The organism is Streptomyces arenae (genome assembly GCF_022343545.1).
In the GTDB taxonomy this organism is placed as follows: Bacteria; Actinomycetota; Actinomycetes; order Streptomycetales; family Streptomycetaceae; genus Streptomyces; species Streptomyces humi.
Genome location: NZ_JAKQYH010000025.1, coordinates 1 through 105,492, shown reverse-complemented (window position 1 = coordinate 105,492; position 105,492 = coordinate 1). Strand labels below are relative to the sequence as shown.

The 105,492-nt window shown below is 71.1% G+C and carries 92 protein-coding genes, 5 pseudogenes and 1 CRISPR repeat array; of the genes and pseudogenes, 62 read left to right on the top strand and 35 right to left on the bottom strand.

From position 1 onward, the window contains the following. Window positions 1-889, bottom strand: an 889-nt coding sequence (locus MB828_RS13465) for a CaiB/BaiF CoA transferase family protein (RefSeq protein ID WP_301648345.1), incomplete at its 3' end; no start/stop codon positions are given. A 179-nt stretch (window positions 890-1,068) separates the two neighbouring features. On the opposite strand from MB828_RS13465, the gene MB828_RS13460 reads away from it, so the two are divergent. Then, window positions 1,069-2,247, top strand: a complete 1,179-nt coding sequence (locus MB828_RS13460) for a saccharopine dehydrogenase family protein (RefSeq protein WP_301648344.1) — start codon at window positions 1,069-1,071, stop codon at window positions 2,245-2,247. A 19-nt stretch (window positions 2,248-2,266) separates the two neighbouring features. On the opposite strand, the gene mmpA is transcribed toward MB828_RS13460, so the two are convergent. The 4 genes from mmpA to MB828_RS13440 all read right to left on the bottom strand — a co-directional run bounded on the left by mmpA (window position 2,267) and on the right by MB828_RS13440 (window position 4,700). Continuing rightward, window positions 2,267-2,407: a morphogenic membrane protein MmpA gene (gene mmpA, locus MB828_RS13455; RefSeq protein ID WP_165941711.1), complete on the bottom strand. Its 141-nt coding sequence runs from the start codon at window positions 2,405-2,407 to the stop codon at window positions 2,267-2,269. 56 nt (window positions 2,408-2,463) lie between these two features. After that, window positions 2,464-3,156 carry an endonuclease V gene (locus MB828_RS13450; RefSeq protein ID WP_301648343.1) on the bottom strand — a complete coding sequence of 231 codons (693 nt, stop codon included), beginning with the start codon at window positions 3,154-3,156 and terminating at the stop codon, window positions 2,464-2,466. Between the two features lie 70 nt (window positions 3,157-3,226). Next, window positions 3,227-3,559 carry a plasmid stabilization protein gene (locus tag MB828_RS13445; RefSeq protein WP_133028553.1) on the bottom strand — a complete coding sequence of 111 codons (333 nt, stop codon included), beginning with the start codon at window positions 3,557-3,559 and terminating at the stop codon, window positions 3,227-3,229. A 46-nt stretch (window positions 3,560-3,605) separates the two neighbouring features. Further along, on the bottom strand, window positions 3,606-4,700 hold the full coding sequence (locus MB828_RS13440; RefSeq protein WP_301648342.1) for a WD40/YVTN/BNR-like repeat-containing protein: 1,095 nt from the start codon (window positions 4,698-4,700) through the stop codon (window positions 3,606-3,608). 210 nt (window positions 4,701-4,910) lie between these two features. On the opposite strand from MB828_RS13440, the gene MB828_RS13435 reads away from it, so the two are divergent. The 4 genes from MB828_RS13435 (at window position 4,911) to MB828_RS13420 (ending at window position 9,317) form a co-directional block, all read left to right on the top strand. Next, window positions 4,911-5,324: an SsgA family sporulation/cell division regulator gene (locus MB828_RS13435; protein WP_301648341.1), complete on the top strand. Its 414-nt coding sequence runs from the start codon at window positions 4,911-4,913 to the stop codon at window positions 5,322-5,324. Between the two features lie 278 nt (window positions 5,325-5,602). Beyond that, window positions 5,603-7,240, top strand: a complete 1,638-nt coding sequence (locus MB828_RS13430; RefSeq protein WP_301648340.1) for an ABC-F family ATP-binding cassette domain-containing protein — start codon at window positions 5,603-5,605, stop codon at window positions 7,238-7,240. A 98-nt stretch (window positions 7,241-7,338) separates the two neighbouring features. Continuing rightward, a complete protein-coding gene (ddaH, locus tag MB828_RS13425; RefSeq protein WP_301648339.1) occupies window positions 7,339-8,115 on the top strand; it encodes a dimethylargininase in 777 nt (258 codons plus the stop codon). A 227-nt stretch (window positions 8,116-8,342) separates the two neighbouring features. Then, complete coding sequence (locus tag MB828_RS13420; RefSeq protein WP_301648338.1) at window positions 8,343-9,317, top strand: acyl-ACP desaturase; 975 nt, start codon at window positions 8,343-8,345, stop codon at window positions 9,315-9,317. 303 nt (window positions 9,318-9,620) lie between these two features. Here the strand turns inward: MB828_RS13420 and MB828_RS13415 are convergent, their stop codons facing one another. Then, entirely contained in the window at window positions 9,621-9,875 is a 255-nt protein-coding gene (locus MB828_RS13415) for a WhiB family transcriptional regulator (RefSeq protein ID WP_133028594.1), read from the bottom strand. Between the two features lie 258 nt (window positions 9,876-10,133). Between MB828_RS13415 and MB828_RS13410 the strand changes: the two genes are divergently transcribed. Next, complete coding sequence (locus MB828_RS13410; protein ID WP_301648347.1) at window positions 10,134-10,925, top strand: VOC family protein; 792 nt, start codon at window positions 10,134-10,136, stop codon at window positions 10,923-10,925. Between the two features lie 28 nt (window positions 10,926-10,953). Here MB828_RS13410 and MB828_RS13405 read toward each other — a convergent pair whose 3' ends face one another. Both MB828_RS13405 and ligD read right to left on the bottom strand, forming a co-directional pair. Then, on the bottom strand, window positions 10,954-11,979 hold the full coding sequence (locus MB828_RS13405) for a LacI family DNA-binding transcriptional regulator (protein WP_301648337.1): 1,026 nt from the start codon (window positions 11,977-11,979) through the stop codon (window positions 10,954-10,956). A gap of 157 nt (window positions 11,980-12,136) precedes the next feature. Then, on the bottom strand, window positions 12,137-13,156 hold the full coding sequence (gene ligD, locus MB828_RS13400) for a non-homologous end-joining DNA ligase (protein WP_301648336.1): 1,020 nt from the start codon (window positions 13,154-13,156) through the stop codon (window positions 12,137-12,139). 91 nt (window positions 13,157-13,247) lie between these two features. Between ligD and MB828_RS13395 the strand changes: the two genes are divergently transcribed. Next, complete coding sequence (locus MB828_RS13395; RefSeq protein WP_301648335.1) at window positions 13,248-14,312, top strand: ATP-dependent DNA ligase; 1,065 nt, start codon at window positions 13,248-13,250, stop codon at window positions 14,310-14,312. An 84-nt stretch (window positions 14,313-14,396) separates the two neighbouring features. Further along, window positions 14,397-14,663, top strand: coding sequence for a hypothetical protein (locus MB828_RS13390; RefSeq protein ID WP_301648334.1), 267 nt, complete (start codon window positions 14,397-14,399; stop codon window positions 14,661-14,663). Window positions 14,664-14,668: 5 nt separating this feature from the next. Here MB828_RS13390 and MB828_RS13385 read toward each other — a convergent pair whose 3' ends face one another. Continuing rightward, window positions 14,669-15,286, bottom strand: coding sequence for a TetR/AcrR family transcriptional regulator (locus MB828_RS13385; protein WP_301648333.1), 618 nt, complete (start codon window positions 15,284-15,286; stop codon window positions 14,669-14,671). Window positions 15,287-15,355: 69 nt separating this feature from the next. On the opposite strand from MB828_RS13385, the gene MB828_RS13380 reads away from it, so the two are divergent. Then, window positions 15,356-16,690, top strand: coding sequence for an alpha/beta fold hydrolase (locus tag MB828_RS13380; RefSeq protein ID WP_301648332.1), 1,335 nt, complete (start codon window positions 15,356-15,358; stop codon window positions 16,688-16,690). Between the two features lie 102 nt (window positions 16,691-16,792). On the opposite strand, the gene MB828_RS13375 is transcribed toward MB828_RS13380, so the two are convergent. Continuing rightward, entirely contained in the window at window positions 16,793-17,257 is a 465-nt protein-coding gene (locus MB828_RS13375) for a MarR family winged helix-turn-helix transcriptional regulator (protein WP_133028544.1), read from the bottom strand. Window positions 17,258-17,438: 181 nt separating this feature from the next. Here MB828_RS13375 and MB828_RS13370 point away from each other — a divergent pair, with 181 nt between their 5' ends. The 7 genes from MB828_RS13370 to pcaD all read left to right on the top strand — a co-directional run bounded on the left by MB828_RS13370 (window position 17,439) and on the right by pcaD (window position 23,955). Then, the gene (locus MB828_RS13370) at window positions 17,439-18,194 is read left to right on the top strand and encodes a CoA transferase subunit A (protein WP_046728496.1); all 756 of its coding nucleotides are present in this window, start codon (window positions 17,439-17,441) and stop codon (window positions 18,192-18,194) included. After that, window positions 18,194-18,838 (top strand): CoA transferase subunit B, encoded by a 645-nt coding sequence (locus tag MB828_RS13365; protein WP_301648331.1) that lies wholly within the window; start codon window positions 18,194-18,196, stop codon window positions 18,836-18,838. Before MB828_RS13370 ends, MB828_RS13365 begins: the two co-directional genes overlap by 1 nt. After that, on the top strand, window positions 18,835-20,037 hold the full coding sequence (locus tag MB828_RS13360; RefSeq protein ID WP_301648330.1) for a thiolase family protein: 1,203 nt from the start codon (window positions 18,835-18,837) through the stop codon (window positions 20,035-20,037). The genes MB828_RS13365 and MB828_RS13360 overlap by 4 nt, the downstream gene beginning before the upstream one ends. Window positions 20,038-20,120: 83 nt before the next feature. Beyond that, window positions 20,121-20,894, top strand: a complete 774-nt coding sequence (gene pcaH / locus MB828_RS13355; protein WP_133028540.1) for a protocatechuate 3,4-dioxygenase subunit beta — start codon at window positions 20,121-20,123, stop codon at window positions 20,892-20,894. Between the two features lie 6 nt (window positions 20,895-20,900). Continuing rightward, a complete protein-coding gene (gene pcaG / locus MB828_RS13350; protein WP_301648329.1) occupies window positions 20,901-21,503 on the top strand; it encodes a protocatechuate 3,4-dioxygenase subunit alpha in 603 nt (200 codons plus the stop codon). Next, a complete protein-coding gene (pcaB, locus tag MB828_RS13345; protein WP_301648328.1) occupies window positions 21,500-22,831 on the top strand; it encodes a 3-carboxy-cis,cis-muconate cycloisomerase in 1,332 nt (443 codons plus the stop codon). The genes pcaG and pcaB overlap by 4 nt, the downstream gene beginning before the upstream one ends. Then, entirely contained in the window at window positions 22,828-23,955 is a 1,128-nt protein-coding gene (gene pcaD / locus MB828_RS13340) for a 3-oxoadipate enol-lactonase (RefSeq protein WP_301648327.1), read from the top strand. The genes pcaB and pcaD overlap by 4 nt, the downstream gene beginning before the upstream one ends. A 272-nt stretch (window positions 23,956-24,227) precedes the next feature. On the opposite strand, the gene MB828_RS13335 is transcribed toward pcaD, so the two are convergent. Continuing rightward, on the bottom strand, window positions 24,228-26,909 hold the full coding sequence (locus MB828_RS13335; RefSeq protein ID WP_301648326.1) for an ATP-binding protein: 2,682 nt from the start codon (window positions 26,907-26,909) through the stop codon (window positions 24,228-24,230). 180 nt (window positions 26,910-27,089) lie between these two features. On the opposite strand from MB828_RS13335, the gene MB828_RS13330 reads away from it, so the two are divergent. The 3 genes from MB828_RS13330 to MB828_RS13320 all read left to right on the top strand — a co-directional run bounded on the left by MB828_RS13330 (window position 27,090) and on the right by MB828_RS13320 (window position 30,716). Next, the gene (locus tag MB828_RS13330) at window positions 27,090-28,361 is read left to right on the top strand and encodes an MFS transporter (RefSeq protein WP_301648325.1); all 1,272 of its coding nucleotides are present in this window, start codon (window positions 27,090-27,092) and stop codon (window positions 28,359-28,361) included. A gap of 4 nt (window positions 28,362-28,365) precedes the next feature. After that, window positions 28,366-29,508, top strand: a complete 1,143-nt coding sequence (locus MB828_RS13325) for an anhydro-N-acetylmuramic acid kinase (RefSeq protein WP_301648324.1) — start codon at window positions 28,366-28,368, stop codon at window positions 29,506-29,508. Between the two features lie 95 nt (window positions 29,509-29,603). Then, window positions 29,604-30,716, top strand: a complete 1,113-nt coding sequence (locus MB828_RS13320; RefSeq protein WP_301648323.1) for a DUF2510 domain-containing protein — start codon at window positions 29,604-29,606, stop codon at window positions 30,714-30,716. A 146-nt stretch (window positions 30,717-30,862) separates the two neighbouring features. On the opposite strand, the gene MB828_RS13315 is transcribed toward MB828_RS13320, so the two are convergent. After that, the gene (locus MB828_RS13315) at window positions 30,863-31,477 is read right to left on the bottom strand and encodes a TetR/AcrR family transcriptional regulator (RefSeq protein WP_046728485.1); all 615 of its coding nucleotides are present in this window, start codon (window positions 31,475-31,477) and stop codon (window positions 30,863-30,865) included. A gap of 250 nt (window positions 31,478-31,727) precedes the next feature. On the opposite strand from MB828_RS13315, the gene MB828_RS13310 reads away from it, so the two are divergent. Both MB828_RS13310 and MB828_RS13305 read left to right on the top strand, forming a co-directional pair. Continuing rightward, entirely contained in the window at window positions 31,728-32,522 is a 795-nt protein-coding gene (locus tag MB828_RS13310; RefSeq protein ID WP_301648322.1) for a phosphatase PAP2 family protein, read from the top strand. Beyond that, window positions 32,519-33,472 (top strand): hypothetical protein, encoded by a 954-nt coding sequence (locus tag MB828_RS13305; protein ID WP_133028531.1) that lies wholly within the window; start codon window positions 32,519-32,521, stop codon window positions 33,470-33,472. Before MB828_RS13310 ends, MB828_RS13305 begins: the two co-directional genes overlap by 4 nt. A gap of 338 nt (window positions 33,473-33,810) precedes the next feature. Here the strand turns inward: MB828_RS13305 and MB828_RS13300 are convergent, their stop codons facing one another. From MB828_RS13300 to MB828_RS13290, 3 genes are all read right to left on the bottom strand, one after another. Further along, window positions 33,811-35,859 carry a phosphocholine-specific phospholipase C gene (locus tag MB828_RS13300; RefSeq protein ID WP_301648321.1) on the bottom strand — a complete coding sequence of 683 codons (2,049 nt, stop codon included), beginning with the start codon at window positions 35,857-35,859 and terminating at the stop codon, window positions 33,811-33,813. Between the two features lie 201 nt (window positions 35,860-36,060). Further along, on the bottom strand, window positions 36,061-36,507 hold the full coding sequence (locus MB828_RS13295; protein ID WP_301648320.1) for a hypothetical protein: 447 nt from the start codon (window positions 36,505-36,507) through the stop codon (window positions 36,061-36,063). A gap of 96 nt (window positions 36,508-36,603) precedes the next feature. Then, a complete protein-coding gene (locus MB828_RS13290) occupies window positions 36,604-37,539 on the bottom strand; it encodes a hypothetical protein (protein WP_301648319.1) in 936 nt (311 codons plus the stop codon). A 398-nt stretch (window positions 37,540-37,937) separates the two neighbouring features. Here MB828_RS13290 and MB828_RS13285 point away from each other — a divergent pair, with 398 nt between their 5' ends. From MB828_RS13285 to MB828_RS13270, 4 genes are all read left to right on the top strand, one after another. Then, complete coding sequence (locus MB828_RS13285; protein ID WP_301648318.1) at window positions 37,938-41,018, top strand: AfsR/SARP family transcriptional regulator; 3,081 nt, start codon at window positions 37,938-37,940, stop codon at window positions 41,016-41,018. 85 nt (window positions 41,019-41,103) lie between these two features. Then, the gene (locus MB828_RS13280; protein ID WP_301648317.1) at window positions 41,104-41,769 is read left to right on the top strand and encodes a M15 family metallopeptidase; all 666 of its coding nucleotides are present in this window, start codon (window positions 41,104-41,106) and stop codon (window positions 41,767-41,769) included. A gap of 137 nt (window positions 41,770-41,906) precedes the next feature. Further along, window positions 41,907-42,449, top strand: a complete 543-nt coding sequence (locus MB828_RS13275) for an RNA polymerase sigma factor (protein WP_301648316.1) — start codon at window positions 41,907-41,909, stop codon at window positions 42,447-42,449. A 95-nt stretch (window positions 42,450-42,544) separates the two neighbouring features. After that, entirely contained in the window at window positions 42,545-43,708 is a 1,164-nt protein-coding gene (locus MB828_RS13270) for a C40 family peptidase (protein WP_430381372.1), read from the top strand. Window positions 43,709-43,744: 36 nt separating this feature from the next. On the opposite strand, the gene MB828_RS13265 is transcribed toward MB828_RS13270, so the two are convergent. Continuing rightward, complete coding sequence (locus MB828_RS13265; protein WP_133028524.1) at window positions 43,745-44,323, bottom strand: PadR family transcriptional regulator; 579 nt, start codon at window positions 44,321-44,323, stop codon at window positions 43,745-43,747. Between the two features lie 56 nt (window positions 44,324-44,379). Here MB828_RS13265 and MB828_RS13260 point away from each other — a divergent pair. After that, window positions 44,380-44,776: pseudogene (locus MB828_RS13260) on the top strand (nuclear transport factor 2 family protein). Window positions 44,777-44,954: 178 nt separating this feature from the next. Here MB828_RS13260 and MB828_RS13255 read toward each other — a convergent pair. Continuing rightward, on the bottom strand, window positions 44,955-46,295 hold the full coding sequence (locus tag MB828_RS13255; RefSeq protein WP_301648315.1) for an MFS transporter: 1,341 nt from the start codon (window positions 46,293-46,295) through the stop codon (window positions 44,955-44,957). 373 nt (window positions 46,296-46,668) lie between these two features. After that, a pseudogene (locus MB828_RS13250) lies at window positions 46,669-47,365 on the bottom strand (amidohydrolase family protein); the annotation flags it as partial. On the opposite strand from MB828_RS13250, the pseudogene MB828_RS46865 reads away from it, so the two are divergent. The 5 genes and pseudogenes from MB828_RS46865 to dmpG form a co-directional block, all read left to right on the top strand. Further along, window positions 47,366-48,094, top strand: a pseudogene (locus tag MB828_RS46865) (LysR family transcriptional regulator); the annotation flags it as partial. A gap of 97 nt (window positions 48,095-48,191) precedes the next feature. Beyond that, window positions 48,192-48,956, top strand: coding sequence for an IclR family transcriptional regulator (locus tag MB828_RS13245; RefSeq protein ID WP_301648314.1), 765 nt, complete (start codon window positions 48,192-48,194; stop codon window positions 48,954-48,956). Between the two features lie 93 nt (window positions 48,957-49,049). Then, complete coding sequence (locus tag MB828_RS13240; protein WP_301648313.1) at window positions 49,050-49,877, top strand: 2-keto-4-pentenoate hydratase; 828 nt, start codon at window positions 49,050-49,052, stop codon at window positions 49,875-49,877. Further along, a complete protein-coding gene (locus tag MB828_RS13235) occupies window positions 49,874-50,821 on the top strand; it encodes an acetaldehyde dehydrogenase (acetylating) (RefSeq protein WP_301648312.1) in 948 nt (315 codons plus the stop codon). Before MB828_RS13240 ends, MB828_RS13235 begins: the two co-directional genes overlap by 4 nt. After that, complete coding sequence (gene dmpG / locus MB828_RS13230; protein WP_301648311.1) at window positions 50,818-51,831, top strand: 4-hydroxy-2-oxovalerate aldolase; 1,014 nt, start codon at window positions 50,818-50,820, stop codon at window positions 51,829-51,831. The genes MB828_RS13235 and dmpG overlap by 4 nt, the downstream gene beginning before the upstream one ends. Window positions 51,832-51,959: 128 nt before the next feature. Here dmpG and MB828_RS13225 read toward each other — a convergent pair whose 3' ends face one another. The 5 genes from MB828_RS13225 to MB828_RS13205 all read right to left on the bottom strand — a co-directional run bounded on the left by MB828_RS13225 (window position 51,960) and on the right by MB828_RS13205 (window position 55,518). Then, window positions 51,960-52,112, bottom strand: a complete 153-nt coding sequence (locus MB828_RS13225) for a hypothetical protein (RefSeq protein WP_301648310.1) — start codon at window positions 52,110-52,112, stop codon at window positions 51,960-51,962. Beyond that, window positions 52,073-52,600, bottom strand: coding sequence for a zinc-binding dehydrogenase (locus MB828_RS13220; RefSeq protein WP_301648309.1), 528 nt, complete (start codon window positions 52,598-52,600; stop codon window positions 52,073-52,075). The genes MB828_RS13225 and MB828_RS13220 overlap by 40 nt, the downstream gene beginning before the upstream one ends. A 61-nt stretch (window positions 52,601-52,661) precedes the next feature. Next, window positions 52,662-53,492 (bottom strand): alpha/beta fold hydrolase, encoded by an 831-nt coding sequence (locus tag MB828_RS13215; protein WP_301648308.1) that lies wholly within the window; start codon window positions 53,490-53,492, stop codon window positions 52,662-52,664. A gap of 610 nt (window positions 53,493-54,102) precedes the next feature. Beyond that, on the bottom strand, window positions 54,103-54,513 hold the full coding sequence (locus MB828_RS46860; protein ID WP_430381371.1) for a hypothetical protein: 411 nt from the start codon (window positions 54,511-54,513) through the stop codon (window positions 54,103-54,105). 351 nt (window positions 54,514-54,864) lie between these two features. Then, window positions 54,865-55,518 (bottom strand): TetR/AcrR family transcriptional regulator, encoded by a 654-nt coding sequence (locus MB828_RS13205; RefSeq protein ID WP_301648307.1) that lies wholly within the window; start codon window positions 55,516-55,518, stop codon window positions 54,865-54,867. Between the two features lie 146 nt (window positions 55,519-55,664). On the opposite strand from MB828_RS13205, the gene MB828_RS13200 reads away from it, so the two are divergent. Continuing rightward, window positions 55,665-56,945: an NADH:flavin oxidoreductase gene (locus MB828_RS13200; protein ID WP_301648306.1), complete on the top strand. Its 1,281-nt coding sequence runs from the start codon at window positions 55,665-55,667 to the stop codon at window positions 56,943-56,945. Between the two features lie 2 nt (window positions 56,946-56,947). After that, a complete protein-coding gene (locus tag MB828_RS13195) occupies window positions 56,948-57,811 on the top strand; it encodes an SDR family NAD(P)-dependent oxidoreductase (protein WP_301648305.1) in 864 nt (287 codons plus the stop codon). Here MB828_RS13195 and MB828_RS13190 read toward each other — a convergent pair. Then, complete coding sequence (locus MB828_RS13190; RefSeq protein WP_301648304.1) at window positions 57,804-58,457, bottom strand: TetR/AcrR family transcriptional regulator; 654 nt, start codon at window positions 58,455-58,457, stop codon at window positions 57,804-57,806. The genes MB828_RS13195 and MB828_RS13190 overlap by 8 nt on opposite strands. A 163-nt stretch (window positions 58,458-58,620) precedes the next feature. On the opposite strand from MB828_RS13190, the gene MB828_RS13185 reads away from it, so the two are divergent. The 6 genes from MB828_RS13185 to MB828_RS13160 all read left to right on the top strand — a co-directional run bounded on the left by MB828_RS13185 (window position 58,621) and on the right by MB828_RS13160 (window position 65,544). Next, window positions 58,621-59,757, top strand: coding sequence for a VOC family protein (locus MB828_RS13185; RefSeq protein ID WP_301648303.1), 1,137 nt, complete (start codon window positions 58,621-58,623; stop codon window positions 59,755-59,757). Next, window positions 59,754-60,701 (top strand): fumarylacetoacetate hydrolase family protein, encoded by a 948-nt coding sequence (locus MB828_RS13180; protein ID WP_301648302.1) that lies wholly within the window; start codon window positions 59,754-59,756, stop codon window positions 60,699-60,701. Before MB828_RS13185 ends, MB828_RS13180 begins: the two co-directional genes overlap by 4 nt. After that, window positions 60,698-62,596 (top strand): acyl-CoA synthetase, encoded by a 1,899-nt coding sequence (locus tag MB828_RS13175; RefSeq protein ID WP_301648301.1) that lies wholly within the window; start codon window positions 60,698-60,700, stop codon window positions 62,594-62,596. Before MB828_RS13180 ends, MB828_RS13175 begins: the two co-directional genes overlap by 4 nt. 1 nt (window position 62,597) lies before the next feature. Next, a complete protein-coding gene (locus MB828_RS13170; RefSeq protein ID WP_301648300.1) occupies window positions 62,598-62,948 on the top strand; it encodes a DoxX family protein in 351 nt (116 codons plus the stop codon). Window positions 62,949-62,956: 8 nt separating this feature from the next. Next, complete coding sequence (locus MB828_RS13165; RefSeq protein WP_301648299.1) at window positions 62,957-64,699, top strand: FAD-dependent monooxygenase; 1,743 nt, start codon at window positions 62,957-62,959, stop codon at window positions 64,697-64,699. Between the two features lie 74 nt (window positions 64,700-64,773). After that, window positions 64,774-65,544: a hypothetical protein gene (locus tag MB828_RS13160; RefSeq protein WP_301648298.1), complete on the top strand. Its 771-nt coding sequence runs from the start codon at window positions 64,774-64,776 to the stop codon at window positions 65,542-65,544. 451 nt (window positions 65,545-65,995) lie between these two features. Here the strand turns inward: MB828_RS13160 and MB828_RS13155 are convergent, their stop codons facing one another. Continuing rightward, a complete protein-coding gene (locus MB828_RS13155; RefSeq protein ID WP_301648297.1) occupies window positions 65,996-66,634 on the bottom strand; it encodes a TetR/AcrR family transcriptional regulator in 639 nt (212 codons plus the stop codon). Between the two features lie 126 nt (window positions 66,635-66,760). On the opposite strand from MB828_RS13155, the gene MB828_RS13150 reads away from it, so the two are divergent. The 3 genes from MB828_RS13150 to MB828_RS13140 are packed head-to-tail and all read left to right on the top strand — an operon-like array spanning window position 66,761 to window position 70,244. After that, window positions 66,761-68,368 carry a bifunctional 3-(3-hydroxy-phenyl)propionate/3-hydroxycinnamic acid hydroxylase gene (locus tag MB828_RS13150; protein ID WP_301648296.1) on the top strand — a complete coding sequence of 536 codons (1,608 nt, stop codon included), beginning with the start codon at window positions 66,761-66,763 and terminating at the stop codon, window positions 68,366-68,368. A gap of 8 nt (window positions 68,369-68,376) precedes the next feature. Then, on the top strand, window positions 68,377-69,240 hold the full coding sequence (locus MB828_RS13145) for an alpha/beta fold hydrolase (RefSeq protein ID WP_301648295.1): 864 nt from the start codon (window positions 68,377-68,379) through the stop codon (window positions 69,238-69,240). After that, window positions 69,237-70,244, top strand: a complete 1,008-nt coding sequence (locus tag MB828_RS13140; RefSeq protein ID WP_301648294.1) for a VOC family protein — start codon at window positions 69,237-69,239, stop codon at window positions 70,242-70,244. Before MB828_RS13145 ends, MB828_RS13140 begins: the two co-directional genes overlap by 4 nt. On the opposite strand, the pseudogene MB828_RS13135 reads toward MB828_RS13140, so the two are convergent. From MB828_RS13135 to MB828_RS13120, 4 genes and pseudogenes are all read right to left on the bottom strand, one after another. After that, window positions 70,212-70,868 (bottom strand): annotated as a pseudogene (locus MB828_RS13135) (hypothetical protein); the annotation flags it as partial. The gene MB828_RS13140 and the pseudogene MB828_RS13135 overlap by 33 nt on opposite strands. A gap of 40 nt (window positions 70,869-70,908) precedes the next feature. Next, entirely contained in the window at window positions 70,909-71,067 is a 159-nt protein-coding gene (locus MB828_RS13130) for a hypothetical protein (protein WP_301648293.1), read from the bottom strand. A gap of 199 nt (window positions 71,068-71,266) precedes the next feature. Further along, window positions 71,267-72,073 (bottom strand): SDR family NAD(P)-dependent oxidoreductase, encoded by an 807-nt coding sequence (locus MB828_RS13125; RefSeq protein WP_301648292.1) that lies wholly within the window; start codon window positions 72,071-72,073, stop codon window positions 71,267-71,269. Between the two features lie 48 nt (window positions 72,074-72,121). Further along, window positions 72,122-72,691: a TetR/AcrR family transcriptional regulator gene (locus MB828_RS13120; protein WP_301648291.1), complete on the bottom strand. Its 570-nt coding sequence runs from the start codon at window positions 72,689-72,691 to the stop codon at window positions 72,122-72,124. Window positions 72,692-72,795: 104 nt separating this feature from the next. Here MB828_RS13120 and MB828_RS13115 point away from each other — a divergent pair, with 104 nt between their 5' ends. Next, window positions 72,796-75,009 (top strand): MMPL family transporter, encoded by a 2,214-nt coding sequence (locus tag MB828_RS13115; RefSeq protein ID WP_301648290.1) that lies wholly within the window; start codon window positions 72,796-72,798, stop codon window positions 75,007-75,009. 116 nt (window positions 75,010-75,125) lie between these two features. Here the strand turns inward: MB828_RS13115 and MB828_RS13110 are convergent, their stop codons facing one another. From MB828_RS13110 to MB828_RS13095, 4 genes are all read right to left on the bottom strand, one after another. Continuing rightward, on the bottom strand, window positions 75,126-76,349 hold the full coding sequence (locus MB828_RS13110) for an MFS transporter (RefSeq protein ID WP_301648289.1): 1,224 nt from the start codon (window positions 76,347-76,349) through the stop codon (window positions 75,126-75,128). 175 nt (window positions 76,350-76,524) lie between these two features. After that, window positions 76,525-77,118, bottom strand: coding sequence for a TetR/AcrR family transcriptional regulator (locus MB828_RS13105; protein WP_301648288.1), 594 nt, complete (start codon window positions 77,116-77,118; stop codon window positions 76,525-76,527). Window positions 77,119-77,154: 36 nt separating this feature from the next. Further along, window positions 77,155-78,252, bottom strand: a complete 1,098-nt coding sequence (locus MB828_RS13100; RefSeq protein ID WP_301648287.1) for a tetratricopeptide repeat protein — start codon at window positions 78,250-78,252, stop codon at window positions 77,155-77,157. Beyond that, the gene (locus MB828_RS13095) at window positions 78,249-79,424 is read right to left on the bottom strand and encodes a DUF4331 family protein (RefSeq protein WP_301648286.1); all 1,176 of its coding nucleotides are present in this window, start codon (window positions 79,422-79,424) and stop codon (window positions 78,249-78,251) included. Before MB828_RS13095 ends, MB828_RS13100 begins: the two co-directional genes overlap by 4 nt. Before the next feature lie 271 nt (window positions 79,425-79,695). On the opposite strand from MB828_RS13095, the gene MB828_RS13090 reads away from it, so the two are divergent. From MB828_RS13090 to MB828_RS46855, 5 genes are all read left to right on the top strand, one after another. Further along, complete coding sequence (locus MB828_RS13090; protein WP_301648285.1) at window positions 79,696-80,304, top strand: hypothetical protein; 609 nt, start codon at window positions 79,696-79,698, stop codon at window positions 80,302-80,304. Window positions 80,305-80,317: 13 nt separating this feature from the next. After that, on the top strand, window positions 80,318-81,658 hold the full coding sequence (locus tag MB828_RS13085; protein ID WP_301648284.1) for a Dyp-type peroxidase: 1,341 nt from the start codon (window positions 80,318-80,320) through the stop codon (window positions 81,656-81,658). A gap of 25 nt (window positions 81,659-81,683) precedes the next feature. After that, window positions 81,684-82,772 carry a catalase family protein gene (locus tag MB828_RS13080; protein WP_301648283.1) on the top strand — a complete coding sequence of 363 codons (1,089 nt, stop codon included), beginning with the start codon at window positions 81,684-81,686 and terminating at the stop codon, window positions 82,770-82,772. Window positions 82,773-82,834: 62 nt separating this feature from the next. Next, on the top strand, window positions 82,835-83,506 hold the full coding sequence (locus tag MB828_RS13075; RefSeq protein WP_430381370.1) for a TetR family transcriptional regulator: 672 nt from the start codon (window positions 82,835-82,837) through the stop codon (window positions 83,504-83,506). A gap of 269 nt (window positions 83,507-83,775) precedes the next feature. After that, complete coding sequence (locus MB828_RS46855) at window positions 83,776-83,931, top strand: hypothetical protein (RefSeq protein ID WP_430381369.1); 156 nt, start codon at window positions 83,776-83,778, stop codon at window positions 83,929-83,931. Window positions 83,932-84,348: 417 nt separating this feature from the next. Here MB828_RS46855 and MB828_RS13065 read toward each other — a convergent pair whose 3' ends face one another. Then, on the bottom strand, window positions 84,349-85,962 hold the full coding sequence (locus tag MB828_RS13065; RefSeq protein WP_301648281.1) for an MFS transporter: 1,614 nt from the start codon (window positions 85,960-85,962) through the stop codon (window positions 84,349-84,351). Window positions 85,963-86,148: 186 nt separating this feature from the next. Between MB828_RS13065 and MB828_RS13060 the strand changes: the two genes are divergently transcribed. Further along, entirely contained in the window at window positions 86,149-86,787 is a 639-nt protein-coding gene (locus MB828_RS13060) for a TetR/AcrR family transcriptional regulator (protein ID WP_301648280.1), read from the top strand. Window positions 86,788-86,823: 36 nt separating this feature from the next. After that, a complete protein-coding gene (locus MB828_RS13055) occupies window positions 86,824-87,606 on the top strand; it encodes an LmeA family phospholipid-binding protein (protein ID WP_301648279.1) in 783 nt (260 codons plus the stop codon). Window positions 87,607-87,617: 11 nt separating this feature from the next. Here MB828_RS13055 and MB828_RS13050 read toward each other — a convergent pair whose 3' ends face one another. Beyond that, a complete protein-coding gene (locus tag MB828_RS13050) occupies window positions 87,618-88,253 on the bottom strand; it encodes a TetR/AcrR family transcriptional regulator (protein WP_301648278.1) in 636 nt (211 codons plus the stop codon). Between the two features lie 135 nt (window positions 88,254-88,388). Between MB828_RS13050 and MB828_RS13045 the strand changes: the two genes are divergently transcribed. From MB828_RS13045 to MB828_RS12990, 12 genes and pseudogenes are all read left to right on the top strand, one after another. Continuing rightward, the gene (locus MB828_RS13045; protein WP_301648277.1) at window positions 88,389-89,534 is read left to right on the top strand and encodes a VOC family protein; all 1,146 of its coding nucleotides are present in this window, start codon (window positions 88,389-88,391) and stop codon (window positions 89,532-89,534) included. A gap of 38 nt (window positions 89,535-89,572) precedes the next feature. After that, window positions 89,573-90,511 carry a fumarylacetoacetate hydrolase family protein gene (locus tag MB828_RS13040; protein ID WP_301648276.1) on the top strand — a complete coding sequence of 313 codons (939 nt, stop codon included), beginning with the start codon at window positions 89,573-89,575 and terminating at the stop codon, window positions 90,509-90,511. Between the two features lie 19 nt (window positions 90,512-90,530). Further along, a complete protein-coding gene (locus MB828_RS13035; RefSeq protein WP_301648275.1) occupies window positions 90,531-92,114 on the top strand; it encodes a bifunctional 3-(3-hydroxy-phenyl)propionate/3-hydroxycinnamic acid hydroxylase in 1,584 nt (527 codons plus the stop codon). Continuing rightward, window positions 92,111-94,072 (top strand): acetoacetate--CoA ligase, encoded by a 1,962-nt coding sequence (locus MB828_RS13030; protein ID WP_301648274.1) that lies wholly within the window; start codon window positions 92,111-92,113, stop codon window positions 94,070-94,072. The genes MB828_RS13035 and MB828_RS13030 overlap by 4 nt, the downstream gene beginning before the upstream one ends. Next, a complete protein-coding gene (locus tag MB828_RS13025) occupies window positions 94,069-94,518 on the top strand; it encodes a DoxX family protein (protein WP_301648273.1) in 450 nt (149 codons plus the stop codon). Before MB828_RS13030 ends, MB828_RS13025 begins: the two co-directional genes overlap by 4 nt. Further along, window positions 94,499-96,635, top strand: a pseudogene (locus MB828_RS13020) (ATP-binding SpoIIE family protein phosphatase). Before MB828_RS13025 ends, MB828_RS13020 begins: the two are co-directional and overlap by 20 nt. Before the next feature lie 2,102 nt (window positions 96,636-98,737). After that, on the top strand, window positions 98,738-100,279 hold the full coding sequence (locus tag MB828_RS13015) for a MarR family winged helix-turn-helix transcriptional regulator (RefSeq protein WP_301648272.1): 1,542 nt from the start codon (window positions 98,738-98,740) through the stop codon (window positions 100,277-100,279). Beyond that, window positions 100,276-100,854, top strand: coding sequence for a helix-turn-helix domain containing protein (locus tag MB828_RS13010; protein WP_301648271.1), 579 nt, complete (start codon window positions 100,276-100,278; stop codon window positions 100,852-100,854). Before MB828_RS13015 ends, MB828_RS13010 begins: the two co-directional genes overlap by 4 nt. Before the next feature lie 196 nt (window positions 100,855-101,050). After that, entirely contained in the window at window positions 101,051-101,767 is a 717-nt protein-coding gene (locus MB828_RS13005; RefSeq protein ID WP_301648270.1) for a ParA family protein, read from the top strand. Beyond that, window positions 101,764-102,582: a hypothetical protein gene (locus MB828_RS13000; RefSeq protein WP_301648269.1), complete on the top strand. Its 819-nt coding sequence runs from the start codon at window positions 101,764-101,766 to the stop codon at window positions 102,580-102,582. Before MB828_RS13005 ends, MB828_RS13000 begins: the two co-directional genes overlap by 4 nt. Before the next feature lie 129 nt (window positions 102,583-102,711). Then, complete coding sequence (locus tag MB828_RS12995) at window positions 102,712-103,026, top strand: hypothetical protein (RefSeq protein ID WP_301648268.1); 315 nt, start codon at window positions 102,712-102,714, stop codon at window positions 103,024-103,026. Between the two features lie 166 nt (window positions 103,027-103,192). Beyond that, complete coding sequence (locus MB828_RS12990) at window positions 103,193-104,197, top strand: restriction endonuclease (RefSeq protein ID WP_301648267.1); 1,005 nt, start codon at window positions 103,193-103,195, stop codon at window positions 104,195-104,197. Window positions 104,198-104,522: 325 nt separating this feature from the next. Next, window positions 104,523-105,223: direct repeats of the CRISPR family, unit length 29 nt; unit sequence GGGACCATCCCCGCGTGCGCGGGGAGCAG. Window positions 105,224-105,492: the final 269 nt, after the last annotated feature.

Here is a 105,492-nt window from a genome sequence, read left to right as displayed (position 1 = left end):
ACTCGGCCCGCGAGCGCTCCTTGAAGCGGGCGGCGACCCGCTCGCGCAGTTCACCCCAGCGGGTCCAGTCCTTGCGGGCGTCGGCCAGGTCGGCGACGCCCCCGAGCCGGTCGAGGAACTCCGCGTAGAACTGCGGCTCCAGGGCGCCGACCGCCATGTGGCCGCCGTCGGCGGTCTCGTAGGTGCCGTAGTACGGGCAGCCGCCGTCCAGCAGGTTGGCGCCGCGCCGGTCCTGCCAGCGGCCCGCGGCCACCATGCCGTGGATCATCGACGCGAGGTGTGCGGTGCCGTCCACGATGGCGGCGTCCACCACCTGGCCGGTACCGGTCGCGCGCGCGTGGTGCAGTGCGGCCAGGACGCCGACCACCAGGTAGAGGGAGCCGCCCGCGTAGTCGCCGAGGAGGTTGGCGGGGACGGCCGGCGGTTCGTCGGGGCGGCCGATCATGCCGAGGGTGCCGGTGAGGGCGATGTAGGCGATGTCGTGGCCGGCGCGGTGGGCCAGCGGCCCCTCCTGGCCCCAGCCGGTCATCCGGCCGTAGACCAGACGGGGGTTGCGCGCGTGGCAGTCCGCGGGGCCGACACCGAGGCGCTCGGCGACGCCGGGGCGGTAGCCCTCGATCAGGATGTCGGCCCGGGCGGCCAGGTCGAGGACGCGGGCGGGGCCGTCCGTGGACTTCAGGTCGACGAGTACCGAGCGCTTGTTGCGGTTGGTGACGTCGTGGGCGGGGTCGATCGCGAGGCCCTGGCCGCCCGGCCGGTCGACGCGGACCACGTCGGCGCCCAGGTCGGCGAGGAGCATGGCGGCGAACGGACCCGGTCCGATGCCGGCCAGCTCGACCACGCGCACGCCGGAGAGCGGGCCGTGTCCTGGCGTCCCTGCCGTGGTCATGCCGCCCCCAGTCATGTGACACAACTGATGTAACACCGACGATGCTAAGAACCGGTTCCACTGGGCACAAGAGTGGACGAGCAAGCGCTTAGTCAAGATACCCGGTGGGGGTGCGTCCGCACCCCTCACGCTAGCCTCAGCCACCGACAACGGCGCGGGTTGCAGGACCGAGGGGTGTCATGAGCAGGCTGAAAACGACGGACCGTCCGTACGACATCGTGCTGTTCGGAGCCACCGGCTTCGTCGGCGGGCTCACCGCCGAGTACCTGGCCGCGCACGCCCCCGCGGGCCTGCGCTGGGCGCTCGCGGCCCGTGACGAACGCAAGCTGGAGGCGCTGCGCGAACGGCTGCCGGGCGGTACGGAGGTCGGGCTGCTGCGCGCCGATGTCGGGGACCCGGCCTCGGTCCGCGCCCTCGCCGATCACGCGCGCGTGGTGGCCTCGACGGTCGGCCCGTACGGCCGGTACGGCGAGGACCTGGTCGCGGCCTGCGCGGACACCGGGGCCGACTACCTCGACCTGTGCGGCGAGCCCGAGTTCGTGGACCTGATGTACGTCCGGCACGACGCACGCGCGCGGGAGACCGGCGCCCGTCTGGTGCACGCGTGCGGCTTCGACTCGGTCCCGCACGACCTGGGCGCGTACTTCACCGTCCGCCGGCTGCCGGAGGGCGTGCCCCTGACGGTGGACGGTTTCGTGACCGCCGACGCGGCCTTCTCCGGGGGCACCTTCGCCTCCGCGCTGGACCAGTTCGCGCGTCCCCGGCAGATGGCCGCCGCCGCGCGGGACCGGGCCCGGCACGAGCCCCGGCTGCTGGACAGGCGGGCGACCGCGCCGGCCGGGGCGCCCCGGTTCGCCGCGGAGATCGGGGCCTGGGCGCTGCCGCTGCCCACCATCGACGCCCAGATCGTGCGCCGTTCGGCGAGGGCCCTGGAGCGTTACGGGCCCGACTTCCGCTACCGGCACTACGCGGCCGTCCGGCATCTGCCGGTGGCGCTCGGCGGGGTCGCGGCCGTGGGCGCGGTCGTCGCGGCCGCCCAGGTGCCGTCCGCCCGGCGCTGGCTCTCGGACCGGCTCAGGCCCGGCGAGGGGCCGAGCGCCGAGAAGCGGGCGCGCAGCTGGTTCACGGTGCGGTTCGTCGGCGAGGGCGGCGGCCGGCGCGTCTTCACGGAGGTCTCGGGCGGCGATCCCGGTTACGGCGAGACGGCGAAGATGTTCGCCGAAGGGGCGCTGTCCCTCGCCCTCGACGCCCTGCCCCCGACCGCCGGCCAGGTCACCACCGCGCAGGCGATGGGTGACGCGCTCATCGAACGGCTGCGGGCGGCCGGGATCGGGTTCCGGGTGGCGGCGACCCGGTGAACCCCTGGGGTCGCGGCCTCTAGGCCTGCCACTGGAGCACGGTGTAGAGCATCCCGACCGTCCATGCGAGCCCCGCCACCACGGCGAGGACCAGCACGGCCGTCATGGGGCCCTCGACGGGCCGGGCGGGGTTGGCCAGGGACTTACGTTGTGTCGTCATGCGGTCAGCCTGCCGCCGGACTGTAACAGCGGCATCCGTACTCGTACTCAGAATCGCTACTCGGTCCGGGCCTCCCGCAGCGCTCTGCGGCACAGCGCGTCCGCGCGGCGGGTGGTCTCCGGCAGGCGGTACTCCGGGGTGAGCGCGAGCGTGTGGGCGCAGGCCTCGTCCAGGCCCACCCGGTGGCCGACGGAGACGAACACCGGTTTGACGGCGTCCCGGGTGCGCAGGGCGCGGCCGACCTCCTCGGTGCCGGCGAGCAACGGCGCGTGGCTGCCGCGCGGGACGCCCGGGTCGTCGTACGCGAAGGTGAAGGGGTTCTTGGCGACGCCGATGGTGGGCAGGCCGGTGAGGACGCCGAGGTGGCTCGCTAGGCCGAAGCGGCGCGGGTGGGCCAGACCGTAGCCGTCGCAGACCACCAGTCCGGGCGGGCAGGGCAGGGCGTCGAGGGCGGCCCGCACGGTGGGGATCTCGCGGAAGGCGAGCAGGCCGGGCACGTACGGGAAGGAGACCCGGCCGACGGCCGTCGCCTCGGCGACGGTCTCCAAGGTGGCCGCGTCCAGCACGACGGCCGCCGCGGCGACCAGGTCGCGTTCGTCGTCGTAGGCGACGTCGACGCCCGTGACGTGCCCGGTGCCGGGCGCCGGGCCCGGCTCGTCGAGGACCACCCGCCCCCGCAGTTCGTCCTGTACGGCCAGGGCGGCTTCCTCGGTCGCGGGCCAGCCCGCGGGCATGCGTACGGTCGTCATGGTGGCCATGAGCGTACGTGGCGGCACGCGCGCGTGCCGCCACGGGAGTGCGGAGGGTTCGTACGGCGGGTCAGCTCTTCTTGGCGTTCACCGCGCGTTGCAGCTGGGCCTTGTTCATGCTGGACCGGCCCTCGATGCCGCGCTGCTTGGCCTCGTTGTAGAGCTGGTCCCGGGTCGGGCCCTCGGAGCCGCTGTGCGATCGCTTGCCGCCGCGACTGCCGGACGACATGTCCTGGGTGGACGTACGGCTCGCGGTCTTCGACTCGCCGGACCGGGCGCGTTCCTTGTTGACGGTCCGGGCGGCGATCTCCTCGGCACGGCTCTCGCTCTCGCCCCGGTCGCGCGCACTCTCCTTGATGTGCTCGTACTGGCGTTCCCGCTTGGGACTGGATCCGCGTGGCATGACGAACGCTCCCTTCGTGACTGTGCCGCCACCGGGTACCCGCGGTTCAGCCCTCCAGACGCGCCGCCCGCCCCTGCTCGCCGGCGGCCCAGCAGCTCAGGTCCGGGGTGCAGGACACGGTGTCGTAGGAACCGGTGTCGACCGTGCGCCAGGTACGGCCGCCGTCGGTGGTGAGGTCGGTGCCGGTGGGGCCGACGGCGAGGGCCGCGGTGCGGCTGTGCGGGAGCCAGGCGACGCCGGAGCGGTAGCCGGGCGGCGGGGTGGATGCCTGCCGCCAGGTGCGACCGCCGTCCGGGGTGGCCGCGGCCGCCTGCGGGGAGGGCTGGCCGGCCCGGTAGTCGCCGCCGACGGCGAGGCCGTGGGCGCGGTCGCGGAAGGCGAGGGCGAAGACGCCCCTGGCGGGGTCGCCCGCCGGGATCGGCGTGTCGGCGGCGGTCCAGGTAAGTCCGCGGTCGGCGGAGTGCAGCACGCGCGCGTGCGCGCCGCCGCCGGTGGCCAGCCAGGCGTCCTTCGGTCCGGAGGTCACCAGGCACTGGCCGCTCGCCGCGAAGCCCGCCTCGCCGTCCAGGGCGGCCGGCATCCCGGAGTCCGGCAGCACCCGCCAGGAGCGGCCGCCGTCGCTCGTGGACAGGATGCGGAACCTGCCGTCGACGGGGTCGCTCATGGCGAGGCCGTGGCGGCGGTCGAAGAAGGCCAGGCAGTCGTAGAAGGCGGCCGGGTCGGTGTTGCGGAACGACTCGGTCCAGGTCGCTCCGCCGTCCTCGGTGCGGTAGACGCGGGACGCCTCGCCCTCGCCGATGGCCAGGACCACCGCGTGGCGGGCGTCGAACGCCTCCACGTCCCGGAACTGGAGGTCGCCCGCGCCCGGCGGGGAGACGTTCCGCCAGTCGGACCCGCCGTCCGTGGTGCGCAGCACGGTGCCGCCGGTCCCCGCCAGCCAGGCGGTGTGCCGGTCGACGGCGGCCAGGCCGCGGAAGCGCACGCCGGGCGTGCCGGTGTCCTTGAGCGCCCAGTGGGGCGCCGGTGCCGCGGCGTGCGCGGAGCCCGCGGTCAGCGCGGCCAGGATCGCCGTGCACGCCACCCCCACGGCCGCCACCCGCCTCGTCCGTCGTGCCCGTCCGGTCCGTCGCGTGCTCCCCATACGCCTCATGGCGCGCGAAGCTAGCCCACTGTCCCGGTGACGTCCAGAGGGCCCCCTGACCCCGCCAGAGGTAAGCCGACGGTGTGAATAACCCCGGTGACAGAGGTCACTCGCCCTTCGTGTGCACGGATCTGCCGCTTCCGTCGTCTCTTCCAGTGCCAGGCCCCACCCGCCCGGATATTCGTTCAGTCGTCACGAGGGAGCAAGGCGTTGTCCACCGTCATCGAGCAGCCCGTAGAGGCCCGCCTGGTCGCCGCGTCACCGCGCATGCCGAGCATTCCCGCCACCCTGCGCTACGACCGCGAGGACCCGTTCGCCGTCCGCATGACCTTCCCCGCGCCGGCCACCCTGGAGGGCGTCGACGTCTGCTGGACCTTCTCCCGTGAGCTGCTCGCGGCCGGACTGCACGCCCCGGAGGGCGACGGGGACGTGCGGGTGCGGCCGTACGGCTACGACCGGACGGTGCTGGAGTTCCACGCCCCCGAGGGCACCGCCGTCGTCCATGTGCGCACCGGCGAGATAACCCGCTTCCTGGAGGCCACCGGGGATCTGGTGCCGGCCGGACTCGAACACCTCCAGCTGGACCTGGACCACGACCTGGCCGAACTGATGCGGGACGCCTGAACCACGGCCCGTGCCCGTACGGGCTTAATTCCTTTGACACCCCTCCTGGCGCCTTCCTAGCCTGTACCACGTCCTGTTGCCGTCGATTGGAGAAGGACGTTGCTCGTCTGAGGTCCTGAGACACCGCGTCACACCCGTGAGGTGTGTCTGTGGCGTTCGACCTCGGCGTACGAGCCGTCCTCCGGCGCGGGACCCCTTCCCCGGCCCCTCGGCTGCTGCCCCGCGGTGTCTCGACACGCGTTTGCCCCCGACACCGCAAGCAACCGCGAGGCGCCCTTATGTCTGCTTCCGTCACCTGTACCGCCCTGTCCTTCTCCTGGCCCGACGGCTCCACCGTCTTCGAGGGCCTCGACGTCTCCTTCGGCCCCGGCCGCACCGGTCTGGTCGGCGTCAACGGATCAGGGAAATCGACCCTTCTCAAGCTCGTCGCCGGCGAACTCACCCCGTCGGACGGCACCGTGAAGGTGGCCGGCGAGGTCGGCTGCCTCCCGCAGAACGTCACGCTGGACACCGCGCTGCGTGTCGACGAGGTGCTCGGCATCGCCGCCCGGCGGGCCGCGCTGGGCGCCATCGAGGCGGGTGACGTGTCCGACGCGCACTTCGAGACCCTCGGCGACGACTGGGACGTGGAGGAGCGCGCCCTCGTCACCCTCGGCGAACTGGGACTCGGCCACATCGGCCTGGACCGGACCGTCGGCGAGGTCTCCGGCGGCGAGTCGGTGCTGCTGCGGCTGGCCGCGCTGCTCCTGCGCCGCCCGGACGTGCTGCTGCTGGACGAGCCCACCAACAACCTCGACCTGTACGCCCGCAAGCGCCTGTACGCGGCCGTCACCTCCTGGCCCGGCGTGCTGATCGTGGTCAGCCACGACCGCGAACTCCTCGACCTGGTCGACCAGATCGCCGATCTGCACAGCGGGGAGGTCACCTGGTACGGCGGCAACTTCTCGGCGTACGAGGAGGCCCTGGCCGTCGAACAGGAGGCGGCCGAGCGCATGGTGCGGGTCGCCGAGGCCGACGTCCGCAAGCAGCGGCGCGAACTGTCCGACGCCCAGGTGAAACTGGCCCGCCGCAAGCGCTACGGGCAGAAGATGTTCGAGCAGAAACGCGAACCGAAGATCGTCATGGGGGCGCGCAGACGGGCCGCGCAGGAGTCCGCGGGCAAGCACCGCATCATGCACGAGGAGCGGCTCGCAGAGGCGCGGGAACGGCTCGACGAGGCGGTGGAGGCGGTACGGGACGACGACGAGATCCGCGTCGAACTGCCGTACACGGCCGTGCCGCCGGGGCGCAACGTGCTGACCCTGGAGAACCTCGAACTGGCCCACGGCGCACGGGTCGAGGGAATCCTGGATCTGCGCGGCCCCGAGCGGATCGCGCTGATCGGGCGCAACGGCGCGGGCAAGACGACGCTGCTGCGGACGATCGCCGGGGAACTGGCACCGGTCGCGGGCGAGGCGCACACGCATGTGCCGCTGCGCTTCCTGCCGCAGCGCCTGGACGTCCTGGACGACGAGCTGAGCGTCGTGGCGAACGTGGCCCGGTTCGCGCCGGGCGCCACCAACAACCGGATCCGGGCGCGCCTGGCCCGCTTCCTGTTCCGGGGCGCCCGCGCCGACCAGAGGGCGGCCACGCTCTCCGGCGGCGAACGCTTCCGGGCGGCGCTGGCCGCGCTGCTGCTGGCCGAACCCGCCCCGCAGCTGCTGATGCTGGACGAGCCGACGAACAACCTCGACATGGCGAGCGTCCGGCAGCTGACCGCGGCCCTGGAGTCGTACCAGGGCGCCCTGATCGTGGCCAGTCACGACGTGCCGTTCCTGGAATCGGTCGGGATCACCCGCTGGCTGCTGATGGCGGACGGGGCGCTGACGGCCACCACGCCGGAGGAGGTGGCGCGTCTCGGCGAGGGCACGACCTGACAACAGGGGTTTTGTCGACACCGGCCCGCCCTGCATGATGGCGGTCCGGGGCCCCCACCACGGGCACCGGACCGCACCCCCGACCCCGGAGACCCGACGTGCCCAGCAAGAAGGCCCTCATCCGCCGCCCCAGCCCGCGCCTCGCCGAAGGACTGGTGACGCACATCGAGCGGGAGAAGGTCGACGTCGGACTCGCCCAGGAGCAGTGGGAGGCGTACGCGCAGGCGCTGAGCGCGCACGGCTGGGAGACCGTCGAGGTGGACCCGGAGGACGACTGCCCGGACTCGGTCTTCGTCGAGGACACGGTCGTCATGTTCCGGAACGTGGCGCTGATCACCCGGCCCGGCGCCGAGTCCCGGCGCGCGGAGACCGCGGGCGTCGAGGAGGCGGTGGCCCGCCTCGGCTGCTCCGTCAACTGGGTCTGGGAACCCGGCACGCTGGACGGCGGTGACGTCCTGAAGGTGGGCGACACGGTCTACGTCGGCCGCGGCGGGCGGACCAACGCGGCCGGGGTGCAGCAGCTGCGGGCCGTGTTCGAGCCGCTGGGGGCCCGCGTGGTGGCCGTACCGGTGAGCAAGGTGCTGCACCTGAAGTCGGCGGTGACCGCGCTGCCCGACGGAACGGTTCTGGGGCACATCCCGAACGTGGACCGCCCCTCGCTGTTCCCGGGCTTCCTCTCGGTGCCCGAGGAGGCGGGCGCGCACGTGGTGCTGCTCGGCGGCGGCAAGTTGCTGATGTCGGCGAGCGCGCCGAAGACCGCGGAACTGCTGACCGACCTCGGCCACGACGTCGTCACGGTGGACATCTCCGAGTTCGAGAAGCTGGAGGGATGTGTGACGTGCCTCTCGGTCCGGCTGCGGGAGCTGTACGGCTGACGGGGCGTCGATTCCCCTCCGCGGCCCCGGGACCTGCGGGTCCGGCGCCAGCTTGGCATGTCCCGATTCGCCTTGCGCACGGCGCCTGATCAGCGGTCTTTACAGCGCACTTAACCTACGGCTTCGTAACCTACGGATTCGTAGCCTACGATCTCGTAGGTTCCCGGCCCCGCTCGCCGGTTCTCTCGCGTTCCCTCCCCCTTGTTCGGCGTCCCCCTGGAGTTCTCGTGACGATCACTTCTCCCCACCTCGGCAGCACGTCCGCCTGGACCGACGCGCGGCTGCTGTACGCCCTGGAGGAAGTGGTCGAGAAGGAGCTGGACCGCCATCTGAAGGTCGCCAAGGACTGGATGCCGCACGAGTACGTGCCCTGGACCGACGCCCGCAACTTCCCCGGTTTCTTCGAGGACGGGCAGGCCTGGGAGAAGGAGCAGTCCAAGGTCACCGAGATCGGCCGGATCGCCCTGGTGGTGAACCTGCTCACCGAGGACAACCTGCCCAGCTACCACCACGAGATCGCCTCGCTGTTCGGCCGGGACGGCGCCTGGGGCACCTGGGTGCACCGCTGGACCGCCGAGGAGGGCCGGCACGGCATCGTGATGCGTGACTACCTGCTCGCCTCGCGCGCGGTCGACCCGGACAAGCTGGAAGCCTTCCGGATGTCGCACATGAGCGAGGGCTTCGAGTCGGACAACAGCCACTCGATGCTGCACTCGGTCGCCTACGTGGCCTTCCAGGAGCTCGCGACCCGCATCTCGCACCGCAACACCGGCCACCAGTCCGGTGACCCGGTCTGCGACCGCATGCTGGCCCGCATCGCGACCGACGAGAACCTGCACATGGTCTTCTACCGCAACCTCCTGAAGTCCGCGTTCGAGCTGGCCCCCGACCTGACCATGCAGGCGGTGCGGGACGTCGTGGTCAACTTCCGGATGCCCGGCCACGGCATTCCCGGCTTCGAGCGCGCCGCCGCCCAGATGGCGATCGGCGAGGTCTACAACCTGCGCATCCACCACGACGACGTGCTCCAGCCGGTGCTGCGCCACCTGAAGGTCCTGGAGATCGACGGTCTCGGCCCGGAGGGGCTGCGGGCTCAGGAGGAACTCGGCCTGTTCATGGGCGGCCTGAACGAGGAAGCCCTCAAGTTCGACGAGAAGCTGGCCGCGCGCAAGGCCCGGATGGCGGCCCGCGCCGGCGCCTGACGCCGTGGGAACGGCGGGCGGTGCGCCGACGCGCCATGCCGCCCGCCGCTGGTACCGCTCGGGGTGGCCCCGAGGACCGAGAGCACGGCGAAGAGCACGATGCCGGCCATGTCCAGGAGATGGAAACGGCCCTGGAGCATGTCCCTGCCGGACAGCACGACGGCGGCGGGGCGCTCGTCGCCGGCGCCCCCCTGCCGCGCGTGTCCCATGGAACCTCGCCCTCGCGCCCGGACCGCCGCCCTCCAGCGTGACCCGGACCGGCACGACGCGCACGCCGTGCTGTGCCGTGCCGTGCCGTGGGTGCTAGCGGGCGGCCCGGCGCAGTTCCAGGCGTTCCTTCTCGGACAGGCCGCCCCAGACTCCGAAGCGTTCGTCGTTGTCCAGCGCGTACTCCAGGCAGGCCGGACGCATCTCGCACATACCGCAGATGCGCTTCGCCTCGCGCACCGAGCTGCCGGGCTCAGGGAAGAAGAAGTCCGCCCCGGTCTGCGCGCACAGCGCCTGCGTATGCCAGTCCGGGACGGGCGTGCGGGGCATGGTGGTGGTCTCGAAGTGCATGGCCAGGATCGTGCCGTGGCCCGAAAAACGTTCGATCAACGCCCGCTCAACGCGTCGGCCGCACACCGCGCCAGCATCGATGATGCGCCCGACCGCCCCTCGGTTGCACGGCGGCACGCGGAACGGATCCACAACTCGGCGGGTGTGCCGGGTGACCGTGGGTAACCCTCATCGGTTGGCGTGGTCGGGCACTGAATGTCAGTGGGCGGTGGAAGACTCGGCAGAGCAGAGGACAGGACCCTTTCGAGGAGGGCGATGATGCTCACCACCCGTTTCGTCGACGGCGCTCCCAACTGGATCGACCTGGGCACACCCGAGATCGACGGCGCCGCCGCCTTCTACGGCGGCCTCTTCGGCTGGCGGTTCCAGTCGGCGGGGCCCGATGCCGGCGGATACGGCTTCTTCCAGCTGGACGGCCGGACCGTGGCCGGCGGGGTGGGGACCACTCCGGAACAGGGCCCGCCGGCCTGGACGGTGTACTTCCGCAGCGACGACGCGCAGGCCACCGCCAAGACCGCCGAACAGGCCCACGGCGGCGTCCTCGTCCAGCCGACGGACGTGATGGACAAGGGCCGGATGGCGCTCCTCTCCGACCAGGCGGGCGTGCCCTTCGGGATCTGGCAGCCCGCGCTGCGCAAGGGCGTGGACCTGGCGGGCGTACCGGGTTCGCTGTGCTGGGTCGAGCTGTACACCGCGGACATCGCGGCGGCCGCCGCCTTCTACTACAAGGTGCTGGGTCTGGAGACCTCCGGGCTGCCCTTCCCGGGTGGCACCTACACCTGCGTCAATCCGCCGCAGGGCGACGAGGAGTCGATGTTCGGCGGGATGGTCCCGCTGGCGGAGGACCCGGCGGAGGCCCAGGCGGGCGCGTACTGGCTGCCGTACTTCGAGGTCGAGGACCCGGACGCGGTGGTGGAGAAGGCCCAGCAGACGGGCGGCAGGGTGCGGATGCCGGCCACCACGCTGGAAGGGGTGGGCCGGATGGCCAAACTGGCGGACCCGTACGGCGCCCGGTTCGCGGTGATCAGGAGCGATCCACAGCAGTCCTGAACCGACCGCGACAGGACCTGGGCGAGACCTAGGCGGACGCGCGGCGGACCAGTGTCGTGGGCAGGACGACGCTGGACGGCGCGGGCGCCGACGCGCCTCCGGTCAGGGTGCGCAGCAGCAGCCGGGCCATCAGCCGGCCCATCTCCTCGATGTCCTGACGGACCGTCGTCAGCGACGGTCCGGTCTGCTCGGTGACGGGCAGCACGTCGTCGAAGCCGATCACCGCCACGTCCTCGGGCACCCGGCGGCCGCGTTCGCGCAGCACGCGCAGGGCACCGAGCGCGGTGAGGTCGTTGGCGGCGAACACGCCGTCCACGTCCGGGCAGCGGTCGAGGAGTTCGGCCATGGCGCGCTCCCCGCCGGCCGGCGTGAAGTCGCTCGCCACGATCAGGCGTGGATCGGGCTCCCCCATGACGTCCCGGTAGCCGTCGAGGCGGTCGGCCGCCGAGGTCTGGTCGAGGGGGCCGGTGATGTGCGCGATCCGGGTCCGGCCGAGGCCGGCGAGATGGCGTACCGCGTCCCGGGCGCCGCCCCGGTTGTCGCAGTCGACGTACACGGCGTCCTTCGAGCCGTCGCTCCAGCCGGGCCGCCCGCCGAACACGGTGGGGATCTTGGCGCCCTCGATGAGGCCGGGCAGCGGGTCGTCGAGGTGGAGCGAGAAGACGAGGGCGCCGTCGACATGACCGCCGGCGAGATAGCGGGCCACGCGCGCGTGGTCGTCGCGGCCTTCGGTGAGCAGCAGCACGAGCTGGTTGTCGTGGGCGGTCAGCTCCTTGCTGATGCCGCGCAACTGGAGGGCGAAGAAGGGGTCCGTGAAGATCCGGGTCTCGGGTTCGGCGATGACGACGGCGACGGCGTCGTGCCGTCTGGTCACCAGGGAACGGGCCGCCTGGTTGGGTACGTAGCCGAGTTCCGCGACCGCCTGCCGGACCCGGACGACGAGGGGTTCGCGCACCCCGTCGCCGCCGTTGACGACCCGTGACGCGGTGGCCCTGGACACCCCGGCCCGCGCGGCCACGGCCTCCAGCGTGGGGCGCGACACTGCCTCGGACACCTCGGCCCTCCTCGTCGGCGGCTGACGATCAGCATAGCCCCGGGCGAAAGGGACGGCGTGAGCGCTCCCGGAGCAACAGACCCGGGCCGACGGGAGGCCGGCGGTGCGGAGGGGGTGGTCGGCGGGGGGATCGGTGCGTCAGGAGGGGGGCCGTGGGTCAGGAGGCGGGGTCGGGGCGGGCTCGGCTCGGCTGGACGCGTTTCGGCTCGCCCGGCATCTTCGGGTACTCGGGCGGGTACGGCAGGTCGCCGAGGCCGTGTTCGTGTTCGTCGCGGCGGGCCAGTTCCAGGAGGGCGTCGAGGGAGAAGGCGTGGTCGTCCATGTCGGCGTGCACGTCGCCGACTTCCGCGAACCGGGCCGGCATGGTGACGAGGTCGAAGTCCTCCGGACGGACGTCGTCGACCTCGTCCCAGCGCAGCGGCGCGGAGACGGGGGCATTGGGGTGGGGCCGCAGGGAGTACGCGGAGGCGATGGTGCGGTCGCGGGCGGTCTGGTTGTAGTCGACGAAGATGCGCTCGCCGCGTTCCTCCTTCCACCACTTGATGGTGACCTGCTCCGGCATCCGGCGTTCCAGTTCGCGGCCCACGGCGATCGCGGCCCGCCGGACCTGGGTGAAGGTCCAGCGGGGTTCGATGGGCACGAAGACGTGCAGGCCACGGCCGCCGGAGGTCTTGGGCCAGCCGCGCAGCCCGCCGAACTCCGCCAGGACCGCCCGCAGTTCGTGGGCGGCTCGGACCGCGTCGGAGAAGCCGGTGCCGGGCTGCGGGTCGAGGTCGATGCGGAGTTCGTCGGGGCTGTCGACATCGCCGCGGCGGACCGGCCAGGGATGGAAGGTCAGGGTGCCGTACTGCGCCGCCCACACCACGGCGGCCTCCTCGGTGGGGCACATCTCGTCCGCGGTACGGCCGCTGGGGAAGGTGATGTGGGCGGTGGGGATCCAGTCGGGCATGCCCTTGGGCGCGCGTTTCTGGTAGAACCACTCCCCCTCCACGCCGTCCGGATAGCGCTGGAGGGTGGTGGGACGGTCGCGCAGGGCACGCAGGATGCCTGGGGCCACGGCCGCGTAGTAGCGGGCGACGTCCAGCTTGGTGAGACCACGTTCCGGGAAGAACACCTTGTCCGGGCTGGACAGCCGCACGGTCCGGCCGGCCACCTCCAGTTGCACCGCATCACCCATGCGGCCACGGTAGGCGTACCCTCCCCGCCCCGCACATCGGCCCGCGCCGCGCGACGAGCGGGCCCTGGGGAGCGCTCGTAGAGTCGGACCCATGGATCTGCCGGTGATGCCGCCCGTCAAGCCGATGCTCGCCAAACCGGTGGCGAGGATCCCGCCGGACATGCAGTACGAGGCGAAGTGGGACGGCTTCCGCGCGATCGTGTTCCGGGACGGCCCGGAGGTGGAGATCGGCAGCCGTACCGGGAAATCACTGACCAGGTACTTCCCGGAACTGGTGGCGGCGCTGCCGGAGCGGGTGCCCGAGCGGTGCGTGCTGGACGGGGAGATCGTGATCGCGCGGGAGGGCCGGCTGGACTTCGACGCGCTGTCCGAGCGGATCCATCCGGCCGACTCCCGGGTGCGCACGCTGGCGGAGCGGACGCCCGCCTCCTTCGTCGCCTTCGACCTGCTGGCGCTGGCCGACGAGTCCCTCCTGGACGTCCCGCTGACCGACCGGCGCGCCCTGCTCGACCGGGCCCTGGCCGGAGCGACTCCGCCCGTGCACCTCGCGCCCGCGACGACCGATGTCGAGGTGGCCCGACAGTGGTTCGAGCAGTACGAGGGGGCCGGTCTCGACGGGGTCGTCGCCAAGCCGCTGACGCTGCGGTACCGCCAGGACGAGCGGGCCATGTTCAAGGTCAAGCACGAGCGGACGGCCGACGTCGTGGTGGCGGGCTACCGCCTCCACAAGAGCGGCCCGGTGGTCGGCTCGCTGCTGCTCGGCCTGTACGACGACCGGGGCGCCCTCCAGCACGTGGGCGTGTCGGCCGCGTTCGCGATGAAGCGGCGGGCCGAGCTGATCGAGGAGCTGGCGCCGCTGCGCATGGACGACGTCGCCGGGCATCCGTGGGCCGCCTGGGCGGAGGAGGCCGCCCACGAGTCGGCCCGGCTGCCCGGCGCGCCGAGCCGCTGGTCCGGCAAGAAGGACCTGTCGTGGATCCCGCTGCGGCCGGAGCGGGTGGCGGAGGTGGCGTACGACCACATGGAGAACGGGGCCCGTTTCCGGCACACGGCCCGCTTCCGCCGCTGGCGCCAGGACCGCACCCCGGAGAGCTGCACGTACGCCCAGTTGGAGGAACCGGTGCGGTACGACCTCACGGAGATCCTGGGGTCGTAGCTTCTGGCACACGATCGGAATCGACCGGGTATGGCCACCGATGACCCGTCGAGCACACAACTCGCTCCGGATGGTGGATGTCCCGTGGGACCAGGCAACTCCTCCGAAGGGCGGGACTTGGCGTGGTGGCTGGGGGCGACGGTCACGGTGCCCAACACCGCGCGGACGGTGTCCAACGCGACGGCGGGCACCATCAACCCGGATACCAAGAAGCCCTACCTGGACGACCGCTACAAGCCCCGCACCATCCGGCAGAGCAACGCGGTGATCCGCAGCTTCCACATGCCGGTCCTCACCGGCCCCGCACCACTGCTTCAGCCAGGATCGGGAGAGCCCGGACACCGGCCCTGATCCTGTCACCGAGCGAGTTCGGCCTGGCGAAGACCGCGGAACACCTCCGGGGTCGTCCATCCACGCAGCGTGGCGTGAATCGACGAGCGGAACGCGGCCTCGGCTGCGGTGGCGTCCAGGGCCCCGGCCAGTTCGAGAGTCACCAGTCCGTGCAGGGTGGCCCAGACGGACAAGGCGATCGACGTTGCTTCGCCGACGAGGACGGACGCCGCCAACGCGCGATCGATCGCCGCGAGGAGCGGACGGATCGGGTCACTGGCACCGACCTGCCCCGACGGGTCGAAGGACTGCACACCACCGAACAGCACCGTGTACAGGTGGCTGTGTCCGCGCCCCCAGCGACGGTAGGCGACGGCCAGCGCGTAGAGGTCGGCTAGAGGGTCCGGGGAGATCGGCGCCGCCGACAGGTCCTGGAACAGGCCGGCGACGGCTCTGTCGCGCACCGCACCGATCAGCCCGTCCTTACCGCCGAACAGGGAGTACACCGCCGTCGTCGACGCCTCTGCCGCAGCGGCCACGGCGCGGACCGTGAGCGACTCCCGCGGACGGGTGGCGAGCATCTCGGTCGCGCACTCCACAAGCCGCTCTTTGACGGCCTCGTCGTTTGTTCTCGGCCTACCCACGGCCAGCAGCCTACCTCCGTTTGATAACGTCGTTTTGAAACGGCGTTCTGAAACTGTTGGAGGTCCGCTGTGCCTACGTCCGCCATACGTCTTGTCCGCTTCACCGGACGCTTACTGCTGGCCCTGGCCGCCGTCACGATGCTGGTCGTCGTCTTTCTCGCACTGATCGCGCTCACAGACGGGGCAGGCTCGGGGCTCGCCGCATGGTTGACGACTCTTGGAGTCGGAGCCGTCCTCGCGCTGTGGCGGGGCCGGCACCGCACCTGGCCGGCGCGGCTCGTGCCGTTCGTGCCGGTGGTCGTCGCGGCGGCGTTGACAGCGACGGTCTGCATCCCGACCGTGCCGACGGCCCGGCGGTACCCGCCCGCGCTACCCTTCGTGACCACGCGGCACTGGAGCCTGACCACGGGCAGCCGGGTCGCGGTGTACCACTACCCGCCCGCGGACCCCGTCACCCGGCACCCCACCCCGCTCGTGTACCTCAACGGCGGACCGGTCCGCGGCATCTCGGTGCTCGACCACCGGTTCCTGCAACTCCTGGCGCGTCAGGGCTACGACGTCTACGCCTACGAACAGGCCGGTGGCGGACGAAGCGACCTGCTCCCCATGGGCCAGTACACGATCTCCAGGTCGGTCCGCGACCTCGCCGCCTTCATCGACCGCCTGGACAAGGGCAAGGTCGACATCCTGGGATTCTCCTCAGGCGGGGCCGTGCTCACCCGAGCCCTGGCTGACCCGAGCGTCGCCGCACGCTTGCACCGGGCGATCATCGCCGAGCCCGGCCCCATGGACGGCCCTACCGCCCACATCGCCGGGCACAAGGGCCGAAAATCCGCGCGCGGCCTCGCGCCGGCTCTGACCGGGCCGCGATCGACGCACGTTCCCCGGTACGCCGTGGCCTTCGGCCTCATGCGGCTCGGACTCCTCAGCCCCGACACCGGACTGATCGGACAGGCCGAAGGCGTCAACGCCTTCACCGCCGCAGATCTCGGCAGCGACACCGCATCCGCATACTGCGCGCGCGACGCGCACCGCATCCCCGCCGAGGACACCGCACAGAACTTCTCCTTCAGCCCCGCCGCCAGCCTCCGCGTCCAGCAGACGGTCAAGGACTCACCCTCCGTCGCACCGCAGCTGAGGCGCTCCCGGACTCCCGCGATGCTGATGATCGCCGAGTGCTCCTCCCAGGTCCGCCAATGGGAGACCACCGTCCTTGCCGATGACCCCGCCATCCAGCGCACGCAGTACATGCCCGGAGTCGGACACCACATGTGGAACGGCCTCGACGCCAACAACGACCGGGCCGTCGCCGTCATCACCGCGTTCCTCCAGGGCAAGCGAGCACCCCTGCCGAACTACCCGACCCGCGACGAGATCCCTGCCTTCCTGCGCGACCACGAATGAAGACGGTTCAGCCGTAACCGGCAACGGCGGGCGTGCGGGTGACCACGTCGGCCGTCCCGTCGGCTTCGCCGAGGGGCAGGTGTGGGTGGTGTTCGCCGCGGCCTAGCCCTGCGGGACCAAGGGCTCCGCGGGGTTGCGCAGCCCCTCGGCCGCGTCCGAGACGCGGCGGATCAGGTCGAAGAACTGGGCCTGCTCCGCGGCCGAGAGCGGGGCCAGGAAGACCTGGTTCATGCGGGCGGTGCGCACGGCGAGCTTGCGGTGGGTGCGCAGCCCGTCGTCGGTGAGGCGCAGCAGGGAGCGGCGGCCGTCCTGCGGGTCGCGCACCTTGTCGAGGAGTCCGCGCCGGCCGAGCCGGCTGATGACCTCGGCGATGGTCGACCGGTCGAGGCCGACCCGCTCCCCCACCGTCCGCTGGTCCAGCCCCGGCTCGGCGACCAGCGCGTTCAGGACGGCGAACTGCGGCGAGGTGATCTCCTCCGAAACCATCGTGTTCCACAGCAGGTAGTGGGCCTGCTGGAGGCGCCGGGCCAGGTGCCCGGGGTGGGTGGTGAGATCCACCGCGGCCATATGCGCTCCCAGGGTCCGAATTCGTTGGTGCACTGAACAATACTCGTGGACCACCTCTCCTGTCTCTACGCTCGTCTGCCGTCGTCCGAGGTCTTGACGGGTGGCGAGAGCGATGGCAGCGTGAAGGACATCTCGCTGAAATACTCAGTGCCCTGATTAATTCAGAGATGGGGCTGCACGGATGGACAAGGTGGTCGCCACGGCCGAGGAGGCGGTGGCCGATGTTGTGGACGGCGCGTCCCTGGCGGTGGGTGGTTTCGGGCTGAGCGGTGTCCCGAACGTGCTGATCGGCGCGTTGTACGAGCGTGGTGTGACGGGCCTGAGCGTGGTCTCGAACAACTGCGGGGCGATGGAGACGGGTCTCGCGGTGCTGCTGGCCGCGGGCCGGATCGCCCGGGTGACGGGGTCGTACATCGGGGCGAACAAGGAGTTCGCTCGTCAGTATCTGGCGGGCGAGCTGGAGGTGGAGCTGATCCCGCAGGGGACGCTGGCGGAGCGGCTGCGGGCCGGAGGTGCGGGGATCCCGGCGTTCTACACCCCGGCGGGGGTGGGCACCCAGGTCGCCGAGGGCGGTCTGCCGTGGCGGTACGACGGCTCCGGCGGGGTGGCACTGGCCTCTCCGGTGAAGGAGGTACGGGAGTTCGACGGCACCGAGTACGTGCTGGAGCGGGGCATCCGCACGGACTTCGCGCTGGTGCGGGCGGCGAAGGGCGACCGGCACGGGAACCTGGTCTTCAACAAGTCCACCCGTAACTTCAACCCGCTGGCGGCGATGGCCGGGAAGGTCACGGTCGCGGAGGTGGAGGAGCTGGTGGAGCCGGGGGAGATCGACCCGGACGCGGTGCACCTGCCGGGGATCTTCGTGCAGCGGGTGGTCGCGCTGACGGCGGAGCAGGCGGCGGACAAGAAGATCGAGCAGCGGACGGTGAGCAGCTGATGGCCTGGACGCGCGAGGAGATGGCCGCGCGGGCGGCCCGCGAGCTGAGGGACGGCCAGTACGTCAACCTCGGCATCGGCCTGCCCACGCTGATCCCGAACTATCTCCCGGAGGGTGTGGAGGTGGTCCTGGAGTCGGAGAACGGCATCCTGGGCACCGGCCCGTACCCGACCGAGGACGCCGTGGACCCGGACCTGATCAACGCCGGGAAGGAGACCGTCACGGTGTTGCCGGGCGCGTCCTTCTTCGATTCGGCGCTGTCGTTCTCGATGATCCGGGGCGGGCACATCGACGTCGCCGTGCTGGGCGCGATGCAGGTCTCCGCGCAGGGGGACCTGGCGAACTGGGCCATCCCGGGGAAGCTGGTCACGGGCATCGGCGGGGCGATGGACCTGGTGCACGGCGCACGGACGGTGATCGTGGTGATGACGCACACCGCCAAGGACGGCTCGGCGAAGATCCTCACCGAGTGCGCGCTGCCGCTGACCGGCAAGGCGTGCGTGGACCGGATCATTACCGACCTCGGCGTGCTCGACGTGACCGACGACGGCCTGGTGCTGGTGGAGACCGCGCCCGGGGTCGGCGTCGAGGAGATCACCGCGAAGACCGACGCCAAACTGATCGTCCCGGAGGGCCTGCTGTGAACACGGTGTACATCGTCGACGCGATCCGCACGCCGATCGGCCGCTACAACGGCGGACTGGCGGGCGTGCGCCCGGACGACCTGGCCGCGCACGCGATCCGCGAACTCCTCGCCCGCACCCCGGACCTGGATCCGGCCCGGATCGAGGACGTCTACTTCGGCAACGCCAACGGCGCGGGTGAGGAGAACCGGAACGTGGGGCGGATGGCCGCGCTGCTGGCGGGCCTGCCGACGTCGGTCCCGGGCGTCACCGTCAACCGGCTGTGCGCGTCCGGTCTGGAGGCGGTCATCCAGGCGGCCCGCGCGATCGCGGCCGGCGACGCGTCGATCGCCGTGGCCGGTGGCGTCGAGTCGATGACCCGGGCGCCGTACGTGCTGCCCAAGAACGACCGGCCCTTCCCGGCCGGGCATGCCGAGCTGTACTCGACCACGTTGGGCTGGCGGATGGTCAACCCGAGGATGGACCCGCAGTGGACCATCCCGCTGGGCGAGTCGGCGGAGCGCATCGCCGACAAGCACAAGATCAGCCGCGAGCAGCAGGACGAGTTCGCCCTCGCCTCCCATCGCAAGGCCGCGGCCGCGCAGGAACAGGGGCTGTTCGACGCCGAGTTGGCGCCGGTGTCCATTCCGCAGCGCAAGGGCGACCCGGTGGTCTTCGGCGCGGACGAGTGCGTACGGGCGGACGCCTCCCTGGCCGCGATGGCCAAGCTCAAGCCGTCCTTCCGTACGGAGGGCGGGACGGTGACCGCGGGGAACGCGTCGCCGCTCAACGACGGTGCGGCGGCGTTGCTGCTGACCGACGAGGAGGGGCTGAGGGCGCTCGGGCGGGAGCCGCTGGCCCGGGTCTCCGCGACCGGCGTGCACGCGCTGGACCCCGACTACTTCGGGCTCGCGCCCGTGGAGGCCGTCAACCGCGCGCTGGCCAAGGCGGGCAAGAGGTTTGACGACCTGTCGGTTCTCGAGCTGAACGAGGCGTTCGCGGCGCAGGTGCTCGGATGCGTCGCCGAGTGGCCGGAGTTCGATCCGGCGATCCTCAATCCGCAGGGCGGGGCGATCGCGTTGGGGCATCCGCTGGGAGCCTCGGGGGCACGGCTGGCGGGGACGGTGGCGCATCAGCTGGCGCGGCGCGGGAGCGGTACCGGTGTGGCCACGCTCTGCATCGGCGTCGGGCAAGGGCTCGCGCTTGTTCTCGAACGATAGGTCGTATGCCGCCTGCGGGTTGCGTTGTGGCTTGTCGCGCAGTTCCCCACGCCCCTGACGGGCGCTCACAGCTAGGACTCTCAATGACACTCACCCAGGCCGACATCGACCTCGAAATCGCCGCCGAGCACGCCGCCTACGAAAAACGAGTCGGCGAAGGCGCCCCCGTCGAGCACCATCCGCGGCGGGACTACGCCCCCTACCGGTCCTCGCTGCTCCGGCATCCGAAGCAGCCCCTCGTCGCCATCGACACGAGCCAGGACCCGGAGCTGGTGGAGCTGCACTCCCCCGCGTTCGGGGAGCGGGACATCACCGGGATAGACAACGACCTGACCCGGCAGCACCAGGGCGAGCCGATCGGGGAGCGGATCACCGTCTCCGGGCGGCTGCTCGACCGGGACGGGCGGCCGGTCCGGGGGCAGCTGATCGAGATCTGGCAGGCCAACTCGGCCGGCCGGTACGCGCATCAGCGTGAGCAGCACGACGCCCCGCTGGACCCGAACTTCACGGGTGTCGGCCGTACGATCACCGACGCCGACGGCGGCTACCACTTCACCACCGTCCAGCCGGGCCCCTATCCGTGGCGCAACCACCTCAACGCCTGGCGTCCGGCGCACATCCACTTCTCGCTGTTCGGCTCGGCGTTCACGCAGCGGCTGGTGACGCAGATGTACTTCCCGAGCGACCCGCTGTTCCCGTACGACCCGATCATCCAGTCGGTGACGGACGACGCGGCCCGGCAGCGGCTGGTCGCGACATACGACCACAGCCTGTCCGTGCCCGAGTTCTCGATGGGCTATCACTGGGACATCGTGCTGGACGGCCCGAACGCCACCTGGATCGAAGAAGGACGCTGACCTGCCATGACGAAGACCGACACGAGCAGCCCGGAGACCGTGCTGCCCACCCCGTCGCACACGGTCGGCCCGTTCTACGGCTACGCGCTGCCCTTCCGCGGCGGCGAGGAGATCGCGCCCCTCGGCCACCCGGACACGGTCACCGTGCACGGGTACGTCCTGGACGGCGAGGGCAACCCGCTGCCGGACGCGTTCGTGGAGCTGTGGGGCGCCGACCCGGACGGGAACGTGTCCACCACGGACGGCTCGATCCGGCGTGACCCGGCCAGCGGTGCCTACCTCGGCCGCAACGGCGTGGAGTTCACCGGCTGGGGCCGGATCCAGACCGACGCCGACGGGCACTGGTACGCGCGGACGCTGCGGCCCGGCGCCCGTGGCGACAGCGCGCCCTACCTCAGTGCGTGCGTGTTCGCGCGCGGACTGCTGGTGCACCTGTTCACCCGGATCTACCTGCCGGGCGACGACGCGGCGCTCGCCGCCGATCCGCTGCTCACCCGGGTGGGCGAGCGGCGCGACACGCTGATCGCCGTCGAGGAGGGCAACCGGACCTACCGTTTCGACATCCGCCTCCAGGGCGAGGGCGAGACGGTCTTCCTGGAGTACCGGTGACGTACGCCGGAGCTGACACCGGGTTGCTCGGCCCCGGCTGGTCCGGTTCCGCCGCCGCGGCCGCGACCGGCGACACCGCGTACCTGCGGGCGCTCCTGGACGCGGAGGCGGCCCTCACCCGTGCCCAGGCCGCGCTCGGGCTGGCCCCGGCCGGGGCCGCGGCCGCGGTGACCGAGGCGGCCGATCCGGCCCGCTTCGACGTCGGCGGCCTCGCCGAGCGGGCCCGCGCGGGCGGCAACCCGGTCATCCCGTTGGTCGCCGACCTGACGAAGGCGGCCGGCGCGGAGCACGGGCCGTACGTCCACCGGGGCGCGACCAGCCAGGACATCATGGACACGGCGACGATGCTGGTCGCCGCCCGCACCCTGGACCTGGTGCTCGGCGACCTCGGACGCACCGAGGCGGCCCTGGCGCGGACGGCCGCCGAGCACCGGGACACCCCGATGCCCGGACGCACGCTCACCCAGCACGCGGTACCGACGACGTTCGGGCTGAAGGCGGCCGGCTGGCGTGCGCTGGTGCTCGACGCCCGCGACCGCACGGCTCGGGTACGCGCGTCGCTGCCCGTCCAACTCGGGGGCGCGGCAGGCACCCTGGCGGCTTTCGGAGCGTACGGCGCCGCCGACCCCGAGGCGCTGCCCGAGGCCTACGCCCGTGAACTCGCCCTCGCCGCCCCGCTGCTGCCCTGGCACACCCTGCGCACGCCCGTCGCCGATCTCGCCGGCTGCCTGGCCTTCACGGCCGGCGCCCTGGGCAAGATCGCCGCCGATGTGCTGACGCTGTCCCGGACCGAGATCGGTGAGGTCACCGAGGGCGGCGGAGGCGGTTCGTCGGCGATGCCGCACAAGGCGAACCCGGTCCGGTCCACGCTCATCGCGGCAGCCGCCCGGCGGGCCCCGCAGCTCGCGGCGGTCCTGTACGGCTCACTGGTCGCGGAGGACGAGCGGCCGGCCGGCGCCTGGCACGCCGAATGGGAGCCGTTGCGGGACCTGCTGCGGACGGTGGGCGGCGCGGCCCGGGACGCGGCGGAGCTGGCGGAGGGGCTGCGGGTGCACCCGGCGGTGATGCGCGAGCACCTGGGGCTCACCGACGGGCTGATCGTCTCGGAGCGGCTGTCCGCCGGGCTGGCCCCCGTGCTGGGCCGGGCCCGGGCGAAGGAACTGCTCACCGAAGTAGCCTCCCGTACCCGCACCGAGCACCGGACGCTGCGTGAACTCCTGGCGGAGGAACCTGAGTTGAAGGGTCTCGACCTCGACGACCTCACCGACCCCGCCCGCTACACCGGCGCCGCCGGTGCCCTCACCGACCGTGCTCTGGAGCGACGTTGACCGAGAACCTTCTCCACCACCGCGTCGAGGGCCCCGCTTCGGCGCCGCCGCTGCTGCTCGGCCCGTCCCTGGGGACCTCGTACGCCCTCTGGGACGCCGTGGCGCCCGAGCTGTCGATCGCTCACCGGGTGGTCCGCTGGGACCTGCCGGGCCACGGCGGTTCGGCGGCCGGTCTGATCAAGTCGGGCGCCACCGTGGGCGATCTGGCCGGCCTGGTGCTCGCGCTCGCCGACTCGCTGGGCATCGACCGGTTCGCGTACGCGGGCGTCTCGCTGGGCGGGGCCGTGGGACTGCACCTGGCCGTCCACCACCCGGACCGGCTGGAGAGTCTGGCCTCGATCTGCTCCTCGGCCCACTTCGGCGGGTCCGCGCCCTGGGAGGAGCGGGCCGGGCGGGTGCGCCGGGAGGGCGTGGAGTGGCTGGCGGAGAACGCCCCCGCCCGCTGGTTCACGTCCGGCTTCACCGTGCCGCGGCTGGTGGAGGACCAGCGGACGGCCGACCCGGAGGCGTACGCCGCCTGCTGCGACGCGCTGGCCGCCTTCGATCTGCGCGACCGGCTCGGTGGGATCGCCGTCCGCACCCTGCTGATCGCGGGCCGGCAGGACCCCGCGACCCCGCCGCCGCATCTGCGGGAGATCGCGGACGCGGTACCGGCGTCCACGCTGGTCGAGCTGCCCGGGGCCGCGCACCTGGCGCCCGCGGAGTGCCCGGAGGCGGTCCTCACCGCGCTCCGCGCCCATCTGGACGGAGGCGCGCGGCGGGGCATGGCGGTACGCCGGGAGGTGCTGGGCGACGGGCACGTGGACCGGGCGCAGGCCCGCCAGACGCCGTTCACGGCCCGCTTCCAGGACTTCATCTCGCGCTACGCCTGGGGCGAGATCTGGACCGACCCCACGCTCTCCCGCCGCGAGCGCAGCATGATCACCCTCACCGCGCTGGTCGCCCACGGGCACTACGAGGAGCTGGCGATGCATGTGCGGGCCGCCCGGCGCAACGGGCTCAGCCCGGAGGAGATCGGCGCGGTGCTCCTCCAGACGGCCGTCTACTGCGGTGTCCCGGCGGCGAACTCGGCGTTCGCGACGGCCCAGCGGGTGCTGGCGGAGGAAGCGGAAGAAGAGGGGTGACCCGGCCGCGTGCGTGCCGCCCGCCGACACGCACGCCGAGCGCCCGTCAGCGCGGCCCCCGGCCCCCGTCGACGCGGCTCCCCCCAGCGCATTCCACACCTCCGTCAGCGCACTCCCCGGCTTCCTCAGCGCACGCCCAGCGCCCGTCAGCGCACTCCCCGGCTTCCTTAGCGCACGTCCAGCGCCGGGCAGCACGGTCGCCAGGTTCCTCAGCGCACGCCCAGCGCCCCTCAGCGCACTCCCCGGCCTCCTCAGCGCACGCCGAGCGCCCGTCAGCGCAGGCCGCGGCCCGTTTCCAGGACCTCTCGTGCCTGGGCGACCAGGCCGTCCGCGCCGCACGACCGTGCCAGTGCCAGGCCGCGGTTCAGTTCGGCCACGGACCGGGCGGCGATCCCGTACTCCACCCGCGCCGCCGCGTGTTCGTACTGGCAGGGCGAGGCCTCCAGATAGGCCACGGCCTGCGACGCGAGCCGTACCTGCCGCTGCCCGGTCTCCAGCGCCGCGGCACACCGCAGGGCCTCGCCGATCGCCGTGTCGGTGCCGAACCGCTCCGCCTGCCGTCGTGCGTCGGCGGCCAGCCGGGCCGCCCGTACCGGATCCTCGCCGGCGAGCGCCCGGGCGAGGTCGAGCGCCCACGGCACCACCACGGGGTTGAAGTGACCGCGCGCGGCGGCCGCCTTCTCCGCCGCCTCCAGTTCGTTGACGGCCTCCTCCCTGCGGCCGACGGCGAGCAGCAGCCGGCCGCGTACCGACCTCGGGTCCGGCATCACGATGGTGGAGGGGTAGGGCGGGGCGAAGCCGTACTGCTCCGCGGTCGCCCAGGCCTGCTCGACATGGCCGCGGGCGAGCAGGGTGTCCACGAGGTTGCAGGTGGCGGTCCAGTACAGGGGCAGCCGGCGGCCGACCCGTTCGGCGATCCGCAGGGACTCCCGCAGGGAGGTCTCCGCGTCCCGCAGCCGCCCCCGCCTGCGGTGGCCGAGGCCGACGTACGCATGGGCGAGGGCGAGGTGGCCGCCGCTCCAGCCGGCCGACTCGTAGGCGCGCAGGGCCTCGTTGTACAGGGCCTCCGCGCGGTCGAGGCGGTCGGTGTACACGTAGGCGTTGGCGAGCATCAGGAGGAGTTCGATGCCCCACTCGGTGTCCGTCCAGCCGAGTCCGGGCGCGAGCCGGCCGTTGACCAGGGCACGGTCGCACAGTTCGACGACCTCCTCGGCGCTCTCGCCCTGGATGAGCAGGTCGAAGCCACGCAGCATGAGCAGGGCGCGCTCGGAGTTGTCGCGGCCGGTGCAGGTGTCCGCGAGAGCGGCGAGGCGTTCGGAGCGGTGCGGGGAGACGGCCTCGCCCGCGATGCCCTCCCACATGAACTGGACGGCCTGGAGCCGGAGTCGGGCGGGCCCTTCGTCATGGCGCGCGGCCTCCGCCTCGACCGTCCGGACGGCCTCCTCCAGCTGGTCGTTGTGGAGGAGGGCCTGGGAGAGGCGGAAGACGGCGTCGACGCGCTCCGCGCCGGCGAGGCCTGACATGCCGAGCGCGCTCCGCAGGTGCCCGATGGTGACGACGGGCTTGGTGAGCAGGGTGGCGCAGCCCAGTTCGTAGAGCACGCGCGCGTGGACCTCGGGCAGGGGCGGTTCGAGGAGCGCCCGTTCGAGGCAGCGGCGGGCCGCGTCCGGGGCTCCGACGGCGAGGTGTTCCTTGGCCGCGTCCCGCAGCTGTTCGACGAGTTCCTCGTCGTCGTCCGGATGCACCTTGAGCAGGTGCCGGGAGGCCTCGGCGATGCCCCGGCCGTCGTCGATGACGATCTGGGCGGCGATGCCGTGCATGGCGGTGCACATCGCGGGCGGGATGGAGTTGTAGACGGCGGTGGCGATCAGCGGGTGGACGAATTCCAGGTCACCGGCGTGGGACCGGGAGCCGGCCGGGTCGGGCGCGGTGAGGATGCGCGCGTTGCGCAGCAGTTCGGCGCAGCGCTCGGCGTCCTCGACGGTCATGCTGGCGAGCTGGGCGACGAGGTCGACGGAGATACCGGTACCGAGGATGGCGGCGGCCCAGGCGAACCGGGTGGCGTCGACACCGAGGCCTTCGAGCCGGGTGACCAGTCCGCCGCCGCGGGCGGAGCGGTTCAGGGCGCGCAGTTCACCGGCCCTGGCCTCGACGGGTTCGACCTCGCTGTCCTGCACCTTGGCGAGGAGTTCCACGGTCTCGTAGGGGTTGCCGCCGGTCACGGCCCAGACCTCGCGGCAGAACGGGGCGTCGGCGTGCGCGCCGAGGGTGGCGCGGGTGAGGCCGGCGGTGGCGTCCGGGGTGAGGGCGGTGAGGCCGCGCACGGTGTGGCCGGCCGCGGCGGCCACGGCGTCGAGGTAGCGGGCGCTGTCGCCGCTCACCTCGCCGGGCCTGCGGGCGACCAGGACCAGGACGGAGAGGTCGTCGAGGCGTTCGACGAAGGCGGCGAGCCAGGCCAGGGTCTCCTGGTCCGCCCAGTGCGCGTCGTCGATCAGCAGGACCAGCGGCCAGTCGCGTTTGGCGAGCCGGCGGACGGCGGCGACCAGGCCGTCGCAGACGCCCTGCGGGTCAGCCTGGCGGTCACCGGGGTCCGTGATGCCGAGGGCGGGTCCCGCGATGTCGTACCAGTCGCCGAGATACTCCCGGGCCTCCTCGGGCAGCAGGGAGACCAGGGCGGGCTGGAGCAGCTGCCGTACCACGTGGAAGGGCACGCTGCGCAGGGTCTCGACACCGCGGGTGGACCAGACGGTCCACCCGCGGCGCTCCGCCATCCGGCGGGTCTCGGTCAGCAGCGCGGTCTTACCGAGGCCGGCCTCGCCGCGCAGCACCAGCAGGTTCCCGGAGGTGGAGCTGTCGTCGCCCAGCGCGTCAAGTGCCTCGGTGATGGCGGCGAGTTCGGCTTCGCGCTCCCAGAGGGGTGCCGAGGCGTCCCCCGGGGGCTGTTCCTCCGTCATCCCGCTACCTCCCCAAGTCGCCCGAACGACGTACAGACCACGAGCGTAGCCGTCCGGTTGGCTGTCCGGAGGCGGGTCCGGGCAGCTGTTGCCGTGACGGGTGACAGCGGTGCGGCGCGGCGACGCGTGCCGGCTCCGACCTGCCGCTGTACAGCTGACGGACCGTCAATGGGCAGGAACATGAACCTGGTTTTCGAAGATCGCGCGGCCACCGGGCGGAACCGGCCGCTCCGGGCGCTGGCCGCGGGCTCGGTCGGCAACTTCATCGAGTGGTACGAGTTCGCCGTCTACGGCTTCGTCGCGACGGTCGTCGCCGAGCGGTTCTTCACGCCGGAGGGCGGGAGCGCGGCCGAGGGCCTGGTGCGCACCTACGCCTCGTTCGGGCTGGCGTTCTTCTTCCGTCCGCTGGGCGCGGCCCTGTTCGGCCGGCTGGCCGACCGACACGGGCGGCGGCCGGTGCTGATCCTCGTGGTGGCGCTGATGACGGGGGCCACGGCGCTGATCGGGCTGCTGCCGACGTATGCGCAGGTGGGTGCGGCGGCTCCCTGGCTGCTGACGTTCCTGAGGGTGCTTCAGGGACTGTCGGCGGGCGGTGAGTTCGGGGGCGCGGTGGCGGTGCTGACGGAGTACGCGCCGCCGGGGCGGCGGGGGCTGTACGGGGCGTGGCAGTCGTTCACCGTGGCGCTGGGGCTGCTCGGCGGGGTGGGTGTCGCGGTCGGGCTGTCCGTGTTGCTGACCGGCCATCAGTTCGTCGCCTGGGGCTGGCGGTTGCCGTTCCTGCTGGCGCTCCCCCTGGGTGCGCTGGCGCTGTGGCTGCGGGCGGGGCTGGACGAAACACCGGAGTTCCGGGGACCGGCGGTGACGGGCGCCCGGGTGTCGGCGGGGGCGATCGCGCTGGCCGCCGGACGGGTGACGGGCTGGTCGGCGGCCGGGTACACGTTCCTGGTCGTGCTGCCGTCGTACCTCCAGACCACCCTGCACACCGGTTTCCGGGCGGCGCTGCTGGCGACCGCGCTGGCGAACCTGGGGTTCGCGGCGGCGATCCTCCCGGCGGGGCTGCTCAGCGACCGGGTGGGGCGGCGGCCGGTGATGCTCGCGGGCGCCGGGCTCGTGGTGCTGCTGGCGCTGCCGCTGCTGAACCTGCTCCAGGACGCGGGGACTTCGGGGGCGGTGAAGGGTGCGGCCCTGTGCGGCGCGGGTGTGCTGGTGGGGCTGATGGCCGGGCCGGGGCCCGCGCTGCTGGCCGAGATGTTCCCGGCGCGGACCCGCTGCACGGGTCTGGGACTCGCCTACGCCCTGTCCAATGCCGTGTTCTCGGGCTGTGCGGGCCTCATCATCACGGAGGCGGTACGGCGCACCGGGAACCCGGACGTCCCCGGTTACTACGCGGCGGCGGCCTGCGCGGTCAGCGTCCTGGCGCTCCTCGCGGCGCCGCGGGTGAAGGCGGGTTGAGACAGTGCTGGTGATCGGTCTGATGTCCGGAACGTCGTACGACGCGGTGGACGCGGCGGCGGCCGAGCTGCGGCTGGTGGACGGCACGCTGCTGCTGAAGCCGCTGGGGATGGTGAGCACGCCGTACGACGACGAGCTGCGGGACGCCCTGGCCGCGGCGCTGCCCCCGGCCGCGGTGCCGCTGGCGCGGGTGTGCCTGCTGGACACCCGGATCGGGCAGGCGTTCGCGGCGGCGGCCGTCCGGGCCAACCGTGAGCTGTGCGGCGGGCGGGCCGAGTGGGTGGCCTCGCACGGGCAGACGGTCTTCCACTGGGCGGAGGGCGGCCGGGTGCACGGCACGCTGCAGCTCGGGCAGCCGGCCTGGATCGCGGAGGCGACGGGGCTGCCGGTGGTCGCCGACCTGAGGCCGCGGGACGTGGCGGCCGGGGGCCAGGGCGCCCCGCTGGTGAGCCTGGTGGACCTGCTGTGGCTGCGCGGCCGGCCGGGCAGGCCGGTGGCGCTGAACCTCGGCGGGATCGCCAACCTCACCGCCCCGGACGGTACGGCCTTCGACACCGGGCCGGGATGTGCCCTGCTGGACGCGGCCGCCCGGGAGTTCACGGCCGGGCGGCTGCCGTACGACGTGGACGGCGCCCTTGCGGCACGCGGCCGGCCGGACGCGGCGCTGCTCGCGGGGCTGCTGGCGGAGCCGTACTACGCGCTCCCCGCGCCGAAGACGACCGGCAAGGAGCTGTTCCACGCGGGGTACTGGCGGGCGCCCGAGGGGATGTCCGCGGCGGACGCGCTGGCGACGCTCACCGTGCTGACGGCCCGCACGGTGGCGGACGCGGTGCGGGCGGCGGGGGCGACGGAGGTGATCGCCTCGGGCGGCGGCACCCGGAACCCGGTGCTGCTCGAGGCGCTCCGCGGCCTGCTGCCCGGGACGCCGGTCCGTGTCTCCGACGAACTGGGGCTGCCCGCGGCGGCGAAGGAGGCGTACGCGTTCGCGGTCCTCGGCTTCCTCACGGCGCACGGTCTGCCGGGCACCGTCCCGTCGGCCACCGGCGCCCGGCACCCGAGTCTCCTGGGCTCGCTGACCCCGGGCCGGGAGGGGCTGCGGCTGCCGCCGCCGGCGCCGGGTCCGCCGGTGCGGCTGCGGATCGAGTGAGGCGGGCCGCGTCCGTGTGAAGCGCCTGAGGCGCTCATCCGAAAGTCGCCGGATCCTCTCATCCCACTTTCACCGACGCCTCATACGGTAGGAGCATGACGCAGGTGACTCCTCCCGGGTGGTACCCCGACCCGGGGCAGACAAGTGACGGTCCGGCCACCGAACGCTGGTGGGACGGCAAGGCGTGGACGGAACAGACCCGCCCCGCCGGATCGGGCGCCGAGTGGGGTCCCCCGCCGCAGCCGCCGGCCGCCGGCGCCCCGTCGGCAGCGGAGGGGACGTACCCGCAGGCCGACGGCGTTCATCCGGCGTACCCGACGGCCTATCCGGGGTATCCGGGGTACCCGGCGGCGCCGCCCGCGGGCAGACGCGGGCTGCGTACCGGCATAGCCGTCGGCATCGCCGCGGCGGTGCTCGCCGCCATCGGGGTGGGTGTGTACGCGCTGACCGCGGACGGCAGCGACAACGACAACCAGGCCTCGCAGCAGGGGACGGGCGGGCAGGGCGGTTTCGGCCAGGGCGGCACCGAGGGCCAGAACGGGCAGAACGGCGGACAGGGCTTCCCGTTCGGCGGCTCGGGCGGGTCGGGCAGCTCGGGCGGCTCCGGTGGTTCGGGCGGCTCCGGCGGCTCGGACGGCGGGGCGTCGCCTGCCCCGAACCAGTCCGAGGCACCGAAGATCAAGAGCGGTTCGGTGACGGACCCGGTGTCGGGCATCAGCCTCCCGATCCCCTCCGACTGGTACGGCCAGCAGACCCAGGCGGGCGCGTCGGTGACCTCCAACGACTCCTACAAGTGCCCGGGCGACACCTCCCAGCCCTGCACCGCCGGCGGCGCCTACTCGGCCCCCGCGGTCCTGCTGGGCACCTCGGGCAGCACGGCCGAGGCGGTCGCCAAGGCGGACATCTCGGCCGGCGCCAAGGAGTCGTACGGCGGCACGACCTACGGCTCGATCACCTCGCACCAGGTGCTGGCCTCCAAGGCGGTCACCGTGGCCGGGCAGAAGGGCTACCTGGTGCGCTGGAAGGTCGTCACCAGCAAGGGCGCCGACGGCTACGTCGAGTCGCTGGCCTTCCCGTCGCCGGCGAACTCCCAGCAGATCGTGGTGGTCCGGTTCGGCGTGGACGTCGGCCAGAAGGAGTCGGTGATCGACTCGATCACCGCGGGCATCAAGGTGTCCACGGGCGGCGGCAGCGGCCAGGACACCTGACCGCCCGGGAAAGTGTTCGGCCGGGTGGTGCGCCCCTCCGCTCAAAGGGGCGCCCCACCCGGCCGGGGGTGCGCGCCGCCCCCGTCCCCACGGTGCGGCGCGAACAGGTCACCGTCCAGTCATCCCGTGGACGGCGGCCTGGGTCATCAGGTCAGTCCGAGTGCGGGCAGCGCCACGGCCTCCACGAAGCGGACCAGGTAGTCGGCGTCGGCGTACTCGCCGGTGAGCACGGGCCGCACCCGCAGGACGCCGAACATCATGGCGGGGACGTAGTCCAGGGCGGGATGCCCCTCGGCCACCTCGCCCCGCTCGACACCGCGGCGCAGGATGTCCTGGAGCGCCGCGATCTCGGGCTCGACCAGGGCCTCGCGCAGCGCCTGCGCCAGCTCCGCGTCCGAGTGCACCGCGTGGCCCAGCGCCTGGAGCAGCTTGGTGTCCTTGCGTGACCAGTCGCCGGCGGCCCGCGCGACCTCCCGCAGGTCCTCGGCGAGGGAGCCGTTGTCGATGCCGACGAAGCGCACCCGGCGGTTGGCCCGCAGCGCCGCCGCGACGAACTGCGGCTTGGTCTTCCACTGCCGGTACAGCGTGGACTTGCTGCACCGGGTGCTGGCGGCGACGCCGTCCATGGTCACGGAGTCGTAACCGCACTCGCGGATCTGTTCGAGCACGGCGTCGAAGAACTCCCGCTCACGCTCCGGCGTGATCTTGGAGCGGCGCGAGGCGGCGACCATGTCCGGTCCGTCCGCGGCCTGCGACGTCATGTGCTCTTCTCCTCACTCGCGCATCACTTGCGGATCACTTCCGCACCGCCCGCCGTTCGGCCGGGGCGGAAACCTACAACCAGTGTGGCCCACGTCTATCGATACGCCACTGTACCGGTACTCGGCCGTATCGGTACAGTGGCGTATCGGTACCATGGCGTTTCGGTACGCTTCCGTATCGATGAGTATCGGCGAGTCCGGGCCACCGCCCGGACTCGACACAGCACCACCGTCAGTGAGGGGGCCTGGGATGAGATCCCAGTCCGAGCCGGCAGAACCGGAGCCGGGCGCGATAGCCCGGCCGCCGCTCGTCCGTGAGATCCTGCTCGTCGCGGGGCTCTTCCTCGTCTACAAGTTCGGCCGGCAACTGGCCATCGGCCACACCGCCGAGGCGGTGCACAACGCCCACCGGATCTGGGATCTGGAACGGACCCTGCGGCTGCCCTCGGAGGTCGACGTGCAGTCCGCACTGCTGCACGGCGACACCCTCGTCCACCTGGCCAACACCTACTACGCCACGGTTCATTTCCCGGCCACGGTGGCCTTCCTGGTCTGGCTCTACCTGCGGCGCCCCGCGCACTACGTCTGGGCCCGCCGGATCCTCGCCGCGGTCACCGCCGCCGCGCTGGTGCTGCCCTTCACGTTCCCGCTGGCGCCGCCCCGGATGCTGGCCGCGACCGGCCTCGTCGACACCGCGCGGGTCTACGGCCCCTCCGTCTACGGCCCGCCCGCCCGCGACCACCTCTCCAACCAGTTCGCGGCGATGCCCTCACTGCACTTCGGCTGGGCCCTGATGGTGGCGATCGGCCTGATCGTGGCGACCCGATCCCGCTGGCGCTGGCTGTGGCTGCTGCACCCGGCGGTCACCCTGCTGGTGATCGTGGGCACCGCGAACCACTACTGGCTGGACGCGATCGTCGCCACCGCGATGCTCGGCGTCGCCCTCGCCCTGATCAACCCGCCGCACCGCACGGCCACCACGGCCGGCCGCGGCACCCGCACCCTCGTACCGGAAGAGCCCGTGCTGGCGGGGGCGGGCCGATGAGCACCGCGGCCGTGGTCGCCGTCGCCCTGTCCCTGGTCTCGGCCGTCGCCTACGCGGCCGCCGCCGTCGCCCAGGAACGCCTCGCCTCGAAGACCCCCGGAACGGGCCTGGTACGACTGCTCGGCTCCGGAGCCTGGTGGGCCGCGGTCGGCCTGAACGCGGGCGCCGCCCTGCTGCACGTCGTCGCCCTCAAGTACGGCCCGCTCACGCTCGTCCAGCCGCTGGGCGCGCTCACCCTGGTCGCCGCCGTGCCGATGGGGGCGCGGGTGGCCGGCCGCCGGGTCACACCGACGGAGTGGCGGGGCACCGCCCTCACCCTGCTCGGCCTCGGCGCCCTGCTCGTCACGGCCTCGGGTCCCGCACCCCACCAGGTGCTGGGCCTGACCGAAGCCCTCGCGGTGGCCGGTACGACGGCCGTCCTGATCGGCGCCCTGTCCCGCCCCGGCACCCGCCCCGGCCTGCGCCACGCGACCGCGTCCGGTCTCGCCTCGGGCGTGGCCTCCGCGCTCACCCAGACGGTGACGGTGGCGGCGACGGACCCCTCGGGCCCGCTGCTGAGCGCCGAAGTGATCGTGGTGGCCGTGCTGGTGGCCGCGTTCGCGGTGGGCGGCCTGCTCCTCTCCCAGACGGCCTACCGAGGCGGCCTCGGCGCCCCGCTGGCGGTCGTCACCCTGTCCAACCCGGTGGCGGCGGCGGTGATCGGCCTGACCCTCCTGGGCCAGGGCCTCCAGGGCGGCGCCACGGGCATCCTGCTGGCCCTGGCGGGCGCGGCCCTGGCCTCCTGGGGCGTGGTCCTGCTCACCCGCGTGACCCCGCCGGCCCCGCTCACCACCCCGGACGAACAGCACCCGGTGGCCGCGGTACTGGCCCTGGAGGAGGCACGGAGAGCAGCGGAACAGGCCCTCCTCCCCCACCAGAACCCAGAGACAGAACACCTCACGCCCCTCTGAACCCCCCTGTAAGCCACCCCGCCTGAAGCGCCCCGTCAGGGGGTGCTTCAGCCGGGGCGCCGGCGCCCCGTCAGGGGCGCGGGGAACTGCGCGACCAGCCCCCACCCACCCGCGGCCGCACGAACACGGCACCCGCCCCCACGGAGGGCGAAACGCCCCCCTCAGGGGTGCTTCAGCCGGGGCGCCAGCGCCCCGTCAGGGGCGCGGGGAACTACGCGACCAGCCCCCACCCACCCGCGGCCGCACGAACACGGCACCCGCCCCCACGGAGGGCGAAACGCCACGGCCGACGCCCGCGGCTTTCCACGAACGTCGGCCGTATCGGGCTCGCCCCCCGGTCACTCCGTGATGATCGCCGGGTCGCTCACACCCGGCTCCCCGTTCTCCACGTGTCCGGCGAACCGCCGCAGGAACGTCCTGTCGGCGTCGGACGTGACCGTCACGTCGTACCAGCGGTGGCTGTGCCCGAGGTGGACGACGTGCCGCACGGTCGCCCCCGCACGCACGGTGAACGTGCGCGTCCGGCCGCCGTAGCCGTCGGCCAGCGTCAGCTTCACCGTGCCGGAGCCCCGGTTGGTGAGCGTCAGCTCGATGTCGTCGCCGTGCGGCCGGGCGGTGACCTCGGGGCCCGCCACCTTGCCGGGGCCCTGGAAGCTGCGCAGGAAGCCGTTGGGCCCGTGCACGGTCAGGTCGTACGCACCGCCCGAGTACGCCGAGTTCCAGGTGTCGGAGACGGACTTGCCGGCCTCGGTGGTGTAGCTCCAGGGGCCGTCGGCGCGGTTGTTGGAAGTGACCAGGAACACCGCGCCGGCTTGGGCGCCCGACGCGAAGGTCAGCGTGAACTTGCCGGCCGCCGCGTCCACCGCACCGTCCACCACCGGGGCGTACCTGAGCGGCCGGGTGGGCCGCGAGCCGCGCTCCTGCTTGGGCAGCGACGGGTTGGCGGGCGGCGTGGGCACGTAGTCGGGGTGCCGGTTCTTGTCCGGCGGTCGGTAGCCGTCGGTGCCGGGCAGCGCCACCGGCTTGGTGTCCTTGCGGGAGAAGTCGAACGCGGCGGTCAGGTCGCCGCTGACCGCGCGCCGCCAGGGCGAGATGTTCGGCTCGTGGACGCCGAAGCGGGCCTCCATGAACCGGATGATCGAGGTGTGGTCGAGCGTCTCGGAGCAGACGTAACCGCCCTTGCTCCACGGGGAGACGACGATCATCGGCACCCGCTGGCCGAGGCCGTAGGCGCCGGCGGCATGGCTCGCGTCGCCCTTGAAGAGGTCGAGGCTCGGGTCGACCGTGGACTTGCCCTGCGCGGCGGAGGCCGGCGGGAACGGCGGGATCAGGTGGTCGAAGAAGCCGTCGTTCTCGTCGTACGTGATGAACACGGCCGTCCTCGCCCACACCCCGGGGTCCGCGGTGAGCGCGTCGAGGACCTGGGAGATGTACCAGGCGCCGTAGTTGGCGGGCCAGTTGGGGTGCTCGGTGAACGCCTCCGGGGCGACGACCCAGGAGATCTGCGGCAGCTTGCCGGCCTTGACGTCGGCCTTCAACTGGTCGAAGAAGCCCTCGCCCTTGGTGGCGTCGGTGCCGGTGCGGGCCTTGTCGTACAGCGGGTCACCGGGCTTGGCGTTCTGGTACTGCTTGAAGTAGAGCAGCGAGTTGTCGCCGTAGTTGCCGCGGTAGGCGTCCTGGATCCAGCCCCAGCCGCCGGCCGCGTCCAGGCCGTCGCCGACGTCCTGGTAGATCTTCCAGGAGACGCCCGCCTTCTCCAGGCGCTCGGGGTAGGTCGTCCAGCTGTAGCCGGCCTCGTCGTTGCCGAGGACCGGGCCGCCGCCCTGGCCGTCGTTGCCCGTGTACCCCGTCCACATGTAGTAGCGGTTCGGGTCGGTGGAGCCCATGAACGAGCAGTGGTACGCGTCGCAGACGGTGAAGGCGTCGGCGAGCGCGTAGTGGAACGGTATGTCGTCCCGGTTCAGGTACGCCATCGTCGTGGAGCCCTTGGCCGGCACCCACTTGTCGTACTTGCCGTTGTCGACCGCGCTGTGGGTGTCGGCCCAGCCGTGCGGGAGGTCCTGGATGAAGGCGAGGCCCAGGTCGTCGGCGTCCGGGTGGAAGGGCAGGATGTCCTTCGTGCCGTTCGACTGGTGCCACACGGACTTGTCGTTCTGGGTGACCGAACGCGGGTCGCCGAAGCCGCGGACACCTCTGAGGGTGCCGAAGTAGTGGTCGAACGAACGGTTCTCCTGCATCAGGACGACGATGTGCTCGACGTCCTCGATCGACCCGGTGCGGTGGTTCGCGGGCAGCGCGGCGGCACGCTGGATGCTGCTGGACAACGCGGTGAACGCCGTTGTGGCGCCCGCGAGTTGAAGAAATCGGCGCCGGTTGACTTCGGTCATGAGTGGGCGACCTCTCATCCTGACGTACGGGATGGCCGGAACAGGGCGGATGTGTGCGGGTGCGAGTGTTCCAAGGGCATCGAACGTCAGGGAAGGGTCTGGTGGCGCGGATGTGAATCTCGGCGGTACGTGAGGTAGGGAACGGGTAAGACGACGGGACCGGTCACGGCCGGGGGACAGCCGTGACCGGTCGGCCTGGGGTCAGCTGATGAACGAGCCCGCGGCGCAGGCGCTCGCCGTCACCCACTGGTGGGACAGGATGTTGTCGTTCATGGAGTGACCGTCGGTGAAGTGGTCGCGGGTGAGGTCGTCCACGTACAGCTCGCCCGGCTTGAGACAGCCGTAGCCGCCCGAGTAGTTGGCGTAGTAGTAGAAGGCCACGACGTCCTTGCCGCCGACGTAGCCGCTGTTCATCACGGAGGAGGCGACGTTGCCGACGCCCTGGAAACCGCCGGCGCCGTCCGCCCAGTCGGCGTCGTTGCCGGCGGTGACGCCGAGCAGGCCGCCCGCGCAGTCCCAGTCCTTCCAGGCCCGCACGTTGCCGTCGCGGCCCGGCCACTGCGCGTTGCAGCCGGCGGAGGCCTGTGCGTTCACCGGGAGGGCGAAACCGACGGCGGCGAGGGCCAGGGTGGTGAGGGCGAGGGTCATTTTGCGCATGGTGAATCCCGTTCTGCCTCGTCGGAGGCGGTCGGTGTGGGAGAGGGCCGCGGCGGGCGCCGCGGAGTCTTGGGGGTGCGGTGGGTGTCAGGTACGGGCGGGCGCGATCCGCTCGGCGCGCTCCAGCGCCGTCAGCCGAACCTGCCGGTAGGCGTCCAGCCGGGCGCCGTACTCGCCGTCCAGCCGGGCCAGGTAGTGGGCCTCGCGGTCCTGGCCGACGGACCTGAGGGAGACCGCGCGGGCGCAGGTGGCGTCGGCGACCGCGATCCGGGTCTCGGCGGCGAAGCTCCTGGCCTCCTCGGCCCGGGTCCGGACCGCGGGGTGCTCCCGGGTTGCCTGCCGGGCCGCGTCGGGGTCCCGGTACGGGTGACCGGCCCGCTTCATGCAGGCCGACCACGCGTGCACGGCGGCGGTGAACCGCTGGTCGTGCAGGAGTTCGCCGACGTAGAGCGGGCGCAGGTTGCTCGCCGTGGTGTCGAGCCGGAACCAGGTCCGCGGGTCGCCGTACAGCGTCCGTTCCGCCGCCGCGTCGCAGCCGCCGGTCCGTTTGCTGACCCTGCCCCCGCCGGGGACCTCGGTACGCAGCAGCTCGGCCTGCCGGCCGCCGTCGAGCGCGTTGTCGTACGCTGCCTTCCGGGTGGCGCCGAGGCCTTCGCGGTAGGCGCTGTTGGGGTTGCGCAGCCGGGCGCGGTCCTCCTTCGCCGTGATCCGGCTGCCGTATCCGTAGGTACGGGCCCAGTCCACGTCGTCCTGCACGTAGCCGAGCGGCCTGCTCTCGGCCAGGGTCAGCGGGCGGTCCGTCCAGTAGCGGAAGCCGTGCCGGGCCATGCACCGGGCGACCAGACGCTGTTCGGCGTCCGAGATCCGCAGGTCCTCCGCGTAGGTGAGGTCGCGGACCCGGTGCCCGGCGGTGGGCGCCGAGCCGTCGCCGGACGTCCGGGAGCAGCCGGTGAGGGCGAGCGCGGCCACGGCGGCGACGGCACTCAGTCGCGCGGCCTTGCGGCGGAAGGCGGTGCGCTTCATCGGGCGACTCCCTGGGCGGACGGCGAACGGCTCGGTGCTCACAGGCCGTTGACGCCGCAGCGGGGGCGTTCGTATGACATCCGGTCGCGAGGAGTTTCCGGCGCGACCCATGCCGTGACGGATCCGGGTACCCGCTCATACGAGAGCGGGCGGCGGACCGTCTCCCGCACAGGGGCCGCTGTGACCACCCACAGAAACCGGCCAACTGCGCCAGAAGGGAGAACGGCTCCCACGGCACCGACGGGCCCCGGGCCCCTCGGCACACCGGGCATCGTGGCGGTCCGGGCCGTCCGGTCGGACGGACGGCTTCCGGACACGACGGCCCGGTTCTCGGCCTGCCCTGACGGTGGCCGCCGATATCGTTGTCGGCATCCGCTGGCAGCGGCGATCGGGGTTCGATGTTCGAAGTACGTCTGCTCGGGCCGGTGGAGGTCTGGGAGGGCGGCCGGCGGGTCCCGCTCGGCGGCTCCCGACCCCTCGCGGTCCTCGCCTCGCTCGTGGTGCACCTGGGCGAGGTCGTCTCCACCGAGCGCCTGGTGGACCTCGTGTGGGACGAGAAGGCCCCGGCCACCGCGGGCGCCCTGGTCGCCACCCATGTCTCCGCCGTACGCCGCGCCCTGGCCCGGGTGGACGCGGCCGAGGTGATCCGTACCCGGCCCCCCGGGTATCTCACCGCCCTCGCCCCCGCCCAGGTCGACGCCCGCCGTTTCGAGGAACTGCTCGCGGCGGGGCGGGCCGCGGGGCGTACGGAGGAGGCGGCCGGGCTGCTGGCAGAGGCGCTCGGGCTGTGGCGGGGCCGGGAGGCCCTGGAGGGGCTCGGCCAGTCCTTCGCCCGGATCGAGGCGGCCCGTCTCGCCGAGCTGCGGCTGGTCGCGGAGGAGGAGTCCTTCGGACTGGCCCTGGAACTGGACCGCGCGGACGCCGCGATCGCGCCGCTGCTCGCCCATGTGGCCGCGCATCCGCTGCGGGAGCGGCCGCGCGGCCAGCTGATGACCGCCCTGTTCCGCACCGGCCGGGTCTCCGACGCGCTGCGCGTCTTCCAGGAGGGCCGTGCGGTGCTCCGCGACGAGCTGGGCATCGACCCGGGGCCGGAGCTGCGGGCGGTGCACCAGGCCGTGCTCCGGCACGACACCGGTGTGCTGGGGACCGGCCGTGCGGCAGCGCTGCCGGTCCCGGCCCCCCGGAGCGGCCCGCCCCACCCCACGCCGCCCCACCCCGCGCCGTCCCACCCCGCGCCGTCCCATCTGCCGCCCGACATCGCCGACTTCGTGGGCCGGGCGGAGCAGGTCGGGTGGGCGACCGAGCTGCTGCGCGGGGTCGGCGACACCGGCCGGACCGCCCCGCCGATCGGGGTGATCTCCGGGCGTTCCGGTATGGGAAAGACGGCGCTCGCCGTGCACGTCGGCCACCGCACCGCCGAACTCTTCCCGGACGGACGGCTGTTCGTGGACCTCAGGGCCGCCGACGCCACCCCACTGGAGCCCGCCGACGCACTTGCCCGGCTGCTGCGCGCGATGGGCGTCGACCCGGACACGCTGCCCTCCGGCGTCGAGGAACTGACCGGCGTGTACCGCACCCACATCGGGCACCGGCGGGTACTGATCGTCCTGGACAACGCCGCGGGTGAGGCCCATGTCCGGCCGCTGCTGCCGCCCGGTCCGGGCTCGGCGGTGCTGGTCACCAGCCGCCGCAGGCTGGTGGCCCTGGAGGGGGCCGTCCATCTGGACCTGACGGTGCCGGACGAAGCCGAGGCCCTCGACCTGCTGCGCCGGGTGGCGGGCGAGCGGCGCACGGGCAGCGAACCGGAGCGGGCCGCCGAGATCGTCACCCTGTGCGGGCGGCTGCCGCTCGCGGTGCGCATCGCGGGCGCCCGGCTGGCCGCCCGCCCGCACTGGGCGCCGGGACGGCTCGCGGGACGGCTGCGTGACGAACGCCGCAGGCTCAACGAACTCAGCGCCGGCGATCTGGAGTTGCGCACCAGCCTGGAACTCGGCTACGCCGACCTGGATCAGCAGGAGCGGCGGGCGCTGCGCCGGCTGGCGCTGCTGGACCTGCCCGACTTCGCGGCGTGGATCGCCGCCCCGCTGCTCGGCATAGGGATCGAGGACGCCGAGGAGGCCGTCGAGCGGCTGGTTGACTGTCACTTCATCGACGTGATCGGCGTGGACGGCACCGGCCTGCCCCGCTACCGCATCCACGATCTCGCCCGCGAACACGCCCGCGAGCGCTGCCTGTCCGAGGAGAGCGCCGACGACCGCACGGCGGCGGTCCGGCGGCTGGCCGGCAGCTGGCTGGACCTGGCCCGCAAGGCCGCCGCCCGCGGGCCGGGCGGCGCGAGCCGGCACTTCCCCGAACCGGCCGCGGTCCGGCCGCTCGACCCGGAGACCGAGGCGGCGCTGCTCGCCCGGCCCGCGGCCTGGTTCGCCGCCGAGCAGGCCGGGCTGCTGGCCGCGCTCACGCACTGCGCCGACCACGGGATGGCGCGTACCGCCCGGGACCTCGCCGGGGCGCTGATCGCCAGTTCGGCCGCGCTGTACAACCAGTTCGACGCCTGGTCCAGGGCGCACACGGCGGCCATGGCGGCGGTACGGCGCAGCGGGGACGTCGAGGGCGAGGCCTGGCTGCTCGCCGGCCTGGGCCAGCTCCGTTACGAGCAGGACCGGTTCGAGGACTCGTACGCCTACTTCGCCGACGCGCTGCGGCTGTTCGAGAACCGGGCGCCGGACGGCTCCGCGGTGGCGCTGGCCGGTATGGGCACCGCCCGCCGCGAACAGGCCCGTTACCCGGAGGCGCTGGAGCTGCTGGAGGCCGCGCTGGAGCGGTACGGCGGCGCGGCGGACGCGGGGGTCCGGGCCCGGATGCTGTACGGCATCGGCTACGTGCACCGGGAGCAGGGGCGGGACGTGCCGGCGCGGGCGGCGCTGTCCGGGGCGCTCGATCTGTACCGGGCCGCCGCCGATCGGCACGGCGAGGGCCTCACACTGCGCTCGCTGGCCCTCTGCGACCGGGCCGAGGGGCGGTACCCGGAGGCCGAACGGCTGCTGCACGAGGCGCTGCGTCTCTTCACCGGTCTGCACGACACCCTGGGCGTGATGTACACCGAACAGTCGCTGGCCAAGGTGGAGTTGCGGACCGGCCGGACCGAGGAGGCGGGGCGGCGGCTCGCGCGCTGTCTGGCGGTGGCCCGGGAACGGCAGGACCGATTCGGCGAGGCGCTGGTGCTGCGCACGCTCGGGGAGCGGTCGCTGGCGGCCGGGGACACCGCCGGGGCCCGCGAGCCGCTGGAGCACGCGGCCGCGCTCTGGGCGGAGTTGGGGCTGCCGCTGTGGCGGGCGCGCACGGTGTGGGACCTGGCCCGGGTGCGGTCCGCGGAAGGTGACACGCGCGGTGCGCGGGCAGTCCGGGCGGAGGCGCTGGAGGTGTTCCGTTCGCTGGGCGCACGGGAGGCGTGGGAACGGCGGGAGGACGAGCCGTCGTAGCCGGGCCGGGGCTGCAGAAGTCCTGGTGGCGCGCTTGCAGGGAACCTGCAGAGCAATTGCAGGGGTGCCCGGCACGCTGTTTCTCGTGACGGACATCATCACGCTCTCCGACTCCCGGGTCGCCGAGGTCACCGAGCAGGAGTGCGGTGAACCGCTGGTGGACCTGCGTACGACACCCGGCCTGCGGATCGACCGCCGCCAGGCCGACGCCGACGGCTGTTACGCCCATCTGCGGCTCGGGGTGGCGCAGCGGCTGCTGCGGGCGCAGTCGCTGCTGCCCGCCGGGATCCGGTTCCTGGTGGTCGAGGGCTACCGGCCGCCCGGTCTGCAGCGCCGCTACTTCGAGGAGTACGCGGCGACCCTGCGGGCCGCCCATCCGGACGCCGGGCCGGCCCGGATCCGCGAGCTGGCCAGCGCCTACATCTCCCCTCCGGAGGTGGCCCCGCACGTCAGCGGCGGCGCCGTGGACCTCACCCTGTGCACCGCGGACGGCACCGAGCTGGCGCTGGGCACGGAGGTCAACGCGACGCCCGAGGAGAGTGCGGGTGCCTGTCGCACCGGGGCGGCGGACATCGGCGCGGAGGCGCGCGCCAACCGGGGGCTGATGGACCGGGCGCTGACCACGGCCGGCTTCGTCAACTACCCCACCGAGTGGTGGCACTGGTCCTACGGCGACCGGTACTGGGCCCTGCTCACCGGGGCGCCGGCCGCCCGGTACGGCCCCGCCGCCGCACCCGCGCGGTCCGCCTGACCAGCGGCCCGCGCACCCGACCACCACACGACCACACCGGCACGACCGGCCAACGGGGGACGACCATGGAAAACCACGGCGGCACGTGTACGCAGGACCCAGGCGCCGACAGACAGGAGCACACGGACGCCAAGCACATGGACGCCAGGCACACGGGCGCCAAGCACACGGGCGCGGGCCACACAGGCGAGGCGCACATGAGTCCGGGGGACTTCGATGCCTCCTTCACCGCCGACATGCCCAGGCTGCGCAGGCGCTTGATCGCCCTGACCGGGAATCCGCACGACGCCGACGACCTGCTGCAGGAGACGTATCTGCGGCTCTCCCGGCGAGCCCGGGACCGGAGCCTGACGGCGCAGCAGTACCCGTACGCCTACACCTGCACGGTCGCGCTGAACCTGCTGCGCGACTCCTGGCTGCACCCCTCCCGCCGTGAGCGGACCACCGACCGGCTGCCGGAGGCGGGCTGGGACGGCGGGCTCGGCACGTACGAGGCCTCGGCGACCGCCCTCGCGCTGCTGAGCGTGCTGTCGCCGAAGGAGGCCGCCGCGGTGATCCTCGTGGACCTGGAGGGCCTCACCCACGACACGGCCGGGGAACGGCTCGGCGCCCATCGCGGCACCGTCCAGCGCAACCGCATGCGGGCGCTGGCCAAGATGCGCGCGGCGCTGGCCGGCTGAGTTCCGGGTGCCGCGTCTCCACGGGGGTGGGACGCGGCACCCGGGCAGTTCGCGCGACCCCCGCCACCACTCCATGTCGACGAAGGACGTGCATCTTGAGGCTCACCACACCCGGCAGGGCGATCGTCGTCGCGGCGGCTCTCGCCACGGTCCCGCTGCTGTCCGCCACCGCCCATGCCGCCACCCTCCATGCCGCCACCGCCACCGCGCCGCGCGCCGCCCAGGACGCCACCTGCGGTGTGCTGGCCTCCGGTGCCTCCGCCACCGCCGAGGCCGCGGTCGCGGCGGCCTGCTCCCAGATCGGCGTCTGGTACAGCTGGGGCGGCGGCCACGGCGCCACGCCCGGTGCCACGTACGGCTACTACGACGGCTCCGACCCGGACAGCCTGCACGACAACGAGCGCAAGGGCTTCGACTGTTCGGGCCTGGTGCGGTACGCGTACTACCGGGCGACCGGCAGGGACCTGCTCAACGGCACGGCCGACGACCAGTACCACAGCCCGCAGGCCGTGGCGCGTTTCTCGGCAGCCCAGGGCACGGCTCCCCTGGTCCCCGGCGACCTGATGTTCTGGGGCAGCGGACACGTCCACCATGTCGCCATGTACCTGGGCGCGGGGCAGATGGTTGAGGCGTACGAGTCGGGCACCCACATCCGGGTGGCCCCGGTGCGCACCGGCGGCGACTACGCCGGCGCGATCCGTGTCAACCCGTCCGGTACTCCGGTGCCGCCGCCGGCCGACGGCGGTACGACCTTCGAGACGTGGGGCACCGGGGTGCGCACGCACACGACGCCGAGCGTGCGGTCCGCCGTCGTGGACACCTTCGCCGGGCCGACCCAGGTCTCCGTGCAGTGCCAGGAGCGCGCGGAGACGGTGACCGCCGAGGGGTACACCAACGACATCTGGTCCAGGCTGGCCGACGGTTCCTGGCTGACCAACATCTACATCAAGGGCCCGGCCGAACTGCCCGGCATCCCGGACTGCGGCGGTGACACCCCGCCGCCGCCGAGCGGGGGAAGCACCGCGTTCCAGACCTGGGGCACCGGCGTGCGCACGCACAGCGAGCCCAACGTGAACGCCGGTGTCGTCGACTACTTCCCGCAGCCGACGACGGTGAACGTGGTCTGCCAGACGCACGCCCAGACGGTCACGGCCGACGGCTACACCAACGACGCCTGGTCGAAGCTGACCAACGGCGCGTGGCTGACCAACATCTACATCAAGGGCCCGGCGTGGCTGCCGGGAGTGGCCACCTGCTGATCCGAGTCCGGCGGACGGAGCACTCCGTCCGCCGCACTACTCACTTTGTTGTCCATCAACGCCCGCCCGCTGCCCGAGCCGCCGCAGCACCAGGTCCCCCCACTGGAGGTTCTCCCGCTCGAAGGCCATCCCACGCAGCAGGGTGAGGTAGGGGCCGACGCGCTCCGCCTCGGCGAAGTAGGCCTCCTCCGAGCGCCCGGCGAGCAGGCGCTGCCGGATCCGTTCGTAGCGGGCCAGTTTGGCGGTGGCCCACTCCATGCGCTCGGCGACGGCGGCACGGACCGCCTCGAGGTCGCCTGCGTCCGCGCACTGCACCTTGACCAGCAGTTCGTCACGGACCACGGAGGGCCGCGACGGGGGCTCGGCCGTGTAGGCGCGGACGGCCTCGCGGCCGGCCGCCGTCAGCGCGAACAGCCTCTTGTTGGGCCGGCGTTCCTGCTCGACGACGCGCGCGGTGATCAGCCCCGCCTCCGCCATCCGCTCCAGTTCGCGGTAGAGCTGCTGGGGCGTCGCCGTCCAGAAGTTGGCGACCGTCGCGTCGAATCCCTTCGCGAGGTCGTATCCGGAGGCCTCGCCCTCCAGGAGGGCCGCCATCACCGCGTTCCGTAGCGCCATGGGGACACGCTAGCATGCACAGATAGTCAACTTTTTGAGTAGGCGAGGTGGACCCCATGCACCCCTTCCGCAAGGCCGTCGAGGACGGCGACATGGACGCGGTGGCCGCGCTGCTGGCCGACGACGTCGTCTTCACCAGCCCCGTCGCCTTCAAGCCGTACCCGGGCAAGGCGATGACCTCGGCCATCCTGCGCGCGGTTGTCGCGGGTCTTCGAGGACTTCAGGTACGTCCGGGAGATCGCGAACCCGGACGGCCGCGACCACGCCTTCGTGTTCACGGCGACCGTGGCCGGCAGGCAGCTCCAGGGCTGCGACTTCCTGCACTTCGACGAGGACGGCCGGATCGACGAGTTCACGGTGATGGTCCGCCCGCTCTCGGCCGCCCACGCGCTGGCTGAGGCGATGGGCGCCCAGTTCGAACGCATCACCCAGGAGGCCGCCACCACGGAGTGACGCACACCGGGCGTCGCCTTCCCGGCATCCCGCCTTCCCGGCATCCCGCCTTCCCGGCATCCCGGCATCCCGCCTTCCCGCTCACTCAGCCGCCCGGCCGCCCCCGGCCTTGCGCGGGACGGACTGCTCGTCGGCCGGCCGGGAGGTGGCCGACGAGCGCCGGGGCGTCCGGTGCGCGTCAGTCGTGGGTGTCGGCGTTCCGCAGCCGCGGGGCCGGCGTGGACGGGGCGTCGCGCTGCACCGTCTCGCGGGAGCAGTAGACGGCGGCGAGCGTGATACACCCGAGGACGACGAGGTACAGCGAGATGGGCCAGGATGGTCGGGTGGCGGCCAGCAGCGCGGTCGCGATGAGCGGTGAGAGACCGCCGGCGAACACCGAGGCGAGCTCGTGGCCCAGCGAGATCGCGCTGTAGCGCGAGGACTTGCCGAACAGTTCGGAGAAGAAGCTCGGCTGGGTTCCGATCATGGCGCCGTGGCCCACGCCGAGGGCGATGACGAAGGCGAGCCAGACCAGGGCAGGGGTGCCGGTGTCGACGAGCCAGAAGAAGGGGAACGCGACGACGACGAGGGTGGCGGCACCCGCCATGTAGACGGGGCGGCGGCCGATGCGGTCGGAGAGGGCGCCGAACCCCACCATGGAGGCGCCTTCCACGACGTTCGCGACGATGATCCCGGTCAGCAGGAGGCCGCTGTCGACCCCGATGTGCTTGCCGTAGGCGAGACTGAAGACGAGGAAGACGTAGGAGCCGCCGTTCTCCGCCATCCGGGCGCCCGCCGCGATCAGGATCGAGCGCGGGTGGGTGCGCAGGGCGTGCAGGATGGGCAGTCGCTGTTTGTCGCCGTCGTGCCGGACAGCCTGGAACTCCGGTGTCTCCTCGACCTTGAGGCGGATGACGAGCCCGACGAGTGCGGGGATGGCTCCCAGGAGGAAGGGAATGCGCCAGCCCCAGGCCAGGAACGCCTCGTCGGACATCGTCTGGACCGCAGCGAAGACTCCGGCGGACGTGATGAAGCCGAGGTTGATGCCGACCTGGCTCCACGCCGAGTAGAAGCCGCGCCGTCCCTCGGGGGCGCGCTCGGTGATCATGAGGACGCCTCCGCCCCACTCGACGCCGACCGCGATGCCCTGAAGCACGCGCAGCAGGACGAGGAGGACCGGCGCCCATACCCCGATCGCCGCATAGGTGGGCAGGGCTCCGATGAGGAAGGTGGCGACGCCCATGACCAGCAGGGTGATCACCAGCATCGGTTTGCGGCCGAGCCGGTCCCCGAAGTGACCGAAGACGATTCCGCCGAGGGGGCGGGCGGCGAAGCCGACGGCGAAGGTGCCGAACGAGGCCAGGGTGCCGGCGAGGGAGCTGGCCCCGGGGAAGAAGAGGGGGCCGAACACCAGGGCGGAGGCGGTGCCGTAGAGGAAGAAGTCGTACCACTCGAGTGCGGTGCCGGCCAGGCTGGCGATGGCGACCTTGCGGATCGACTGAGGTGGGGCTGCGAGTGTGTGCCGGGTGATGGAGCTCATCTCGTCACCTCTGGGTGAGGACGGCGGCCACCGGGACGCCGGGGAACGCTTGATGACGTCACGGTGGTCGCGGATGGGTGTGTGCCAGGGCGGGGGCCGCCCACGGGGGGGTTCGGAGAACGCCGTCGACGGCCAGGAGCTGTCCGGAGACGGCCGGTGCCGTTCCGGGGGCGGGTGAGACGACGGTGGCCGCGGTGTCGGCGGCGAAGCTCAACTGTCGTCCGGGGGGGGTGGCCCAGGCGATGGGGGTGGTCGCCGTCTCGGGCAGGGTGGCGGAGTTCGCCGAGGTGGGGCCTGGACTGATCAGGCTGACGTCGGCGCCGTGCGGGCTCGTCCCCCGGGCCGGAGGCGCGGCGTCACAGGCGCCCCCCTGTCATACCGGGGTGCCGGCCGCGACGGCGGCGGTGCCGAGGAAGCGTCGCGCGTTTCCGGACAGCACCAGCTCGCGCCGGCGGTCGTCGAGGAAGCCGGCCGTGCGGACGACGTTGCCCACCGGACGCTCGCCGAGCGGGTAGGGGTAGTCGCTCCCCACCATGACCCGTTCCGCGCCCATCGTGGACCAGGAGGCGCAGGGCCCGCTCGTCGAAGACGACCGAGTCCACCGAGAAGCGGTCCAGGTAGTGCGAGGGAGGTGCGGCGGAGGTGCCGATCACGTCGTGCCGCTGGTGCCAGGCGTTCTCCACGCGTCCCAGCCAGAACGCGAACGATCCGCCGCCGTGCGCGAAGCAGATCTTCAGTTCGTCCGAGACGCGGTCGAACGTGCCGCCGAGGATCATCGCGAGGATCGACAGGTGGGTCTCGGCGGGCATCCCGGCGAGCCACTGCGCCATCCACCGTTCCGAGCGGGCCGAGGAGGCCATGTCCCAGGGGTGGACGAAGACCGGCGCACCGAGGTCCGCGCAGTGCTGGAGGAACGTCACGATCCCGGCGTCGTCGAGATCGCGGTCGCCGACGTGGTTGCCGATCTCGACTCCCCGGTGGCCGGCGGCCATGCAGCGCTCGAGTTCGGCGCACGCGGCGTCGGTGTCCTGCAACGGCACCTGGCAGAAGGGGATCAGCCGCGACGGGGCATGAACGTGGATCACTTTCTGGACGGCCGGCTGAAACTGCGCCACCTCGTTCTCGTCACCGTCGTGGCCGATGAGGGCACCCTGGTCGGAGCCGCCAAGGCGATGCACGTCACTCAACCGGTCGTGACCCGGAGCCTCCAGGAGATCGAGACGATCATCGGGGTCGAACTCTTCGTCAGGGGACCGCGCGGCGTCCGCCCGACCCAGTACGGCGACATCCTCATCGAGCACGCCCGCGCGGTCGTCGGCAACGTGCGCGCCGCGGCCGGACGTATCCATGAGCTCCAGCGTCTCGGCATGGAGCCCGTACGGGTGGGAACCAACCTGGCCGGCGCCTACTCCCTGCTGCCGCAGACCCTGATCCGGCTGAAGAAGGCCCACCCCCACCTCACCGTCTCGGTCGTCGAGGCGATGCCCGAGGAGCTCACCCTGCAACTCGCCCGGCGTGGACATCCCTGTCTCGGGACCCGCGCCGACGGCGTCGAGGACCTCATGGACCTGCCGTGGATCCTGCCGGGCCGGAACACCCAGCTGCGCCGTGAGATCGACGAACTCTTCGACCGCCGAGGCCTGCCTCTGCCCGCGAACATCATCGAGTGCTCGACGATCCTCACCCTGAGGACGGTTCTGCTGGAGACCGACGCCGTCGCTCCCCTGCCCATGCTGATCGGCGCACGGGACCCGCTGCTCGACATGCTGCCCCTGGCGCTGGACACCGTGCCGCGCGAGATCGGGATCACCACACTCGCCGACCGGCCGCCGTCCGCGAGTACCTCGTCGTGGTCCCGTACAGTCGAAGCGTCGCGGTTCCCCGAAAGAAGACCCTTTGAGCAACGACGCGCCGAGCGGCGTCCTGAGCAAAGCCCTCGCCGTGCTGCAGGCGTTCACCGTCGAGGACAACACCCTGGGCTTCACCGAACTGCGGCGACGTACGGGGTTCGCGAAGAGCACCCTGCACCGGGTGCTCGGCGACCTCGTGGCGGCACGGCTCCTGGACCGTGTCCAGGAGCGTTACCGCCTGTCGGGGCTCGTCTTCGAGCTGGGGATGCGCGCGTCGGTCGAGCGCGGGCTGCTCGAAGTGGCCACGCCCTTTCTCGAGGACCTGTACGAGCGCACGCACGAACTCGTCCACCTGGGCACCCGCGAGGGAACGGAGGTCGTGTACGTCGCCAAGATGGGCGGGCACCAACAGGCCCACTCCCCGTCACGGCTCGGCGGCCGCATGCCGCTGCACGCGACCGCCCTCGGGAAGGTGCTGCTGAGCCACGCCCCGGCCGAAGAGCGGGAGGCCGTGCTGCGCGGCCCACTGGAGCGCAAGGCGCCCCGGACGATCACCAACGTCGACGTGCTGACGCGCCAGCTGTCCGACGTGGTCACCAAGGGTGTGGCCTTCGAGTACGAGGAGTCGGCGGTCGGCATCGTCTGCGTGGCCGCCGGGATCTTCGGGCCGTCGGACGAGATCGTGGCGGCGGTCAGTGTGACGGGTCCGGTGCACCGTTTCCAGCCCGCCCGGCACGCCACCAGCGTGCGAGCCGCCGCGGCGGGGATCTCCGCGACGCTCGGCCGCCGCGCGGAGCTGCGCAACCACTGATCGGCTGCCGCGCGGCCACCGGCCGGCGGACGGGTTCCACGAGGCGGAACTCATCGCTGGGCGTGCGGCGGCCCCCGTGTTCAAGCTGTGGGCATGAACGAGTTCTCTCCCGGCGACGGCGCCGTGGCACAGGCGGCCGATCGCCTGCTGCGGGCCGCCGCCGACCGTGTTCCCTGTCCCCCGGTGCGCGATCTGATCGGCAGCGACGACGTGACGGCGGCCTACGCCGTCCAGGAGCTGCTGACCGCGCGCCGCCTCGCAGCGGGCGGCCGCGTCACCGGCCGCAAGATCGGCCTCACCTCCCCGGCCGTGCAGCAGCAACTGGGCGTGGACCAGCCGGACTTCGGGGTGCTGTTCGCGGACATGAGCGTCGCGGACGGGGCGTCCGTACCGGTCGGCGAGCTGCTCCAGCCGAAGGTCGAGGCGGAGATCGCGTTCGTCCTGGGCGCCGACCTCTCCGAGGGACCACTGGACGCCGCGCAGATCCGGGCCGCCGTGGCGCACGCCGTCCCCGCCCTGGAGATCGTGGACAGCCGGATCGCCGGCTGGGACATCACCTTCGGCGACACCGTCGCGGACAACGGCTCCTCCGCGCTCTACGTCCTCGGCACCCCGGCCAGGCCGCTCACCGGGTTCGAGCCGGTGGAAGCCGCCATGACCCTCGACCGGGGCGGGGAAACCGTCTCCACGGGTGACGGGGCGGCCTGTCTGGGCGATCCGCTGGCCGCCCTGGCCTGGCTCGCCCGCACCGCGCGCGACGTCGGCGATCCGCTGCGCGCGGGCCAGGTGGTGCTGTCCGGCGCGCTCGGCCCGATGGTGCCCGCCACGGCCGGGGACGTGTTCAGCGCCGAGATCACCGGACTGGGCTCCGTCTCCGTCCGCTTCCACGCTTCCGGCGACGACGAAGGAGCCTCCGCATGAAGACCAAGGTTGCCGTCATCGGCTCGGGCAACATCGGCACCGACCTGATGATCAAGGTGCTCCGCCTGTCGGACACCCTGGAGATGGGCGCGATGGTCGGCATCGACCCCGCCTCCGACGGGCTCGCCCGCGCCGCGCGGCTCGGGGTCCCCGTGACGGCTGAGGGCGTCCAGGGCCTGATCGCCATGGACGGCTTCGCGGACATCGAGATCGTCTTCGATGCCACGTCCGCGAAGGCGCACATGGCCAACGCCCACGCGCTCGCCCCGTACGGCAAGCAGCTCATCGACCTCACGCCCGCCGCCATCGGCCCGATGGTGATCCCCCCGGTGAACCTCGACGACCACGTCGCCGCGGACAACGTGAACATGGTGACGTGCGGCGGCCAGGCCACCATTCCGATCGTCGCCGCGATCTCCGCGGTGGCGCCGGTCCCCTACGCGGAGATCGTCGCCTCGATCGCCTCGAAGAGCGCCGGTCCCGGCACCCGCGCCAACATCGACGAGTTCACCGAGACGACCAGCCACGCCATCGAGACGGTCGGCGGCGCCGAGCGCGGCAAGGCCGTCATCATCCTCAACCCGGCCGAGCCGCCGCTGATCATGCGCGACACCGTGCTCGCGCTCGTCGACGCGCCCGACGAGGCGACCCACGACGCGATCCGCACGGCCGTCACGCAGCGGGTCGACGAGGTGTCGGCGTACGTGCCGGGCTACCGCCTCAAGCAGCGGGTACAGATCACCCCCGTCCCCGCGGACCAGCCGGTGCACACCCTCACCCGGGCCGCGGCCACCCACCAGGTGTCCGTGTTCCTGGAGGTCGAGGGCGCCGCCCACTACCTCCCCGCCTACGCCGGGAACCTCGACATCATGACCAGCGCGGCCCTGCGGATGGCCGAGGCCATGGCCGCCCGCGCCACCGAACTCCAGGGAGCCGGCGCATGACCACCGACAAGCTGTTCATCCAGGACGTCACCCTGCGGGACGGCATGCACGCCATCCGGCACCGCATCGAGCCCGGGCGGGTGGGCCGGATCGTGGCCGCGCTCGACGCGGCCGGCGTCGACGGCATCGAGGTGTCCCACGGCGACGGCCTCGCCGGCGGCTCGCTCAACTACGGCCCCGGCAGTCACACCGACTGGGAGTGGATCGAGGCGGCGGCCGCTCACATCGAGAACGCCCGCCTCACCACTCTCCTGCTGCCCGGCATCGGCACCATCGAAGAGCTCAAGCAGGCGTACGCGCTCGGGGTGCGCTCGGTGCGGGTCGCCACGCACTGCACCGAGGCCGACGTCTCGGCCCAGCACATCGCCACCGCCCGCGAGCTGGGCATGGACGTGTCCGGCTTCCTGATGATGAGCCACATGGCCGACGCCAGGACGCTGGCCCGGCAGGCCAAGCTCATGGAGTCGTACGGCGCCCACTGCGTGTACGTCACCGACTCCGGCGGCCGGCTGATGATGGACGGCGTGCGCGAGCGGATGCGCGCCTACCGCGACGTGCTGGACCCCGCCACCGAGATCGGCATCCACGCCCACGAGAACCTCTCCCTCTCGGTGGCCAACTCCATGGTCGCGGTCGAGGAGGGCGTGACCCGCGTGGACGCCTCCCTCGCCGGCCAGGGCGCGGGGGCGGGCAACTGCCCCATCGAGCCGTTCATCGCGGTCGCCGACCTCAACGGCTGGAACCACGGCTGCGATCTCTTCGCGCTTCAGGACGCGGCCGAGGATCTCGTACGCCCGCTTCAGGACCGGCCCGTCCGTGTCGACCGCGAGACCCTCACGCTCGGCTACGCCGGGGTCTACGGCTCCTTCCTGCGGCACGCGGAGACGGCGGCCGAGCGCTACGGCGTCGACGTCCGCACGATCCTCGTCGAGGTCGGCAGGCGCGGACTCGTCGGCGGCCAGGAGGACATGATCGTCGACGTGGCGCTGGGGCTCGCGCAGGCGAGCTGACGTCCCGCACGACGCAGGGCCGTAAGAGCGGTGGCTCCCGGCCCTGCTCGACGTCCTGACGCGGCAGGCGCGAAGGGCCCCCTCCGGCGGGAGGGGGCCCTTCGGGTCTCGCGGGACAGCGCCTCGGGTCAGTTCCCGGTGTGCTCCATGTCGAGCACGATCTTGCCCACCACGGTGCCCGTGCGCAGCCGCTCCACGGCCTCCCCGAGCGCGTCCATCCCGTAGCTCTCGTACGGCAGTGTCAGCGCGCCCGAGGACAGTTCCGGCAGCAGGCGCAGCACCTCGGGGCGACCTCCGCGCTGCGGTTGATCATGTTCACGGGGAGGAGGGAGAAGTCCGCGAGGTCCAGCGTGAGTTCGCGGCCGGCCGTGTAGCCGAGGAGCGCGGCCCGGCCACGGGGGCGGACCAGCGTGAGGGCGTTGCGCAGGATCTGGCCGCCGACCGTGTCGATCAGGACGTCGGCCTTGCCGCCGATCGCCTCCTCGGAGAGGTCGGAGGCGAGCAGCGCCTTCGCGACGCCGGGTACGTGCGGCAGCTTCGCCGGGCGGCCGACCGCGCCGACGACCTCCGCGCCGGCGCGCGCCGCGAGCTGCACGGCCACGGCTCCGACCGCGCCGGACGCGCCGGTGACCAGCACCTCAAGGATCTCGACCTGGTGGTCGAGTCGTCCAGGAGCCGGGTTCGGGAGCCCCGGCGCGGACCCTGACCTCGTGAGCGGCCGCCACCGCGAACGGCGCTGTCCCCCGGCAACGGCCCGCGTGGGCGTCACCGGGGGACGGTGTGTCGCTGATCAGGTTGTCGCTGGCGCCCGGCAGAGCCGGGCGGCCGCCTTAACCCTCGATGAAGGCGAGGATATCCGCGTTCAGGACCTCGGGGTGCGTCGACAGCATGCCGTGGGGGTAGCCCTCGTAGCTCTTGAGCGTGCCGTTCTTGAGCAGCTCGACGGACTTCGGGGCCGAGTCGGCGTACGGCACGACCTGGTCGTCGGTCCCGTGCATCACGAGGACGGGGACGTCGATCTTCTGCAGGTCCTCGGTGAAGTCGGTCTCCGAGAAGGCCTTGATGCATTCGTAGTGGGCGTTCGTCGCGCCCATCATGCCCTGCCACCACCACCGGTCGATGAGACCCTGGGACACCTCGGCGCCGGGCCGGTTGAAGCCGTAGAAAGGTCCGGCCGGGACGTCGATGAAGAACTGGGCCCGGTTGGCGGCGACCGCGGCACGGAAGCCGTCGAAGACCTCGATCGGGGTGCCTTCGGGGTTGCTGTCCTTCTTCACCATGACCGGGGGGACGGCCGCGACGAGTACCGCCTTGGCGACCCGGCCGGGCTTGGCCTGCGCCACGTAGCGCGCGACCTCGCCACCGCCGGTGGAGTGCCCGACGTGCACCGCGCCCTGGAGGTCCAGCGCGTCGGTCAGCACGTTGACGTCGGCGACGTAGGTGTCCATCTCGTGGCCGGTCGCGGGCTGGCTGGAGCGCCCGTGCCCGCGGCGGTCGTGGGCGATGACGCGGTAGCCCTTGGCGAGGAAGAACAGCAACTGGGCGTCCCAGTCGTCCGAGCTGAGCGGCCAGCCGTGGTGGAAGACGATCGGCTGGGCGTCCCGCGGACCCCAGTCCTTGTAGAAGATGACGGTGCCGTCCGGCGTGGTGACTGTGCTCATTGCTGGTTCCTCTGCTTGTTCGGATGTTCGGATGTGCGTCGACCCGCCGGCGGGCGCTGGGACGACGGCAGGACGGAGGTGAGATCCGGGTCCACGTCGGCGGCCACGACCCCGGGAACGACCGAGCTGCGGGCGGTGAGCCCCTTTCGTCTGTTCGAAAATACGCAGTCATCTCGCGGCGTCTTGCCTCTGAGCGCACGACATCCGGCACGAGAGTGCTCGGGCGGCATGCGTGTGACCGTCGCGTCATCGACCGTAACCGCAATCGCCGCGGTCAGCGCCATGGGCATCGGGCCCTCCCGCGGGCCGCCGTCACCCGGCCGCGTATGGCCACGCGTGAAGCAGGCCGGCCCCTCCCGGACCTGGTGCTTGAGCCCTTCGTCAACATGAACCGGGACACCAGCTGTTGCAGCACGGTGACATCGTCGCGGTCGCGCTGGATTCCTTCTTGCGCGCGAAGGGTTACCCGCCTGACCTTGCCCCGCCCGTGCAGACTCAAGAGGGCTGATCAGTTGTCACAGCAGCCGGTTACCGGTGGCGGACCGTTGATACTCGAGGTCTCGGATCTTGTGCAGAGGAACTGATGGTGCCGCTCCTGCTTCGATGCTGGTCAGGTTGGACCGGTATCCGTTGACGGAGCAGGGGTTGTCGGTGGCCGCGTACATGTGCACTGAGCGACCACTCTTCGTCCGTCCGGAGTCTCGGCGATGACGTCAGCACCACGGTCGTTCTTGCCGCCCCGCGGTTTGTCTGCCGTGTACGTCTCGGCATTGACCAGGTTCTTCTCGAAGGGGGTCTGCTTCATGACGGTCTCGTGGAGATCGGTCGGCCGACGCGTGGCCAGCTCGAACTTCTTCGACCCCAGGCGGAGGTCATAGGGACCTGCGGGACCCGCACCCTTGAAGTCCACCCACTCGCGCATACGGTCGGCGAGGCCGGGGATCGGTTCGCATACCAAGGTGGACAGGACGAATACGATGACCCCGCCCTCGCTGAGCTGTGCGGCGACGGCCCGCGACAAGCGGACCGCGCTCAGGAAGCCGGGCTCGAAGGATGCGCGCCGTTGTCCGTCTGGTTGGCTGAAGGCGCGGTGTGCTGTCGCGATCAGCCAGTCCGGCGTACCTGGGTCAGCTTCGCCGGCGACCGCGCCGACGGCCTGACCGAGGCCACCTGGCTCCGTCTCCGCCGTGGCCCCTGCTTCTGCTTCTGGCCCGCCTGCTGCGCGGCGTCCCCCATTGGCGCATGGAGCGTATGGCCCGCGTCGCCGCTCACCGGAATGACCAGCTGTAGTCGTGAACAGAGCCAGAGCGACAGAGCTGACGGAACGGCACCGCTTACCGTTGGTCGCAGGAAGCCCCCGCAGGAAGCCCCTTTATCCCTGGGCACGCCCGTAGATCGCGCCCATGAAGACCGAAACGAGCGTGTCCAACAGGCGCTCCTCAGCCACAGCTGGCGTCTGGCCGCTGAACGTGCTGAACAAGGACCGCTCGACCATGGAGTTCAGCACAGCGGCCAGGTCGCGGGCCGGGATGCCGTCGGGAGCCGCCCGACGCCGGCGCTCGGACTCGATCGCCTCCGTCACTTCCACCACGAACCGCTCCATCACCTGCGACCACAGTTCCCTGACGGCGGGGCTGGTGTACTGCGCCGCCGCCGCGGCGGCGGTGATCGCACGGTGGTCGGAGAAGGTCGCGCAGAACGGGCCGATGGCGTCGCGCCAGCCCTGTTCCTCGTCCTCGGCGAGCCGCTGGAGTGCGTCACCGCGGTTCGACCGGGCCTCTTCGACGACCCGGTCGAACAACGCCAGGAGCACCTGCTCCTTGGACGTGAAATAGAAGTAGAAGGTCGGCCGGGAGATACCGGCGCCCTTGGCCAGCTGGTCCACGGAGATCTCGGACAGTGGCCGCTCACCCAGGAGCCGTTCCGCGGTGGCGAGGATCGCCCGCTCCCGGTCGTCTCCGCTGAAGCCGCGTGCCCTGCGTCCCCTCGTCGACGGGGCGGGTGGCGGCTCGAGTGCGGAGTCCATGGCGGGAGCCTACCAATCGCGTTATCGACAGAGCGTTGACTTAATCGACACTGTGTCGAATGCTGTGTCCCGGCCCCGCCGCTGCCCCCTTCCGGGCCGGCGGATCACGCCGTACGTCAACGTCGACGACTCAGGGAGCTGCGGACATGACCCAATCGCCCCACCGAAAACGACTTGCGACACCCCTGAACATCGGCTCGATGACGGTCGCCGGACGGCTGTTCAAGTCCGCTACCAGCGAGACCCGCGCCAGCGCCGACGGGTTCGTCACCGACGAGCTGCTCGCCTTCTACGAACCGATGGCTGAGGCCGGTACGCCATTGATCGTCACGGGCAATCTGTACGTCTCCCCGCAGGGCAAGTCGGCAGGGCGCCAGGCGGGCATCGACGCCGACGACAAGCTCCCCGGCCTTCGAGAGTGGACCGGCCTGGCGCGTCGGCACGAAGTCCGGATCGTTGCCCAGCTCAACCATGGCGGCCGGCAGATCGCCGAGGCGGCGCCGGGCGCCGACCGGATCGTCTCCGCTTCCGACGTGCGGGAGCCGCTGTACGGGACGAAGCCGTCCCCGCTACGGTCGGACGAGATGCCCGGGGTGGTGGAGTCCTTCGTGGCAGCCGGCGAGCGGGCCCGGGAAGCGGGATTCGACGGGGTGCAGATCCACGCCGCCCACGGCTACCTGCTCAGCCAGTTCCTCACCCCGCACACCAACCACCGCACCGACGCCTACGGCGGCAGTCTCGACAACCGCGCCCGGCTGCTCGTCGAGGTACTCAAAGGGCTGCGCGCACGACTCGGCGACGACTATCCGGTCCTCGTCAAGATCAACGGCACCGACGACCTTCCCTTCCGTCGAGGAGCGACGACGGAAGAGCTGGTCCGGGTCGCCGTACGACTGCAGGACGAGGGCGTCGACGCCGTCGAGATCTCCCGGGGGCATTACGAGTCCTGGCCCGGCATGATCCAGGGCAAATACCGGGGATTCATCCGGACCAGCCTCGCCCAGGGGGCGGGGCAGCACCTCTCGGGGCGGCGCCGGGCGGCCACCCTCGCCGTCGCGCCGGTCGTCGAACGCGTCGCCGAGCGATTGCGCCCGCCACTGGAGGGCTTCAACCTGCCTCAGGCCGAACACTTCACCCGCGCCCTCGACGTCCCCGTCATCTGCGTCGGCGGATTCCACACCAGGACGGGCATGGAAGCAGCCATCGGGGGCGGGCGGACCGACGCCGTCTCGGCGGCCCGCGCGATGATCGCCGACCCACACCTGTACCGAAACGTCCTGGGCGATGTCGCCGAGCGGCCTGTCTGCGGCTACTGCAACGGCTGTATCGCCCGCTTCAGCGGCCTGCCCGTGGACTGCTACAGCGACGAGATCCGCCGTGACCGCGACGTCATGATCGAAAAGTACCGCACCAGGACCGGAGAGTGAGCATGCGCACCAGCCGAAAGGAGACCGCCGACCTGGTCGGCCGCACGGTCGTCATCACCGGCGGCGCCCAGGGCATCGGGCTCGAAACGGCGCGTGAGGCGGTCCGCCGCGGTGCGCGCGTGGCCCTGCTCGACATCCACGCCGAGGCGGTGATCCGGGCCGCGGCCGAGCTGGGCGACACGACGACCGCGCTCGGTTTGACCGCGGACGTGTGCGACGCCGCCTCCCTGGAGCGGGCGTTCGCCCAGGTGGCCGAGGCGTTCGGCGGCTACGACACGGTGGTCGTCAACGCGGGCATCGGGACCGGCATGAGGACCTTCCGGGCCACCGCACCGGCCGACTTCCAGCGGATCGTCGACGTCAATCTGCACGGCTCCGCCAACACGGTCAGGGCATCCCTCGACCAAGTCATCGCCGCACGCGGCCAGTACGTCATCGTCTCGTCGGTCCTCGCCTTCAACAACGGTGCCCTGCAGTCTCCTTACGCCACCTCGAAGGCATCCGTCGAGTCCCTCGGACGTTCACTGAGAAGCGAACTGGCCCCTCAGCGAGTCAACGTGACCATCGCCTACTTCGCCTACATCGACACCGCCATGAACGCGTCCGTCTGGGCCGACGAGGCCGGCCAGAGCTACGGCGCGTCGGTTCCCGGCTTCCTGAAGACCCCGTTGAGTCCCGCCATGGCAGGCCGAGGCCTGGCGGATGTGATCGCCGTACCACGCAAGACCCTGGTCGTACCGGGGCGTTGGAAGACGCTGCTGCTCCTTCGCGGACTATGGGGCCCGCTGTCCGATTGGGTGCTCGGGCGGGACGAGGGCTTCACAAGAGCCGTGGGACTCGCGGACCGGCCGAGGACGCTCACGTGACGCCGAGGGCGTCGACCAGGTCGAGGTCGGGCAGTTCGAGCGAACAGATCCGCGCGGCCTCGTCTGCGGTCATGCCGAAGTGTCGCAGCAGCCCGCGCACAATCACGTCCGAGGACCGTGCGTCGTCGCGGTCGGGCTGGGCGTGCAGGAGCGTACCCAGGGCGAGTTGGGCGCTGACCGTCATCGCCAGGGCGAGGTCCAGGTCCTCCACGTCGAACCGGCCGGCTTCGATCGCGTTCTGGATGTCCCGGCGTGCCCGGGGTCCCAGGCCACGGTCGGAATGGACCACGTCCATTCCGTGCTTCAGCAGGATCCTGCTGAGCTGCGGGTAGCGGCGATGCAGGCGGCCTGTCATGCGGAAGCTCTGGGCGTACGCGACCGCCGGGTCGTCGATTTCCGAGGTCAGCTGGTCCATCAGACCGCCGAACCACTCCATCGCCTCCTCCACCGCGGTGCGGAAGAGATCTTCCTTGGTGTTGAAGTGGTTGTAGAACGAGCCGACCCCGACGTCGGCCAGTTCCGTTATCTCCAGGACCGCGACGTCAGTGCGCCCGTCGGCCAGCAGGCGCTGTGCCGCGCACACCAGCGCGTGCCGCGTCCGCGCCCGCCGCTGGTCGACTCGCCGGGACGTGGTCCTCTCGGCCATCGCATCCTCCATCGCGTCACACCCCGATTCAGAGTTGAAGATATCATCAACTCTTTTGGACCCGACCCCTGCGGACATGTCCATCTCATTTTCTGAATGTTTCGTCAGTTCTATTGACTGACATCACTCTCGGAAGTGACGATTTCTTCAGGAGGTGGTGACCATGGCTGTTCACCCCGGTACCCACAACGACCTGCACTCCGAGCAGGGCGCGCTGCCTGGAGAGCATCCGGGGCGCGCGGCGAACCCATTGATCAAGGTCCACGACATCGCGTGGCTCGAGTTCTCCAAACCCGACCTGGACCGTGCCGAGGTCTTCGGCAGGGCGTTCGGCTTCGCGACGTCCTACCGCGACGGTCGCGAGCTTCATCTGCGGGGCACCCAAGCGGGAGCCCCATGCGTGATCATCCGCAAGGGCCGGCGATCACGGTTTCTGGGGCCGGCCTTCCGGGCCGTCGACACCCGCGATCTGCTACGACTGGGAGACGCGCTCGGCGCCAGGGTGCATCCACTGCCCGATGCGCTGGGCGGTTCGGTGATCGAGCTGTCCGCCCCCGATGGACTGCGGGTGCGGGTGGTCGCCGACACGGACGAGCTGCCCGCTCTGTCGGGGCAGGATCCACACCGGTTCAACTTCGGCGATGACATCGACCGGGTCAACGGCACCCAGCGGCCACCGCGTGAACCGGCCGGCGTGCGGCGCCTCGGACATGTCGTCCTGCAGTCGACGACGTACCGGCGCACGCTGGACTGGTACCTGGAGCGCCTCGGCCTGATCGTCAGCGACTTTCTCTACTACGAGGGGCAGCGCGAGCGTGGCCCGACCATGAGCTTCATCCGCTGTGACCGCGGCGGCACGCTCACCGATCACCACACCCTTGCCCTGACGCTGGGGCCCTCCAACCGGTATGTGCACTCGGCGTACGAGGTCACCGACCTCGACGCGCTCGCCGCCGGGGGCCAGTACCTGCTGAGGGAGGGCTACCGGCGTTCCTGGGGGATCGGCCGTCATATCCAGGGCAGCCAGATATTCGACTACTGGCGCGACCCCGACGGCTTCCTCGTCGAGCACTTCACCGACGGCGACATGTTCGACAGCACCCTCGAACCCGGCTGGGCCCCCATGACGGCCTCCGGCCTCGCGCAGTGGGGGCCGCCGGCGACCAAGGACTTCCTGGGCATCGCCCCGGGCCGGGAGTCGCTGGCCGAACTGCGCTCGATCCTCAGCTCTCTGCGAAAGAACGACAACGAGTTCGACCTCGACCGCCTGCGCGGCCTTCTGAAAGTGGCTTCTTCGTGAGTATCACCGTTCTCCGTACCTCCGACTCTTGGTGGGTCGCGCTCGACGGGCGCGAAGCCGTCCCCGTCGACACCACCGCGACCACGACCGCCGAACTGTTGGCCGACCTGACGGCAGTCAGCGCGGCCCGTTCGGGCGGGTCGTCCGCGCAGGCGCGCAGCATCAGCACGCTCCAGCCGGTCTCCCCGGTCACCGCGCCGTGCCGGGTGGTCGCGCAGATGACCAACTTCGTCTCCCACGTGCGCGATTCGGGTATGGACCCCGCGACCGTCCCGCTGACCTTCTTCCGCAAGACGTCCGGGTCGATCAGCGGCCCGTACGACGAGATCGTCAAGCCCGCACACGTCCGCTTCCTGGACTACGAGATCGAACTCGGCCTCGTCATCGGGCGCCCGCTGAAGGTCGGCGCCACCGTGACCGCTGCCAACTGGAAGGATCACGTCGCCGGCCTGGTCATCACCAACGACATCTCCGCCCGCGACGTCCAGCTGCCCAAGACCCAGTTCTACGAGGCCAAGTCCTACCCGACGTTCACGCCGGTCGGCCCCTCCCTCGTCCTCCTCGACGCTGACGAACTCGACCGGCTCTCCCAGCTCAGGCTCGTCCTCAAGGTCAACGGCGAGATCCGCCAGAACAGTGACCTCGCCGAAATGATCTACAACCCGCTCCAGGCGCTCCAGGAACTGTCCCGCTTCCAGGCCCTGGCCCCCGGTGACCTCATCCTCACCGGCACACCCGGCGGGACGGCCCTCAAGGCCCCGCCGAAGGTGGTGGAGATCATCGGTTCCCTCCTGCCCCCCGCGGCCAAGTGGAAGGCGTTCTTCAAAGCCCAGGCGAAGAACGACAAATACCTCCGCGACGGTGACGTGGTGGAGCTGTCCATCCGCACCCCCGACGGAACCGTCGACCTCGGCATCCAGCAGAACAAGGTGAGGTACGCGTGACCACCAGCACTGACACCGGCATGACGTGGCCGCGCTACGACCAGCCCGACGACCTGGCCGCCATCGAGGCCACACCGCTCGCCGAACGCGGCCTGGCCGCCACCTCGTACGAGCTGCTGCGCCGCGCGGCCGAGAACTGGCCCGACCGGACCGCACTCACCGTCCTGCCCGACGCCGCGTCCTGGCGCACGCCCAAAGAGCGCACCTACGCGGAGCTGCTCGGCGACGTCCACCAGACGGCCAACGCCTTGCACCGGCTCGGCATAAGCCGCCACGACACCGTCGCGCTGCTCTCGACGAACTGCGACGAACTGCTCACCGCCCTCCTGGCGGCCCAGCTCGCCGGCATCGTCACGCCCATCAACCCAGCGCTCGCCCGCGACCACGTGGCCGAGCTGATCCGTCGCTCCGGTGCCCGCGTGGTCGTCACCGCGTCCCCGGAACTGGACGCGGAGGCGTTCGCGACGAGCGCGGCGCTGGCCGAGGCAGGGCTGGTGGACCACGTTCTGGTGCTGCGCCCGACCGCCGCCGAGGCGACGGCGGCGGAACTGCCGAAGGCGGGGAACGCGACCGTGGGGTACCTCACCGACGTCGCGGCCGACTGCCCGCGCGACCGGTTCCTCGGTGAGCCGCCCACCGCCGCGGACTTGGCCTCCTTCTTCCACACCGGCGGCACGACCGGGGCTCCGAAACTCGCCGCCCACACCCATGCCAACGAGATCGCCGATGCCTGGACGATCGCGGCCAACTCGCTGCTGGACGAGCACTCGGTGGTGTTCGCCGCGCTGCCGCTCTTCCACGTCAACGCGCTCGTCGTCACGCTGCTCGCGCCTCTGTTCCGGGGCCAGCGGGTCGTGTGGGCGGGCCCGCTCGGCTACCGGGACATCGCGCTCTACGGTGAGTTCTGGCGCATCGTCGAGCACTACCGGATCGCCACCATGAGCGGCGTACCGACCGTGTACGCCGTCCTGGCCACCGTCCCCGTCGGCGAGGCGGACATCAGCTCGATGCGCGGCGCGGTGGTCGGCGCCTCCGCGCTGCCCGAGGGCGTGCGGACGAGCTTCGAGACAGCTACCGGCGTCACGCTGCTGGAAGGGTACGGCCTGACCGAGGCGACCTGCGCCAGCGTCCGCAGCTTCCTGGACGTCCGCCGGCCCGGATCGGTCGGGCAGCGGATGCCGTACCAGCACATCCGCATCGTCGACGCCGCGACGGGCGCGGAACTGCCTGCCGGGCAGACGGGCGTCATCCTCATCAGCGGGCCCACCGTTTTCCCGGGCTACGTCGAGGGGCGCGACGAGAACGGCTACCGGATCAGCGGACAGGGCAAGATCGTCGACGGCTGGCTGGACACCGGCGACCTCGGTCACCTGGACGAGGACGGCTTCCTCTACCTCACTGGGCGGGCGAAGGACCTCATCATCCGAGGCGGCCACAACATCGACCCGCAGGTCATCGAGGACGCCCTGCTCTCGCACCCCGCGGTCACGGGTGCCCAGGCCGTCGGCCAGCCCGACCAGCGCGCCGGCGAGGTGCCGGTGGCGTACGTGACGGTCGGGAACGACATGGTCAGCGAGGCCGACCTCCTCGCCTGGGCAGCCGAACACGTCGGCGAGAAGGCCGCCGCCCCCAAGGCCGTACGCGTCCTCGACGCCCTGCCCGTCACCGCGGTCGGCAAGCCCTACAAGCTCCCGCTGCGTGCCGACGCCACCCGCCGTGTGCTGGCCGAAGCCCTCGTCGACCTCGACGACGTCGAGGAGATCCGCGCCGATGCCGACTCCGGAACGGTGACGGTCACCGTGACTCTGCGGACGCGGGCGGTCGAGGCCGAAGTGGCGCGCAGGCTCGGCGACTTCGCCGTGTCCTGCCGCATCGTCACGCCGGCGGCCGACTGACATGAGCGCCCTCGACACCATCCTCACCTGTCTTCTGGCCCTGTGGTTCACGATGTTGAGCGCCGGAAAGCTGCTCGGGACGGCTCAGATGGCCGAGCGAGCCGCCCATCTGGGTTTCACCGTCGGCGGCTACCGCGTCATCGGCGCGCTCGAACTCGCCGGAGTTCTCGGCCTCTTCGCCGGATGGGCGATAACCGGCCTGGGGATCGCCGCTGCGGCCGGCCTCCTTCTCCTGCTCGCCGGCGCGGTCCTGGCGCACCTGCGCGCCGGCGACCGGCTGCCCGCGGCGGCACCGGCGATCCTCTCGGCCGTCCTCGTCGTGGCCTACCTGATCGCCCTCCTCCAGAAATGAGCCACGAGATGAGCAAGCCAACACCTCCGACGGTCGAGCAGACCGCGGTGCTTGTGGTCGGGGCGGGCCCCGTCGGCCTGACTTTGGCCCTGGAGCTGGAGCAGCACGGGGTGCAGACCCTCCTGGTGGAGCGGAACGCCTCCACCACCCGGCATCCGAAGATGGACGTCACCAACGGCCGCAGCATGGAGCTGTACCGCCGCCTCGGCGTCGCCGACGACCTGCGCAAAGTCGCCATCCCCGCCGACCGCCGTACCAAGGTGACGTGGGCGACGAACGCGGCCGGCTGGGAGCTGGCCTCCTTCGAGTACCCCAGCGTCGACGACATGCGTGAGAAGAACCGCGAGCGCAACGACGGCACAGCGCCCCTGGAGCCCTGGATGCGGGTCTCCCAGGTCATCCTCGAACCGGCGCTCCGGGACCTGCTGCTGGACCGGGCGAAGCACGTGACCGTGCGGTACGGGTGGGGGCTGGAGAGCTTCGAGGAGGACGCCGACGGCGTCACCGCCCACCTGGTCTCCGCCGACGGCACGAGCCGCCGCACGGTCCGCGCCCGCTATCTCGCCGGCTGCGACGGCGCCGGCAGCCGCACCCGCAGACAGCTCGGGATCGGCCTGGACGAGATCGACCTGCGCAAGCTGGTCGTCAAGGAGATCGGCCTGCCCCGCACGGTGGCGGCCCTCGCCCGCGCTTTTCGGGAACGGGGCGAACGACCGGCGGACGGCCGCTTCTACCTGGTGCACTTCACCACGAAGGACCCGACGGTCCTGAACCGGTTCGGCACCGTCTGGCACTTGCAGTCCCCGGACGGCTGGACTCTGATCTCGCAGAACGACGGCGACACCTTCACCCTCCACGCCCCGCTGGGCCTGGGCACCGACGCCGACCGCATCGACCCGCGTGAGTTCCTCTTCGAACGACTCGGGTGCCGGTTCGAGGCGGACGTGCTGGTCGCCAACGCCTGGACACCGCGCCTGACCGTCGCCGACTCCTTCGGCCGCGGTCGTGTCTGGCTCGGGGGCGACGCCGTCCACCAGGTGACCCCGACCGGCGGCTACGGCATGAACACCGGCGTCGGCGACGCCATCGGCCTCGGCTGGGCGCTCGCCGCGGTCCTCCAGGGCTGGGGCGCCCCCGACCTCCTGGCGGCCTACGAGCACGAGCGCCGGGCCGTGGCCCTGCGCAACCGGCAGGCCGCCGCCCGGCACGCCCTCGTACGGGCCGCCATCATGACCGCCAACCGGGCCGAACTGCACAGCGAACGCTGGCTCGGCGCCCGCACCCGGCAGCGCGTCGGCCGCGAGATTCTCGACCTGGGCAACCTGGAGAACGAGGCACTCGGCATCGAACTCGGCTACCGCTACGACAGCTCACCCGCCGTCTGCCCCGATACCGCACCCGGCGCCCGGGCACCACGCCAGAGGATGGACGAGTACGTGCCCAGCACCTGGCCGGGAGCGCGGCCGCCGAGCGTCCTGCTGGCCGACGGCAGCGCGCTGTTCGACCTCTTCCACTCGGCCGGCTTCACCCTGCTGCGCTTCACCGAACACGACGTCACCGCGCTCACCGCCGCCGCCGCCGAACGCGGCGTCCCCCTGGAGGTGGTCGACGTGCGGGACCCGCACGCCCGCGCCCTCTACGAACGGGGCCTGGTCATCGTACGACCCGACCAGCACGTCGCGTGGCGCGGAGACACCGTGCCCGCCGACCCGCTGTACGTCATCGACCGTATCCGGGGCGCGCTGCGCTGAGCGTGCGCCCAACGAGCGGCAAGCGCCCGGTCGGGCCTGGGGCTTGCCGCCCGCCAGTCCGTACAGGAGTAGACATGAGCCGACCTGTGAAGACCACCTCCTACATGTCCCCGGTCTGGTTGCGCGCGGATCTGCCGAGGGAGACAGCCCTCGGGTACTGGTCCGGGCCGCACGCGGAGATCGCCGGGCGGCTGCCCAACATGGCCGAGTACGTGCAGCGGCACTTCTCGCCCACCGATCACGGCTACTGGCCGTCGTCCCCCACGGTGGGCACGATGATCCCGCCGGGCTGGCGCTGCGACGGGGTGGCCGAGGTCCGCTTCGGGAGCACGGCCGCGGCGCTAGGCATGCCGATGCACATGCGGGAGGTCTACCTGGACGAACAGAACGTCTTCGAACGGGTGCTGGGACAGGTCACTGGCCCGGGCGGCGGCCGCTGGTGGAGCGACGGTCACGACGACGCCGTAGGCCATCGCACGGTTCTGCTGCTGCGGCGGCGCCGGGGCGTGACCGGCCGGACCTTCCGGCGATTCGTCCATGACCGCATCGGCCCGGCGCTCCACGAGGCCGGCGCGCAGGATCTGCGGACGTACACCTTCCTGCCCTGGTCGCGGTTCGTGCACCCCACGCTCGGCGTCTGTCACGACAACCCGACCTTCCGCCGCTATCACGCGAGCGTCGTCGTCGGAGCCGACAGCCGTGCCGCCATGGACGACCTGCTCAAGTCCGAGCAGGTCGCCGGGATCGTGGCCGACCAGCGGACGGTGCTGACGGCCGTCCACGCCTACTCCGTGGAGCGGAGTGTGCCGGTCATCCGCATCGGTTCGGCGCCGGCTACTGCATAGAACGCAGTAGCGCGGAAGCCCAGAGTGTCATCACCGTCGCGCGTTGGAGCTCGCGCGCCGCGAAGCACGCATCGCCGTGTCGGACATCGATCCCATCGGCCTGCGGGAGACGGACGACCAGGTCGCGGCACTCGGTGCGCGCGTGGATCGACAACTGCTGGACGTCAGCGACGCCGTCGCGTTCGAGACCTACGCGCACACGGTTGCCGAGCACTTCGGTGGGTCCATCAGATCTACAACAACGCCGGTATCGGTGCCGGGCGTGCCTTCCTCGACAGCGAGTCGCGCGACTACCAGCTGGTTCTCGGGGTCAACCCGAGCGACGGCCACGTCACGTGCGTCCATCCTGGCGGCGTCAAGACCAACATCGCGGTCAATGCGATCGCCGCCGCGGAGAGCGAGGGCCTGGAGCCCACCGCGGCAGACCGGGCCCGCGCGAAGGTCATCGACGTCAGGGGCGCCCCGAGTCCCCCGCTGCCATGCGCATGGCCGCGTCGTAGACCAGTCGCGCATGCAGTTCGAACATGGCCACCAGGTCGACGGCGTCGCCGCTGATCTCCCGTTGGACGAACAGCCCGTCGGCGCCGGCGACGGCATAGGTCGTAAGGGTGTGCACGGCGCCTTCGTCCAGGTCAGGAAGCAGAGTCCGGATGACTTCGGTGATCTTTTGGCTCGCGATGCCGCGGACCTGAAGGAACGCGGTCCGCCCCCGGGGCTCCGTGGGCCTCCGCTCCAGGGCGAGCATGAGGCCCAGGCGCAGGAAGTCCGGCGCGTCGACCAGTGACTTCGCCACGTTCGCCGCCATGGCCGTGACCCGCTCCAGGGGCGTACCCGACCCCTCACCCGGCAGTTCGACGGCCGCGAGCCAGGTCTCGAAGCTGCGTTCGATGACCGCGGCGATCAGGTCGTCCTTGTCCTTGAAATGCCAGTAGATCGAGCTGGCCGGCAGTCCGCACTTGGCGCTGACCGCCGCGATGGACGTGCCTTCGTACCCGCGCTCGCCCGCGATCTCCACGGTGGCATCCAGGATCCGCTGCCGCGACTCCACCCCGTTCGCACGCTTCTTGCGCGTTGTCTGCGACCTGGTCATGAAGATGCCCCTCCTGTCGCGTCAGCCCTTGACCGTATCTGTCCACCAGCTTACCGTAGCGTCCATTCCAACTGGAATGAGCGCTACAGCAAGAGCCGTCAGGGACGACGACAGTGAGGTGGCCTGGTGAGCGGTAATGCCGAGGACAGAGCCGAGGGCAGCGAGAGCAGTACGTACGACGTGGCAGTGATCGGCTACGGGCCGACGGGAGTGACCGCGGCGAACCTGCTCGGGGCGATGGGCCTCAGGGTCGTCGTGCTGGAGCGCGACGCGGAGGTGTTCGCCCGCGCCCGGGCGATCTCCACGGACGAGGAGGTCGTGCGGGTCTGGCAGCGCGTCGGCCTGGCCGAGCGGCTGAAGCGGGACATGCTGGCCGATCGGCCGCTGGACTTCGTGGACGCGAGGGGCCGCGCCTTCATCAGCGCGCACCCCACACCGCGCGGCCATGGCCACCCGCCTCAGATGTTCATCTACCAGCCGGCGTTGGAGCAGATACTGCGTGAGGGAGTCGGCCGCTACCCGAACGTGGAGGTGCTGCTGCGCCGCGAGTGCGTGCGGCTGCGCCCAGACGCGGACGGCGTCGAACTGACGGTGGTGGGTACCACCGACGACTCGGTACGACGACTGCGTGCCGCGTACGTCATCGCGGCCGACGGTGGCTCCAGCCTCACGCGCGCACAGCTGAATGTGGGCTACGAGGGACGGACTTACGAGGATCGCTGGGTGGTCATCGACACCGAGATGCTCAAGCCCTGGCCGGACCACGACCGGCTGCGCTTCCGCTGCGACCCGGCCCGCCCAGCGGTGGACTGCCCGACGCCCCTCGGTCACCACCGCTGGGAGTTCCCGATCCTGCCCGGTGACGACGAGACGTACCTGACCACCGACGAGGCGATCTACTCGATGGTGGCGCGGTACGGGATCGGCCGGGACCAGATCAAGATCCTTCGGGCGACTGTCTACAGCCACCACGTCCGTTTCGCCGCCCGCTTCCGGGTGGGGCGGGTCTTCCTCGCCGGGGACGCGGCCCACGCTATGCCGCCGTGGATCGGCCAGGGCATGGCCGCCGGCGTGCGGGACGTGGCCAACCTGTGCTGGAAGCTGAATGCTGTCCTGCGCGGCGAGCTGCCGAAGAGCCTGCTGGACAGCTACGAGGCCGAACGCAAACCGCACGTCAAAGAGATCACCAGACGCGCGGTGTTCGTCGGGCGGATCATCACCGAACGACGCTCGGCCGTCACCCGGGTCCGCGACTCCGTGCTGCCCGTCGTGAACCGGGTCCCACGCTTCAGCCAATGGCTCCAGGACTCCAACTGGATCCCCGTAGCCCACTACGCCGATGGCTTCCAGGCCCACCCTCGCACCAAGGCGACCGGGCACCAGATACCGCAGCCCTGGGTGACCACCCCCGACGGTAGCCGGGCCCGCCTGGACGACGCCCTGGATGGCCGGTGGCTGCTCCTGCACGGCGGACTGCCCGCGCCCCAGCCCGCATGGGAACACCTCGGCATTCCCGCGCTCAACGTCACGCCCGCCGGCTCCCGCCCGGCCGAGGGCACCCTCGTCGACGATGCCGGGGTCCTGCTGCCCTGGATGGCCAAACGCCGCGTCACCACCCTCGTCCTGCGCCCGGACGGCTACGTCTACGCCGCCGCTCCCGCGGGTGCCGAACTCCCGCCGCCCCCGGTCGGATTCGCCCCCTCACCGCACAAATCCGCCTCCCTCACCCGGTAAGGACCGTCATGACCACGCACACCGAACTGCCGTCGATGCGGGAGTCCCTGCTCGACGTCGCAGGCAAGAAGATCTTCGTTGCCGAAACCGGGGACGGCCCTCCCGTCCTGCTGCTGCACGGCGGCGGACCCGGCGCCTCCGGCGTCTCCAACTACAGCCGCAACATCGCGAACCTGGCCAAGGAACACCGGGTCATCGTCCCCGACCTGCCCGGCTACGGCCGCAGCTCCAAGGGCATCGATCCCGCCGACCCCTTCGGCAGCCTCGCCGCAGGCATCCGCGGTCTGCTCGACGAACTCGGTCTGGACAAGGCCCACCTGGTGGGCAACTCCTACGGCGGCGCCTGCGCCCTGCGCCTCGCCCTGGACACCCCGGACCGGGTCGACCACATGGTCCTCATGGGGCCCGGCGGCATCGGCACCACCCGCGCCCTGCCCACCCCCGGCCTGAACAGCCTGCTCAACTACTACACCGGAGAGGGACCTTCGCGGCTCAAGCTGGAGAAGTTCATCCGCCAGTACCTCGTCTTCAACGCCGCCGACGTCCCCGACAACGTCATTGACGCGCGCTACCGGGACAGCCTCGACCCGGAGGTCGTCGCCAACCCGCCACTCAGGCGTCCGAAGTCGCTGCGCGCCCTGTGGAAGATGGACTTCACGCGCGACGCCCGCCTGTCCCGGCTGCCCGTGCCGACCCTGGTCCTATGGGGCTCCGCCGACAAGGTCAACCGGCCCTCCGGCGCCCAGATGCTGGCCGATCGCCTGCCCAACTGCGACCTCTACCTGGTCGCCAACACGGGCCACTGGGTGCAGTTCGAACGAGCCGACCTCTTCAACCGCCTGTGCGCCGACTTCCTGGCGGGCCGCCGATGAACACCACCACTTCTGTCTTCGGCGCTGTTCATCTCGGTTACATCGTCATCGAGAGCAACCGCTTCACCGACTGGCGCCGCTTCGGAGCCGACGCCATCGGCATGCACCACGACGCGGTGGACTCGCACCTGATGCGCTTCCGCCTCGACGACCAGGAGTGCCGATTCCTCGTTCGACGCGGCCCAGCCGAGGACGTCGTGGCCACCGGCTGGCACATCGACGACCACGCCGGCTTCGAGCAGATCGAGGCCCGGATACGAGCCCACGGTGTCCCCGTGGCCGAGGGCACGGCTGAGGAAGCGGCCCTGCGCGGCGTCGAACGCCTACTGCGTTTCCCCGGGCCCAAGGGCGTCACCCAGGAGATCTACACCACCCCGCGCATGGCCTCCGAACCACTGCGCATGCTCGCCTCAGGCTGGGTCACCGGCGACTCCGGCATGGGACACATCGCGATCACCTCCACCAAGCCAACGCAGCTGCGCGGCTACTTCAGTACCGTCTTCGACGCCCGTCTCACCGACTACATCGACGAGGCCATCAGCGGCGTCAAGCTCAAGGTCCGCTTCCTGCGAGTCAACGAACGCCACCATTCCATCGCGATCGCTGCCGTCCGCGGCCTGCCCATCGACCCGATCCGCACCCGCGTCCAACACCTCAACATCCAGGCCGCCTCGCTCGACGACCTGGCCCGCAGCTACGACCGCGTGCACGAACTCGGCTTCGACATGGCCCTGTCGGTGGGCCAGCACACGAACGACAAGGAACTCTCTTACTACGCCCGTACCCCGTCGGGCTTCGAATGGGAGGTCGGCTGGAACCCCATCGTCATCGACGAAGCCACCTGGCAGCCCAGCACCCACCGGGGCATCAGCATCTGGGGCCACACCCCGGTCGGTCAGACGATCATCGACAAGCTCGACCAGTTCCGGCTCGGAGGCCTCTCCCTCGCCCGCCGCGAGGACACCGTGCCCTCACTCAGCGGTGCAGGCACCCCCGACGACTGACCGGCCCGGTGCGATGTCGGTGATCATGTCCTCCTGGCCGCCGACCATGCCCCGGCGGCCGACCTCGACCAGGATGCTGCGGGCGTCGAGCCCGTACCGGGCGGCGGTCTCGGCGTGCCGCGGGAAGCGGGAGTACACGCCCGCGTAGCCGAGGCTGAGCGTCTCGCGGTCGACCCGCACCTCGCGGTCCTGCAGCAGTCGTACGAGATCGTCGGCAGCGTCCATGAGAGGGAACAGCTCGCACGCGTGCCCCCAGCCCATCAGGTCGGCGACCGCGACTAACGCCTCCAGGGGGCAGTTGCCCGCGCCGGCACCCTGGCCCGCGAGGGAGGCGTCCACGCGGACCGCGCCACTCTCCAACTCCGTGGCTGACTCCAGGACTTCACGGTAGGCGCGTAAGCGGTCGCGGACACCGTCCATGGTGAGCCGTCCGCCGGAGTCGGTGACCCAGACGCAAGTAGCGCCGTAGGACTCCAGCAGCAGCGTGGTCGGCACCGCGTGGACGGAGACGTCGGTGACGGCCTCGATCCACTCCCAGTCGGTGTGGGCGCCGATCCCGTAGTTGATGCCGGAGCCGGCCAGGCCGTCGCCGTGGGCAATCTCAATGGCGGCCACGCCCGCCGCACGGAAGTCGTCCAGGACGTCCAGCGGACTGCGCCCGGTGTCACCGGCGGGTGTCCAGCAGGAAGTCGGCGGCGAACGGAGGGATGCCCTCGGCCGCGGAGGCGGCCGCATCCGGCATGGGCACGGTGGCGAACCAGCCGAGCCGCCCCGAGTGACCGGCGGACAGGTCGGCGGAGAAGTCGTTGAGCCGCCGCGCCAAGGGGGCGGCCTCGGCGGGGTCGCAGCTCCAGCGCCGACCCCGTACTCCAGTCCGGCAGCGCCCGGCCGCCGCCCTCGGCGATGCCCTGCTTGGCCAGGAGGTCCCGTGTCGGATCGCAAGAGGGTGTGCCACCGGTCAGCGCCACGGATGTCAGTGCCGTGTCCGCCACTTCGACCACGCGGGTCCGCGCACGGGAAGGTCAGGCGCGAACCCGCTTCAGACCCGGGTTCTGCCGCACGAGCGCGGGCAGCAGGAGGCGCTGGGGAGCCAGCCGCATCAGCCGGCTGACGATCTTCATGGCCAGACCGGCGACGACCACACCATGGTCACCGTCGAGCGCATCGACGCCGATCCTCGCCACCTCACGGGACGGCATGTAGAGAAACGGCGGGTACCCGTCGCTGTCCAGGCCCGCGGCCTGGGCGAATTCAGTGTGCACCGGACCGGGACAGAGCACCGCGACCGTGACCCCCGTACCCGCCAGCTCCGCGCGCAGGCCCTCGCTGTACCGCTGCACGAACGCCTTCGTCCCCGCGTAACCGGACTGCCCAGGCTGCGGAATGAAGCCGCTCACGGACCCGACGTTGAGGATCGCGCCGCGTCCGCGCGGCACCATCTGTTGCACCGCGCGGGTGGTGAGGTCGATGACCGCCTCGACATTCACCCGCACCTGGGCGATCTCGGCCTCGACCGGGGAGTTGGCCACCGCGTCGATGGTGCCGATGCCGGCATTGTTGACCAGGATGTCCGCTGTGAGGCCCCGCTCGGCCACCGTGTCGAAGAGCCGTGCGCGCTGCTCCGCGTCGGCCACGTCGCAGGCGATGACCTCGACTCGGACGCTGCCAGAGAGCTCGGCCGCCAGATCGCGCAGGCGGTCCTCACGCCGGGCCACCAAGGTGACGCCGTGGCCACGTCGGGCCAGTTCGCGGGCGAGGTCCGCGCCGATGCCGGACGAGGCGCCGGTCACGATCGCGGTGCTGGTGGGGTTCGGCTTCGGCAGAGGCATACGTCGGCCCCTTCACAGTAGACCTTGTTCGGCAAGGTGTGGGGTGGACTAGGCGGTGTCGAGCGTGTGGAGTCCGGCCCGCAGGAAGGCGATCGCCTTGTCGATGTTGGCCTCCTGCGCGTGATGGCAGACCTCGCTGATGACCGCTGCCGCCGCGGCGGCAGCCATGCGGGGGCCGAAGTCGTCGGGGGCATCGCCCCGTTCCTCGGCGAGGATGCGGGCGCCCTCCTGGATCACCTCGGTGAGGCGGGCATTGGTGACGGCCCGCAGCTGCGGGTTGAGGTCGAGCATGCGGTCGTGCAGATGGTCCAGATCGCTGTGCTGGGCAATCTCGGCCCGTAGCCAGATCTCCAGTGCGTCAAGAGTCGTCTGCCCGTCCGGCCGTTCTCGCAGGGCGCCGGCCAGCCGGTCCGCGACCGCGTCGAAGTGGGATGTGGCGAGCTCCAGCTTCGAGGGGAAGTAGAGCGTGACCGTGCGCGGCGAGACCTCGGCCGCCGCCGCGATGTCGGCGATCGTCGTCGCCTCGAAACCGCGCTCGGCGAACAGTTCGTATGCCGCCCGGAGGATCGCTTCCCTGCGCCGCGCCTTGGAACGTTCCCGCAGACCTTCGCTCATCATGGGTACCACTTTACCATCGACTGCGAATTTACAGTCAAGAGTAAAAATGCCTTACGGTGTAGTGCGTCGAGCTATGGACAACCGTGGAAGAGAGGGATATCGGCATGGCCTCACGCCTGTACACATGGGCGCGGTGGGCGGTACGCCGTCGCGGCAGGGTCGTCGCGGTCTGGCTGCTGCTGCTCGCCGTGGTCGGCGGCCTCGGGATCACCCTGCACGGCAAGGCGACCACCGAGTTCTCGGTGCCGGGGATCGAGTCCCAGAAGGCGCAGGACCTGCTGGAGGAGAAGTTCCCCGAGGCGGCGGGCGGGGTGGTCCGGGTCGTCCTCGCGGCCCCCGAGGGCAGCACGCTGACCGAGTCCAAGACCGCGGCGGCCGTGGAGGCGAGCCTGAAGAAGGCCGCCGAGGTGCCCGGTGTCATGGACGTCTCCGACCCGCTCAAGGCCAAGACGGTCTCCCAGTCCCTGCGCATCGGTTTCGCGGACGTCCACTTCCGCCAGCAGGCCGGCGACGTCACCGAGAAGTCCAAGGACGCGCTGTCGGAGGCGATGGACCAGGCACGAGACACCGGTCTCGAAGTCGAGTTCGGGGGCTCGGCGATGGAGGCCAAGACCGAGGTCGGCGGACCGGCCGAGGTGGTGGGCGTGGTGATCGCCTTCGCCGTACTGGCCCTGGCCCTCGGCTCGCTCATAGCGGCCGGACTGCCGCTGCTCACCGCCCTGGTGGGGGTGGCGATCGGTGTCCTGGGCGTCGAGTTCATGACCCGCTACGTCGAGATGACGTCCACCGCCACCGTCCTCGCCCTGATGATCGGGCTGGCCGTGGGCATCGACTACGCCCTGTTCATCATCTCCCGTCACCGCGAGCAACTCGCCGACCCCGAACAGGACGTGGAGGACTCGATCGCGCGGGCGGTGGCCACTGCCGGCGGCGCGGTCGTCTTCGCCGGAGCGACCGTGATCATCGCGCTGACCGCGCTGGCGGTCACCGGCATCCCGTTCCTGACCGTCATGGGCCTGGCCGCTGCGGCCACCGTGGCGCTGGCGGTCCTGGTCGCCATCAGCCTCGTACCCGCCGCCCTCGGTTTCTTCGGCGAGCGACTGCGCCCACGCAGCCGCCGTACCCGTACGACCGAACGCGCCCCCGGCGCCTGGGGTCTGGCCTGGGCGCGTGCGGTCACCCGTAAGCCCCTGCTCGTCCTCCTGGCCGGCGTGGTCGGTCTACTCGCGCTTGCCGTCCCCGCCCGCGACCTGCGCCTCGGGCTGCCGAGCAACGCCTCGCAGCCGGTCGACAGCACCCAGCACAAGAGCTACGACCTGCTCACGGAGGGATTCGGGCCCGGCTTCAACGCCACCCTGACGGCCGTGGTCGACCTCGACGGCGTGCCGGCCGCGGGCCGCACTGCGACCGTGACGCAGCTGCGGACGGCGCTGGCGAGCGACCGCGGTGTGGCCGTCGCCGCCGCGCCGGTCACCAATGCCGACGCCACCCTCGCCGTCATCGCCGTCGTCCCGAAGACCGGCCCCGACGCGCAGGCCACGACCGACCTGGTGCACCGGCTGCGGGACAACGCGACCACCGTCGAGAAGGCGGGCGGCACCCTCTACATCGCTGGACAGACCGCCGCGGCGATCGACGTGGCGGGCAAGCTGTCCGACGCGCTGCCGCTGTTCATCGCCATCATCGTGATCCTGGCGCTGATCCTGCTGACCATCGCCTTCCGGTCCCTGCTGGTTCCGGTGAAGGCAGCCCTTGGCTTCCTCCTGTCCGTCGCCGCGTCCCTCGGGGCCACGGTCTGGGTCTTCCAGAACGGCAACCTCAACGGGATCCTCGGCATCCCCTCGGCCGGGCCGGTCACCAGCTTCCTGCCGGTCCTCCTCATCGGGGTGCTCTTCGGACTCGCCATGGACTACGAGGTGTTCCTCGTCAGCCGGATGCGGGAGCACTACGAGCACACCGGCGACGCCGCCGAGGCCGTCACGCAGGGCTTCGCCCGCAGCGGCCGGGTCGTCAGCGCCGCCGCGCTGATCATGGTCGCGGTCTTCGGAGGCTTCGTCTTCAACCACGACCCGATCATCAAGTCCATCGGCTTCGCCCTGGCGTTCGGCGTATTCGTCGACGCGTTCGTGGTCCGCATGACCCTGGTCCCGGCGGCCATGGCCCTGCTCGGCCACCGCGCCTGGGGCCTGCCCGGCCCGCTCGACCGCATCACCCCCGACGTCGACATCGAAGGGGCGAAACTGCCGGCCCGCGCGGCGAAGCAGGAGGGCCGGCTCGCCGCGGCCGGAGAGAAGAAGCACGAGTCCACCGTGGGCTGAGCACCCCGAACCGGCGCAGGAGGAGCCGTGAGCGAGCCCTCCGCCGAGAACAACGACCAGGAATCCGAGCCGTACGATCCCCATCACCCCCCTTGCAGTTCCTGCACCTGCCGGGCTCAAGAGGCTGACAATGCCTGAGGGTCGGGGGCGCGGTCGACGAGCCAGACGCCTCTTTCCCGGTCGGCCAGGAAGGTCACGAGCGCGAGCAGGAGTGCGCCCGCCGCCACGGTAAGGGCCACCAGGAGGGCACCGGGGACGCCGTGAGTCTCGGCGAGTCCGCCGGACACGGCCTGTGCGCCGGCTGTCCCGAGCGGGCCGCCGGCGCACAGGACCGTCATGGCGACCGCCGCCCGCCCGGCGGGAGCGAGTCGTTCGGTCAACGCGTACAAGCTGATCATGTAGGGGGCGACGGTGAAGCTCGCCAACGCCATGGCGACCGGGAAGGAGCCGGTCCGGGCGCCGAGGAAGAGCACCAGCATGCCCACGAAGAGAGTCGCGGCGAACGAGACGTAGCGCAGCCGCGGGGAGAAACGCTGCGGGAGCCAGGCGCAGGCGAAGCCGGACAGGGCACTGCCGATGCCGAACACGGCGTACAGAAGCCCCGAGGCGCCGGGCTTGCCGATCGCGTCGGCGTACACGGTGACGGCGGTCTGGACCGCACCGAAGATCCCTCCCATCGCGGCCATCGCCACAACCATGACCGCCAGCGGACGGCGCGGCAGGTGCGGCCTCCCGCGCTCCACAGACGGAGGCTGCCGCGTGATGCCGTCGACGTGGCGGAGGGCGAAGGGGAGGGTGCATGCCGCGATCAGAAACATGATCACGACTGAGGGCGCGAGTGGGCTGACCGAGGCGAGCAGCCCGACGAGCGCGGGTCCGGCGACGAAGCTGATCTCGTCGGCGGAGGCTTCGTAGGACAGAGCCGTGGACAGCAGATGGTGCTCGTTGCGCGAGCGCATCAGACGAGACCAGTACACGCGGACGAGAGGCGCGACCTGGGGCTGGGTGAGGCCTACGAGTGCGGCTGCGACGAGCATGCCTTCCCGCGTGCCGTGGCTTGCCGCCAGTAACGCACCCCAGGCGGCGAAGTTGGCGACAGCGGCGGCGGCTCCGACGGATCGGTGACCGTAGCGGTCGGCCAGAGCTCCGAGCAGAGGGCCGCTCATCGCGGTGGCGATGCTCTGGGCCGCACTGGCCACCCCGGCGAAGGCATAGCTGTGAGTCGCCGCCTGGAGCAGGACGAGGGTGGAGAGGGCTGAGGCCGCGTAGGGCAGGCGGCCGAGGAATCCCAGGGGGAAGAAGCCGGCACCTGCAAGGCGCAGCAGGGAGCGGTACGACACCGATATCTCCATCAGGCACGTCGAAAAGACGCGCCTCCCAGCCACCAACGCGTCGACGAGCCCGATTCTGGTCGTCAACGTAGTGGAGTCGGCCGAGTGCTGTACAGGTCGGCCGACCGGAGGGAAGCGGGTGAAGCGGCCCTACCCTGCCACCAGGGGTTCCGGTCGATAACCGTTACGGCGCCCATGCCCGCAACGCCGCATCCACGACCGAGTCCACCGTGTCGTAACCGAGCCGGGCACCCACGAGAAATCGCTGGTAGACCAACGGGCCGACGGTGGACATGGCGAACGTCTCGGCCGTGACGTCGTCGCGCAGGTGGCCTCGGTCGACGGCCATGGTGATGGCGGGGCGCAGGGCGTCGACCATCTGCGTCAGGAGGGTCTCACGGAGGTGCTGCATTCCGTCGTCGTACTGCGCCCCGCCCAGCACTGCGGCGAGAACGGCCCCGGCCTGCGCGTCGTCGAGTCGCTCGCCGAGCTGTCGCAGGTAGTGGACCAGCTCGGCGCGCGGTTCGGCACCGGATGCTGCCCCGACGTTCGCGGGCGCCGGTGACAGGGGCGGCATGCCGGCTTCCAGTGCCGCCAGACGGAGACCGAGCAGGTCGGGCCAGTGGCGGTAGACCGTGGCCCGGCCGACCCCGGCACGGGCGGCCACCGCCTGGTGCGTGACGGCCTCCAGGCCGCCCTCGGTGAGCAGCGTGGTGGCCGCGGCCACCATGGCCTCGCGGCTGCGCACCTGGCGTGGATCGGCTCGCTCCTCCGGCATGCGTCATCCTTCGTGTGAGACGAGTTGCCTCATATGCTAGTCGCAGGGTGTCTGGGCCCGGAGGCGTCGTGGGTCCAGTCCCTCGCTTGCCTCCTGGGCGCTCCGGACCAGGGCGTACGAGCGGCTGGTCTGGCGCATCACCAGGCTCCGGAGTGCGAGTTGGAGCCCTCGGTCGACATCGCCTCCGACCATGAGCCAGAAGTCGGCGGCGTGATCGGCGTACGCCTCCGGGTGGCGCGTCACCAGTTCCTCGTAGCGTTCCGCCGCTCGGTCCCGCCACGGCCGTGCCTCCTGGGGGCGGCCGGCCGCTCGCAGGGCGAGTGCGAGGTGTGCGGGGTACTCGGGATCGTCGCTCGTCTCCACCAGCGGGCGAAGGCGGGCGACCGCGGTCTCGGGGGCGTCGAGGAGGAGGTCGACCTCGGCGAGATGACCGGCCGCCGGCGCGTAGCCCGGGACCCGGCGCCGGGCCGCGTCGAACCAGGACCGCGCCGCGGGCAGATCGCCTTCACGCAGCCACATCACCCCGCGCCGGAACTCCAGCTGGGCGAGTGGGAAGGGCGAGACGCCCCGGTGCGCGGCGCGCGCCTCGTCGAACACGTTCTCCGCCTCGGCGGTCTCGCCCCGCTCCGCCTGGAAAAAGGCCAGCGCCGACAGCATCGTGAAGTCGGACTGGTCGGGGGCCGCGCTCCGCAGCAGGGCATGGGCTTCGGCATGACAACCGACCGCCTGCAGAATCACCGCCCTCTCCGCGTCCAGGGTGGACTGCGCCGCACCCGCCCCGCCCGCCGCGTCGAGGTCGGCCATGGCCTCGGCGAACCGGTGCAGGGTCGCGCGGGCCCGTGCCCGGGCCAGCAGGGCGGCGCTGTCGTCGGGTGCGTTCCGCACCATCTGTTCGGAGAGCTGCGCGGCCTGCTCGTAGTCGGTGACGCGGCCCAGGAGGTGTCCGCGCAGGGTCAGGAGATCGACCAGGACCGCCTGTTGGGCGACGGCGTGGGGCGCGGCGGAGCCGGCCCGGCGTAGGGGAGCCGCCACGCCGTCGATCTGGGCCGACAGGTTCACCAGGGCCAGGGTGCCGTTGGTCGTGACCGGTTCCTGGTCGGTGGGTACGGATGTGCGTACGGGCCGGTCCGTCATGCCGCTCCCTCCTCCAGCTCCGGCGGGGCGAGCAGCGCGGTCATCACCGTCATGAGGTCCGGCGGGTTCGGGTTGGGGGCCACGAGGTACGGGAATGTGTGCGCGGCCGGCCGGGTCGCGTGGTCGACGCCGTCGCTGATGCGCGGGCCGTCGACGCCGCCCACCAGGAGGGTGTAGAGGGTGTCCACGATGTCGTCGTTGGGTGCCCGGCCGCCGCAGGTCCTGTGGGGGCGTCCGGCGAGCAGTGCCGTCTCGATCTCGAAGCAGCTGTCCTCGGCGAACGGCTTGGAGATGTCGACGACGAGGAAGTCGGCCAGGAGGAGTTCCGTCAGCGGGTGGGCGCCTCGGTCGTCCGGCGGCCAGACGAGCTCGCCGTCGAGGCGGTCGAAGAAGGCCAGGTTGGCGTTGAACCGCGCCCGGTAGGTCCCGGCGTAGTCCGGCCGTATGGCGAAGGTGTCCTCCTCGTTGTAGAGGTCGCGGATCTCCAGGTCGCTGTTTACGGGGTCGTAGCTCTTGCTCGCCAGGACGACGTTCTTGATCTCGGGCCGGCCCATGCGCTCCAGCCGGACCGGGCGGCCGCCGGAGGTCACGGTCTCGCCGACGACGCCGAGCAGCGGGCCGCTGTCCAGACCGAACACCACCTCCGAGTCGACCTCGACGACGATGCTCAGCACGTTCATTCCTTCGAGGATGTTGGCCGCGCCGGGCCGGAAGGCCAGCTTCTGTGTGGCGTCGGTGGCCAGGACGCCCGCGAGGTCGATGAAGAACGGGTCGAGCCGCGGTCCGGCGAAGATCCTCAGCCCTTCGGCCTCGGTGGGCGTCTCGTCGCCGACCTGGAGGAGGACCTGCTCGCCGCTCGGCGTTGTGCAGGTGCCTATCTGAACCGGTTCGCCGCTGCCGGGGATCCGGGCGGGCGCGGCGAAGGTGAAGTCCAGGCCGTACTCGGTCTCGCCGACAGTGAACGCGGCGCGCTCGGCGACCCGGGCCACCGGCCGGACCCGGAAGCGGTAGGTGATCGCGTCGGAGAACAGCGCGGTGGGGGCGGCGGCCGGGAAGACGTCGAGGACGAGCACCAGGCAGCCGGGCCGGTCCGGGCTGGGGAACGCGAAGACGTCGGCGACGTCGGACGCGGGGTCGAAGAGGATGCGCGGTCCGGAGAAGTGATCCGCCATAGGGAACTCCCTCGAGTGATCGGTGGTCCTGGTGGGCCATCTGTGAGACACAGTGACTCACAGAATAACTATGAGTCAATCTGTCCCATAGTGGCGTACGTCATGCGGCCGCTCACGGGTGGCGCATTGACAAGCAGGAGTTGGCAAACTGATGATGTAATCAGTTATGCGGAGATGGTCAGAAAGTGATCTCGTCTCGCTTGCACGCCATCTCACCAAGGCCTATTTGAGGCGATATGTGTTTTATCGTCCGCCCCCAAGGAGAGGTGCCATGAGCGAGAAAGACCTGCACGCGAAGTTTCAGAAGCTGCCCGAGACCGTCCGCGAGAAGGTCGACGCGACGCTCGCGGACGCGAAGATCGCGCTCAAGCTGAAGGTCGCCGAGATCGTCGCCGACAAGGAGGAGATGGCCGAGCACGCCGTCACCACAGCCGGCCGGATCGGCGCCAAGAGCGGCGAGGTGTCGGAGCTGACGACCATCCTGCCGCTGAAGCCGCACGGCGCCGAACGGCTCCGCAAGTTCTTCAGGCTGGTCGGCGGCAACCTGGCGGGCGCCGGTCAGGTCGGCACCCTGCACAACATGCGGTTCGTGTTCATCGACAACGACACCAAGCTGCTGTTCGCGACCGCCTTCGACGGTGAGTGGGACCCGTACATCGACGACTTCGCCACCAAGATCCCTGAGTTCATGGACTATCTGTTCAGCAACGTCGAGGGCTGGCCCGGCATCACCTCGCCGGACGTGAAGGACTTCATCGTCAAGTACCAGGTCCCGGCGGAGGCATGGTTCGTCGCCCACCCCCACCTCACCGTCGCTGAAGGCCACCGGCTCAGGCGACAGGAGGCCGCCGTGCAGCGATTCCTGTCCGACCTCAACTGAAGGCAGGCGCACCATGCCTTCCCAGCTGTTCCGGCGGCTGCGCCGGCCCCCCACCCTGGACCTCGACGACATCCAGGCAACCCTGCTGCGGGCCCGGCCCGAGCCCTACTTCGGCACCCACGCGATCCTGGAGATCACCGAACCGACCGCGGGCAGGGAACTGCTGCGCCGCCTGGCCCAGCGGGTCACCTCGGCGGCCCGCTGGGACGAACCGCAGCCGTCCTGGCTGGCCCTCGCCCTCAGCTACCAGGGACTGGTAGCGCTGGGACTTCCGGAGACCTCACTGGCCTCCTTCCCCGCCAACTTCCGCGCCGGGATGGCCGCCCGCGCCGAGCGGCTCCGCGACACCGGCGTGAACGCGCCGGACCGCTGGGAGTTCCCGTTCGGCACCCCGCGCGTACATGTGGCTGTCACGGTCTACGCCGCGAGCGAGGACGACCGGCGGGCCGAAGTCGCCGCCTACGAGCAGGAGTTGGGCGAGGTCCCGGGCGTGCGGCTGCTGTCGCACCAGGACTTCGCCGCCGACGGGTTCAACGTCTTCGGCTACCGGGACGGCTTCAGCCAGCCGGTGGTCGAGGGCAGTGGCGCCGAACCCCTGCCCGGCGACGGACGGCCCATCAAGGCCGGTGAGTTCGTCCTCGGCCACCCGAGCGAGACGGGCGTCCCGCTGCCCGTACCGGCTCCGGACGTCCTGGGCCGCAACGGCACCTACGTCGTCTTCCGCAAGTACCACTCCCACGTCGCCGCCTTCAACAAATGGCTGCACGACAACGCCTCCACCGAGGCCGAACGCGAACTGCTGGCCGCCAAGCTCGTCGGCCGCTGGCGCAGCGGCGCACCACTCGCCCTTTCCCCGGAGCGCGACACCCCCGCGATCGGCGAGGACCCGAACCGGATCAACGACTTCGACTACTCCGCCGACCCGCGTGGACTGTGCACCCCGCTCGGCTCCCACATCCGCCGGATGAACCCGCGCGACACGAAGCTGACGGTCCTCACCGACGTCAACATCCGCCGGATCATCCGGCGCGGCACCTCCTACGGCACTCCCCTGCCCACCGACCGCCTGAAGGACGACGGCAGCCCGCGCGGCCTGGACTTCATCGCGCTCGGCGCCCGGGCCATCGACAACGTGGAGTTCCTGCAGAGCGAATGGGTCGGCTCCGGCAACTTCATGGGCCTGGGGAAGGAGAAGGACCCGATGATCTCGCTTCAGGACAAGGGCGCCTACTTCACCGTGCCGGGCACCCCGCCCCGCCGGGTGCAGAACATCCAGTCCTTCAACACCCTGCTCGGCGGCGAGTACTTCTTCATGCCCAGCCTGTCCGCCATCCGCTGGCTCGGCAGCAACTGACCCCACACCTCGCGCGGAGGCCCCCATGACCTCGTACGTCCGCTACAGCCCCGACCTCGAACAGCCCTTCCCGAACGAGGACGAACTCGTCCGCCAGGTCGTCGTGGCCATGGGGAAGGCCAACCAGCAGGTCGCCGACAAACACCGCCACGGCCTGCGCGACGCTCACGCCAAGAGCCACGGCGTCCTCGTCGGCGAGCTGCGCATCCAGCCCGATCTCCCGACCCACCTGGCCCAGGGCCTCTTCGCCGAACCGGCCGTCTACCCAGTGATCGTCCGCTTCTCCTCCGCCCCCGGTGACCTGCGCTCCGACCAGGTGCCCGTGCAGCGCGGCCTCGCCATGAAGGTGATCGGCGCCCCCGGGCCGCGCGCCCTCGACGACGGCTTCACCACCCAGGACTTCCTCCTCGTCAACCATCCCACCCTGCCCTTCGGCGACATCGCCGAATACGCCAAACTCCAGGACCTCCTGGAGAAACAGCCCCGGCAGAGCGACCAGCAGCTCCAGCTCACCGGTGCGGCAGCCCGCGTGGCCGCCAAGGCCCTCACCCGCGCCGGACGTCCGCTCCCGCCCGCCGTCGAGACCCTGGCCGCCGCCAACGACCACATCCTCGGCGAGACCTTCCACTCCATGGCCGCGCTGCGCTACGGCGACCACCTCGCGAAGATGTCCGCCGCGCCCCGCTCGGCGAACGTCAAGGCACTCGCCGGCAGTCACGTCGACAAGAAGGCCGGCGAATCGGCCCTGCGCGACCTCGTCGTCGACTTCTTCGCCCACCACAGTGCCGAGTACGACCTCCGCGCCCAGCTGTGCACGGACATCGGCCGGATGCCGGTGGAAGACGCCTCCGTCCTGTGGCCCGAGGAGCTGTCACCGCACCGGACCGTGGCCGTGCTGCACCTGCCCGTCCAGGACGCCTACAGCGACGCCCGCCGCCGCTACGCCGACGACGTCCTCTCCTTCAATCCCTGGCACGCCCTGGAAGCCCACCGTCCGCTGGGCTCGATCATGCGCTCGCGCCGCGCCGCGTACCCCGCCTCCAGCGACTTCCGCCACCGGTTCAACGGCATCGCCCCGCAGGAACCGTCCGACATCGAGGAGCTTCCCGCCTGACCGGGGCCCGCCCGATCCCGGATGCGGCCGCGGACCGGTCGGGCCCATACACACGTGCCAGAATGGAGAGGTCCGTTCTCCATTCCGGCTGCTTCGAGGTTCCTTTCGTGTCCCAGACCGTCGGCCGTGTGCCCCAGCGACGCAACGCACGGTCCAACCGGGCGCGCATCCTGGCCACCGCGCGCCAGGAGCTGGGGCGGAACCCTGACATCACCCTGGAGGAGCTCGCCCGCGCCTCCGGTGTCGTACGGCGCACGCTGTTCGGACACTTTCCCGGACGGGCGGCACTCCTGGATGCGCTGGCAGAGGAGGCCGCCGAGGCGCTCCAAGCCGCCGTGGCGCTCGGAGCGGAAGCGGCAGAGCCTGCCGATCGGGCGCTCGCACACTTCTCGTTGTCACTCTGGCCCGTGGGCGACCGCTACCGGATGCTCCTGGCGCTGGCCCGGCGGGACCTCGGCATGGACCGTGTCGCCGGGATCCTGGAGCCCGCTCGGGTCAGGGTCACGGCCATCGTGGAGCGGGGGCAGCGGGACGGCGTCTTCCACTCCCACCTGCCGGCCCCGGTGCTGAGCGCCGGCCTGGAGGCGATGACGGTCGCCCTGCTGGAAGAGGTCAACACCGGGGCGCTGGAGGACGACGGCACCCGGGTGGCCGTCACCACACTCATCGCGGCCGGTGTGCCGGAGAAGCGGGCGCAGATCGTCGTCGACGAGATGGCCGCCGCCGAGGGGTGAGACCGCCCCCGCAGTCCGACGTGACCCCGGTGCGAAGCGCCGGCCTTGCACATGAACTTCGGCGGACCAGACGATCTGGCCTGGGGCTGCTGCTCGGCTCCTCAGGCATGACCGAGGTGTATATCGCGCACGATCTCCGGCTCGACCGCAGTGTCGCACAGTGAAGACACTGCGCACCGCCCTCACCCACGACCCGGCACTCCAGGACCGGTTCCGGCGCGAGGCTCACACGGGGCGCACTTGCCGTACATTCCCACCAGCACGGCATCGTGCGCCGGGAGATCAAGCCGGCCAACGTGATGGTGACCTGGTCCGGGCAGGTCAAGGTCATGGACTTCGGCATCGCCCGGGACGCGCGGAACGTCGGTATGACCCAGGTTCGCGCTGCCCCTGAGCCGCCGCTGCGCGATGTCCAGGTCGCGTAGCCGGCCGTCCAGGTAGGGTCGGCCGTCAGCCAGGACACGTACTTGTCGACCAACCCGCACGGCGCCTCTTCCCGGATCCCCGCACCCTGCCCTGCCCCTTCCCGAACGGCTTGATCGCCAACTCCCAGACGCTGCACCGCCCAACTCGGCGTCAAGCCAGTGGTCCCGACCAAGCCGCCCCCGAAGCCACCTCATAGCGCCTGGTTTTCGTCAATCATCCTAGAACTGGGGCCAGTTGGGGGCACATCGGCGAGTTCACTGAACGCCACCCCAGCCATCCGGGTGCGGACAGCAAGAAGGGGACGGTGCCGGGTGTCCCCTCCCGGCACCGTCCCGGGGCCGTGCGCCGCTCAAGGCACGGCCCGTTCTGGGGTGGAGAAGGCCGGAATCGGGGTTCCGGCCTCCGGTGTACGGGGCTCAGGCCCCCACGGTCTCGGTCTGCTCCTCGGTCGCCGGCACCGTCTCTTGCTGGCGGTGCTTGCCGGTGTGCTTGCGGCCGGGCAGGACGGCGATGACGATCAGGGTTCCGGCGGCCATGATGATGCCGCCGATGAGGCTGGTGTGGGCGATGGCGTGGGCGAAGGACTCGTGCACCGCTCCCAGCAGGGTCTGGGCCTGTTCGGCGCCGCCCTGGGGGTTCTTGGCCACCTGTTCGGCGACCGCTATGCCGCCGCCGACGGAGTCCTTGGCGATGTCCAGCGCGGCGGCGGGGAGATGGCCGCCGACCAGGTCGGTCAGCTTGTCCTTGTAGGACGTGGCGAGCAGCGAGCCGAGGACGGCGATGCCCAGGGCGCAACCCAGTTCCAGGGCGGTGTCGTTGGCGCCGCCGCCGACCCCCAGCTCGTCCTCCGGGAAGGAACCCATGATGGTGTCGGTGGCCGGGGCGAGACTCAGGCCGATGGCGAAGCCGAGCAGCAGCAGCGGGGTCAGGAAGTCGGTGTAGGTCGAGCCCGTCTCGATCTGGGTGAGCAGGAAGACGCCTGCGGTGCCGATGACCATGCCGGCGCCGACCACGATCTTCACGCCCAGCTTCGGAGCCAGCTTGCCGGTGACCGCCGCGCCGACGAAGACCGCGCCGGCCAGGGGCAGGAGACGGATGCCGGTCTCCAGGGCGTCGTAGCCGAGGACGAACTGGAGGAACTGCGTGGAGTAGTAAATCGAGCCGAAGGTGCCGAAGAAGAAGAACAGCACCGCGAGCATCGAGCCGCTGAAGGGACGCTCGGTGAACTTGCGGACGTTCAGCATGGGGTTGGGATGCTTCAACTCCCAGGCCACGAAGGCCAGCAGGCCCACGCCGGCTGCCACGGCCGCGGTGATCGGGCCGGCACCCCAGCCGAAGTGCGGGCCCTCGATGGTCGCGTAGACCAGGGAGCCGACGGAGACGATCGACAGCAGACCGCCGACGTAGTCGATCCGGCCCATGCCCTCCGCCTTCGACGGCGGCACCAGCAGCAGCGCACCCACGACGCCCAGGACGGCGATGGGGACGTTCATCAGGAAGGTCGAGCCCCAGGCGTGGTCCTCAAGCAGCCAGCCGGCGGCCAGTGGACCGGCGGCGATGGCGAGACCGGAGGTCGCGGACCAGGCGGTGATGGCCTTGGCGCGCTCGGCGCGCGGGAACATCGCGACCAGCAGCGACAGCGTGGCCGGCATGACGACCGCGGCACCCACACCCATGATCGCGCGGGAGGTGATGACCAGGCTCGTCTCGTCGACCAAGCCGCCCATCACCGATCCGCCGACGAAGATCAGCAGGCCCAGGACCAGGGCCCCGCGGCGGCTGTACTTGTCGCCGATCGCGCCCAGCACCAGCATCAGCGCGGCGTAGGGGACGGTGTAGCCGTCGATGACCCACTGCAGGTCACTGCTGCTCAGCCCCAGATCCCTGGTCATGTCGGGCGCGGCCACGATCAGCGACGTGTTCGCCATGACCACGATGAGCAGGCTCAGGCACAGGACCAGCAGGGCCCACCAGCGGCGTGGATACGGCTCGGCCATCTTCTCGACGGGTGTCTTCGCAAACAGCGGCATGGTCAGGCTCCTCGGCAGGAGGTGAAGCGGAGGCTTCGGGGTGCGGATCACTGGGAGCGGTGCAGGCGGGGCCAAGAGGAGGCCCAGCACCAGGGGCAGTTAATTGCCCGCTGATGTGCAGGCTAGTTTATTGCCCGTTGATGTGCAACTATCGAACCACCCTCCCCCGTCAACCGGAGGTCCGACATGGCCCACGCACCCGTCACAGCCGCCCCGGAACGCAGCCGAACCCTGCTCACCCGGGCCCGCATCCTCGAAGCGGCCCGAGAGGAACTCGGCCGCGACCCCGACAGCAGCCTCGGTGACATCGCCGAGGCGGCAGGCGTCGTACGGCGTACGGTCTACGGCCACTTCAACGGCCGGGCCGCACTGGTGGAGGGGCTGGTGGAGGAGGCCGCGCAGGCGTTGCGGCGGGCGGTCCCGGTCCCTCGGGTGCCGGTGGCGGATGCCGTCACGGAGCTGGCGCGCTTCGTCCTCGCCGTATGGCCCGTCGGTGACCGCTACCGCATCCTGCTCCGCCTCGCCCCTCAGGACCTCGGGGCCGATCGGCTCGCTGAAGTCCTGGCCCCGGCGCGTGACATGGCGGAGGCGATCATCGGCCGGGGGCAGCGGCAGGCGGTCTTCCAGACCAACGTCCCCCCGGCCGTACTGACCCGGGCACTGGAGGGGCATCTGCTAGGGCTGCTGGACTGCGTGAACAGCGGGGTCTGGAGCGACGACGGCACGGGCACCGCGACCGCCGCCCTGATCGCGATGGGCGTGGCCGGCGACAGCGCCGCGGCATGCGTCCACGGGCTCATCCGGCCTGAGGGCGACGCCGCGTAGGCGCCATTCCCCAAGCACTACTCGAACAGGAGAACCATGTACCAGTCCCACCCCGACGAGGAGTACGTCGGCGAGCCCTACTACGGCGACGGCGCCGTGTACATAAGCCCCCCGACCCGAACCAGGCGGCGGCTGATCATCGCCGCCGCATCCGTGGCGGCATTGCTGATCGGCGCCGTCGCGGTCGACCGGATCGCCGCGGCGCGGGCGGAGAGCCGTACGGCCAAGGCCTTCCAGGACGGCATGGGAACCGCCGATCGCCCATCGGTGCACGTCAGTGGCTTTCCCGTGCTGACCCAGCTCGCCGAAGGCCGCCTCAACCACGTCGACCTCACCGCCCACGACATTCCCGCGAACGGCACGACCCGGCCCCTGCCGGTGACAAAACTGACGGTCGACATGGACGGACTGAAGACCTCGGGAAGCGCCGACGAGGCGCACGCCCGCAGCGTTCGGGCAACCGCCCACCTGTCCTACGCGGACGTGTCGAGCGCGCTCGGCGTGGAGGTGTCGCAGGGTGACGAGTCGGGTCGGATCAACGCCACGGCCAGTCTGCCGCTCGTCGGTGACGTGACCGTGAGCGCGGCCGTCTCCGCGGCGAGCGGCAACAGCATCTCCTTCACCGACGTCCGCGCCGAGCAGGGTGAACTGCTCGCTCCACTGAAGTCACTGATCGACAAGGCCCTGGACGAACCCATTCCGCTGCAGAACGTTCCTGAGGGGCTTCACCTGCGGTCGGTCACCACCACCGAGGACGGGATCGACGCCCGCTTCACCGGCCGATCGGTCACCTTCCGCCCAGACTCGTCGAGCTCCTAGCGGCAGGGCGGTCAGTCGAGGTCGGGCAGGGGGCGCCGGGCGACCTCGTGGGCGTCGTCCGGCGACAGGCCCAGCATGCGCAGGACCATCTCGGCGAGGTTCACCGCGGCCTCGTCGCCGTCCACCTCCGGGCGGGCAAAGCGCAGCTCCACCAGCGAAAGCAGGGTTCCGCCCAGCGCAGAGAGGGCGACCACCGGGTCGAGGGTGGTAAAGCGGCCGGAGGTGACGCCGACCTGGAGATCGCGCAGCGCCCGGCAGGCCAGGCCGTTGTCCGAGTGGATGTGGCCGAGGCCGCGACGGCGCAGGACCTGCATCAGTTCCGGATGGGAGTCGGCCATGCGGGCGCTGAGCCGGAAGCCGGCGGCGACGAGCTCCGCCGGGTCGTCGATCCCGGCCAGGCGCTCGTCGAAGGTCTGGCCGAACTCCTCCAGGGCGTCCACCACCGCCGTCTCGAACAGCTCCGCCTTGGAGTCGAAGTGGTTGTAGAAGGAGCCGAAACCCACGTCCGCACGTTCGGCGATCGCCTGGATGCTGGCGCTGGTGTCACCGCTCTCGGCGAGTATCTGCCGGGCCGCTCGCACCAGAGCCCCGCGGGTCTCGGCGCGACGCCGCTCGAACCGGTTGCTGGGCGGGGCTGACGTAGGCATGCGCAGAGTCTAACCGGCGGGACGATGGCGATCGCATTCCTGATGAATTCATCATTTTCTCTCGCGAACACCTTGACGACAGAACAGTCACAGTTGATGATTTCCTCATTACGGCGATGTTGCTCGGAGGGCACCATGTCTGAAATCCGCGTTAACGGGGCCGCCGTCAGCACGGCCCATCAAGACCTCCACAGCGCGCAGGGCGCCCTGCGCGGCGAACACCCCGGCCGCTCCCGGAACCCGGTGATCAAGGTGGCCGACCTGGCCTGGCTGGAGTTCCAGAAGCCAGACCTGGACCGCGCCGAGATCTTCGCCCGGGACTTCGGGTTCGGCATCGCCGCCCGCACCGAGCGAGAACTGTGGCTGCGCGGCACCTTCGCCGGCGCGCCCTGCATGGTGATCCGCAAGGGCCGCACCTCCCGCTTCATCGGCCCGGCGTTCCGGGCCGCCGAGCGAGCCGACCTCGACCGACTGGCCCGGGCCACGGGCAGGGACGTGCGGGACGCCGATGTTCCGGGCGGCGGCAAGGTCGTCGACCTGCTCGATCCATCGGGCTTCCCGGTACGGGTCGTGCACTGTGCCGAACAGCTGCCCGCGCTGCCGGAACAGCGACCGCTCCTCCTCAACTTCGGCGCGGATCACCGTCGTACGAACACCACGCAGCGCCCGCCGCGCGAGCCGTCCCGGATCCAGCGTCTGGGGCATGTGGTGCTGGAGACACGGGTGTTCGGCCGGGCCCTGGACTGGTACCTGGACACCCTCGGGATGATCGTGTCGGACTTCCTGTTCCTGGACGGGCAGCGCGGCCGAGGTCCGACGATGGCGTTCATCCGCTGCGACCTGGGCGGTATGCCGGCCGACCACCACACCCTGGCCATGCATCTGGGGCCGGGCACGGGGTACGTCCACTCCGCCTACCAGGTCACCGACCTGGACTCCATCGCCGCCGGTGGCGAATACCTCAAGGAACGCGGGTACAAGCGCAGTTGGGGCATCGGACGGCACATCCAGGGCAGTCAGCTCTTCGACTACTGGCGCGACCCCGACCATTTCATGCTGGAGCACTTCGCCGACGGCGACCTGTTCTCCTGCGACGTGGAACCCGGCTGGGCGCCCATGTCGACCAGCGGTCTGGCCCAGTGGGGCCCGCCCGCCACCCGTGACTTCCTGGGCGCGAGCCCCTCCCCGCAGCGCGTCCGCGATGTCATCGAGGCCCTGCGCGGCGACAACGAGATGGACCCCGCACGACTGTTCGGCCTTCTCAAGGCCGCCAGCTCCTGACCTCCCCGCACGCGAATCCCCCTCACAAAGGCACTGACATGAGCACCAATGTCCTGCGCACCGCTGACGGCTGGTGGGTCGTCCGTGGCAACCGAGCCGTCCCTGTCGCGACCAAAGCCGCGACCACCGCTGAGCTGCTGTCCGACCGCGCCGCGATCCACGAGGCCACCGCCTCCGACGAGCTGGGCACTCCGGTTGCCGACCTGGTCGCGATCTCGCCGGTGACCACGCCCTGCCGCGTCGTCGCCCAGATGGTCAACTACCGTAGCCATGCTCGCGATTCGGGATTCAAGGGCGACATCCCGCCCGCCTTCTTCCGCAAGGCGTCCGGTTCGGTCAGCGGCCCCGGCGAGGCCGTCGTCCGCCCCGCCCACGTGAAGTTCCTCGACTACGAGATCGAACTCGGACTCGTCATGGGTGCGTCCCTGGCCGTCGGCACCGTGGTGGAGGAGCAAGACCTGCCGTCGTACGTCGCCGGGCTGGTCATCACCAACGACATCAGCGCCCGCGAGGTGCAGCTGACCAAGACACAGTTCTACGAGAGCAAGTCCTACCCCACCTTCACACCCACCGGCCCCCACCTCACCCTGCTTGAGCCCGGGGACTTCGCCCATCTCCTCGACCTGCGGCTGAAGCTGAGCGTCAACGGGGAGCTGCGCCAGGACCGCACGCTGGCCGACATGATCGTCCGCCCGGCGCAGGCGCTGACCCTGCTGGCCCGTTTCCAGGCCCTGGACGCCGGCGACCTGCTGCTCACAGGCACTCCCGGCGGCACCGCCCTCAAGGCCCCGCCGAAGGCCGTCGAGAAGATCGGCGCGCTGCTGCCGCCCGCCGTGAAGTGGAAGGCGTTCTTCAAGAGCCAGGCCAAGAACCCGCACTACCTGAACTCGGGCGATGTGATCACGGCGACGATCGCGACCCCGGACGGCCGCATAGACCTCGGCGAGCAGCGCACGCGCGTCGCGGACGCGAACTAAACCCCGAGGTGAGCCGCACATGACCGTCGATGAAGCCGCACGTGTGCCCGTCGTGATCGTCGGGGCCGGGCCGGTGGGAGTGACCGCCGCGCTCCTCCTCGCCCGGCGCGGAGTCCGGAGCGTCGTCCTCGAACGCCACCAGGACGTCTACCCGCTCCCGCGCGCCGTCGCCAGTGACGACGAGATCCACCGGATCCTCCAGGCCGCGGGCGTCGGGGAAGAATTCACCGCGATCTCCCGTCCGGCAGGCGGGCTGCGGCTGCTGGACGCCCGGCACCGGGTGATGGCCGAGTTCCGGCGTTCCCCGCAGGGCCACCACGGCTACCCGCAGTCCAGCATGTTCGACCAGCCCGAACTGGAACGCGTGCTGCGCGAGGCGCTGGCCCGACGCCCGGAATGCGACCTGCGCGGCGTTGTGGAGGTCACCGCCGTCGGCCCGGACATGGCGGGCCCGGTCCGCGTGGCCTACCGCGACGGCGACGGCGGTGAGCACGAACTGTGGGCAGAGGCGGTTCTCGGCTGCGACGGCGCCAACAGCCTTACCCGCGAAGCCATCGGTGGTGTCTGGGAGGACCTGCGCTTCGAGGAGAAGTGGACCGTCATCGACGCTGAGACGACGGGTCCCGTCCGTTGCTGGGAGGGCGTCGACCAGGTCTGCGACCCGGACCGGCCGGGGACCTTCATGCGGGTGAACGAGACCCGCTACCGCTGGGAGTTCCGGCTCCGGGAAGGGCAGGAGACGGTCCGCGAACTAATCGCCCCGTGGTTGCCGCCCTCGTACGACGGGGACTTCGAGGTCGTCCGCGAGGCGCAGTACACCTTCCGGGCCCGCGTCGCCGACCGCTGGCGCAGCGGACGGGTCTTCCTGCTCGGTGACGCCGCCCACCTCACTCCGCCGTTCATCGGGCAGGGTCTGTGCTCGGGGCTGCGGGACGCCTACAACCTCACGTGGAAGCTCGCCCGGGTTCTCCAGCAGGGGGGCGACGAGCGGCTGCTCGCAACCTATGAGAGCGAACGCAGACCGCATGCCCGGCATGTGGTGCGGCTTGCAGTGGCCATGGGCTGGGCCATGACCGGCGGCCAGGACGGCGTCGCCACGATCCGCCGCAGGGCGTTGGCAGCGGCCTGCCGCATACCCGGCCTGACCAAGCTGGCCGGCCGCGGCCTCAGCCCGCCCCTGACCGCCGGGCCGCTGGTGCGGCGCGGAGGCCGCCGGGGCCTGGCGGGCACGTACTGTCCGCAACCCTGGGTGAGCGTCGGTGGACTGCGTACCCGGCTCGACGAGGTGCTCGGCGATTCCTTTGCCGTACTCACCGCCGCCCAACCCGGCCCCTCCCTGACGGCGCTCGCCCACGGCCTCGGCGTCCGCGCGATCCCCGTGACCGACCTCGGTGACGACGGCACGCTCGCCGCCTGGCTGCGCTCCGGACACGCAGACGCGGTCCTGCTGCGGCCCGACCGCGTCGTGCTGGATGTCGTCCCGCTCGGCGGGCGCGACTTCACCGCGACCACGGCCTGGGCGTCGCTGCTGCACACCACCCGAAGCCCTGATCCTTCCGAATGGCCTTCCCCGAAAAGCCTGTTGAGGAGCACGACGCGATGAGCACGCCCTTCTTCACACTCGATCCGAAGACGGCGGCAGCCAGTCGCATCGCAGAGTTCGCCCGGCGTCAGGACATCGACGCCGAGGACTACGCCGCCCTGCACCGGTGGTCGGTGACCGATCTGGAGGCCTTCTGGGGGGCGGTGTGGGAGTACTTCGGCATCGAATCTGATACCCCCTACGAACAGGTCCTGGGCGAGGAGCGGATGCCCGGCGCCCGCTGGTTCCCCGGCGCCACCCTCAACTACGCCCACCACGCCCTGCGCAACATCCGGGACGACGCCACGGCGATCGTCGCCCTCGACGAGACCGGTTCGGGGTACGAGGTGACCGGCAGCCGGCTGCGCGAACTGGTCGCCTCCGTCGCCGCCACGCTGCGCGACCTCGGCGTCGGCAAGGGCGACCGGGTCGTCGGCTACCTGCCCAACACCCCGCACGCAATCGTCGCGTTTCTCGCCGCGGCGAGCCTGGGCGCCGTATGGTCGGTGTGCGGGCAGGACTACGCCCCCAAGGCCGCCGCCGACCGGTTCGCCCAGCTCGAACCCACGGTCCTGATCGCGGCCGACGGCTATCTCTTCAACGGCACCACCCACGACCGACGCGACGCCGTCCTCGAACTGGCCGGCGCGCTGCCGGCGTTGAAGGCGACCGTGCTGGTCGATCACGTGGGCCTGCCGTGGCCGTCGCAGGCGTACCCGTCGCTTGTCGTCCCCTGGGAGGACGCCTCGACCCGTACCGAGGAACTCGCCTGTGTACCGCTACCCTTCGACCATCCGCTGTGGGTCGTCTTCTCTTCCGGCACCACAGGGCTGCCCAAGGGCATCGTCCACGGCCACGGCGGTGTGGTGGTGGAGCACCTCAAGACCCTGGGTCTGCACTCGGACCTTGGGCCCGGTGACCGTCTGCTCTGGTACACCACCACCCACTGGATGATGTGGAACCTGGTCGTCTCCACCCTCCTGACCGGCGCGACGACCTGTACGTACGACGGCAGCCCGGCGCCCTTCGCCAAGCTCGACGTCCTGTGGGAACTGGCCGCCAGGCACCAGGTCACCGTCTTCGGCACCAGCCCCCAATACCTGCTGGGCATGGCCAAGTTCGGCATCGACCCCTCGGCGCACGACCTGTCGTCGATCCGCGTGGTCGGCTGCACCGGCTCCGCACTGCCGGCCTCCGCCTACCCCTGGGTCCGCGAGCACGTCGGCGAACATGCCCTGCTGGCCTCCATCAGCGGCGGCACCGACATCGTCTCCGGCTTCGCGGGCAGCGCACCCAACACCCCGGTCTGGGCCGGCGAGTTGTCCGCACCGCACCTGGGCGTGGCGCTGGCCGCGTACGACGCCGAGGGCCTGCCTGTCACCGACCAGGTCGGCGAGCTGGTCGTCACCCGCCCGATGCCCTCCATGCCGCTGTACTTCTGGAACGACCCCCAGGGCACCCGCTACCGGGACGCCTACTTCTCCTCGTACCCAGGGATCTGGAGGCACGGGGACTGGATCACGGTTACGGCTCACGGCTCGGTCATCGTCCACGGCCGCTCCGACAGCACGCTGAACCGCAATGGCGTCCGCCTGGGCAGCGCCGACATCCATGACATCGTCGAACGCCTCCCCGAGATCGCCGAGGCCCTGGTCATCGGCGCGGAGGAGCCCGACGGCGGCTACTGGATGCCGCTGTTCGTGTTCCCCGCACCGGGCGTAGAAGTGGACGATGCCCTGCGCGAGAAGATCCGCGACGCCGTCCGCACGGGCGCCTCACCGCGCCACGTCCCGGACGAGGTCCTCGAAGTGCCGGGCATCCCGCACACGCGCACCGGCAAGAAGCTGGAGGTCCCGGTCAAACGCCTGCTCCAGGGCGCCCCGGTCGAGCAGGTCGTCAACCCCGGCACCGTCGACAACCCCGACCTCATCGACCACTTTGCCCGGCTCGGCGCCGAACGCCGGAACCGGTCGGCATGACGGCCGCACAGATCGCGCTCGCCGTCACCCTGCCTGTCGTTTTCCTGCCCCTGGGCCTGGCGAAGACCGCCGCGCTGCCGTTCATGCGCCAAGCGGCGGCTCACCTCGGCATGTCACCTGACCGATATCGCGTCATCGGCGCCCGGGAGGTCGCCGGGGTCATCGGGCTGCTCCTCGGACTGGTTGCGGGTCCGCTTGGGGTGGCGGCCGCGATCGGGCTGCCGCTGCTGATGGCCGCGGCGGCGGGGGCCCGCCTGCGGCACGGCGACCCGCCGATGCGCGCGCTGCCCGCCGTCGTACTGGCCCACACTGGCATATGCCGGGGCGATGGCCTGCGTGGGCTGACGTCGTCCGAAGGGTCACCGATGACCAGGTCGCGCCGAGCGGCGTACCGTCGACAGTGTGGACGCCACGGCCGACGGCCTCATGGCCCGTGTTGCGCGTGAACTCGCACCGAGAGCGGACGAGCTGATCGCGGAGGTGGCGCGATGCCTGCGCCGTGAGGTTCCAGAACTCTGGGCTGCCCCGGATCTCGCCCGGATGACCTCTGAGAACATCGCGGAGCACGTTGTCGGCGTGCTGACCGGACTGGAACTCGGCATCGAGCCGAGCGACATCGAACTACCGCCGGCCGACGTGGAACGCGCACGTCAGCTGGCCCGTCACGGTGCGCCTGTCACCGCGATGCTGCGGGCGCACCGGCTCGGCCAGGGCGTGGTCCTCGGCAGACTCCTCGCGGAAATACCGCGACGGACCGACGACATCGAGCTGATCGGCGCGACGTCACGCCGAATGATCGAGATGGCCACCGGATACGTCGACCGCGCCTCCGAGCAGGGCGTCCTGGCTTTCCAGGAGGAACGCGAGCGCCGACTGCAGTGGCGGCTGTCCGTGGTCAACCAGGCCGGTCTGAGCATCGGAACCACGTTGGACATCGCTCGCACCACTCAGGAGCTGGCCGTCCTCGCCATCGGCAGCATCGCCGACTCCGTAACCGTCGACCTGCTGGACTCCGTAGTCCACGAGCACGACACGGTCGCAGCGGGCCCGCCCGTACTGCGCAGGATGGCCCAGGGGACGGTGGTGGAAGGTGCCTCTGACCCTGTAATCGAGGTGCAGGAACTCCACACCTGCCCCGTGGGGTCCCCCTCGGAGCGTGCCCTGGCCACCGGGCTGCCCTCCCGGTACGAGGACGGAGACCGGTCGGTGCTGGTGGTGCCGCTGAGCGCGCGGGGCACCACCCTCGGCGTCGCCCAGTTCTCCCGTCACCGGACTCCCGGCCTCCCTGAACTCTTTGACGACGAGGATCTCCTCCTCGCCCAGGAAATCTCGGCCAAGGCTGCGGTGGCCGTCGACAACGCACGTCGTTACACACACGCCCGCGCTACCGCGCTCACCCTGCAGCGCAGCCTGCTCCCTCGGCGTACGGCGGAGCAGTCGGCCGTCGAGGTCGCCTGCCGCTACCTGCCCGCCGGCACCCGGGTCGGCGTTGGCGGCGACTGGTACGACGTGATCCCACTGTCAGGTGCCCGGGTCGCCCTGGTGGTCGGCGACGTGGTCGGCCACGGCATCCACGCCGCCGCCACGATGGGACGTCTGCGTACCGCGGTCCGCACTCTCGCGGACATCGATCTGCCGCCCGACGAGTTGCTGACACACCTGGACGACGTCGTCATCCGCCTGTCCACCGAAGCTTCGGCGGACCCGGACACGGAGGAGACGGCCGGGGACATCGGCGCCACATGCCTGTACGCCGTGTACGACCCCGTGGGCGGCCGGTGCTCCCTGGCACGGGCGGGCCACGTGCTCCCCGCTGTAGTGAGCCGCGACGGCGCCGTCGACCTCCTCGATCTGCCGCCCGGCCCACCACTGGGTCTGGGGCGGCCTGCCCTTCGAGGCGGCCGAGGTCGACCTGCCCGAAGGCAGCCTGCTCGCCCTGTACACCGATGGCCTGATCCAGGCCCGCGATCAGGACGTAGAGGCAGGTCTCACCCTCCTGCGTCACGCTCTCGCACAACCCGCCGCCTCGCTGGAGGCAGCCTGCGACACCGTGCTCCAAACCCTGCTGGCTCCACCGCGCGACCGGCCCCATGACGACGTAGCCCTGTTGCTCGCCCGCACCCGCACCCTCGGAGACAGCCAGGTCGCCGCGTGGGACGTGGACGCCGACCCGGCAGCCGTTTCCGGAGCACGTTCGAGCGCCGCGCGACAGCTGACCGAGTGGGGACTGGAGGAATTCGACTTCACCGCCGAACTCGTGATCAGTGAACTCGTCACCAACGCCGTCCGCTACGGTCGGCCGCCCATCCGGTTGCGGCTCATCCACCACCGGGGACTCCTGTGCGAGGTGTCCGACGCCGGCAGCACCACTCCCCATCTGCGCCGGGCCCGCACCTTCGACGAGGGCGGGCGCGGCCTCCTGCTCGTCGCCCAGCTCGCCGAACACTGGGGGACCCGCCACGCCAGGCAGGGCAAGACGGTCTGGGCTGAGTTGAGCGGGAGCGGAAATGGACATGCCGGGTTTCCGGACCCGACTTCCCTTCTTCAGTCCGCTATGGGATGAACACACTTGGATTTCATATCTACCCACCCATGTGCAATTATTGGAACGCTTCAGCGCGCCGCCCCTCCCATCCCTGACGGCGAGCCGAGCCGGCCAGGCGCGGGCAGTCCCCTGTGAGGGTGGGGGCTGCCTTCCCCTGGCTCCCCGCGGGCCGCCATCGCACACGGCCTCTTCACCCTCCGAGGCCGGGGCGGCCCGCATCGACGTCCGGGGCCTGCGTGACGGCTGGGCTCGCCAGGCCCCGGACGTGTTGCCCTTGCTCACGGCGGCGTCAGTCGCGTTGGGGGCAGTGGCATACGTCTCGCTCGCTTGCGCCGCCGACTTGAGCAGAGCACGTCCTTCGATGTCCACGTTCGGAAGACGATCTGCGCTCCGATTCCGCCGGCCGCGGGATACATCTGGCCGGGCGCATCCAGGGCCCGCTGGGACTCAGAACCAGGGATCGTGAACGTATCGTCGGTGTCCTCACCGACGACGCCGAGACCTACCAGGACCACGGGGGTTATCGCGGTCCAGAGGGCAGGGACCCCAGACGGTAGAGCCCCATCGCACACCCTGTCAGATGCCACACAGAGGGTGATGCCAAGCGTTGGAGCGATCCGGGCAGTGATGCCACCATCGGCCCCGCCAGCCTGCCGCCTTCCTCACCGACACGATCGGCCCCTTCAGCGGGGTCACCACCATCGACACCACCCCGCTGCCGGCAGCCGTCAAACGCGGGGCTGATCCGCCACTGACGACAGCGGCGGCCGGTACTGAGTCAGCGCCCGCCCGCCGTTATTGCGCGTCGGCGCCGCTCCGTTCACCGTCCATGCGGAAATGAACCAAGCGGCATTGTCCAAAGGCCCCTTCCGCTTCGGGGCCGTTTCCTCTTCAGGCCGTTTCCTTGCCCCTCCAACCTCCGCACCAGTCGCACCAGCACCCACACTCCCCGCAGCGGCCCGACACAGGACCGGCCGCGTCTTGGAGGTCGGGTGGCTCATACCGCGCAGCCGACCAAGGGACAACGCATCGGCCCGCAAGCACCGTCGGCCTAGTCCCGCCTTCGCCCTCCCGGCCCCTGCACGGCCCCTGGAACTTGACATCGAACCTCATGGCAGCGAGCCGGGCAATGAACGGCAATCTCGAACAGCTACTCCGCCGCAGGTCAGACGGGTTGCAACTGCCCCGAGCACTGCCGGACTCCAAACCCATGAGCAGCGGATTCAGTCCGTTCAGCCGAAGTCGACGATCCGGCAGGACGAATTGAACGTTTCCGCAGATCGGACGGGGGACGCAGCCGGACCACGCCCTCACTGCGCCACCCGAAACCTAACCGAGCCCCTCGTGGGCCGAGTCACCATCTGACAGCAGCCCCGTTTCCGCACGCGAGAGCTGGCGTCTCATGGGTGTCACCGGGAGACGGACAGCCGGTCGACGGCCGACTCAGACCTTCCATGTCTCGCAAAGCGGGAGTGTCAAGCCCGACACAACCATCGTCGGAAAACGCTCAGCGAGGCCGCCGGCTAAGCGCAGCGCTGACCTCACCCGCCCAGACGAGCACCCAGCCTGAACAGGCAGTTGCTTTAGCTCCTTCCGTGAGACGGAAGAGGGATTGCGCCCCGGTGGTGCCCTTCCGGACGATGGCGCCATCACCCCACGACGGGAGCCGCAGCCATGCCGCACATCACCGCCTTCGCCAGGAACCAGTGGTACAGCTAGCGCATCTTTCTGACCTGCGCTTGTGTGGAGGCGATGAGGCTGTGACCTGCTAGGACGGGTTGCAGAGGCGATCGGAGGCAGTCAGAGGAAACCGCTCTGATTCGACCCCGGTTCGACCCGGGTCGCTCAGAGGCAGTCAGAGGCATCGGCCTCCCCAACTGCCCTTTGAGCGACCGGCGTTGACCGGTTCGGATCCAGGGTGGCGACTCTGACAGGCCTCTCGGTCGTCTCCGGTCGAGCCGCGATGGGGACGCCTGCCTCCGACCGGTGCCAGAGCGCACGAAAGCCCCCAGGACGGCCATCCTGGAGGCTTCGCTGGCACCGATTGGAGGTCGGTTCCGGACACCACCTGCGGTTCTAGCGGGCCTCGGTGGCGTCCATGTCCTTGGGACGACCCCAGAATGCCACACCCCACCGCCCACCCGCACTACTCCCCGTCGGCTCCACGTCCGGATTTCTCCCCACCAGAGGCAGCCACAGGCCACCACACCACGCTGCAGGGACTCGCCTCCCTCCCCAGGGCCGCCGCCGACCTGGTCCTGCTCGGCGACCTCACCGGCCGCTACGCCACCGGCAGTTACAGCCGACTGGCCGCCGACGGGCGGACCGTGACCCTCCGCGCAGACCGCCAGGGTGCGGCCGAGCACGGTCACCGGATCACCGCGGCCATCGCCTGCCACGTCGCCCGCGCCGGCGGCAGCCTCGACCAGCTAATACGGCTGCTGCTGCACCCCGAGCACGAGGGCGGACGGCACACCCGCGGCATTGCGCTGCGCTCCGGGCAGTCACGCGCCCTGGACTACATCCGTCGGGTGTGGGCCAGCGCCTCGGCCACCGTCAGCATGACCTTGGCGCTGGGCTCGCGGCACGACGCGTTCGAGGTTCTCGCCGCGCTGCGGGACCGCATCGAGACCACGCCCTGGCGCGGGGAGCGGGGCCGGACCGCGCTACGCGTACTGCGAGCACACCTGAACTTCGCCGAGACCGCGGGCGGCCCTTTGCATCACGCCAGCGAGCGGCAGACCGCCCAAGAGGCAGGCATCTCCCGGACGACCCTGCGAGTGGTCTACGAGAGCGTCCTGAAGCCATGCGGCTGGCTGCGCCGCTTGCGGGTGGGCCATGGCCGGGAAGGCTCGACCTGGTACCTCGACCAAGGCAGCGTCCCCAGCCACCGAGCCCCTGCTCTGCCGTCTCGTTTGTGGACCACTCAGTTCCCCCCCGACCTGGCACTTGAGGAGTGGACCACCCCTGAGACGGCCACGACGGCCGACATCGACTCAACCGTCCTCAGCCGTCTGATGGGCCACGACGCCTTCGCCCACCACGGCCTCGGCAGCACCGCCCTCATGATCATCAGCGCTCTGCACGCACGTCAGGACCAGACGGTCGGCGAACTCGTCGGAACCTCCTCGGTCTCCCGCGCCACCGCCTACCGCACCCTGCAACGCCTCGCCGCCCACGGCCTCGTGCACCACACCGGGGAAACCTGGGCCCTGACGCCTCGTGCCCTGGAGGGCTTCGGCATCCGAATCCCAGACGGCGACACCGACGACGCCGCGACTCCGGCACAGGGCTGGGACGAGGTCGCCGAGCGGTACGGCACCAGAGGCGTCGCCGCTCGCCGCAAGGCGCTGCACGCGGCCGAACGAGTCGTCTACCAGGAGATGTTGGAGCGCCTCTCCGAGCATCGCAACCGGGCCGCGGTGATCGTCCACGACGGTCACAGGGTCCTGGTTCCCACGGTGCGGCCGGACGAGGTCCCGGCTGCCTGGCAAACCGCCGGCGGATGCGTCCTCGATCCGGCGACCGGCCGGGCGGCTGACGCCTGGCGGGTGGCGACGGACGGCCGGCTGATCCTCATCACCCCCGCCGACCAGCGCAGCTACGACGAGCTGGCCGCAGCCCACACGCAAGCCCTCAGCGAATGGGAGTCCACCGCATGAACCCTCCTCCCCCACCGACCGAGCCCGGCGCCGAACCGCCCAGCCCCCAGGACCTGCGTGAGCAATACGAGGCCGGGGCCACGGTCCAGGAACTGGTGGACGCCAGCGGCCTGCCCTACGGCACGCTGCTCAACCGGCTGCACGACGCCGGAACAGTGATGCGAACGTCGTGGCAGACCCGGAGACTGCGCGAGGATCCGCAAGCCCGCGCCCGTCTGGCAGCCCGGCTGCGTGTCCTTTACGAGAAGCACGGCGCGACCCTCGACGAACTGGCGCGCAAAGCGGGCAAGTCGAAGCCCGCCACACGACGCCTCCTCGTCGAGGCCGGTGCAGAGGTACGGACCACGCGGCAAACACGCGCGATCCGCTCCGCGCCCTCGAAGGCGAAGCGGCAGAAGCTCGCGCTCTGGCTGCGGAAGCAATACGAGGCCGACGTGTCGGTCCCGGACCTGGCGAAGATGTGCAACTTCTCCGTCGCCACGGTCTACCGGCTCCTGCGCGAGGCCAGCACTCCGATGCGGCCCCAGCACCGGCACGGCCCCGGCTCCGCCCGTCGGCCGGGGAGACAGCCATGAGGCCCCTCCACAGGACCGCGATCACGGTCAGACCGTTCATCCGCCCCGCGTGCGGGTGCCGGTCTAGACACGGGTTCCTGGCGCGGGCGCCTCCGATGTGGACCCGAAGCCCAGTCCGTCCCGGATGGTCGGCGTCTGCCGCAGCACCACCATCAGCACCCACCCCCTTCCGTTCTACTCTGGAGATCAAGCACACGTGAACGAGAACACCCGTCACAAGTCGCTCACCGTGGCCACGGCCAGGCCTTGGGAGTCGTTCGTCTTCGTCGTCGGCATGCTCAAGGGCGGCACCGGCAAGACCACCACCGCCTGGTTCATCGCCCTCTACTACGCCGTCGTCCTCGGCATCCCCACCCTGCTGCTCGACGCGGACGCCAGCAGCCAGTCCGCCTACGACTGGTTCAAGGTCGCCCAGGCCGACGGCTTCGAGATCCCCGCCAACCTGACCGTCGAGCGCTACCCGTTCGATGACATCGCCGAATACATCCGCACCAAGCGGGTCGAATTCGGCGCGATCATCGTCGACGCCGGCGGCGGCAGCGCCAAGATCTTCCACGACGCTGTCACCGAAGCCGACCGCCTCCTCGTGCCGGTCGCCCCGACAAAGATCGAGCGCCGCAAGCTCGTCGCCACCTTCGAGGAGGCCGAGCGCGCCGCCGCCCGCAACGAGCGGGGCGTCACCGCCCATGTCGTCCTGGTCAAGGCCGACGACCGCACCGTCCTGCCTCGCACCGCCAAGGACAAGCTCCTCGACCCGCCCAAGGGCGAGGGCATCGGCCCCGACCGCGATGAGCCGTTCCCTCTCGCCGACACCGTCATCCACGCCTGGGTCCACTACATGGAGGCCTTCGGCGAGATCCCCACCGAGCTCAGCGAGTACGCCGACCTCGTCAAGGAGCTGACCGCAGCATGAGCGAGAAGCAGAAGCCCCCGGCCCGCCCCCGCGGACGCGCTCTCGGTGGCACAGCCAAGGCGAACGCGGCAACGTCCGCGCCTCCGCCCACCGCCGAACTCACCCCCGAGCAGTACCAAGCTGAACAGGCTGCCACCAGGGCTTCGGCCCAGACGCCCGAAGCCGCGCCCGACGCAGCAGCCCCGCCGAAGACCGTCCGGGAACACGATGCGTCTCCTGGCGCCGCGGACTCGGCAGCGGCGAACCCTCCGAGCAACGCGGCACCGACACTGGCGGCGGCGAAGTCGGAGGCGGAGGCGATCGAGAGCTCGTCGCCTCAGCCGGTCGACGCCCATGCCGCACCGGAACCGGCACCCAGTGCCCACGTGGTGACGCCCGCTGCTGAGCCTGGTGCGGTCAGCGGGCACTCCGCAGTGCAGGAGGCCGTCACCGCGAGCTCCGACAACCCGAGTGCGGTGCCGGCCGCGGAGATAGCGGTCCGCACGGCGGCGCCTGTCGTCAGCGGTGCGGCCTTCCCTGTCCAGTTCCCTGAGCAGGTGCCCGCTCACGACCATCGAGTGCCATCGAACGAAGCGACCAGTGAGAGCGCGCCCTGGACGCAGGGCCCCGGCCGCCCGGGAGACATCCCCGACGTCGCAGTCCTTCTCAACCAGCGCGTCATCGCACGGGAGAGTCTCGACTCGTCCGTGCCAGCCGCGCTGAAGCTGAAGCGGCGGGTGAAGCGCTTCGCGCTGGACAACGAACTCGACCACTTGCCGCTCGGTGACATCGTCGCCGTGGCGATGGACGAGTGGCTCAGCACACGCGGGTTCTGAGGCTTGCGGCATCAGGGGGCCGCGGATGCTGGTTGGTCCGCGGTCCCCCCTGCCTTCCGTCTATCCCACTAGCCCTCTAGGCCGGTAGGCGGCTCGCTAGCCGCCTACCGGCCGCTACCGGAGCAGCTCATGTCTGATCTTTCCCATGTTGCGGGGCAACTTCGTCGGTTGGCCGCCGCGCTCGAAGCGCAGTCCAGTCCGTCCGGCGATCCATTCGCTCCGCATCCGGCCACGCTGGAGGTCATCAGAAGTCGCCAGGCGAAGCGCGGGCAGCTCAACTACGCCGTCCCGGAGGCCCTGGATCTGCAGCGCCGAATCCGGCGGTACAACGCTGACCATGGCGTGCAGCACGGTGACATCGTCGCGGTGGCGCTGGATTCCTTTCTGCGCGCGAAGGGTTACCCGCCTGACCTTGCCTCGCCCGTGCAGACTCAGCAGGGCTGATCAGTTGTCACAGTAGCCGGGTACCGGTGGCGGACCGTTGGCACTCGAGGTGTCTGATCTTGTGCAGAGGAACTGATGGTGCCGCTCCTGCTTCGATGCTGGTCAGGTTTGACCGGTATCTGTTGACGGAGCAGGGGTTGTCGGTGGCCGCGTATACGCTTCCGCGGTGATCATTGACCGCACTGCCCGTGTCGTTCCTCCCCGGTACCCCGATCGTTTCACGAGGCAGGTGATCGGTGACTCGTTGGGCAAGGCCGACGAGTCTGATCTCCTTGCCTCATTCCTGTGGGTGGAGGAGTTAAAGCTTGGCAGCGAAGGCTGCGAAGCGTTAACAGCGCACAGGGACGACCTGACCAAGTGGCTTGAGAACGCCTGCGGGTACAGGCGGGCTCCACGGTTCCGGGGCCGTGAGTGGGCATGTACACGGGTCGAGCTGGATGAGCTTCTCGATGCGCTCGCCAGTGGGCTGAGCGGCGAGATCGCGTTCATGGAAAGCGCCTTGAAGACGGCGACCGAAGCGTTCGAGGAACTACGCTCCCTGCCCAGTAGGGCTCTTGGGGATCTGTACGCGCCGGTTCGGACCGATTCGCCACTCAACGTGATCCTCGATCAGTGGTATGCCGCGGAAGACAGCGTCGAGCGATGCGTTGCACTGCACAGCTTGGCCGCCGAAGGACTCAAGCGCCTTGAGGAGACCGACGAGCGCAGAAGCAGGTTCGCTCGCACCGAGCAGAGCTACACCCTGGGGCAGATCCAGAATTTCGACGGCACGGACTTTGAAGCGCTCGTTGCCTGGCTCGCTTACAGGGACGAGATGAAGGTCCAGAGGGCGCGGGGTGGCAAGAACGACCGTGGTGCTGACGTCATCGCCGAGACTCCGGACGGACGAAGAGTGGTCGCTCAGTGCAAACACTCCAGCAAGGGTTCCAAGCACACGGTGACGAGCACGAACGTGCAGACCTTCAATGGCACAGCGCGCCCGGAGCATCAGGCAGACATCCCAGTCATGGTCACGAATGGCACCTTCTCAGAGCCGGCTCGCGAGTTTGCCAGGGACCACGCCATTCATCTGATCGGTTCGCAGGAGCTGGAGCGCTGGGCCACGTGGGGGGACTCTCTGTACGAGGTGGTGGGTGTGCCTGTTCCGTCTCCAGCGTCGCCTTCCGACTGACTCGTCCCCCTTCAGTCAACGTAGGACGAGTGCCATCGCTTACGTCCGTCCGGGCAGCCGCTCCGGTAGCAGCAGATATCAGGCTTCATCAGTTGGTTGCGTTGCCAACGCCTGCAGCGATGTCTTCCTACCGGACGTGTAGCCCGGTGGATGGCAGTCTCGACACCGAGCCTTTGCGTGCTCGGCCTTTGGGCGCACCGTCGGCCGTGCAGGCTTCGACGAGCGCAGCGGCCTACGGGTAGAGGCCGCGGCTGCGGGCTCTGGGTATCTCTTGTCATCCTGCGCTGGCGAGTTGGGGGAAGGCTTCGGAGCGGGCGGGTCACTGGGGACCATCCCCGCGTGCGCAGGGAGCAGTTCTCCTCGACCTTGGCGGTCAGCTCGACCTTGGGACCATCCCCGCGTGCGCGGGGAGCAGGCCGTCCTTCATGGTGTGCAGCACGTAGTGCCGGGGACCATCCCCGCGGGCGCGGGGAGCAGCCCCCGTTCAGCCGGAGCGCGATCCGCATCGCGGGACCATCCCCGCGTGCGCGGGGAGCAGATCACCTGGGGCGGTGCCAACACCATCAGGGCGGGACCATCCCCGCGTGCGCGGGGAGCAGCTGATCACGGTGGCGGCGTACACGTCGGGCTTGGGACCATCCCCGCGTGCGCGGGGAGCAGTTCTACGAAAAGGTCGGGATCGGTCTCATGCCGGGACCATCCCCGCGTGCGCGGGGAGCAGCAGGGCGTGCGCCACGAGCAGCAGGTGGCTGAGGGACCATCCCCGCGTGCGCGGGGAGCAGCCGTCCGAGCCCTGCTGTGCGGTCGCCCCGCAGGGACCATCCCCGCGTGCGCGGGGAGCAGATCTTGGCCGCGCCGTTCACCGCGCCCGTCACGGGACCATCCCCGCGTGCGCGGGGAGCAGGGCGTTGTCGAGGTTCGTCATGCCGCGACCTCGGGACCATCCCCGCGTGCGCGGGGAGCAGAGTTGGCGCAGCGACGGCGATCCGGTCAATTCGGGACCATCCCCGCGTGCGCGGGGAGCAGGCTACGTGACCTGGGACTTTGCTGGGCGGTGGACGGGTTTTTCAACACTTCCACGGAATCCGGCATAGTGCCCAAACCTCTCAGTTCGATCGACCGGATTGAGTTGACAGCGCAGTCTAGACACTTATGGATCACGGCTGGGGGACTTGAGGTTGATCGAGCCGGTTTCCCTGGAAAAGCGGCCCGACTATGGGTTTTGCGTGTAGTCATCTGGCATGGCACGTGAGGGGGAGAGCAGATCGGGCTGCGCGTTCGGTTGAGCGGCCCAG

What these genes read in the sequence shown, in the direction of transcription:
- MB828_RS13460 (WP_301648344.1), top strand. Translation starts at nt 1,069, where the DNA reads ATGAGCAGGCTGAAAACGACGGACCGTCCGTACGACATCGTGCTGTTC.
- mmpA (WP_165941711.1), bottom strand. Translation starts at nt 2,407, where the DNA reads ATGACGACACAACGTAAGTCCCTGGCCAACCCCGCCCGGCCCGTCGAG.
- MB828_RS13450 (WP_301648343.1), bottom strand. Translation starts at nt 3,156, where the DNA reads ATGACGACCGTACGCATGCCCGCGGGCTGGCCCGCGACCGAGGAAGCC.
- MB828_RS13445 (WP_133028553.1), bottom strand. Translation starts at nt 3,559, where the DNA reads ATGCCACGCGGATCCAGTCCCAAGCGGGAACGCCAGTACGAGCACATC.
- MB828_RS13440 (WP_301648342.1), bottom strand. Translation starts at nt 4,700, where the DNA reads ATGGGGAGCACGCGACGGACCGGACGGGCACGACGGACGAGGCGGGTG.
- MB828_RS13430 (WP_301648340.1), top strand. Translation starts at nt 5,603, where the DNA reads ATGTCTGCTTCCGTCACCTGTACCGCCCTGTCCTTCTCCTGGCCCGAC.
- MB828_RS13415 (WP_133028594.1), bottom strand. Translation starts at nt 9,875, where the DNA reads ATGCACTTCGAGACCACCACCATGCCCCGCACGCCCGTCCCGGACTGG.
- MB828_RS13410 (WP_301648347.1), top strand. Translation starts at nt 10,134, where the DNA reads ATGCTCACCACCCGTTTCGTCGACGGCGCTCCCAACTGGATCGACCTG.
- ligD (WP_301648336.1), bottom strand. Translation starts at nt 13,156, where the DNA reads ATGGGTGATGCGGTGCAACTGGAGGTGGCCGGCCGGACCGTGCGGCTG.
- MB828_RS13395 (WP_301648335.1), top strand. Translation starts at nt 13,248, where the DNA reads ATGGATCTGCCGGTGATGCCGCCCGTCAAGCCGATGCTCGCCAAACCG.
- MB828_RS13375 (WP_133028544.1), bottom strand. Translation starts at nt 17,257, where the DNA reads ATGGCCGCGGTGGATCTCACCACCCACCCCGGGCACCTGGCCCGGCGC.
- MB828_RS13370 (WP_046728496.1), top strand. Translation starts at nt 17,439, where the DNA reads ATGGACAAGGTGGTCGCCACGGCCGAGGAGGCGGTGGCCGATGTTGTG.
- MB828_RS13365 (WP_301648331.1), top strand. Translation starts at nt 18,194, where the DNA reads ATGGCCTGGACGCGCGAGGAGATGGCCGCGCGGGCGGCCCGCGAGCTG.
- pcaH (WP_133028540.1), top strand. Translation starts at nt 20,121, where the DNA reads ATGACACTCACCCAGGCCGACATCGACCTCGAAATCGCCGCCGAGCAC.
- pcaG (WP_301648329.1), top strand. Translation starts at nt 20,901, where the DNA reads ATGACGAAGACCGACACGAGCAGCCCGGAGACCGTGCTGCCCACCCCG.
- MB828_RS13335 (WP_301648326.1), bottom strand. Translation starts at nt 26,909, where the DNA reads ATGACGGAGGAACAGCCCCCGGGGGACGCCTCGGCACCCCTCTGGGAG.
- MB828_RS13330 (WP_301648325.1), top strand. Translation starts at nt 27,090, where the DNA reads ATGAACCTGGTTTTCGAAGATCGCGCGGCCACCGGGCGGAACCGGCCG.
- MB828_RS13320 (WP_301648323.1), top strand. Translation starts at nt 29,604, where the DNA reads ATGACGCAGGTGACTCCTCCCGGGTGGTACCCCGACCCGGGGCAGACA.
- MB828_RS13315 (WP_046728485.1), bottom strand. Translation starts at nt 31,477, where the DNA reads ATGACGTCGCAGGCCGCGGACGGACCGGACATGGTCGCCGCCTCGCGC.
- MB828_RS13310 (WP_301648322.1), top strand. Translation starts at nt 31,728, where the DNA reads ATGAGATCCCAGTCCGAGCCGGCAGAACCGGAGCCGGGCGCGATAGCC.
- MB828_RS13305 (WP_133028531.1), top strand. Translation starts at nt 32,519, where the DNA reads ATGAGCACCGCGGCCGTGGTCGCCGTCGCCCTGTCCCTGGTCTCGGCC.
- MB828_RS13300 (WP_301648321.1), bottom strand. Translation starts at nt 35,859, where the DNA reads ATGACCGAAGTCAACCGGCGCCGATTTCTTCAACTCGCGGGCGCCACA.
- MB828_RS13295 (WP_301648320.1), bottom strand. Translation starts at nt 36,507, where the DNA reads ATGACCCTCGCCCTCACCACCCTGGCCCTCGCCGCCGTCGGTTTCGCC.
- MB828_RS13290 (WP_301648319.1), bottom strand. Translation starts at nt 37,539, where the DNA reads ATGAAGCGCACCGCCTTCCGCCGCAAGGCCGCGCGACTGAGTGCCGTC.
- MB828_RS13285 (WP_301648318.1), top strand. Translation starts at nt 37,938, where the DNA reads ATGTTCGAAGTACGTCTGCTCGGGCCGGTGGAGGTCTGGGAGGGCGGC.
- MB828_RS13275 (WP_301648316.1), top strand. Translation starts at nt 41,907, where the DNA reads ATGGACGCCAGGCACACGGGCGCCAAGCACACGGGCGCGGGCCACACA.
- MB828_RS13265 (WP_133028524.1), bottom strand. Translation starts at nt 44,323, where the DNA reads ATGGCGCTACGGAACGCGGTGATGGCGGCCCTCCTGGAGGGCGAGGCC.
- MB828_RS13255 (WP_301648315.1), bottom strand. Translation starts at nt 46,295, where the DNA reads ATGAGCTCCATCACCCGGCACACACTCGCAGCCCCACCTCAGTCGATC.
- MB828_RS13240 (WP_301648313.1), top strand. Translation starts at nt 49,050, where the DNA reads ATGAACGAGTTCTCTCCCGGCGACGGCGCCGTGGCACAGGCGGCCGAT.
- MB828_RS13235 (WP_301648312.1), top strand. Translation starts at nt 49,874, where the DNA reads ATGAAGACCAAGGTTGCCGTCATCGGCTCGGGCAACATCGGCACCGAC.
- dmpG (WP_301648311.1), top strand. Translation starts at nt 50,818, where the DNA reads ATGACCACCGACAAGCTGTTCATCCAGGACGTCACCCTGCGGGACGGC.
- MB828_RS13215 (WP_301648308.1), bottom strand. Translation starts at nt 53,492, where the DNA reads ATGAGCACAGTCACCACGCCGGACGGCACCGTCATCTTCTACAAGGAC.
- MB828_RS13205 (WP_301648307.1), bottom strand. Translation starts at nt 55,518, where the DNA reads ATGGACTCCGCACTCGAGCCGCCACCCGCCCCGTCGACGAGGGGACGC.
- MB828_RS13200 (WP_301648306.1), top strand. Translation starts at nt 55,665, where the DNA reads ATGACCCAATCGCCCCACCGAAAACGACTTGCGACACCCCTGAACATC.
- MB828_RS13195 (WP_301648305.1), top strand. Translation starts at nt 56,948, where the DNA reads ATGCGCACCAGCCGAAAGGAGACCGCCGACCTGGTCGGCCGCACGGTC.
- MB828_RS13190 (WP_301648304.1), bottom strand. Translation starts at nt 58,457, where the DNA reads ATGGCCGAGAGGACCACGTCCCGGCGAGTCGACCAGCGGCGGGCGCGG.
- MB828_RS13185 (WP_301648303.1), top strand. Translation starts at nt 58,621, where the DNA reads ATGGCTGTTCACCCCGGTACCCACAACGACCTGCACTCCGAGCAGGGC.
- MB828_RS13170 (WP_301648300.1), top strand. Translation starts at nt 62,598, where the DNA reads ATGAGCGCCCTCGACACCATCCTCACCTGTCTTCTGGCCCTGTGGTTC.
- MB828_RS13165 (WP_301648299.1), top strand. Translation starts at nt 62,957, where the DNA reads ATGAGCAAGCCAACACCTCCGACGGTCGAGCAGACCGCGGTGCTTGTG.
- MB828_RS13160 (WP_301648298.1), top strand. Translation starts at nt 64,774, where the DNA reads ATGAGCCGACCTGTGAAGACCACCTCCTACATGTCCCCGGTCTGGTTG.
- MB828_RS13155 (WP_301648297.1), bottom strand. Translation starts at nt 66,634, where the DNA reads ATGACCAGGTCGCAGACAACGCGCAAGAAGCGTGCGAACGGGGTGGAG.
- MB828_RS13145 (WP_301648295.1), top strand. Translation starts at nt 68,377, where the DNA reads ATGACCACGCACACCGAACTGCCGTCGATGCGGGAGTCCCTGCTCGAC.
- MB828_RS13140 (WP_301648294.1), top strand. Translation starts at nt 69,237, where the DNA reads ATGAACACCACCACTTCTGTCTTCGGCGCTGTTCATCTCGGTTACATC.
- MB828_RS13125 (WP_301648292.1), bottom strand. Translation starts at nt 72,073, where the DNA reads ATGCCTCTGCCGAAGCCGAACCCCACCAGCACCGCGATCGTGACCGGC.
- MB828_RS13120 (WP_301648291.1), bottom strand. Translation starts at nt 72,691, where the DNA reads ATGATGAGCGAAGGTCTGCGGGAACGTTCCAAGGCGCGGCGCAGGGAA.
- MB828_RS13115 (WP_301648290.1), top strand. Translation starts at nt 72,796, where the DNA reads ATGGCCTCACGCCTGTACACATGGGCGCGGTGGGCGGTACGCCGTCGC.
- MB828_RS13105 (WP_301648288.1), bottom strand. Translation starts at nt 77,118, where the DNA reads ATGCCGGAGGAGCGAGCCGATCCACGCCAGGTGCGCAGCCGCGAGGCC.
- MB828_RS13100 (WP_301648287.1), bottom strand. Translation starts at nt 78,252, where the DNA reads ATGACGGACCGGCCCGTACGCACATCCGTACCCACCGACCAGGAACCG.
- MB828_RS13095 (WP_301648286.1), bottom strand. Translation starts at nt 79,424, where the DNA reads ATGGCGGATCACTTCTCCGGACCGCGCATCCTCTTCGACCCCGCGTCC.
- MB828_RS13090 (WP_301648285.1), top strand. Translation starts at nt 79,696, where the DNA reads ATGAGCGAGAAAGACCTGCACGCGAAGTTTCAGAAGCTGCCCGAGACC.
- MB828_RS13085 (WP_301648284.1), top strand. Translation starts at nt 80,318, where the DNA reads ATGCCTTCCCAGCTGTTCCGGCGGCTGCGCCGGCCCCCCACCCTGGAC.
- MB828_RS13080 (WP_301648283.1), top strand. Translation starts at nt 81,684, where the DNA reads ATGACCTCGTACGTCCGCTACAGCCCCGACCTCGAACAGCCCTTCCCG.
- MB828_RS13075 (WP_430381370.1), top strand. Translation starts at nt 82,835, where the DNA reads ATGGAGAGGTCCGTTCTCCATTCCGGCTGCTTCGAGGTTCCTTTCGTG.
- MB828_RS13065 (WP_301648281.1), bottom strand. Translation starts at nt 85,962, where the DNA reads ATGCCGCTGTTTGCGAAGACACCCGTCGAGAAGATGGCCGAGCCGTAT.
- MB828_RS13060 (WP_301648280.1), top strand. Translation starts at nt 86,149, where the DNA reads ATGGCCCACGCACCCGTCACAGCCGCCCCGGAACGCAGCCGAACCCTG.
- MB828_RS13055 (WP_301648279.1), top strand. Translation starts at nt 86,824, where the DNA reads ATGTACCAGTCCCACCCCGACGAGGAGTACGTCGGCGAGCCCTACTAC.
- MB828_RS13050 (WP_301648278.1), bottom strand. Translation starts at nt 88,253, where the DNA reads ATGCCTACGTCAGCCCCGCCCAGCAACCGGTTCGAGCGGCGTCGCGCC.
- MB828_RS13045 (WP_301648277.1), top strand. Translation starts at nt 88,389, where the DNA reads ATGTCTGAAATCCGCGTTAACGGGGCCGCCGTCAGCACGGCCCATCAA.
- MB828_RS13040 (WP_301648276.1), top strand. Translation starts at nt 89,573, where the DNA reads ATGAGCACCAATGTCCTGCGCACCGCTGACGGCTGGTGGGTCGTCCGT.
- MB828_RS13035 (WP_301648275.1), top strand. Translation starts at nt 90,531, where the DNA reads ATGACCGTCGATGAAGCCGCACGTGTGCCCGTCGTGATCGTCGGGGCC.
- MB828_RS13030 (WP_301648274.1), top strand. Translation starts at nt 92,111, where the DNA reads ATGAGCACGCCCTTCTTCACACTCGATCCGAAGACGGCGGCAGCCAGT.
- MB828_RS13025 (WP_301648273.1), top strand. Translation starts at nt 94,069, where the DNA reads ATGACGGCCGCACAGATCGCGCTCGCCGTCACCCTGCCTGTCGTTTTC.
- MB828_RS13015 (WP_301648272.1), top strand. Translation starts at nt 98,738, where the DNA reads ATGCCACACCCCACCGCCCACCCGCACTACTCCCCGTCGGCTCCACGT.
- MB828_RS13010 (WP_301648271.1), top strand. Translation starts at nt 100,276, where the DNA reads ATGAACCCTCCTCCCCCACCGACCGAGCCCGGCGCCGAACCGCCCAGC.
- MB828_RS13000 (WP_301648269.1), top strand. Translation starts at nt 101,764, where the DNA reads ATGAGCGAGAAGCAGAAGCCCCCGGCCCGCCCCCGCGGACGCGCTCTC.
- MB828_RS12995 (WP_301648268.1), top strand. Translation starts at nt 102,712, where the DNA reads ATGTCTGATCTTTCCCATGTTGCGGGGCAACTTCGTCGGTTGGCCGCC.